This window comes from Fodinibius saliphilus (assembly GCF_005869845.1).
GTDB classification, from domain to species: Bacteria; Bacteroidota; Rhodothermia; order Balneolales; family Balneolaceae; genus Fodinibius; species Fodinibius saliphilus.
The window spans coordinates 57,672-138,477 of sequence record NZ_VAWF01000005.1; the positions used below are offsets into that span (position 1 = coordinate 57,672).

The 80,806-nt window shown below is 41.0% G+C and carries 70 protein-coding genes and 1 tRNA gene (1 of these 71 running past the window's edge); 27 read left to right on the top strand and 44 right to left on the bottom strand.

Features of this window, described 5'->3' with window-relative positions:
• From FCN14_RS15090 to FCN14_RS15100, 3 genes are all read right to left on the bottom strand, one after another.
• Positions 1–2,149 carry the 5' portion of a SusC/RagA family TonB-linked outer membrane protein gene (locus FCN14_RS15090; RefSeq protein WP_138432138.1) on the bottom strand. The gene continues 1,322 nt to the left of window position 1, outside the view, so 2,149 of the gene's 3,471 nt are visible here — the first part of the coding sequence; its start codon is at positions 2,147–2,149; the stop codon falls past the left edge of the window.
• Between the two features lie 142 nt (positions 2,150–2,291).
• A complete protein-coding gene (locus tag FCN14_RS15095; protein WP_138432139.1) occupies positions 2,292–3,356 on the bottom strand; it encodes a FecR family protein in 1,065 nt (354 codons plus the stop codon).
• A 219-nt stretch (positions 3,357–3,575) separates the two neighbouring features.
• Positions 3,576–4,145: an RNA polymerase sigma-70 factor gene (locus FCN14_RS15100; RefSeq protein WP_138432140.1), complete on the bottom strand. Its 570-nt coding sequence runs from the start codon at positions 4,143–4,145 to the stop codon at positions 3,576–3,578.
• A gap of 114 nt (positions 4,146–4,259) precedes the next feature.
• Here FCN14_RS15100 and FCN14_RS15105 point away from each other — a divergent pair, with 114 nt between their 5' ends.
• Positions 4,260–5,609, top strand: a complete 1,350-nt coding sequence (locus FCN14_RS15105; RefSeq protein WP_138432141.1) for an aspartate kinase — start codon at positions 4,260–4,262, stop codon at positions 5,607–5,609.
• On the opposite strand, the gene FCN14_RS15110 is transcribed toward FCN14_RS15105, so the two are convergent.
• The gene (locus FCN14_RS15110; protein WP_138432142.1) at positions 5,606–6,697 is read right to left on the bottom strand and encodes a CNNM domain-containing protein; all 1,092 of its coding nucleotides are present in this window, start codon (positions 6,695–6,697) and stop codon (positions 5,606–5,608) included. The two genes, FCN14_RS15105 and FCN14_RS15110, sit on opposite strands and share 4 nt — an antisense overlap.
• A 126-nt stretch (positions 6,698–6,823) precedes the next feature.
• Between FCN14_RS15110 and abc-f the strand changes: the two genes are divergently transcribed.
• On the top strand, positions 6,824–8,776 hold the full coding sequence (gene abc-f, locus FCN14_RS15115; protein WP_138432143.1) for a ribosomal protection-like ABC-F family protein: 1,953 nt from the start codon (positions 6,824–6,826) through the stop codon (positions 8,774–8,776).
• A 52-nt stretch (positions 8,777–8,828) separates the two neighbouring features.
• Here abc-f and FCN14_RS15120 read toward each other — a convergent pair whose 3' ends face one another.
• Positions 8,829–9,257, bottom strand: a complete 429-nt coding sequence (locus FCN14_RS15120; protein ID WP_138432144.1) for a VOC family protein — start codon at positions 9,255–9,257, stop codon at positions 8,829–8,831.
• Positions 9,258–9,444: 187 nt separating this feature from the next.
• Here FCN14_RS15120 and FCN14_RS15125 point away from each other — a divergent pair, with 187 nt between their 5' ends.
• From FCN14_RS15125 to FCN14_RS15140, 4 genes are all read left to right on the top strand, one after another.
• Complete coding sequence (locus FCN14_RS15125; RefSeq protein WP_246043189.1) at positions 9,445–10,017, top strand: superoxide dismutase family protein; 573 nt, start codon at positions 9,445–9,447, stop codon at positions 10,015–10,017.
• Positions 10,018–10,150: 133 nt separating this feature from the next.
• Positions 10,151–10,420 (top strand): autorepressor SdpR family transcription factor, encoded by a 270-nt coding sequence (locus FCN14_RS15130; RefSeq protein WP_138432145.1) that lies wholly within the window; start codon positions 10,151–10,153, stop codon positions 10,418–10,420.
• On the top strand, positions 10,417–11,070 hold the full coding sequence (locus FCN14_RS15135; RefSeq protein ID WP_138432146.1) for an SdpI family protein: 654 nt from the start codon (positions 10,417–10,419) through the stop codon (positions 11,068–11,070). Before FCN14_RS15130 ends, FCN14_RS15135 begins: the two co-directional genes overlap by 4 nt.
• Positions 11,071–11,074: 4 nt before the next feature.
• Positions 11,075–12,136: an alpha/beta hydrolase gene (locus FCN14_RS15140; protein WP_138432147.1), complete on the top strand. Its 1,062-nt coding sequence runs from the start codon at positions 11,075–11,077 to the stop codon at positions 12,134–12,136.
• A 71-nt stretch (positions 12,137–12,207) separates the two neighbouring features.
• Here the strand turns inward: FCN14_RS15140 and FCN14_RS15145 are convergent, their stop codons facing one another.
• Positions 12,208–13,680, bottom strand: a complete 1,473-nt coding sequence (locus tag FCN14_RS15145; RefSeq protein ID WP_138432148.1) for a glycine--tRNA ligase — start codon at positions 13,678–13,680, stop codon at positions 12,208–12,210.
• Between the two features lie 187 nt (positions 13,681–13,867).
• On the opposite strand from FCN14_RS15145, the gene asd reads away from it, so the two are divergent.
• Positions 13,868–14,923, top strand: a complete 1,056-nt coding sequence (asd, locus tag FCN14_RS15150; protein WP_212747666.1) for an aspartate-semialdehyde dehydrogenase — start codon at positions 13,868–13,870, stop codon at positions 14,921–14,923.
• A 159-nt stretch (positions 14,924–15,082) separates the two neighbouring features.
• On the opposite strand, the gene FCN14_RS15155 is transcribed toward asd, so the two are convergent.
• Entirely contained in the window at positions 15,083–15,490 is a 408-nt protein-coding gene (locus tag FCN14_RS15155) for a hypothetical protein (protein WP_138432150.1), read from the bottom strand.
• Positions 15,491–15,585: 95 nt separating this feature from the next.
• Positions 15,586–15,771: a hypothetical protein gene (locus FCN14_RS15160; RefSeq protein ID WP_138432151.1), complete on the bottom strand. Its 186-nt coding sequence runs from the start codon at positions 15,769–15,771 to the stop codon at positions 15,586–15,588.
• Between FCN14_RS15160 and FCN14_RS15165 the strand changes: the two genes are divergently transcribed.
• The 3 genes from FCN14_RS15165 to FCN14_RS15175 all read left to right on the top strand — a co-directional run bounded on the left by FCN14_RS15165 (position 15,770) and on the right by FCN14_RS15175 (position 25,212).
• Entirely contained in the window at positions 15,770–22,960 is a 7,191-nt protein-coding gene (locus FCN14_RS15165; protein WP_138432152.1) for a lamin tail domain-containing protein, read from the top strand. The two genes, FCN14_RS15160 and FCN14_RS15165, sit on opposite strands and share 2 nt — an antisense overlap.
• Positions 22,961–23,158: 198 nt before the next feature.
• Positions 23,159–23,968 (top strand): glutamate racemase, encoded by an 810-nt coding sequence (gene murI, locus FCN14_RS15170; protein WP_138432153.1) that lies wholly within the window; start codon positions 23,159–23,161, stop codon positions 23,966–23,968.
• A complete protein-coding gene (locus FCN14_RS15175) occupies positions 23,965–25,212 on the top strand; it encodes a BaiN/RdsA family NAD(P)/FAD-dependent oxidoreductase (RefSeq protein WP_138432154.1) in 1,248 nt (415 codons plus the stop codon). The genes murI and FCN14_RS15175 overlap by 4 nt, the downstream gene beginning before the upstream one ends.
• A gap of 38 nt (positions 25,213–25,250) precedes the next feature.
• On the opposite strand, the gene FCN14_RS15180 is transcribed toward FCN14_RS15175, so the two are convergent.
• Positions 25,251–26,579: a PhoH family protein gene (locus tag FCN14_RS15180; RefSeq protein ID WP_138432155.1), complete on the bottom strand. Its 1,329-nt coding sequence runs from the start codon at positions 26,577–26,579 to the stop codon at positions 25,251–25,253.
• 132 nt (positions 26,580–26,711) lie between these two features.
• Positions 26,712–27,506, bottom strand: a complete 795-nt coding sequence (locus tag FCN14_RS15185) for a TrmH family RNA methyltransferase (protein WP_171032963.1) — start codon at positions 27,504–27,506, stop codon at positions 26,712–26,714.
• 120 nt (positions 27,507–27,626) lie between these two features.
• Here FCN14_RS15185 and amaB point away from each other — a divergent pair, with 120 nt between their 5' ends.
• On the top strand, positions 27,627–29,156 hold the full coding sequence (gene amaB, locus FCN14_RS15190) for an L-piperidine-6-carboxylate dehydrogenase (RefSeq protein ID WP_138432157.1): 1,530 nt from the start codon (positions 27,627–27,629) through the stop codon (positions 29,154–29,156).
• An 82-nt stretch (positions 29,157–29,238) separates the two neighbouring features.
• On the opposite strand, the gene FCN14_RS15195 is transcribed toward amaB, so the two are convergent.
• Both FCN14_RS15195 and FCN14_RS15200 read right to left on the bottom strand, forming a co-directional pair.
• Entirely contained in the window at positions 29,239–30,186 is a 948-nt protein-coding gene (locus FCN14_RS15195) for a DUF3078 domain-containing protein (RefSeq protein WP_138432158.1), read from the bottom strand.
• Positions 30,187–30,272: 86 nt separating this feature from the next.
• Complete coding sequence (locus FCN14_RS15200; protein WP_138432159.1) at positions 30,273–30,782, bottom strand: phosphoribosyltransferase family protein; 510 nt, start codon at positions 30,780–30,782, stop codon at positions 30,273–30,275.
• Between the two features lie 156 nt (positions 30,783–30,938).
• On the opposite strand from FCN14_RS15200, the gene FCN14_RS15205 reads away from it, so the two are divergent.
• The 8 genes from FCN14_RS15205 (at position 30,939) to FCN14_RS15240 (ending at position 38,007) form a co-directional block, all read left to right on the top strand.
• Entirely contained in the window at positions 30,939–31,241 is a 303-nt protein-coding gene (locus FCN14_RS15205; protein WP_138432160.1) for a YtxH domain-containing protein, read from the top strand.
• The gene (locus FCN14_RS15210; RefSeq protein WP_138432161.1) at positions 31,216–32,421 is read left to right on the top strand and encodes a DUF2851 family protein; all 1,206 of its coding nucleotides are present in this window, start codon (positions 31,216–31,218) and stop codon (positions 32,419–32,421) included. Before FCN14_RS15205 ends, FCN14_RS15210 begins: the two co-directional genes overlap by 26 nt.
• Before the next feature lie 52 nt (positions 32,422–32,473).
• Positions 32,474–32,544 (top strand) — tRNA-Gln (locus tag FCN14_RS15215).
• Between the two features lie 80 nt (positions 32,545–32,624).
• Positions 32,625–33,557: a ribose-phosphate diphosphokinase gene (locus FCN14_RS15220; protein WP_138432162.1), complete on the top strand. Its 933-nt coding sequence runs from the start codon at positions 32,625–32,627 to the stop codon at positions 33,555–33,557.
• A 102-nt stretch (positions 33,558–33,659) separates the two neighbouring features.
• Positions 33,660–34,373, top strand: a complete 714-nt coding sequence (locus FCN14_RS15225) for a 50S ribosomal protein L25 (RefSeq protein ID WP_138432163.1) — start codon at positions 33,660–33,662, stop codon at positions 34,371–34,373.
• A gap of 39 nt (positions 34,374–34,412) precedes the next feature.
• Positions 34,413–34,970 (top strand): aminoacyl-tRNA hydrolase, encoded by a 558-nt coding sequence (gene pth, locus FCN14_RS15230; RefSeq protein WP_138432164.1) that lies wholly within the window; start codon positions 34,413–34,415, stop codon positions 34,968–34,970.
• 36 nt (positions 34,971–35,006) lie between these two features.
• Positions 35,007–37,193: a sodium-translocating pyrophosphatase gene (locus FCN14_RS15235; RefSeq protein ID WP_138432165.1), complete on the top strand. Its 2,187-nt coding sequence runs from the start codon at positions 35,007–35,009 to the stop codon at positions 37,191–37,193.
• Between the two features lie 151 nt (positions 37,194–37,344).
• Positions 37,345–38,007, top strand: coding sequence for a hypothetical protein (locus FCN14_RS15240; protein WP_138432166.1), 663 nt, complete (start codon positions 37,345–37,347; stop codon positions 38,005–38,007).
• Between the two features lie 59 nt (positions 38,008–38,066).
• Here FCN14_RS15240 and FCN14_RS15245 read toward each other — a convergent pair whose 3' ends face one another.
• The gene (locus FCN14_RS15245) at positions 38,067–38,813 is read right to left on the bottom strand and encodes a class I SAM-dependent methyltransferase (protein ID WP_138432167.1); all 747 of its coding nucleotides are present in this window, start codon (positions 38,811–38,813) and stop codon (positions 38,067–38,069) included.
• A 243-nt stretch (positions 38,814–39,056) separates the two neighbouring features.
• Between FCN14_RS15245 and FCN14_RS15250 the strand changes: the two genes are divergently transcribed.
• The 4 genes from FCN14_RS15250 to rnhA all read left to right on the top strand — a co-directional run bounded on the left by FCN14_RS15250 (position 39,057) and on the right by rnhA (position 43,115).
• On the top strand, positions 39,057–40,310 hold the full coding sequence (locus tag FCN14_RS15250) for an OmpP1/FadL family transporter (RefSeq protein WP_138432168.1): 1,254 nt from the start codon (positions 39,057–39,059) through the stop codon (positions 40,308–40,310).
• A gap of 19 nt (positions 40,311–40,329) precedes the next feature.
• Complete coding sequence (locus FCN14_RS15255) at positions 40,330–41,709, top strand: SGNH/GDSL hydrolase family protein (RefSeq protein ID WP_171032964.1); 1,380 nt, start codon at positions 40,330–40,332, stop codon at positions 41,707–41,709.
• 124 nt (positions 41,710–41,833) lie between these two features.
• Positions 41,834–42,670, top strand: a complete 837-nt coding sequence (gene pyrF / locus FCN14_RS15260; RefSeq protein ID WP_138432170.1) for an orotidine-5'-phosphate decarboxylase — start codon at positions 41,834–41,836, stop codon at positions 42,668–42,670.
• On the top strand, positions 42,663–43,115 hold the full coding sequence (gene rnhA / locus FCN14_RS15265; RefSeq protein ID WP_138432171.1) for a ribonuclease HI: 453 nt from the start codon (positions 42,663–42,665) through the stop codon (positions 43,113–43,115). Before pyrF ends, rnhA begins: the two co-directional genes overlap by 8 nt.
• 90 nt (positions 43,116–43,205) lie before the next feature.
• Here the strand turns inward: rnhA and tsaD are convergent, their stop codons facing one another.
• The 12 genes from tsaD to FCN14_RS15325 all read right to left on the bottom strand — a co-directional run bounded on the left by tsaD (position 43,206) and on the right by FCN14_RS15325 (position 59,689).
• Entirely contained in the window at positions 43,206–44,207 is a 1,002-nt protein-coding gene (gene tsaD / locus FCN14_RS15270) for a tRNA (adenosine(37)-N6)-threonylcarbamoyltransferase complex transferase subunit TsaD (protein ID WP_138432172.1), read from the bottom strand.
• A 50-nt stretch (positions 44,208–44,257) separates the two neighbouring features.
• Positions 44,258–45,199 (bottom strand): quinolinate synthase NadA, encoded by a 942-nt coding sequence (nadA, locus tag FCN14_RS15275; RefSeq protein WP_138432173.1) that lies wholly within the window; start codon positions 45,197–45,199, stop codon positions 44,258–44,260.
• Between the two features lie 21 nt (positions 45,200–45,220).
• Entirely contained in the window at positions 45,221–46,084 is an 864-nt protein-coding gene (gene nadC / locus FCN14_RS15280; protein ID WP_138432174.1) for a carboxylating nicotinate-nucleotide diphosphorylase, read from the bottom strand.
• Position 46,085: 1 nt separating this feature from the next.
• Positions 46,086–47,651 carry an L-aspartate oxidase gene (gene nadB / locus FCN14_RS15285; RefSeq protein ID WP_138432175.1) on the bottom strand — a complete coding sequence of 522 codons (1,566 nt, stop codon included), beginning with the start codon at positions 47,649–47,651 and terminating at the stop codon, positions 46,086–46,088.
• 246 nt (positions 47,652–47,897) lie between these two features.
• Positions 47,898–49,868 (bottom strand): molecular chaperone DnaK, encoded by a 1,971-nt coding sequence (gene dnaK / locus FCN14_RS15290; RefSeq protein ID WP_138432176.1) that lies wholly within the window; start codon positions 49,866–49,868, stop codon positions 47,898–47,900.
• Between the two features lie 125 nt (positions 49,869–49,993).
• Positions 49,994–50,419, bottom strand: a complete 426-nt coding sequence (locus FCN14_RS15295; protein WP_138432177.1) for an Hsp20/alpha crystallin family protein — start codon at positions 50,417–50,419, stop codon at positions 49,994–49,996.
• A 138-nt stretch (positions 50,420–50,557) separates the two neighbouring features.
• Positions 50,558–51,847 carry a 3-phosphoshikimate 1-carboxyvinyltransferase gene (aroA, locus tag FCN14_RS15300; RefSeq protein ID WP_138432178.1) on the bottom strand — a complete coding sequence of 430 codons (1,290 nt, stop codon included), beginning with the start codon at positions 51,845–51,847 and terminating at the stop codon, positions 50,558–50,560.
• 3 nt (positions 51,848–51,850) lie between these two features.
• Positions 51,851–54,841: a tetratricopeptide repeat protein gene (locus FCN14_RS15305; RefSeq protein ID WP_138432179.1), complete on the bottom strand. Its 2,991-nt coding sequence runs from the start codon at positions 54,839–54,841 to the stop codon at positions 51,851–51,853.
• 101 nt (positions 54,842–54,942) lie between these two features.
• Entirely contained in the window at positions 54,943–55,611 is a 669-nt protein-coding gene (locus FCN14_RS15310) for a CBS domain-containing protein (protein ID WP_138432180.1), read from the bottom strand.
• 23 nt (positions 55,612–55,634) lie between these two features.
• Positions 55,635–56,924 (bottom strand): GTPase HflX, encoded by a 1,290-nt coding sequence (gene hflX / locus FCN14_RS15315; protein WP_138432181.1) that lies wholly within the window; start codon positions 56,922–56,924, stop codon positions 55,635–55,637.
• A 41-nt stretch (positions 56,925–56,965) separates the two neighbouring features.
• Positions 56,966–57,547: a hypothetical protein gene (locus tag FCN14_RS15320; RefSeq protein WP_138432182.1), complete on the bottom strand. Its 582-nt coding sequence runs from the start codon at positions 57,545–57,547 to the stop codon at positions 56,966–56,968.
• A gap of 6 nt (positions 57,548–57,553) precedes the next feature.
• On the bottom strand, positions 57,554–59,689 hold the full coding sequence (locus FCN14_RS15325; protein WP_138432183.1) for a BatA domain-containing protein: 2,136 nt from the start codon (positions 59,687–59,689) through the stop codon (positions 57,554–57,556).
• 114 nt (positions 59,690–59,803) lie between these two features.
• Here FCN14_RS15325 and FCN14_RS15330 point away from each other — a divergent pair, with 114 nt between their 5' ends.
• On the top strand, positions 59,804–62,443 hold the full coding sequence (locus tag FCN14_RS15330; protein ID WP_138432184.1) for an FG-GAP repeat domain-containing protein: 2,640 nt from the start codon (positions 59,804–59,806) through the stop codon (positions 62,441–62,443).
• Between the two features lie 187 nt (positions 62,444–62,630).
• On the opposite strand, the gene FCN14_RS15335 is transcribed toward FCN14_RS15330, so the two are convergent.
• Positions 62,631–63,527 carry a TIGR01777 family oxidoreductase gene (locus FCN14_RS15335; protein ID WP_138432185.1) on the bottom strand — a complete coding sequence of 299 codons (897 nt, stop codon included), beginning with the start codon at positions 63,525–63,527 and terminating at the stop codon, positions 62,631–62,633.
• Between the two features lie 73 nt (positions 63,528–63,600).
• Between FCN14_RS15335 and FCN14_RS15340 the strand changes: the two genes are divergently transcribed.
• Positions 63,601–64,044 (top strand): MauE/DoxX family redox-associated membrane protein, encoded by a 444-nt coding sequence (locus FCN14_RS15340; protein ID WP_138432186.1) that lies wholly within the window; start codon positions 63,601–63,603, stop codon positions 64,042–64,044.
• Between the two features lie 101 nt (positions 64,045–64,145).
• On the opposite strand, the gene FCN14_RS15345 is transcribed toward FCN14_RS15340, so the two are convergent.
• From FCN14_RS15345 to FCN14_RS15415, 16 genes are all read right to left on the bottom strand, one after another.
• Entirely contained in the window at positions 64,146–66,341 is a 2,196-nt protein-coding gene (locus FCN14_RS15345; RefSeq protein WP_138432187.1) for a peptidase domain-containing ABC transporter, read from the bottom strand.
• 83 nt (positions 66,342–66,424) lie between these two features.
• A complete protein-coding gene (locus FCN14_RS15350) occupies positions 66,425–66,940 on the bottom strand; it encodes a peroxiredoxin family protein (protein WP_138432188.1) in 516 nt (171 codons plus the stop codon).
• 334 nt (positions 66,941–67,274) lie between these two features.
• Positions 67,275–67,970, bottom strand: coding sequence for a hypothetical protein (locus FCN14_RS15355; protein ID WP_138432189.1), 696 nt, complete (start codon positions 67,968–67,970; stop codon positions 67,275–67,277).
• Positions 67,971–67,973: 3 nt separating this feature from the next.
• Positions 67,974–69,335, bottom strand: coding sequence for a hypothetical protein (locus tag FCN14_RS15360; protein ID WP_138432190.1), 1,362 nt, complete (start codon positions 69,333–69,335; stop codon positions 67,974–67,976).
• Positions 69,336–69,340: 5 nt separating this feature from the next.
• Complete coding sequence (locus FCN14_RS15365) at positions 69,341–70,084, bottom strand: ABC transporter ATP-binding protein (protein ID WP_138432191.1); 744 nt, start codon at positions 70,082–70,084, stop codon at positions 69,341–69,343.
• Positions 70,085–70,188: 104 nt separating this feature from the next.
• On the bottom strand, positions 70,189–70,350 hold the full coding sequence (locus FCN14_RS15835) for a hypothetical protein (RefSeq protein WP_171032965.1): 162 nt from the start codon (positions 70,348–70,350) through the stop codon (positions 70,189–70,191).
• A 291-nt stretch (positions 70,351–70,641) separates the two neighbouring features.
• Positions 70,642–71,049: a helix-turn-helix domain-containing protein gene (locus FCN14_RS16150; protein WP_138432192.1), complete on the bottom strand. Its 408-nt coding sequence runs from the start codon at positions 71,047–71,049 to the stop codon at positions 70,642–70,644.
• Positions 71,050–71,320: 271 nt separating this feature from the next.
• A complete protein-coding gene (locus FCN14_RS15375) occupies positions 71,321–72,346 on the bottom strand; it encodes a dipeptide epimerase (protein ID WP_138432193.1) in 1,026 nt (341 codons plus the stop codon).
• Positions 72,333–73,154 (bottom strand): phosphatidate cytidylyltransferase, encoded by an 822-nt coding sequence (locus FCN14_RS15380; protein WP_138432194.1) that lies wholly within the window; start codon positions 73,152–73,154, stop codon positions 72,333–72,335. Before FCN14_RS15380 ends, FCN14_RS15375 begins: the two co-directional genes overlap by 14 nt.
• A gap of 7 nt (positions 73,155–73,161) precedes the next feature.
• Positions 73,162–73,425 (bottom strand): putative signal transducing protein, encoded by a 264-nt coding sequence (locus FCN14_RS15385; protein ID WP_138432195.1) that lies wholly within the window; start codon positions 73,423–73,425, stop codon positions 73,162–73,164.
• Positions 73,418–74,344 carry a CPBP family intramembrane glutamic endopeptidase gene (locus tag FCN14_RS15390; protein WP_138432196.1) on the bottom strand — a complete coding sequence of 309 codons (927 nt, stop codon included), beginning with the start codon at positions 74,342–74,344 and terminating at the stop codon, positions 73,418–73,420. The genes FCN14_RS15385 and FCN14_RS15390 overlap by 8 nt, the downstream gene beginning before the upstream one ends.
• 52 nt (positions 74,345–74,396) lie before the next feature.
• The gene (locus FCN14_RS15395; protein WP_138432197.1) at positions 74,397–74,960 is read right to left on the bottom strand and encodes a DUF4199 domain-containing protein; all 564 of its coding nucleotides are present in this window, start codon (positions 74,958–74,960) and stop codon (positions 74,397–74,399) included.
• The gene (locus FCN14_RS15400; RefSeq protein ID WP_138432198.1) at positions 74,932–75,432 is read right to left on the bottom strand and encodes a DUF2085 domain-containing protein; all 501 of its coding nucleotides are present in this window, start codon (positions 75,430–75,432) and stop codon (positions 74,932–74,934) included. Before FCN14_RS15400 ends, FCN14_RS15395 begins: the two co-directional genes overlap by 29 nt.
• 11 nt (positions 75,433–75,443) lie before the next feature.
• A complete protein-coding gene (locus FCN14_RS15405) occupies positions 75,444–75,872 on the bottom strand; it encodes an acyl-CoA thioesterase (RefSeq protein WP_246043190.1) in 429 nt (142 codons plus the stop codon).
• Between the two features lie 6 nt (positions 75,873–75,878).
• A complete protein-coding gene (locus FCN14_RS15410) occupies positions 75,879–76,850 on the bottom strand; it encodes an acetyl-CoA carboxylase carboxyltransferase subunit alpha (RefSeq protein ID WP_138432199.1) in 972 nt (323 codons plus the stop codon).
• 77 nt (positions 76,851–76,927) lie between these two features.
• Entirely contained in the window at positions 76,928–77,656 is a 729-nt protein-coding gene (locus FCN14_RS15415; protein WP_171032967.1) for a polyprenol monophosphomannose synthase, read from the bottom strand.
• 145 nt (positions 77,657–77,801) lie between these two features.
• Here FCN14_RS15415 and tgt point away from each other — a divergent pair, with 145 nt between their 5' ends.
• Both tgt and FCN14_RS15425 read left to right on the top strand, forming a co-directional pair.
• Complete coding sequence (gene tgt / locus FCN14_RS15420) at positions 77,802–78,929, top strand: tRNA guanosine(34) transglycosylase Tgt (protein WP_138432201.1); 1,128 nt, start codon at positions 77,802–77,804, stop codon at positions 78,927–78,929.
• Positions 78,930–79,121: 192 nt separating this feature from the next.
• Entirely contained in the window at positions 79,122–79,316 is a 195-nt protein-coding gene (locus FCN14_RS15425) for a hypothetical protein (RefSeq protein WP_138432202.1), read from the top strand.
• Between the two features lie 223 nt (positions 79,317–79,539).
• On the opposite strand, the gene FCN14_RS15845 is transcribed toward FCN14_RS15425, so the two are convergent.
• Positions 79,540–79,707 (bottom strand): hypothetical protein, encoded by a 168-nt coding sequence (locus FCN14_RS15845; protein WP_171032968.1) that lies wholly within the window; start codon positions 79,705–79,707, stop codon positions 79,540–79,542.
• A gap of 42 nt (positions 79,708–79,749) precedes the next feature.
• The gene (locus FCN14_RS15430; protein WP_138432203.1) at positions 79,750–80,046 is read right to left on the bottom strand and encodes a hypothetical protein; all 297 of its coding nucleotides are present in this window, start codon (positions 80,044–80,046) and stop codon (positions 79,750–79,752) included.
• Between the last annotated feature and the right edge of the window lie 760 nt (positions 80,047–80,806).

Genomic DNA, 80,806 nt, shown 5'->3' on the forward strand with positions numbered 1-80,806 from the left:
CTCCAACTAATCGGCGCAATAAAGCAGACTCATTAGTGAAGATATTTGTAGTATTTGCAAGCGAGCGAAAGTCACTGATATTTAACCCTTCGCCTCTAGTATTCAAGCGCTCCGACTTTACATCCGTAACTTGATTACCTAACACTAATGATCCACTTAACTTCTCACTGAAATCACGATTTGCTCGGAGATACAGATTTGAATTTAACTGTCGATAATTAATCTGCTCTTTTACTAAGAATCCATTAACCTGGGTACCGACATCCAGATTAGGAGGAACAAAGCGCTCTCTGGCATCATTGTAATAATCAGCACCAAATTTGTAATCCAGGGAGAGCCAATCAGTAAAATCATAGCTCAAACCTACATTTCCGATTATGCGGTTAACATCATCCTCAAGTGTACTATGTTCCGCAAAATATCTTGGGTTATCAATAAAACCGGAATTAGGATTACTTCTAAATCCGGAATAATTTTTCTGGTCCCCATCCGGGAACTCATAATCATTTACATCATTAGAAGGAGTCCAATAAGACAAGGAACTCATAATTGATTTATCTCCTCCCGTTGGTCTCACTCCTCCAGAATTCGAGTAATTTACCGACCCCGAAATATCAAAGTCCTCAGAGACTTTATGCGAGCCGGATAATTTAAACGTAGTTCGACTCCATTCTGTATTGGGGACTATACCTTCTTCATTCACATTAGAAATCGAAGAAAAATAAGTCGTATTTTCATTTCCTCCTGAAATACTTAATGAATTACTGATATTCATTGATCGACGGAAAAAGCGTTCAAAGTTATTATACACTTTGGAAGACTCTGTTGTAGGAGGCCCATACTGCCAAAACTCGAAGCCGAATTCACGATAAGGTAAAGCGCCATAATAACCATGCTGGTAATCATCCTGAATCTCTGGCACCTTATTAACTTCGCTAAAACCAACCTTAGAGTTTAGCGTAACCTGAGTATTACCGGCCTCTCCTTTTTTAGTTGTAATTTCTACGACCCCGTTAGCTGCCCTCTGCCCATACAATGCTGTAGCAGCCGGCCCCTTAAGAATCGAAATATTCTTAATATCGTCGGGATTTATATCAGCACCACGATTTGAAAATGAAAACTGTTCAGCACTACCGGGCGAATTAGTACCTTCGCTGGGAAGCACATTTCCATAGCTAGTCTCATTACTTACCGGTACTCCATCAATAACAAACAAGGGTTGATTATCTCCACTAGGACTAAGTGAAGAAATACCCCGAATTGTAATATCCATACCTGCTCCGGCTGCTCCACTAGTATTTTGAATATTGACGCCAGCAAGCTTTCCCTGCAGTGCTCCTACTAAATTAGATTCTCCACTTTCTGCAATCTCATCACCTGTTATCTCCTGTACCGAATATCCCAGTGATTTTTTTTCTTGCTCAATGCCAAATGAAGTTACTACTACTTCATCAAACTTTTGCGCTTCGGGGGCCATTTCGACATCTATGGTCGTTCGATTATTAATTGGCACACTTGTTCTACGATAACCGATAAAAGAGAATACCAGCGTATCAGCTTCTTCTGGTACATTAAGCGAATACTGCCCCTGTTCATTCGTAGAAGTACCAACAGTAGTATTTTTGACAAAAACATTTACACCAGCCATAGTTTCACCGGTTTCAGCATCAGTAACGGTCCCGGTAATCTCTTGTTGGAAAACCACAGAGGTCTTCGTGAGATCGATCCGTTTTCGTAAAACAATCTCCCGTGTTTTAGAAATGACGGCTTCATACTCGGTCGCCTCCAGAATCTGCTCTATAGCATCTGAGGCAGTTATATAATCATACTTTAAGGTGATTGGTTTATTAAGTGATTGCAGCTCGGCGTTATAGGCTAAACCTAAACCAGCCTTCGAAACCACCATTTCCAGTACTCTTTTGCGAGAGATATCTTGCTGGTTAACAGAAATTACTTTTTGCAACTCCGGTACCTGGCTTGAATACTCATCAACAGAATAAAATGATTCTGCCATTGCATCTTGCGAAACGGATGTCAAATATTGTGCATTTGCCACATTATAACAGCCTTGGGTTATGGGCAAGATTACCATCCCGAAAACCCCCAAGATAACAACCCGTTTAATCAAAGTTGATAACAATTTATTCATATGACTAACCTCCAATTAAAATTGTTCATTTGTAGAAGTAAACCTCTAGTTATTTTTATGTATTAGATCGTATCCCTTTTAGTCTTCGTTTTCTGTTTTTGCTTATCACTCACTGATGGCGAGCTCATTTTAGCTTATATCTTTATTTAGTCCTTAAAAAAGTGACGCGATTTTCTGCAAGCTCGTATTCTATATCCAATGACATCGCAATTACATTAAGTACATTCTTAATTGAGCGGCTTTTTAAGTAGGCTGTTAGTTCTTTATTTTTTATCTCAGAGTTCTCAAAAGAAACTTCAATCCCATATCGCCTTTCGAGTGATTTAGCAACATGCGCCATTGGTTCTTCATTAAACTTTAAGTATCCCTTTTTCCAGCTGAGGTATAATTGCATATCCTCAACTTTAGTCATTCTTATCCTATCACTACCTAGCTCATAAGCACCCATTTCCTGGGCCGTCAGTAATCTTTTAGCAGTATCCATAGAATCTGTTTTCGTGAAGGAAACACGTCCTTCTTCAACCACAACCCGAACATTTTTGTCCTCTTCATATGATCGAACAGTAAAAGCAGTTCCTAATACCCGGATTTTTGTCCCGCGCGAATGAATTATAAAAGGTCGTTCGGAATTACTTTTAACCTTGAAATAGGCTTCACCTTTCAAATAAACTTCCCGAATATCAGTTTCAAACTTTTCAGGAAATCTCATAGAACTACCTGCATTTAACATCACTTTTGTCCCATCTCCCAGTGTCAGGTTAACCCGCTGAGCATTAGCGGTACTCACTTCACGAAGAACGGTTTCGGTAACTTTAGGTTCCGGGCTATACCAATTTTGATATGCGAATACCCCTATTAAGGCTGCAAGTAAAAATATTGCTGCTATGCGAACAACTTTTTGTGTCATCGAATGGATAGAAGAAGAACGATATTTTTTAGCATAAGAGTGTTGTTTATTACTAGGCAATTCCCCTTCCTTTTTCAGCCGTTTCTGCAATTTTTTCCATTGTTCATCTGTACCAAACATGCCGTACACGGCGCTTTGATCTTTCTCTGAACTATCCCAAATACGCTTAAACTGTTCAACCTTTTCCTTATTTTTCACATCAGCACTTATCCAGTTTTTTACTTTGTGTTCTTCATCTGGGGTACAATCACCAGCCATATACCGAGCTAAAAAACGGTTATCAATGTCATCAAACTTCATATACGTATTTCTCTTTCTATTTTAAGATCGATCTTCACTTATATGACAGTTGCAAATACGGCTACCCCCAAAAAAAATTTAAGAGAAATGTTTTTTAGAATTTTTTTGGAAATTGCTAGAATTGGAAATTAAGATAGCGACAATAACCAAGTGGGAACAATGGTAATGTTTGGCAACTACCCTTCCTCCTTCGAAGCGGGGAAAATGGATACGGTTTTTTTACAGTTCAAGATCGATACTGGTTCGAATGTCATCCAGGGCCAACCCCATATGGTTTTCAACTGTTTTTCTACTAATATCCAGCACTTCCGCAATCTCTTTATAACTTAGCCCGTGTTTACGATGTAGTACAAATACCGACTGACGTCGTTGTGGCATCTCTTTTACGATACTCCAAATTACCTTTACCAACTGTTCATCACTTTGACTTTTCTGGGATGACTGGCTGGGGGCTACTTTTTCTTCTTGCAACGACAATTGCTTTTTTAGCTTCTCCTGATGATCTCTTTTATCGATAAAGTTTAGGGCTTCGTTACGTACAGCCCGAAACAAATACGCTTTAAGTGAAGTATGAACATTCCAATCCCGCCGTCTTTTCCATAGCTTATAAAATACCTCTTGAACTACATCCTTTGCTCGTTCACTGGACTTTGTGAACTGTAACGCATAGGAGCAAAGATCAAAAAAGTATTCAAAAAATAGCTGCTCAAAAGCCTGTGGATTGCCCTCGCGGACTTTTTCCACCAGGTGTTTTTCAGACTTATTCTTTTTTTCTTCAATAATGTCCATATACTTTGCTAAAAAACTAAAAACCCACCAACCGTTTTTATAAATTTGCCTTCCTCAATTATCAGCAAGAAAACCTATTAAATAATTATTAAAAATAAATAACCCTAATTTCGAATGAAGATCCTCAAATTTGGCGGTACGTCCATGGGTGATGCCAATACCTGGCAACGAGTACTAAATATTATTGACCGATACCAAGCTCCTTTTATTGTGGTATCAGCTACTGCTCGAACAACTCGCGAACTATTATCAGCCGCAAATAAGGCTATTGAAAGCCTTTCTGAAGCACAAACAAAAGCAAAAAGTATTCAACAACGACACCAAAAAATAATCTCTAAATTTACAGATGATTACCCTAAAAAAGGAGATCAGTGTCAAAACATTTGCGGTCAGTGGATTGATGAACAGATTAGAGAGCTTAAACAAGCCCTTATTAATATCCAGGAAGCCAAAGAGTTAACGCCTAAAACAAAAGACGCTATTCTCTCGATCGGTGAACAGCTATCCTCTTATCTTTTTGTGCAGTGCGGTTCTCTTTTTGGGATACCAATGCAATGGGTAGATGCAGCAGATATCATTCGTACAGACTCTGATTTCGGACAGGCCAACCCAGACACTGATTATCTAAAGCAAAAAGCTCCTGAACTTCAAGAGCTTGTACATTCCAATCGGATTCCTGTAATGGGCGGGTTTTACGGGCACGATGCAAACAACACCACTACAACTCTCGGCTTCGAAGGTTCGGATTATACTGCCAGCTTAATTGGCGCTACTCTTAATGCAGAAGTAATTGAAATATGGACCGACGTCAGCGGTATCTATACCTGTGATCCTCGTGTTATTGACGATGCTAAACCTATTTCTCACCTTAGTTTCCAAGAAGCTACAGAACTTGCGTATTTTGGGGCAAAGGTATTACACCCCTCTACTACCAAACCGGCATCTCAAAAACAAATTCCCATTTCTGTTAAAAATATATTTGCCCCTAATGAACCCGGAACTTGTATCTCCCATGAGATACAGGAAACGGAAGGGGTAAAAGCAATGACCTTTAAAAAAGACTGTGTAGTTATCACAGTAACATCATCAAATACGGTGATGGGGTATGAGTTCTTGGCCAATGTTTTCGATATCCTGCGCTGGCACCATCTCCCTGTTGATGCAGTTACTACTACGGAAGCTTCGGTCTCTATTGCTATCGAAAATGGAAATCGCATTGATGATGCGATAGAACAGTTACAATCCTACGGGTCCGTTGAATTAGATTCCAGCCAAGGCATTATTAGCTTGGTAGGTTGTGCTACAAAAAAAGCACAATTGTTGGTTAATGATATACTGCTATACCTGAAAGATACCCCTGTAAATATGATCTCTTTTAGTCAGCCTAAAGGTAATTTAAATATTGTAGTGCCGAAGGAATATGTCATCCCATCTATAAAAGAGATACACCAGCAGCTGTTTTAACTAGTTTTGGATGAGGAGTCGATTGACGTCGGCTCCTCTTTCTCTTCCGGTACGATGCCTAATCTTTTAGCACGTTCCATCCATTTTTTGCGCGCCATCTTCTGCATATCTTCAATATTATCGACCTCATCTATAATTTCCATACCCAGTAAGGTCTCAACGAGATCTTCCATTGTAACAACTCCGGCGAACCCCCCATACTCATCTACAACAATAGCAATGTGCTCTTGCTTTTTCATCAAGCGCTCAAAGAAATCCTGCAGAGGCATCATCTCGGGTACAATTAAAATATCACGCTTCAACTCTTTTAATTTCTGATCAGTCTCACCGCGAGCCATCATCAGAAGTAGATCATTCTTAAGAACATAACCCGTAATTTCATCCCGCTCTTTTCCATACACCGGCAGACGTGAAAAATGCAACTGTTCTACATTATCGCTCACATCTCCAATTTCAAGATCTTCTTCAAATCCTACAACTACGGTGCGAGGTGTCATTATATCTTTAACCCGTAATGAATTAAAACGAATTAAATTTTTAAAAATACGGGATTCTTCCTCTTCAAAAACGCCTTCTTCAACCCCAAGGTCTGCCAGTGCACCAAATTCTTCTCTACTAAAACTGGGCAGGTTATTATCATCGGAAAGCCAACGGGTAATGGCCTGAGACATAACAACTAACGGATATAGAGAAACCATAAGAATGCGAAGCGTGCGCGCTGCAAAGGGGGCTAAATTTCTCCAGTAGGTTGCCCCAATAGTTTTAGGGATGATTTCGGAAAGTACCAATATCAGAAATGTAAGCACCGCCGAAGATATCGCTACATAGGAATCCCCAAAAACAATTTGTGCCTGAGCCCCAACTCCTGCAGCACCTACGGTATGGGCTATAGTGTTAAGACTAAGTATAGCAGAAAGCGGGCGATCGATATCCTCTTTATAGCGACGCAGCAATTTACCTGTTCGCACACCCTTTCGCTCCATTATAGCAATATAGGAATGACTTACCGAAAGGAGTGTCGCTTCTAATAAAGAACACAGAAATGAAACCCCGATAGCAAGTGACAAATAAAAAATCAGTAAATACATAGGCGAAAAATAGTAGAAATGCAGGTTATTTGAAAAAAGCAATACCAATAACTTTTTCTCAAAAAATCGTTTAGCTCTACCTCTGTGATGGTTATATTAAATGCCAATTTTAAAAAACCCATTTTATTGCTTCAACTAGAAAATATATCGCTTACGTTCGGTGATGATACCCTGCTCGACGGAATCAGCACAATCATTAATCCCGGAGAACGGGTAGGACTGGTAGGCCCCAATGGTGCAGGTAAATCTACTTTACTTAAAATTATAGCCGGTGAAATTAATCAAGATGCCGGAACTATTAATATGTCTAAGGCCGCCACGGTAGGATACCTTCCCCAGGATGGTGTGGACCCGGACCCGGACCTCTCTGTGTACGAAGAGATGGAAAGTGCTTTCAAAGGAATCCAAAAATTAGAAAAAGAGGTACAGCGTGCCCGCGAAAAACTTGCTGTTCTTGAAGAAGGAACACCCCAATATAAAAAAGCAATGGAACGGGTAGGACGTCTGCAAAGTAAAATCGAGCAATCGGGTGCCTACTCCCTGGAATCAAATATTGAGAAGATATTAATGGGACTTGGTTTTACCCCGGAAGACTTCAATCGCTCTACGACAGAGTTTAGCGGTGGCTGGCTGATGCGAATTGCCCTCGGTAAGCTGCTACTTAAACGACCGATGTATCTACTGCTTGATGAACCCACTAACCATTTGGATATCGAATCCCTACGCTGGATTGAACAGTTCCTAAGCAGTTATGATGGTGCCGTTATTATCGTATCGCACGACAAAGCTTTTCTGAATAAAATCACAAGTAGAACACTCGCCCTTGAGAATGGTGATCTTTTCGACTATGCCGGCAATTTCAATTATTATCAAGAGAAACATGCTGATTATAAAGAGCACCTCCGGAAAGCATATGAAAACCAGCAGAAAGAAATTAAAGAGATACAGGAGTTTATAGACAAGTTCCGGTATAATGCCAGTAAAGCGGCCCAGGTTCAGAGTCGTATCAAACAACTGGAAAAAATGGACATCATCGAACTCGATGAACGAGAAGAGGAGATCTTTTTTGAGTTCCCACCGCCAGAACGCAGTGGTGCCGTAGTTATGGAACTTAAGAATGTGCGCAAACAATATGATAATAATGTTGTTTTTGAAAACCTCTCCTATACTATTGACCGAGGAGATAAAATAGCAGTCGTTGGACCCAATGGAGCCGGTAAATCTACGCTTATCCGTATTATCGCCAGTATGGAAGATATCGACGGCGGCCAGCGGGAACCGGGCCATAACGTAACTACCTCCTATTTTGCCCAGCACCAGGCCGATGAGCTGGATCTTGATAAAACAGTGTTTGAAATTATGCGCGATGCCGCCCCCAAGGCTACCGAAACCAGACTCCGTACCCTTTTGGGATGTTTCCTATTCCAGGGCGAAGATGTATTTAAAAAGGTATCCGTACTGTCAGGAGGTGAAAAAAGCAGGCTGGCCCTGGCCCGTATGCTATTAATGCCAGCAAATTTTCTAATCTTTGATGAGCCTACCAATCACCTTGATATGCAATCGAAAAATATTTTACAGCAGGCACTTCAGCAATATGAAGGGGCCTTTATGATTGTATCACACGACCGAGACTTCCTTGATCCTATTGTTGACAAAACACTGGAAGTTCGTCCTGATACTACTAATACTTATGTGGGTAATGTCTCTTATTATCTAGAAAAGGTTGAAGAACGGGAAAACAACGAGGAAACTGACTCTAAATCTTCTAACAATAACAACAATGGACTTTCCCGTAAAGAAGAGCGACGTATTGCTGCTCAAAAACGTCAGAGGAAGAATAAAAAATTAAAACCTCTAAAAAAGAAGTTAGATCCGCTGGAACAAGAAATTGAGCTGAAAGAAGAGCGAAAACAAGAAATTGAGGACCTCATGGCTCAGTCCGACTTTTATGATGACGAAGAACGGGTAAAAGAGATCTCGATGGAGTATGAAAAATTGAAAGGAGAGCTTGTTGAGATCTATGCAGAGTGGGAGGAGTTGGCTATGAAAATGAGTGAAATTGAAGAAGATTTTAGTTAATGGTTATTAGTTAATTGGATCATCCTAATAACCATTAACCAATAACTAGAACCTATGTAGCGAATATCTGCTCTTTATTACGAAAGGCTTTGAATTCGAGAGCATTACCGCTGGGATCTTTGAAAAACATTGTAGCCTGTTCACCGGGCTCCCCTTCAAAACGAACATAGGGCTCAATAACGAACTCGACCTTTTTCTCCTGTAGACGTTCGGCCAGCTGTTCCCACTGCTCCCATTCAAGAATTAATCCAAAATGTTTTGCCGGTACCTCATGCCCATCTACCTCGTTTGTGCTTGATCTTCCGGCTTCTTCAGGGCTTAAGTGCGCCACAACTTGATGTCCCCAAAAATCAAAATCGATCCATTTATCAGAACTTCTCCCAGTTTCACATCCCAAAACATCCCGGTAAAAAGTAAGCGTGTCCTCTAAGTTAGAAACCGGAAAAGCTAAATGAAATAGTGGTTTCGGTTGATCAGCCATCAGTAATAAACTTTTATTTTTTTTATTAAAATGAGAAGGAAAATATAAATCATCTGCCATTGATGCGATTCATCAATTAATATATACCATTTTTTACAGACATTTATTTTTAACTCTGGCTGAATGTCTACAACTTAACCATTGTTAAAAGACAGGATTGAAATTAAAATAAAACCTAAAAGTACTTATGAAATTATTAAAGAGTATTTTCGTAGCGTTTGTATTAACTATCATAGCCATGGGCTGTGCCCAACAAGAAACTAAAGAAATAGAGATAAAAGAGAATACAGAATCTGCTACCAGCTACACAGAAGCGGTAGCTGTTGTTCATGCCACTTCAGACAATGAAGTATCAGGAACTGTGACATTTACACAAGAAGAGAATGGCGTTCGTGTACAGGCAGAGCTAAGTGGACTAAGTGAAGGAATGCACGGTTTTCACATTCATCAATATGGTGATTGCCGGGCTAATGACGGCACTTCTGCCGGAGGCCATTACAATCCCGCAGATAATAAACATGCCGGTCCTGATGCTGAAAGTCGTCACGTCGGAGACATGGGCAATATTGAGGCAGATGCCGACGGTAATGCCACTATAAATTATGTTGATTCTACTATCGAACTCAATGGGGCTGATAGTATTATTGGACGCGGCGTGGTACTGCATGGTGGAGCCGACGACCTTGAATCACAACCTTCGGGCGCTGCTGGTCCCCGTGTAGGGTGCGGAGTTATCGGTATTGCTAATACCAGTATGTAACCAAAAAAGCTAGTCATTTAGTATGGGCTTGTCAGGTGTTATGACCTGACAAGCTTTTTTATTATTACTCTACCTGCCTTTTTAAGGAATATAAGTTGATATTCCTTATTTAGATAGTTATCTAAATATCTAAATGAATACACTATTTAAAGCTTTAAACGATGCTACGCGCCGTAAAATCCTGCAGATGCTGCAGGACAAGGATATGACTGCCGGTGAAATAGCTAATGAGTTTGATATCAGCAAGCCCAGTATTTCACATCACCTTGACATCCTGAAACAAGCAAAACTGATTAGCAGTGAACGAGACGGGCAGTTTATTCGGTATGCTATTAATACCACCGTAGTAGAAGAAGTAGCCAATTGGTTTCTGGAAATTCTAAATAAATCTGATTCATCATGAAATCGCTCATATATGCTATTAAAAAAGAGTGGTACAATATCTTTCTATTGTTCCTGCCCATTGTAGTTATTCCATTTATCTGGGATTTATTGCCGGAACGCATTCCATCTCACTGGAACTTTGAAGGAGAAGTTGATGAGTACAGTAACAAAATATTCGGGGTATTCTTTCTTCCACTACTTAACATTATCATATATCTAATTCTTCTTTATCTCCCCAAAATAGATCCCAAACAGCGTATTTCAATCGACCAAAAACCGATACCGGTATTACGGACTTTAACAGTAGTATTAATATTGGGTATCCACATTTTTATTATGAGTAATGCGATGGGTTATAATATCCTAACTCAAGGTGGTCTGTTTCTTGGGTTATCCCTTTTCTTTGTAGTCATGGGTAATTATCTACGAACGATAAAACCCAATTATTTTATAGGAATTCGAGTACCTTGGGCTCTAGAGGATGATGATAATTGGCGAAAAACTCATAAGGTGGGTTCATACCTTTGGGTTGCAGGTGGGCTTCTGCTTCTTTTACTCTATCCGCTTCTTGATCTCAAAACATACAGCACCCTTTTTGGTGTTGTTGCTATGCTATTAGCACTTATTCCTACGGTGTACTCATTTTACCTCTATCAGAAACAACCCTAAAGCTATGAAAAAAGTAACCTTAATAATTATATCTCTCTTATTTAGCTGGACAGCCGTAGCCCAATATCCAGAAAGTTTCAACCAAAAAGAGTTGATTATCAAAGATAACTCTACAAAAATTGGGGGAACTCTTACATGGCCAAAAAATAGTTCCCCGAATGCAATAGTTATTATGATTTCTGGTAGTGGAGCCCAAGACCGTGATGAAACGATGAACCCCATAAGTAATTTTAAGCCTTTCGCCCTTTTGGCAGATTCTCTCACCTCGGGTGGTCTTGCTACTTTTCGGTATGATGATCGTGGCATTGGGGCTTCTACTGGTAGTTTTTCGGATGCAACGCTAGATACACTTGCCTCTGATGTGGAGACAATAATAAAGTATTTTCACAAAAAGGATACTCCATCTTTTTCTGAAATTATTTTACTGGGACACAGTCAGGGAGGCCTTGTCGGAGAAAAGGTAGCCGTTAAAAACCGATCCGTAAATAAACTCATCTTAATGGCCTCTGCCGGTATTCCTCTTCAAAAAATTTTGCGCCATCAAGTACAACGTGCCTTTTCCCGTGCCTTTATTGATTCGGTTCTTGCCGCAAAAGAGATTAATGCTCGCGAACAACTAATGGATGCAACCAAAAACGATACAAACATTGACGAGGCCCAGAAAAGATACCGTACCCAATTTGCTGCAATACAACGCAGTGTTGGAATAGATTCTAGCCGGGCATCTCAAATAGCTCAAAAGCAAGCCCGACAGCTCACAAAAGTTTACCGGTCTCCTCAATTACAATCCCTGCTCTATTATGATCCAGTCATTGACCTTAAAAAACTCGATATTCCTGTGCTCATACTCTTCGGTGGTAAAGATACTCAAGTAACGGTAGAAATGAATAAGCCCCCCATGAAAGAGGCTATGGAATCAACAGGAGTACCTTACCAAATTGAAGTGTTTCCAAATGCAAATCACCCATTCCAAAAAGCCAAAACGGGTGATCTACAAGAATACGGTCAACTTAAACATCACTTCGTAGATGGCTTCACTTCTACAATAATAGAGTGGATTAAATAACCGTCAAATAAAAAGGCTTCCCAGGCTGCTAGCACCCAGAAAGCCTCATTTAAAACTGAATATCAGCCTAATTACTCCGGCTGCCAGCTACTCATTTTGTCATCAATCACCTCTTTAAGGCGGCTTACTGGCACCCTATCCTGTGTCATATCATCACGATATCGGATAGTTACCGTATCTTCTCCTTCTGACTCTACCCCATCAAAATCGACGGTCACACAGAAAGGTGTTCCTGCTTCATCTTGCCGACGATAGCGCTTACCTATTGATCCGGATTCATCATACAAAACATTATAATTTTCACGCAGATCGTCTGTTATCTTGTGCGCCAGATCCTGCAATTTATCCTTTTTAATTAGTGGAAATATACCCACCTTAGTTGGAGCCAGCTGTGGATTCAACTTTAATACAGTTCGTGTGTCACCATCCACTTCTTCTTCGCGGTAGGCATCACAGAGTACCATCATTACCGTACGATCAAGTCCGATAGAAGTCTCGATAACATACGGGATATAACGCTTTTGTTGCTGCTGATCGTAATACTCAAGCTTCTTGCCCGAAAACTCTTTATGTTGACTCAAATCAAAGTCAGTACGATTATGAACTCCTTCTACCTCTTGCCAACCAATAGGGTATTCATACTGAATATCGGCAGCAGCTTCGGCATAGTGTGCCAGTTTATCTTCGGGATGCGGATGGGTACGCAGCTTGTGCTCACGAATACCCAGTGCTTTATGCCAGTCCAGACGTTTATTTAACCAGTTTTCATAACTTTCACCGTCCGTACCCGGTTCTACAAAATACTGCATTTCCATCTGTTCAAATTCCCGCATGCGAAATACAAACTGCCGTGCTACCACCTCATTTCGGAAAGCTTTACCAACCTGAGCAATACCAAAGGGTACCTTCTGGCGTGCAGTATCCATCACATTCTTAAAGTTTACAAAAATTCCCTGTGCGGTCTCGGGACGCAGGTACACCGCATCATCTCCTTCATCACCGGAAGAGGTAGCCCCAAACTGGGTCTTAAACATCAGATTAAATTGGCGTACTTCCGTCCAGTCAAAGGCACCCGATTCAGGCGCACGAATTTCATTATCCATGATAATTTCATAGAGGTCCTCACAGACGCCATTCCGCGAACCTGCCGTATCTAATAGTTCTTGCAGTTCATCAGCTTTATCGACCTTACCCTTACTGCGAAGCTTTGCAATCTCATTCTCAATAAGCATATCGGCCCGGTACCGTTTATTCGATTGCTTATCATCAATCATCGGATCATTAAAACCATCAAGGTGACCGCTGGCTTCCCAGACTTTGGGATGCATAAAGATGGAAGAGTCCAACCCAACGATATTATCGTGGCGTTGAGTCATCTCTTTCCACCAGAAATCACGAATATTTCGTTTGAGCTCTACGCCCAAAGGACCATAATCGTAGACGGCTCCGAGCCCCCCATAAATCTCTGATGATTGATAAATCATACCGCGGGCTTTCGCCAACGAAACGAGTGTATCTAAACTATCGAGTTCAGTAACTGACATGTACCTGCTGTTATTTTTAGTGAATAATGAATTTTAAAGATGACCAAAGATAGCAAAAAATACCGCTTTAATTAATTATCCTTTTATACGTATTTTAAGTGCGTTTTGTATGAGTCCAAACATTTAACAATGGCATTCATACATATCAAAATAATTAAAAGTTAATCTCTTAAAATACTTAATGCTTATGTATTCTTTCCAGGTTGGCGTTCTCGGTGCCACCGGTGCTGTAGGACAAAAATTCATCCGTCTCTTAGAAGATCATCCATGGTTCACCATCAAAACCCTTGGTGCATCTAAACGCTCTGCCGGAAAGAAATATAAACACGCTGCTCACTGGATTGAGAAAACCGAGATGCCAGCTAAAGCAGCAAATATGACCGTTCAGGAGTGCAGAACCGAGCAGTTTTCTGAAGTTGACTTCGTATTTTCTGGCCTTGATTCTTCCGTAGCCGAAGAAATAGAACGTAACTTTGCCGAAACAGGTATCCCGGTAATCTCCAATGCCAAGAACTATCGCATGCATGAACAGGTGCCTCTGCTGGTACCAGAAGTCAACCCTGACCATGCTGCCCTCATTAAGAAACAGTCCTTCACGGATAATGGAAGCGGATGGATAGTTACCAATCCCAATTGCGTATCCGTCCCCCTTTCGATGTCACTTAAGCCACTGCACGATGCATTTGGTATAGATTCACTTGTGGTAACTTCTATTCAATCCGTTTCCGGAGCCGGTTATCCCGGAGTGCCCAGTATGGATATTGTTGCTAATGTGGTGCCCTATATTGGCGGTGAGGAACCCAAAGTTGAAACAGAATCAACAAAACTGCTGGGTACTTTGGCTGAAGATAGTGTTACCTTTGAGCATTTCACTATACAGGCAACAGCTGTTCGCGTACCTACCATTGAAGGACACTTGCTTTCGGTAGCTGCAAAACTGAAAGGCAGTCCTTCTCTGGAAGAAGTAAAATTGGCCTTCACCGATTGGGATAACCCCATTGCAGAACTGGATCTTCCCTCTTCGCCTTCCACTCCTATTCGGTTGTATGAAGAGAATCGTTATCCACAACCCCGTATTCATGCCGAACGTGAAGGAGGTATGCAAACGGCCGTAGGTCGACTGCGTGAGGGTACCGTAATGGATATCGGTTATGTAACGATGGCTCATAACACCATTCGCGGTGCAGCAGGCGGTGCTATTTTGAATGCTGAACTCTTGGCGGCCAAAGGCTATATCAGCTAATAAAAATTGTTCATTATATCTTATATATCCTCTCTTGGAGCAATGTACTCTGAGAGAGGTTTTTTATTAATAGTGAGCTTTAAACTTTCAAGGTGATTTATTACTGAAGGCTATACTCTTTTGAAGCTACTGCTCAACAGCTTTTGCGAAGCTTCCCCATCAATAATCAGCGTTATCTTCATTCAATCTATCTAACTTTTGTTCAGATAGCTTTACCCGTGCTGTTGAAATAATATTTTCTGCCTCATCCCGATGCTTGCGCTTTATTTTAAGAGTAACGGAAGCATGCTCTGCTTGTGGAATCTCTTTTACATCCTTCATACTGTTCGCCTCAATAATAATCTTGGCACTAAACCATCCTCTTTTAAAAGATATCTCTTGTATTTTTTCATAGGATAAAAGAACCGTCTGTACACCAGTAGTAGTAATTCCGAAAAAAGCATCCTGAATCTCATACTCTAATTCAATACCCTCTTTCTTTACTTTTAATAATCCTTTAGCCAAATGTAATCCATGCGTAACATTAGGTATTTCAAAAGGTATCGAACGGCTGCTTGAATAAGGCATTGTTGGATTTATTAAAAGATTTATAACAATCGAGAATGGAGTATATAAAAAAAATTAAAAAATTATGTAAGGATTCCCCTTTTCAATGGTCTTACTTATGTAACGCTGATAAAGCGTAAAGCCGTTGAAATAGAGAGCAATATCAAATGTCCTTCCGGGGTGAAACTGTTGAAAGCAGTTTCACCTCTTTTTTTTAAGATTTTATAACTTCCTCTCCTTTTCTTGCCATTTACTCCCTTCACTATTATTCTTGCTTTCAAGTTAAATTCTTTTCTTCCCATGAGACACCTATTATTACCGCTTATCCTGGCGCCAGTCCTTTTAGTACCAACCCTCGCATTCTCACAAACCGTCACTATTGACGATGATTTTAGTGATGGCGATCACACTACCAATCCCGGCTGGACAGATAGTGAATCGAAATATATCGTCAACGGATCAAACCAGCTTCAACTTGATGCTCCATCCGAAACAAGTGAAGCCGTCATCTCTACTTCTTCATCCGCCGCTTATGGAGCATGGGAAACGCTCATTGAGTTAGACTTTAACCCCTCAGGTAGCAATTTATCAAGATTTTATATCATCTCTGATACCCAAAGCATGATGGGAGATGTCAATGGATACTTTGTTGAAATTGGGGATACCGATGATGAAATAAGCCTATATCGCCAAGATGGAAGTACAACTACAAAAATTATTGACGGCACTAATGATATTATCGATACAAATCCCGTTACTGTTCGGGTAAAGGTGACCCGAAACTTAAATGGAAATTGGGAATTATTGGTAGATACCAACGGTGGGATGTCCTATACTTCCCAAGGTACTGTAACCGATAATACCCACAACAGTAGCAGCTATATTGGGTTATTTGGGGATTATACCAGTACCAGATCTGACAAGTTTTTTTATGATGACGTGAAGGTTACCAAAATAAATCCCCCACTCGATATTACCGGGGCTACAATAATCGACAACCAAACCATTGACTTACAATTTAATCTTGATATTGATGGTGCCACCGTCTCCCCTTCTGACTTCTCTCTTAACAACGGTATCAACAATCCGGATGGCACAACCCTCCCCTCTACAGATCTAGTGCGACTCACATTTAATACCGTCTTAGTCAGCAGTCGCTACACCCTTACGGTCAATGACATTGATGATACCGACGGTAATACGATTGCTCCCAACACCACCGAGAAATTTATTTTATATGGAAATTATGAAGATGGAGATGTTAAAATAAATGAGTTCACCTTTGACCCTCCCGGATCGCCTTCAACAATACAAGAAGAATATGTGGAACTCATAAATACCAGCAGTAAAATATTAAACCTTGCTAACTGGGAACTTGGAGATGATGGCGGCACCGATCCGTTTACTACAAGCCCGGTTGTATTAGAACCGGACAGCTTCTTGGTTATTTCCGGAGATACCTCTGCACTACCTTCGGGGCGTGCTTATTATGAACTAAGTGGAATGGCCGCTCTAAATAATAATACCGATGCTATTCAACTCGTCACCGATACAGGCACACAAGCAGATTCCTTAACGTACACTTCTGACTGGGGTGGAACAGATATAGCACTAGAACGGTTATCTACCTCAACAGCAAGTACCTATCAAGAAAACTGGAGCAACTCTCCCAGTTCTGAAGACGGTACACCGGGCCTCCCCAATGAGGTTCAAAATGATAATACTGCTCCCGATCTTACCAGCCTGAATATTGCTACTAACCAAAAGCTAGAGGTTAGCTTTGATGAGCGACTGAATTCTTCAACAGCAACAGATCCATCGAATTATAATATTACCGGCATTAATATCAGCTCAGCTACTCAAACAAGTGCTAACCAAGTGGAAATAGCTCTCGCCTCGGCACTGCAAAACAATACCGAATATGTCTTTTCAATTTCCGGGGTTGAGGATATATTCAATAATACTGTTATAAATGCCGACACTACCTTCATACACTATGAGATCTCACCCTCTGACTCTGGCGATGTTGTTATCAATGAATTTATGTCGGCTCCGCCTTCAAACAGCTCTGAGTACATTGAAGTATATAATCATTCCTCAAAATCATTGAACTTGGCTGATTGGACACTCAGTGACGCCAATAATAATCAAGCATCAATAACCGACAGCCAATTTATTGTTCCACCCGATAGCTTTGTTGTAATTGCCCCCGATAATACACTCGAAGCCGGCTATCCGAATATAGCATTCGTTGTAATGAGCAGTTTCCCTTCATTAAATAATGGGGGAGATACGATATTGATTCGTAACAGTAGTGGCACCTTGCTGGATTCTTTAACCTATAATTCTGATTGGGGCAACGATGAGGTAGCCTTAGAACGCCGGTCAATAGCGGTGGCCGGAGCCTATAAAAATAACTGGGGTAATGCTCCTAACGGTTTTGGAACCCCCGGCACAGCCAATGAAATTGATCCTGACACTACACCTCCAATCCTTGAATCACTGACTGTAAATTCCAGATCCCAACTTGCACTTATGTTTTCTGAACAGCTGGACAAGACCACCGCAGAAAATGTTTCAAACTACTCTTTGAATGGTGGAGCCACTATTTCAAACGTGAACTATGCCCCATCTGACAGTGTATTCTTACAGCTCGGGAGCCAACTGCAAAATGCAGTGGAATATACGCTGACTATTAAGAACGTTGATGACTTATTTTCAAATCCTATTACCTCTACCGATACCTCCTTAACGTACTACCAGATATCAGCTGCAGATTCCAGCGAGGTTTTTGTCAATGAGTTTAATTATGAACCAACTACCGGTGCTACGGAGTTTATTGAACTTTATAACCCCACCTCAAAATCTTTTGATCTCCAAAACTGGAAACTGAGTGATAGTCGCGGAAACAAAAGTTCTATCAGCAACTCACTATTTGTTATACCGCCCGACAGCTTTGCTGTTATAGCTCCCGATAATACTATACTGAAAGACTTCCCAGGTATCAATTTAGTTGTGATGGGTAATTTCCCTTCCCTGAATAACAGCGGCGATGCTATTGTTATTCATAAAAATGATGGCACGCTTTTAGATTCTCTAGAATATCAGTCAGAGTGGGGTAGCAGTGAAGTTTCTCTGGAAAGACGATCAACATCTGTTTCAGCTATCTATGCAGAAAACTGGGGCGATGCACCCAATGGCAAGGGGAGTCCGGGTTCAGCTAATGAAATTGCTCCTGACACTTCCCCTCCTACCCTTACATCACTGACCATCAAATCTGGTTCACAAATTGCACTTACCTTTTCAGAACAGCTGAATATGACCACAGTAGAAAATATGTCGAATTACTCATTAAATGGGGGTCCCACTATTTCAAGTGTAAACTATGCCCCATCTGACAGTGTATTCTTACAGCTTAGAAGCCAACTGCAAAATGCAGCGGAATATACACTCTCCATAGAGAACATCAACGACTTTTTTGCAAACACCATTGTTACAACCGATACCACATTTACTTATTATGAGATATCAGCTGCAGATTCCGAAAATATTTATATCAATGAATTCAACTACGAACCTGCTTCCGGAACAACAGAGTTCATTGAACTTTATAATCCTACTTTAAAATCATTCGACCTTCAAAACTGGACACTGAGTGATAGTCGCGAAAACAAAAGTCCTATCAGCAACTCACCATTTGTTATACCGCCCGACAGCTTTGCTGTTATAGCTCCAGATAATACTTTGCTGAAAGACTTCCCGGATATCAATTTAGTTGTAATGGGTGATTTCCCGTCTCTTAATAACAGCGGAGATGATATAGTTATTCATAAAACCGATGGTACGCTCTTAGATTCTCTGCGATATCAATCAGAATGGGGAGGCGATGAAATACCTATGGAACGTCGAACCACTGCTGTATCAGGGTTTCATAAAGAAAATTGGGGAGATGCCTCCAATGAAAAAGGAACACCCGGTACCCCAAATACCATTGCTCCTGATACAGATGCTCCACAACTGCAAGACTTCGTAATTCAAGACAGTAGAACACTGGTATTACAGTTTACAGAGCAACTCAAACAACCTACTGTTACCAATACGGGCAATTTCAACCTTACAAACACCCCTTCCGTCAGTGCTGTTCAGTTTACTGCGCCCGATAGCGTATTCTTAACTCTTGACAGTAGTTTGCAAAATGCAACAACCTATACCCTGTCTGCGTCTGGCATTACCGATATTTTTGACAATGCCATTAATTCTATTGACACCACCTTTACCTTTTATGAGGTATCTGCCGTTGACTCTGGTGATGTACATATCACCGAGTTCAGTGCCTTACCAAATTCAGGCAATACCGAATTTATTGAACTTTATAATTCCACATCAAAGTCATTTAATCTCCAAAATTGGACCATAAGTGATAGCCGCAAGGCACCCGCTACAATCACTACATCCCAGTTTGTTCTTCCCCCCGATAGCTTTGTAGTTATTGCCCCTGATAACACGCTATTGGCCAACAATCCAAATATTTCTCTCATCCCTTTGGGTTCAGGCTTCCCCTCCCTAAACAACAGTGATGATCAAATCATCCTACGGGGTGACAACCAGCTACTATTGGATTCACTGCAATATAATAACTCTTGGAACCTCTCTGAGGGTTCAATGGAACGGAGGAAGTCTATGATTCCAGCTTATTATAAAGAAAATTGGGAATACTCAGAGGCTACTGCCAGCAGTACGACCGGCCAAGCCAATACCATTACTCAAGACAACACTGCTCCTAAATTTAAGGGGCTTGAAATTTTATCAAATAAAACTCTTAAAATAAGCTTTAGTGAAAGGTTGACGCCGGCTACTGCCACTGATACAGATTCCTACACCCTATCTGGAGTAGTAATAAACTCAGCAACTGCTATTGGTGCTGATGCGGTGGAACTTAGCTTGCAATCTGCTTTACAAAATGCACAAGAATATACCCTCTCCATCACTGGTCTGGAAGACATCTTTGGCAACGCTTTAGCAAATGAAGACAGCACTTTTACTTATTATGAACTTTCGCCTGTGACCGCCAGTGATATCTTTATCAATGAGTTTAGCTACAACTCGGCCTCGGGAGAAACTGAGTATATCGAAATTACAAATACCTCTTCTCATTCTTTTGATCTTCAAGGCTGGACCTTGAATGATAACTCCGGCTCTCCGGAAACTGTTACTGATGCCCCTTTTGTTATTCCACCCGATAGCTTTGCGGTTATAGCTCCAGATAATACCCTACGCAACAACTATCCCGATATTGCACTGCTTGCCATGGGAAATTCTTTTCCATCTTTGAACAATAGTGGTGATGATATAATATTACGGGATGATAACGGTAACACCTTAGACTCCCTGCGCTACACTTCGGCATGGGGCGGTGATAAGGTTGCCCTGGAACGTCGAACGACCTCAGTAATAGGAATTTATCATGAAAATTGGGGAGATGCGCCTACTCCTCCCGGTAGCCCTGGACGCACAAATACTATCGCCAAAGATAAATCCGCCCCGGTGCTTCAAAAACTTTCAATAGAAGATGCTTCTACGATCCAGCTTATCTTTTCGGAGCATCTCAACTCATCATCTGCTGCTACCAAGAGTAACTACCAAATTAGCCCGGCCAAAGATATTCAACTGGTAGCAACAAGAGATGATACGGTGACCCTTTACCTGAACAGTAAGATGATATCAGGAACAACCTATACAGTCACTGTTTCAGCTGTTAAAGATCTATTTGATAACACTCTTTCTCCATTGACGAAACAATTTGAATACCTGCAAACTGATGATGCGCAAACAGGAGATATCGTTGTAAATGAAATTTTATATGATCCGGGCAATACCGGCAAAGCCGACTTTATTGAACTTTATAATACGACCGATAGTAATTTTGACTTAGAAGGCTGGTTTCTGGGCGATGCAAGTAGAGAAACTTCTATCTCTTCTCGCCTAACCATTAAAAGTGATGAGTACATGGTTCTAACCGGAAACCAAAACTTTGCCGTGACATCCGAAAAAATAAACTATATCAGTGGCTTTCCGTCCTTAAACAATACGACACCTGACATAATATATCTCAGAACGAATGATGGTATAACTATCGATTCCCTTCGGTATTCACAACATTGGGCCAATCCAATAGACGGGACATCTCTTGAAAGAAAGGATCCACTGGCAGCCTCCAATGATGCCTCCAACTGGGAGGCAAGTTCAACCGAAAGTGGCAGCTCAGCCGGAGAACGAAATATAAGCTTCCAGTCTGATGATATGCCTCCCGAAATCATCTTTTCAAAGACACTATCAAAAAATCACTTTGAAGTACGGTTTAACGAGTTTATTCAACTAACAGATGATCTCACTTTTAGAGTGGATAGTACCCCCTTAGAAATCCATTACTTTGATTCCACTCAAGCAAATGTGATTGTGCTAACCTCAGCAGAATCAAAAAAGAAAACTACCGAAAGTACTTCTATTACCATACAAAACCTCACGGATATTAAAGGGAATATGACTCCGAACTCAGAACTGGCCGTGGCCCACCCCTTGAGTCCTGGAAATACCGACTTGGTGATCAATGAAATTATGTTTGATCCCCTTGCCAAAGATGACGATAACCAACCGGATCAAAGCGAATATATTGAACTTCGTAATACCCAAGATTATGCTATTTCACTAGAAGGGCTGGTGCTACACGATGCCCCAGATGAAAACGGAAAAGTTCGTGAAATACAGCCTGTAACAAGCACAGCAAAATGGGTGCCTTCACAAGGAAAAGTCCTTATCCACGCTGATAACACACCTCAATTTGAAAAAAGTAGAGTAGCTTCATTTTTTGACCTGGAGAACTCTCACTCCCAATCAATAATGCGAATGGACCGATCAAGTCTCAGCTTAGCCTCATCAAATGATGCTATTTATATTGCTGACAGTACAGGAAGCACCATTGACTCAGTTCATTACGATGAAAGTTGGCAGAACCCCAATCTTATTGACACAAAAGGCATTGCCCTGGAACGTATTTCACCACAGGGACCGAGTAATAACGATTCAAACTGGGGCTCTAGTGTTAATAAAAAAGGAGGTACACCCAATACTGAAAATTCTATTTATCAGGAAAAAGGGCAAGCTCTAACTGAGACGGGAATCAGTTTTACCCCCAACCCATTTACTCCCGATAACAACGGAAACAAAGACAACCTCTTTATCAATTATAAGCTTGACCAGCCAGATTACCTGATAAAAGCCCACATCTATGATCGCTACGGTAGGCTCGTAAGAGAACTGGCTGATGGCAAACAAGCTGGTCTCCAGGGACAACTTATTTGGGATGGAAGAAAAGATAACGGGAGTCGCAACCGTATAGGGATTTATATCGTTGTTTTTGAGGCCTTTGACAGCACATCCGGAAGTGACAAAGCCTACAAAAAAACAGTAGTTTTAGCCCGTCCACTTAAATAAACAGTATATTTACTGATTCTTTTTTCAGAAATCTCAGCTTTTAAAAAGCTCAGTTATTACATTGATGTAGATAAAAAACACTTGGGCAGTGATCGATATAGAAAGATCAATTCCTCTTATAAACAAGATGATCTTTCTTGTTCATAAGCTTAGTGTTCAATACCTTTTCCCATTCCTTGTAACCTTTAAAATATATTGATGGACTGTTCCTCTCCTATTGGTATTTTTGACTCGGGTATCGGCGGCCTAACCGTTGTAAAAGCGGTTCAGAATGCTCTTCCTAATGAAGATATCATCTATTTTGGCGATACTGCCCGTGTGCCTTACGGGATAAAATCCGAACATACTATCCGCAGCTATGCCCTACAGATCACTGAATTTCTGATGGACCGAGATGTAAAGATGATTCTCATTGCCTGCAATACGGTATCCGCATCTGCCCGAGATGGGATCCAAAAAGCCACCGGTGATATTCCCGTCCTTGATGTAATCACGGCAGGTAGTAAAGCCGCCATGCAGTTTCCCCATCACAAACATATAGGAGTAATCGGTACCCTGGCTACCATCGGTTCCAAAGCTTATGAAGAAGCTATTCGGCAATACAACGGGGAGGTTGAAATAACGGCTGAAGCATGTCCTATGCTGGTACCTCTGGCAGAAGAGGGATGGACCGACAATGAAATAGCAGAACAGATTGTAAAGAAATACCTCCAAAAGTTTGAAGGTAGTGATATAGACAGCCTCATTTTAGGCTGTACCCATTATCCGCTCTTTACCAATACCATTCGCAAAGTACTCCACGACCCGGATATCGAAATTGTTGATTCTGCTCTTTCCATTGCTTCTATGGCTAAAAAGAAACTAGGAGATCTTCAACTGTTGAACGATGAACAATCAGGAAACTTTAACTGCTATGTCAGCGATCGCCCACAACGCTTTCGGGAACTGGCAGAACGATTCTTGGGACAGGATATCCCTAATGTACATATAGCTCAACTACAGCAATGAACAACTCATCTCACCAACAGTCGTTGGCCGTTATTGGTGGTGGAGCTGCGGGCTTTTTTGCCGCCGTAAATGCTGCCCGGCGCTATCCTAGATTAAACGTTACCATTTTTGAAAAAAGCCGTGAAGTGTTGTCTAAAGTTCGAGTTTCGGGCGGCGGACGTTGTAATGTTACCCACCACTGTTTTGATCCGGAAGTACTTTCCCAATCTTATCCCCGGGGTGCAAAAGAACTGCGATGGGCTTTTGAGCAGTTCCAGGCTAAGGATACCGTTACTTGGTTCGAAAATCGTGGAATCGATCTCAAAACAGAAAGTGACGGGCGTATGTTCCCGACTACAGATGATTCGGCAACCATCATCAACTGCTTGAAACGGGAAGCCACCCAGCATGATGTTACCATACACACTAAGAATCGTGTTGAGGCTATTAAACAGGTAAAACAAGAAAGCAGTAAATATGAGCTGCACGTTCGCGGGCAGGCCAATCAACTTTTTGATGCTGTTATTGTCGCCACCGGTGGGTCAAATCGTCGAAGCACTTATGAATGGCTCACCGAGCTGGGCCACAGCATTACAGATCCGGTTCCCTCCTTGTTTACTTTTAATTTCAGAGAAAAAGTATTCAAAGATCTGGCCGGCATTTCTGTTGAAAATGGATCTGTATCTATTGAAGGGACTTCCTACCGGCATACGGGTCCCCTATTGATTACCCACTGGGGCTTAAGCGGTCCGGCCGTTCTTAAAACTTCTGCCTGGGCAGCCCGGTACCTTTATAAAAACGAATACCGATTTACGATACGGGTCAATTGGGTGCATCCCCGAAACGAACAGGAAGTACGAAATACATTAGAGGAGCTTCGGCATGAAAACGCTGCAAAGAATGCTGATAAACAAAATCGATTTCCTTTGCCTAACCGTCTCTGGAAACGCCTGCTGAAACTCACTGATATCGCTCCCGACACACGCTGGGCTGAGCTTTCCAACCAGCACCTTCATGAACTTGCCCAAACACTAACCGGTGCAAGCTACGAGATCCAGGGAAAAACCACCTATAAAGATGAGTTTGTTACCAGTGGCGGTATTCCTCTTAACGAAGTAAACATGGGCACGATGGAGAGCAAAAAATGCCCAAATCTCTATTTTGCCGGGGAAGTACTGAATATCGACGGCATCACGGGCGGGTTCAACTTTCAATCGGCGTGGACCACCGGTTGGATCGCCGCCCAACATCTTGATACAGGGTAATTGCCCCAGTACGTTTAGAAAAAGGACTAAATAAACAATTACAGTAGTTTACTTGCCAAATTTGCCAGCTCCGAGCGCTCCCCTTTCTCCAGATTGATGTGAGCATAAAGATCATTGTCATGCATTCGATCCACCAAAAATGAAAGTCCGTTGCTCTGGGTATCCAGGTAAGGCGTGTCGATCTGGTAGATATCCCCCGTAAAGATAATTTTGGTATTCTCGCCGGCACGGGTGATAATGGTTTTTATCTCATGAGGCGTCAGGTTTTGCGCCTCATCCACAATAAAGATAATATTCGACAAGCTGCGACCCCGAATATATGCCAAGGGAACGATCCGCAGCTTATCGGTTTCCAGCATCTTTTCTACATTCTGGTATTTCTTACTAGTCTCCGGAAACTGGTTTTTAATAAATGACAGATTATCCCAAAGTGGCTGCATGTAGGGATCGATTTTAGCAGTTATATCCCCCGGCAGAAAACCGATATCATTATTGCTTAATGGCACAATAGGTCGGGCCAGGTAGATCTGCTGAAAATTTCGCCGCTGTTCCAACGCCCCGGCCAGGGCCAACAGCGTTTTACCGGTACCGGCTGCCCCCGTGATGGTGACCAACAGATTATTGGGATTCATAATAGCCTGTAAGGCAAATGTCTGCTCGGCATTGCGCGGGGTCACACCATAAGCAGTACTGCGGTGTACCGGTTCTATAAGATCTTTTTGGGGATTGTAGTAGCCCAGCGCTGAGCTTGAGTGGTTCTTTAAAATATAAAAATGATTGCTGGTTGGTTTCTTATCGGTTATTTCGCTTGGTTCCAGCTTACCTTCTTCATAAAGACGATCAATAAATTCAGAATTTTCATACTTAATTTCCGTCTTTCCTTTGTAGAGGTGATCAATATCTTTGATGCGCATCGTTTCATAATCTTCGGCCTCGATATTTAATGCCCGTGCTTTAATACGCAGGTTAATATCCTTGGAAACCAAGATGACCTTGCGATCGGTCTCTTCTCTCAACTTGAGAACCGAGTTCAATATTCGATGATCATTTTTCTTTTTCCCGAAGATATCGGATGAGTCTACCTCACTATCCTCATCGTTAAGTACCCGGATTTTTCCGTGGGTATTTCCATTTAACGGTATCCATTTCTGAAGCATGTTCTTATCAGAAATTTTATCAAGATAGCGACTGAACTCCCGAGCATGTAGGTTGATTACATCATTCCCCTTTTTAAAGGTATCGATCTCTTCCAATACCGTAATAGGAATGCCGATATCGTTTTTCTGGAAATTTTTTACTGCATCGGAATCGTACAGCAGAACAGAAGTATCAAGAACAAAGATCTTATTTTGCTTAGCTTCGGCCATAAAGCATCAATTTAGATTTTAAGAACATCTCATTTCTAAAACCCTGTATTTCAACGTTATTGAATAGCCTGCCCAGAAGCAATTTTAAAATGGAAATATTTACAAGAAAAGCCCGTAAATTTTCAAAAATTATTATAGGTTTTCATTTAGTCCATATAATACGATTGAAGTTGCTATTGCTGCATTTAAGCTCTCCACCTTACGGTCCGTCCCTGCAGAGGGGATTTTCACTGTTTGTCTGTGACCGTTAATGAGCTCCGGGCTTACCCCGTGGGCCTCATTTCCCACTGTAATAACTGCCTTCCCCTGCAGATTAACGTCTTTCAACGGTATGGCTTCGGGTCCGGCATCTAACAAATAGATAGGCCAACCGTGTTCTTCTAATGTTCCAAAGATATCGGGCAACGATCCGTTCAAAAAAGGTATGCTACCTGTAGCGCCCGCTGTTGCTCGTACCACCTTGGGATGAAAGAGATCAACCGTTCCCTTTCCCGAGATAATACCACCCGCTCCAAACCATGATGCTGTTCGTATGATTGTACCTAGATTTCCAGGGTCCTGCACCGCATCAAGAGCCACAATGGTTCCCTCCTGTGATGCTAAACGTTTTGCGGATGTTTCCTGTGGCATTTGGCACATAGCCAGCACCCCTTGCGGGTTATCAGTATCGGAGACCTCTGCAAAAAGTTTTTCATCCAACACGGCGCCCTTTACCTTCGTCATCGCCTCTTGCCAAAATTGCTGATTCCAATACTGCTGGGATTCATCAAAAAAAAGATGCTGGACGGATACTGAACTATTTGCCAGTATTTGCTCTATCGCTCGCGCACCCTCAATCAAAAAAAGTTGCTCTTTAGCACGATACTTTTTCTTATTCAATTTGCGTAAAAGAGTGGCCTGTCGGTTCGAGACGGGTCTTGGATTCATACTTTTTACCTCTTTAATTGCACAGCGCATATTTTTACATTAATCAGATACACACTGCGGAAAACTCATTAACAATACTTATTTTACGACCAAAATTTAACGAATCAACGAACCAATTTTATGGATTTTCTTAAGAAATTAGGTATTGAAGGAACAAACCTCGGTACCAGTACCGGACAACAATTTTTAGGTGATGAAGGAGCAGAAACTATTTCGAGTCATACACCTATTGATGGCTCTCAAATTGCTGACACCACTGTAACCACTCGCGAAGAGTACGACAAGGTGGTGGTACAAGCACAAGAGGCATTTAAGGAATGGCGAATGGTTCCAGCTCCAAAACGCGGAGAAATTGTGCGGCAGATCGGGCTGGAGCTACGTAAACATAAAGAAGATCTGGGGCGCCTGGTAACCTATGAAATGGGTAAAATATACCAAGAAGGCCTGGGTGAAGTTCAAGAAATGATTGACATCTGTGACTTTGCAGTTGGACAATCCCGAATGCTTTATGGAAAAACGATGCAGTCTGAGCGCCCTGAGCACCGTATGTACGAACAGTGGCAGCCTCTGGGTATCACAGGTATTATCTCTGCATTCAACTTTCCAGTAGCCGTCTATAGCTGGAATGCTATGATAGCCGCTATATGCGGTAATGTGATGATCTGGAAAGGATCTGAGAAAACGCCTTTATGCGGTATCGCTGTACAAAACATCACTGCCAAAGTTTTAAAGCGAAATGATCTGCCCGAGGGCATTTTCAATCTCGTGACCGGAGGGCGTGAAGTTGGTGAATGGATGACGGAAGATGAACGACTCCCCCTAATTTCTGCAACGGGCTCTATCCGTATGGGTAAAGAAGTTGCAAAAACAGTAGGTGCGCGTTTAGGCAAGACCATCCTTGAACTCGGCGGTAATAATGCCATCATCGTGTCAGAAAATGCTGACCTTGAAATGGCTGCCCGAGCTACCGTATTTGGTTCGGTAGGCACCTGTGGTCAACGTTGTACTTCCACCCGTCGTCTGATCATTCATGAAGAGGTATTTGATGAATTCAAAAACCGTCTCATTGAAATTTATGAAGATGTCAATATTGGGAACCCTCTGGATGAAGATACTCTGGTTGGTCCGCTGATTGATGAACAGGCCACAGAAAATATGCAAAAAGCACTACAAGAAGTTGAAGAAGCCGGTGGTGAAGTGATTTACGGAGGCGAGAAGCTGAATTATACTAAACTCAAAGATGGCCAGTATGTACGACCTGCTATTGCAGTTGCAGAGAATGAATTTGATATCGTACAAGAAGAGACCTTTGCCCCCATCTTGTATCTCTTAAAGTACAGCGATCTGGACGAAGCTATTGCCAAGCACAATGGCGTAAAACAGGGACTCAGCTCTTCGATCTTTACTCTCAACATTCGCGAAGCCGAAACATTTTTAAGTGCCCGCGGCTCTGATTGTGGTATTGCAAACGTTAACGTTGGTACCAGTGGCGCCGAAATCGGTGGGGCTTTCGGCGGTGAAAAAGAAACCGGTGGTGGCCGCGAATCAGGATCTGATGCATGGAAAGCCTATATGCGTCGTCAGACTAATACCATCAACTGGAGTGATGAAATGCCTTTAGCCCAAGGTATTGAGTTTGATGTAGACTAACCTTATTTCCAAAACAATAAAAAAGAAACAAAAAAGCCCCGGTTTCCGGGGCTTTTTTATTTTCGTAATTACATCGTGATATTTATAAAATACTGTACGATATACCGGCCGAGAGCACTTGTTTAATTTGCACCTCGCGCGAAAAGTCACTGTCATAGATCATCACAAACTGAAGTGACATATTCATCACATCGTTAATTTTACCGATCAGCTCATTTGAGAAATTCACATCCGTGTTATCAATATGCCGCTGGAGATTTGTAAAAGTCTCAACAGAACTAATTAAACGAACATTGGAAAAAACTTTGCGTTCGAAATTAAGGGCAATCGAATAACCCGGCTCAAAACGAAATTTTTCTCCTGCATCCAACCCATAGCGGGTAGACAAGGTGGTATCAGAAACAATTGTTTCCTTTAATGCCATACCGGCTTCGGCTGTAAAATAATCTGCTGGGTTATAAGCGATACCCGCAATTTGCGTAAAGTAAGCCGGGGCAAAGAACTTTGATATAAGCTTGGGGGCCTCCCCGTCGGGTACATTATAGTCAAAGCCCTGATCAAACTGGGTACTAAAATTAATATTCGCAAAAGCACTCCACTGGTTATCTTCAAAGAGGTAACTAAACTTATTATTAATGGCAATACGATCATCGGTTTTACGAGTTCCTTCTCCTTCTAGCCGGGCTTTACCATATTTTAAGTTTGTTGCCAATGCATAGGCAAAACGGTTCTTACGAAATTTAGCATTAAAAACAGTAGAAGCCGTTACACTGATTGTATTCACCCCACCCTGACTCCAATTATCGTAAGAAGCTTGTGCACCGTTAAGTCCACTAACCCAATCCAGCTCCCAACCTTCAAGGGAATCAGCTACAATAATTTTTCGATTAATCCGTGACATATCCCGTACCGAGATATCACTTTTATCTTCGATCAGGTCACTGATTTCTATAGCTTCTTGGCCAGCAGATTGAAAAGTTGCAACAAAAAGAAACAAAGAAAGGAATAAAATGGGGGATATACGTGGCATTATTTTTTAACCAGTTTACGTCAATAATTTTAAGGAGATTAAAAATAGTATAAAATAACTAAATAATAAACTAACTTAGATTAGGACTAGACCTTTTCCAAAACCACTTTTAGTACATCCATACCATTTACTACAACAGAAACATGCTCATTAACTTTGGTAGGTAGCTCCATTCCACAAAACTCAGCCTGGACAGGAAATTTTCGATGGCCCCGGTCTATCATTACAGCGGTGTGTACTTCTGAGAGCTCTAATCCATTTACCACTGTAGTAAGGGCTTGAAACATCGTCTGCCCAGAAAATATAACATCATCAACAATGAGTACTAGATTTTTTTGCATCTCGGCAGAATCCAATTCATTAATCACTGTATAGGGATCTCCTTTCTTAAGTGGTAATTGTGCCGAATCTATCTCTACCTCCGCAATATCAGATAACACTTCTACAAGCTTTTGGGCAACGGCATATCCCCTTTCATCAATACCAAACAAAAAAATATCACTATTATCTGTATTGCGTTCTAAAATTTCATAAGCCATTCTTTTGGCCGAACGGTTAATGCGCGGACTATCCATTAATACCAATGGGCTGTTCATATACTTATTCTATTCTTATTAACGTTTTAACGTTGTTTTAATGATCAATTAAAGCTAAACTTATTTATAATCTGGCAAAGGCTTTGTACCTTAATAAAGGTATTATAATAAAGACTGTAACTTACAAATCTTTAAATAAAAAAAGAGAGAACAGCTATGGCACAAAAAAAGACGAAGAATTCTTTTTTAGTTTTAACAACCTCCTTTGTTGGCGGTTTGGCTGCAGGCCTATTACTAGCTCCCAAAAATGGAGCCCGGAATCGAGCGTGGTTAGCTGAGCGTATTGGAGAACTCTCAAACTGGGTCGATGATCAACGTAAATCAGTTCAGCATTTAGGTAAACAAGAGGTACATAAATTTCATCAACATATACAACAGGGGATTCACCAGAACGTACCTGACCTCTACCATGCAACAGCAAAAATTGACCTAAGTGATCAGAAGCTCAACGGTGAATAATAACCAACGTTCATATCACGAAGAACTGCTACACTGGATCTGGGAAACAAAAAACTTTGTCCACCAAGAAAAGTATACCACAAATGGAAAAAATATCATTATCCATGATACCGGGCACCTTAACAGATCTGATGGTCCTGATTTTTTAAATGCTGAAGTAACCATTGGTAACTTGCGCTGGTTCGGAGATATCGAGATCCATTGGGTACCTTCCGACTGGAAAACCCACGGGCATCATAAAGACCCAAACTATGAACAGGTTATTCTTCATGTCATCTTTAAGGATACCTGCGAAAAGATTCAGCACAGTAATGGCTCTCCAATTCCTACTTTCTGTTTATCATCTCATTTACGAAAACCGTTACAATCGTTTTTAGAGCAATATCGCCAACAACCTAAACTGCCTTGCTCGGGTCAGTTTTCTTTTATTTCTGAGGAAGCGTTTGAAAAACAACTGGAACAAGCCCACAAAGAATACTTTGAACAAAAGGTAAACGATATCTTAGCATTTTATGATTCAACATTAGTTCCCTCCAAAGCATGGCAGAAAATGTTAGCCATTGCACTTTTTGACGGTTTGGGGATATCTCATAATCGTCGCCCCATGCAGAAACTTGCCGAAAAGTTATTTCCAATTGCTCAGAATTATAATTCCTCGCAACAGCTCAAAGATAGAGCCCTTCAACTTTCCGATATTAATTCTTCTGATACCTCTGCAGACACTTTTAACTGGAATCATCGTGGCGTGCGACCTGGCAACCATCCCACTGCCCGCATTAAGCAAGGGGCCGAATGCCTGTGGTTTATCTTAGACCTACCTTTCCAGTCATGGTTACGTAATAACCCCCAATCACTTTGGGCGGATATGTGTAATAGCATCACTACCACCCCTTCGTTAGGTTCCGAACGTTCTGACATCCTCTTTGGCACTGTATTTTTACCGGCCCTATATTCTTTGGGGAATCTCTTTTTCTGTGAACGACTAAAAACCGATAGCTGGGAACTTTGGAAAAGCCACAAGGTAGCTATTCCACCCTCGCTTTTGAGGCTCCTCGAACAAACTGAGCTTCCCCCCTCTCTTTATGCCCATCGGTTAGGTACCATTCATCAGCTTCGGAGTTACTGCAGACCCAGGAAATGCCAAAATTGCAAAGTATTTAAAATTGCAATTTCTTCTTGATTCGCATTGTGGAAATCCCTATTATCTGAATCTGTTAAAAACGGGACAACATTGCCCGGTCGTCTAATGGCAGGACAGCGGTTTTTGGTACCGTCAGTGGGGGTTCGAGTCCTCCCCGGGCAACACTTGATAAATTAACCATAAAAGGATGACTGCAAAGCCATCCTTTTCTTTTATTTTTAAATTCCTGAATCTTCGCTTCGTTGGATACTCCCTTAGCCATATTTGCCGGACGCAGCAATCTCGCTCTTTCACGTGCAATTGCAGAAAAGTATGGTACCACTCTTGGAGAGGTTACCATTAAGCCATTTTCGGATGGCGAACTTTATGCCAAATATGAACAAAGTATTCGCGGTGAAGACGTTTTTGTCGTTCAATCGACACCGCCACCCGGTGATAACATTATGGAGCTGCTTCTATTATTAGATGCAGCCAAGCGGGCTTCTGCCAAACGCGTTACGGCAGTAATGCCCTACTTTGGTTACGCACGCCAAGATCGCAAAGATCAGCCCCGGGTTTCTATTGCTTCAAAGTTGATGGCGAACTTATTGACCGAAGCCGGAGCAGATCGAATTTTGACAATGGATCTGCATGCCGCACAGATACAGGGATTTTTTGATATACCGCTGGACCATTTATATGCCAGTCGGTTATTTATTGATCATTTTAGTGAAAACCCAATTGAAAACCTGGTCGTAGTTTCTCCTGATGTGGGTAGTTTGAAGATGGCGCGATCGTATGCCAAACGACTAGGTGCAAGACTTGCTTTTATCGACAAACGGAGGCCCAAGCAAAATGTGGCTGAAGTCATGAATATTGTCGGAGAAGTTGAAGGTAAGAATGTGCTGATCGTTGATGATCTCATTGATACGGCTGGCACACTTACGAATGCAGCCTCTGCCCTTAAAGAACGCGGAGCGCTTAACATTACAGCAACATGTACCCACCCGATATTATCCGGGCCGGCGTACCAACGCATTGAAGATTCACCCATTGATCAATTACTGGTGACTGATACGGTACCGCTTCGTAAACCGTCAAGTAAAATTAAGGTTTTGAGCGTAGCAGGTATTTTTGCTGAAGCAATACAGCGTATCCACACCAATGATACTATAAGTGCACTTTTTGACGACTAAATTAGTAACCACAGAAACACGAACACACTGAAGTTTATTACCACACTCTTTGCATCTAAATGTTTTGTGCTTTCGTGGTAAAAAAATCAACAACATAGAATTATGACTACTCCAGAAGTTGTAGAGCTTGAAGGAAAAATTAGAGAAACAGGACGCAATGCCGCAAAAACGCTTCGGGATGCCATGCGCGTACCCGCTGTTTTATACGGTCCTAAAATAGATGAGAACGTTCACTTTTCTATTGATGAGCTTGAACTTGAAAAAATATTATCGGTAAGCAAGCGTCAAATCATCGAAATTACTATTGATGGTGAAACGTATGATACCCTGCTCAAAGAAGTAGAATTTCATCCACTAACTGATCGTCCGGTACATGTAGACTTTTATGGACTGGCAGAAGATCATGAAGTGACATTGAGTGTCCCTATTAAACTTGAAGGAACACCTGTTGGTGTTACTGAAGGTGGTGGACGTATCTTCCAACCTATGCATATTCTACGCATCCGTGTTACTCCTGACCTTATTCCGGGTGAATATTCTGTGGATGTTAGTGAGCTGGAAATTGGTGATAACCTCCACGTTCGTGACCTGGAGCTTGAAGGGATTATCCCGCTCGACGATCTCAGCAGAACGCTAGTTACCATTCGTCCTCCAAAATCCGAAGCTCTGCTTACCTCTTCTCTTATTTCCGAAGAGCCAAGCGAAGAAGAGCTCGAAGAAGGAGAATTGCCAGAAGGCGAAGAAGGAGAACTTGCAGAAGGCGAAGAAGCCGAAGGCGAGGAAGGCGAAGAAGGAGAAGAAGAAGCAACCGAATAACTTGCATAAAAACACTGACTTAACCAGCGTATCTGCTTTATGCCGTTAATTATTGGCTTGGGTAATCCCGGAAGTAAATACGCTGGCACTCGTCATAATATCGGATTTGAACTAATTGATACACTGGCACAATCGCTGTCAGTACGACTAGGGCCCGGCAAGGGCCCTTTTCATGTGGGAAAAGGAAATCATGCAGGGCAGCCCCTTTACCTCATTAAACCCACAACATACATGAACAACAGTGGCAAAGCCGTACAACAAGCAATTAACTGGTATAAAGAAGATATTGACCTCTGTTTGGTATGCTATGATGATTTGGCTTTAGATGTGGGAACGATACGTTTGCGTCCAAGTGGTGGCGCAGGCGGGCACAACGGAATAAAAGATATTATTCAACAACTGGGTACGAACGCTTTTCCGCGCTTACGAATCGGGATTGGAAATGACTTTCCAAAGGGACAACAAGTACAACATGTACTATCCTCTTTTACGGATGAGGAGCGCACCGTTCTTAACCCTACTTTGGATAAAGCTGTCGATGCAACCTTTTGTTTTATTCGAGAGGGCATCGAAGAGGCAATGAATAAGTTTAATTGATCAATTAATAACGCTTACAACTAACCAATAATTAATATGGATACCTTAATAACCTACTTAGTCCCCATAGCGGGAGTTCTGGGCTTATTATACACCCTTATAAAATCTTCATGGGTTTCTAAGCAAGATACCGGAACCGAAAAAATGGCCGAAATAAGCAGACACATTCAACGTGGTGCTATGGCTTTTCTTAAAGCAGAGTACAAAGTGCTTTCTATTTTTGTAATTTCTGTTGCTATTCTTCTCGGTGTCACTGCAAATGCTCAGACCTCTCACTGGCTCGTTTCTGTTTCATTTATTATTGGAGCCTTCTGTTCTGGTTTAGCAGGCTTTATTGGAATGCGTGTTGCTACTAAAGCAAATGTTCGCACTACCAACGCCGCTCGCGAAGGCCTCGGCAAAGGATTAAATATTGCTTTTGCCGGTGGTTCTGTAATGGGACTCGGCGTAGTTGGACTAGGTGTACTCGGACTTGGAGCCCTGTTTCTTTTCTTTGGAGATATGTTTGGAACAGGAACAGCTGCTGAAGTAAATAAAGTTTTAGCTGTTGTTACGGGCTTCTCTTTTGGTGCTTCTTCTATTGCACTTTTTGCACGTGTAGGTGGAGGTATTTATACCAAAGCAGCTGATGTAGGTGCTGACCTGGTAGGTAAAGTTGAAGCAGGGATTCCTGAAGATCACCCACTAAACCCTGCAACTATTGCAGACAATGTTGGTGATAATGTTGGTGATGTCGCCGGTATGGGAGCTGATCTTTTTGAATCATATGTCGGTTCTATTATTGGTTCTATGGTACTGGGCGCAGCATTTATGACAAATCCCGAATGGGCAGATAACTTCAATGGCCTATCTGCAGTACTGCTTCCCCTTGTATTAGCAGGCACCGGAATTATTACATCCATTATCGGTACATTCTTTGTACGCGTTAAAGAAGGCGGAAACCCACAAACTGCTCTTAATATTGGCGAGTTTGTTTCTGCCGTTATCATGCTAATTGCATCTTATATTCTTATCCACTGGATGCTACCTGCAAGCTGGACATTTAATGGTATTGAATACACTCCAAGCGGCGTATTCTGGGCTACAATCTTTGGACTTGCGGCAGGCCTGTTGATCGGACTTATTACCGAACATTACACAGGCACAGGTACAAGTCCTGTCAAATCTATTGTACGCCAGTCTTCTACCGGGGCTGCTACAAATATTATCGCCGGTTTAGGTGTGGGAATGATCTCTACTGCTATCCCCATCGTAATTATTGCTACTGCAATTATTGGCGCATATGAATTAGCCGGTCTATACGGTATTGCTATTGCTGCTGTTGGTATGCTTTCCAACACAGGTATTCAGCTGGCTGTTGATGCTTACGGTCCTATTTCAGATAACGCCGGCGGTATTGCCGAGATGTCTGAGCTTCCAAGTGAAGTTCGTGACCGCACTGATAAACTTGATGCCGTAGGAAATACTACTGCTGCTATCGGTAAAGGTTTTGCTATCGGTTCTGCTGCTCTTACTGCCCTGGCACTCTTTGCGGCTTTTATCACTTCATATAATGCTACGCACGAAGTAAGCCTTACAGGGATTGATATTACACAACCTACAGTAATGGCTGCACTCTTTATTGGAGCTATGCTTCCCTTCTTGTTCTCTGCGCTCTCTATGAACGCCGTAGGACGTGCTGCAATGTCAATGATTGAAGAAGTTCGTCGTCAGTTCAATGATATACCTGAACTGCGCGCCGGCCTTGATGCGATGAGCCGTAACGAAGGCGAGAAGCTTGAAAATTGGTCTGAAGAAGATCAAAAGATTTTCGAAACTGCCACTGGAAAAGCGGAATATGAAAAGTGTGTAGAAATCTCTACCACTGCATCGCTTCGAGAAATGGTTGCTCCGGGTCTATTAGCAGTAATTGTACCCGTCGCATTTGGCTTTATAGGTGGTCCTGAAATGCTTGGCGGCCTGCTTGCAGGTGTTACTGCATCAGGTGTACTAATGGCGCTCTTCCAGTCTAATGCTGGTGGTGCCTGGGACAATGCCAAGAAAATGATTGAAGAAGGTTTTGAACATAATGGAGAAACATTGTCCAAAGGGTCTGAAGCCCATAAAGCTGCTGTTGTAGGCGATACTGTGGGTGATCCTTTCAAGGATACCTCTGGACCTTCACTTAATATACTTATTAAGCTGATGTCCGTTGTTGCACTTGTTATTGCAACAATGATCTAAGCTTATACTTAAGACATTATTCCTCAAGCCCTGCACTTAATACTGCAGGGCTTTTTTTATAACCTTTTCACTTGTCATCCTGAACTCCATTCAAGATCTTTCTGTTTGTCAACAGTAATTGCAACCTCCCATTAGCTGTAGCTTTACCACCATGGATATTTTTAAACTATTCTTTAATCATGACCAACGACTTGATAAATTAGCTAAACGCAACGCCAACAAGTCGAAAGAAGAAGTTGAGGCTACGTTATCAGATTTTATGAAGCCTGACCTTACTTATTCCAAATTCTACCTTACCGGTACAAAACTCGAAGAGGAGCAGTTTGGGCTAAACAAAATCGAAAAATATCAAGACGTCCTTCAACAGTTGGATAACGCTTTTATCAACCGTTCTATTCATACTGCCGAAGGGAACTACCAGCGACTATCAGAAGCTATTGATAGTACAACAATTGGACAGGTTTTAATTATCAGTAGCAATCCTCAAAAAGAATACAACTTCGAGCTACTACAGCTTGATGAGGAATCAAACGTAGGCCATAAAAAAGAAGAGCTCAGCGAGATATTAAAAGATGAAGACTACGTAATCTATAAAGAACAAGCACATCATGGATTCGACTTACACCTGTTTTCTCTGGAAAATATATATCCCCTCCTGTTTACCCACTTAAAACCATTAGTAGATAACGCTTTCCGTTTTTTCAGTATCAATAGTAAAAGAATGGGATCAGAACGGCATTTCTACTTTGAGACCTGGACCTTAGGCAACCCACCGCATGGGGCTGAAGAAGTTTTCACAGATACTACAATTTAAACAGCTGAATCCTACCGTGTGCAAAGAAAAATTTAAACCCTCTGAAGGTCAGTTTACAATTAATCATTCTCCATTCTGCAAATAATGAGAAGCCTTGGGCTACTCTTGGGGTCAAAATCACTTCCCCGGTAATCCCCTTTTACATCTAAGATCTCTAGATCTCTTTTATTCATTTCACTTTTAAACCAGGGTAATCCATATAATTTTACTCGTTCAGAATAGGAACGCGGTTCATCAAGTCCCTGTCCTTCAAAAATAATATCTTTGTGGATAGCCCCATCCTCCACATATCGCTGGATACTATAATGAATATTATGAAACTCTCCCTGATCTTCAGGCCTATATTCCCGTTTTACTTTTTCTGCATTCAAATAGTCTAAAACAAACAGACCATCCGGGTTCAGCATTTTCACAACACTATCTAGAACTGATGCATTTTCATCATCATGCTCAAAATAACCGAAAGTGGTAAAAAGGTTCACAACGGCATCAAAAGTTTGATCCAGTGGCTCACGCATATCCCCCACTTCAAAAGAAACATTATCAAGTTCCAACTCTTCGGCTTTTTCCATAGCTGTTTCAATCGCTTGGGGAGACAGATCAATCCCCTTCACTCTATATCCTTTTTGAGCCAGATCTATTGAATGGCGACCGCGCCCACATCCCAAATCAAGAATAGTAGAACATTCATTATGCAAAAATTTTTCTTCTAAAAAACTGATTAGCTGTCGTGCTTCCTCTTCATCACGATTAGCATATAACTTTTCATATAATGGACTATCAAACCACTCTTCGAACCAACCCATGTAAATCTATTTCTATATTGAGCATTTACTGCACGGAATGAATCAAAATTACAGGATTATTGCAAACTTTTGCTTTTATCTTTCCTTAGGTTTTAATTATTTGTTCCTTAACAGTGTTAACCGATACAACCATATGGGATAACAAAATTAACCAAATCAACTACTATCAATACACATCAGAGCATCTTGCAAATACTCAGCAATTTCTGCTCTACTAAATTAATAACCAAATCTGGAGAATTTATGCGAAGATTCATAGCTACAATCTGTTTAATATTCTTATGTTCGGGATCTGCTCTCGCCAGCGGATTCTCAATATATGAAGCAAGTGTCCGTGCCAATGGTATGCTCGGCGCTTTTTCTGCTTACGCAGATCACGTTTCAACTATTTATTATAACCCAGCCGGTTTGGGTGGGATGGACGGCATACGGGTTAGCGGTGGAGCTACCATTATTGCTCCACGTTCAACGTTCCGTAACCTTTCTTCGCTGGCTCCCCGTGGAGAAAAAACCGTTATGGAAAAACAAAATTTCCTGGTTCCTAACTTTTACGGTTCTTACCAAATAACTGATAATCTTACGGCTGGTATCGGAGTTTATGCTCCTTTTGGACTGGGAACCAAATGGCCCTCTGACTGGGTTGGTCGCGGATCTGCTATTGAAACAAGTATTGAAACGCTTTTTATAAATCCATCTATCGGATATCAGTTGCCCGATTTCGGTATCGGAAAAATTAAAATCGGTGCTGGTTTACAGATCGCTGCACATGGAGAAGTAAAGCTGAAACGTGCCGTTACCTCTTTTACGCCCGAAGGAACCTTTATTTTAAATGGTGAACTCGAAAAGCCTGCATATGGCTTCAATGCTGGTCTTTTGTATGAACCGGTAGAAGATATAACCATCGGCTTTACCTATCGAAGTGAAGTCACTACAAAGTTCGAAGGAGATGCGACCTTTGAAAACCTTAATGTTGGATTCCCATCCGAGGCAAAAGGCGGTGCAGAAATCACCATGCCTTCCAGCTATGTTATTGCCCTCAATGTGAAGCCAATAGAGGGGCTTACCACTGAACTGGACTATGTTTGGTGGGGTTGGTCTAGCTATGATGAGTTAGCTATTAACTTTGACCAAAATATCCCTGCATTAGGCGGTAGTACCATTGTTAGTGAACGAAACTACAACGATTCATGGCAGCTTCGCTTTGGTGCAGAATATACGAAAGTAGGTATTGAAGGTCTTACCTTGAGAGGAGGAATTGCATACGATGAAAACCCCATTAAAGATCGCTATGTAGATCCCACTCTACCTGACTCTGACCGCTGGTTGTTTTCCGGTGGTGTGACATATAGCCTCACGGATTACCTGGCTATTGATGCCGCATATATCTTTATCCGTGCCAAACAGCGCGAGGTTACCAATACCCATGAAGGCGGTATTGATGGCGTTTATACAACCTATGCTAACCTGCCGAGTTTAGGCTTCACTCTGAATTTATAATAAAATGGGAATTCACGTCATGAATTATTTGATAACACATACCAAAAAACTATTATCGCTGGTTATACTACTGGCACTTCTCTCAAATTGTAAAGATTACAACGACCTCGACCCTGCTACTGATGATTCCGGAGATGCTGACTTTACCTCTTATGTAGCAGTAGGAAATAGTCTGACAGCGGGTTTTCAAAATAACGCGTTATATGAGTCCGCACAGAAATACTCTTTTCCCAACCTACTTGCTCGTCAGATGAATAAATCTGAAAGCTTTGAACAACCGTTGATTAGTAATCCGGGTATCGGTTCTGGGGGGCGAATAGAGTTAACGAGTCTCGATCCAGTAGCAACAACTCGTAATTCTAACCAGGGTGCTCCTATTAACCAAGATGACAAACCCTTTTCAAACCTTGGAGTTCCGGGAGCTGTTTTGGTTGACTACATGAATCCAAAAAATGCTGGAAATTTAAAAGAACGGGCTACCGATCAAACGAATCCGGCTTTTAATCCTTTCTATAGTCTTGTAATGGAACAAGCCGAACTTTCAAAGTCAGCTCCAAATCTCCATAACCAAGTGGCTAAGCAGAATCCAACCTTTATCACATTCTGGCTGGGTAATAACGATGTGCTTGGCTTTGTTACATCAGGAGGAGAAGGGCAATCGATTACACCAGCAGCCAACTTCACTAACCTGTATCAGGCCTCTGCTCAAGGCTTAGCAGCAACAGGCGCCAGTGTGATGGTATACACTATTCCGGATGTAACCAATATTCCTTTTGTCTTCTACCTCCGAACACAGCTAGAACAACAAGGAGCTATAACTTTTAACTCCAGTAGTCAAAGTTATCAGCTTGTCACCGAAAATGGTAATTTTGACATCTATATAGATGTAGACGGGAATGCTGAAGTAATGCGTAAAGACGATTTTCCACTTCTGAGTGCACAGTCATACTTTGCCAAAGTGCAAGCAGGCGAAGTACAACCTCCGGTTCAGCCGAGTACTGCTATCCCTGATGAATTGGTACTGGATGGCAATTTGGCGACTCAGGATCCCTCCGATTCTGAACTTGAACGAGCAGCAGCTGCTGTTGCCCAATACAATGGGACTATTGCTTCAGTTGCTTCAAACAATAACTTTGCGGTAGTTGATATAAACAAAATATTCAGTGATATCTTTACCACCTTTCAAAGCTCCCAAGGACAAATGGGATATCAGACAGATGGTTTAAATCTCCGGCCGGTCCCGGGTGAACTGTTCAGCTTTGATGGTATCCATCCAACAAATAGGGGAGCAGCTGTTATTGCCAACCAGTCAATTGAAGTTCTAAATAATGCGTACAACGCAAATTTGGATAAGATTGACGTAGCCAAAACTCCTGAAGGATTCCCAGTAGCAAACTAACCGCATATCTTCAGCTGACGACAAAAGCGGAGGGGGGTTATCCTCTCCGCTTTTTTTATGGGATAATGATTTCGAATCACACGAGGCAGTTTGTATCTTTTGCTGAAATTAAAATAACGTAAGCATGGATTTTAAGACGAAATTAAATAAGGCGGTAAACAGTAATAACTCCACGGTTTGTGTAGGGCTTGATCCCAATTTGGACCTACTTCCGGCTGAGTTAAATGGCATAATTGATCCGGCCGAAAGAGTTACTCAATTCTTAAAAACTGTAATTGATGTGACCCATGAGCACTGTGCGGCTTATAAACCAAATCTCGGTTTCTTTGAAGCACTCGGCGCTGATGGATGGGATACTTTTGAAGAAATAATAAACAATATTCCCGAAGACAAAGTCATTATTGCCGATGCCAAACGAGGCGATATAAGCTCTACAGCCGAACACTATTCAAAAGCATTTTTTGAGACCCTGGAGGTAGACGCTATTACTCTAAATCCCTTAATGGGCTTTGAAACCCTTGAACCTTTTCTGGATTACCCCAAAAAAGGCATCTATGTTCTAACGCTTACCTCGAATCCCGGGGCAAAAGATATTCTCTTACAACAACTGGACAGTGGCCAAACGCTATCCACTTTTATTGCCAAGAACCTTCATAAAAAACAACAAAACCATACCACTGCTGTCGGTATGGTGGTAGGAGCAACAAAGGCTACAGAACTGGATCCTGTGATCTCCCATTTCCAACAATCTCCATTACTTATTCCGGGGGTTGGTAAACAGGGCGGTTCTGTCAATGAACTTGCCAACGCCCTTGAAGCCCATACCGGAACTCCCCTGGTTAACTCAAGCAGAAGCATCATCTATGCCCGAAATGATTCAGAGGACTGGAAAAATGCCATAGGCAACGCTGCCTCAAACCTTAAAAAACGTTTAGCTCCAATAACCAACCGATATGTCTGAAAAGAGTAAAAAAACTGTAATTGTATATACCGATGGAGCATGCAGCGGAAACCCGGGACCAGGAGGCTGGGGTGCATTACTGCAATGGAATGGCGTTGAAAAAGAACTTACCGGCGGGGCTTCTAACACTACCAATAACCGAATGGAGATGCGCGCCGTTATTGAAGCACTTAAAGCGATTAACCAGCCATGCCATATAAAAATCCACAGTGACAGTGCTCTTATCGTAAATGCCTTTAAGAAGGGATGGATTGACAATTGGCAAAAAAGAGGATGGAAAACAGCCAGTAAAAAACCGGTGAAGAACAAAGATCTTTGGAAAAAAATGTTGGCAGCGATGAAACCTCACAAAGTAGAGTGGATTAAAGTAAAAGGGCATTCAGATAATGTTCGGAATAACCGTGTTGACCGTCTGGCGGTTGAGGCTTCTAAAAAATATCAATAACAGAGCTATATATTGTTAGGCAGTGCTAAATTATAATACTTTGGAAGATCAGTGCAGGGTTCAGCAAGAGATGGAGAACCTAGCTTTTATCTACTTCCTGTTACTCAAACTGGCAAACGGTTTTAACTCCATATCAGCATACATATTCCGCTCGGCCATCATAGCACCTGTTATGGCTATCATTGCTGCATTATCAGTACAATAAGCTAATTTCGGAATATACAAATCACATTCCACATCGTTGGCAAGTTTTTTTGCTTTTCGACGCAGCATCGAATTTGCAGAAACACCTCCCGCCAATACCACGCTATCGACACTGGTATTCTTAATAGCATTATCTAATTTTTTTACCAATACTTCGGTAATAGCATATGAAACGCTGGCACAAACATCGTCTAGGTGATCAGCTAAAAACTGCTCCCTATTCTCTTGATCTTCCAAGAAATATTTGACGGAGGTTTTTAAGCCAGAAAAACTAAACTCAAAATTATTATCTAACATCGCCTGCGGGAAATCATGAAAGCGCGGGTCCCCATTTTTCGACCGTTCATCAATCACCGGTCCCCCAGGGTATGGAAGACCAAGAATTTTACCGATCTTATCAAAAGCCTCGCCTGCAGCATCGTCCCTCGTTTCACCAAGTAGCTCATGTTCGAATGGACCTGACACATGAACAAGCTGAGTATGCCCTCCAGATACAGTAAGAGCTACAAAGGGATACTCTGGCTCCTCATCGATAAAATTAGCATAGATATGAGCATCCATATGGTTAACACCAACAAGCGGAATATCCTTTGAAAGGGATAATCCCTTTGCAAAACAGAGTCCTACCAGCAGCGATCCCATAAGGCCGGGCCCCTGAGTAACAGCAATTGCATCAACCTCCTCTATCTCTACGTTTGCCTCCTCCAGCGACTGCTGTACCGTTCGCCAAATCGTCTTGTGATGGGCGCGAGAAGCTAACTCCGGTACTACCCCGCCATACTGTTCGTGCACAGACTGAGAGGCAATAACATTCGATCTCATGCCCCCACCAGTGTAGACAGCAGCAGCGGTTTCATCACAAGAGGATTCAATACCTAGTATGGTCATCGTATTCTAATCTAACAAGGCTATCGTTAAAACAACTTTTAAAACTGATATCAGGCAATGTTTAACATGCGTTCGATCGGCAAGTGAGCCCGCTCGGCCAATTCTGCTTCAACTTTCACCTCATACTGCTCGTATTTCAGTGAGTCGTATAACTTCTCAAGCGTAATCATCTTCATGTATTCACATACCGCATTTTCATTGGCTGGATGGAATGTTTTACCTGGATTTTCTTTACGCATGCGATGTAAAATTCCGGTTTCGGTAGCAACCACAAACTCATCGGCATCCGACTCCTGGGCCCGATTTAGCATACCGCTTGTGGAATGAATATGACCATCTTCGCAATCAAAATACATTGCCGACTTCATCATGCAGGAAGTTGAGCAACCACATTCTGGATGAATCAACATCTCAGCTTCGGGATACTCTTCCTGCTTTTCAGAAAGATTCAACTCCCCGATCTTTTCGTGCACATGGCAAGCACCATCCCAAATATTGAGTTCCCGACCCGTAACCATCTCAATATATCCACCTAAAAACTTGTCGGGCAAGAATAAAATCTCTTTCTCTTCCGGTATGGTGTTAATCACATCTACCGCATTTGAAGAAGTACAACAATAGTCACACTCTGCTTTTACAGCAGCGGTTGTATTGATATAAGTAACCGTAACAGCATCGGGATGCTCTGCTTTCCAGGCACGCAACTGTTCCACTGTAATACTATCAGCGAGCGAACAACCCGCATCTAAATCCGGAATAAGCACCTGCTTATCCGGAGAAATAATGGATGCAGTTTCTGCCATAAAATGAACGCCACAAAAGACGATCATTTCAGCATCGGTATCTGCTGCCTGGTGAGAAAGTCCCAGAGAATCACCAATATAATCAGCGATATCCTGCACTTCGGGTACCATATAGTTATGGCCTAAAATTACAGCGTTCTTTTCTTCTTTCAGTTCTTTTATCCCATCAATTAACTCTTGGGTATTCATAATAACTATTCCGTTTTCATTCTATTTATAAATTTCTTGTATCTGCTGGCTTATATCAAAAGCGGAAACCGAATGGGTAAGAGCCCCAACAGAAACAAAATCAACGCCTGTAGAGGCTACCTCTTTAATAGTTTTTAGGGTAATATTACCGGACGCTTCGGTTGCTCCTTTTCCATCCACAAATTCCACTGCCTTTTTCATTGTAGCTATACTCATATTATCTAGCATAATGATATCTGCCCCAGCTGCTATTGCTTCTTCGACCTGTTCCAATGTCGTTGTTTCAACTTCAATACGTGCGTTAGAAACATTCTGTCGCACATTTTGAACGGCCTTTGTAATACTGCCGGCAGCAACTATATGATTATCTTTTATCATTGCTAAGTCAAAAAGTCCCATACGATGATTGGCACCACCCCCCGCAGTAACGGCCTCTTTATCTAACAAGCGTAGCCCCGGAACGGTTTTTCGTGTATCTAATACTTGCGTATCCAGATCAGCGATGGCCTCCACATATTTACGAGTCGTAGTGGCAATGCCCGACATTCTCTGGGCTATATTCAAGGCGATGCGTTCGGCGGTCAAAATAGCGCGGGCATTCCCCTTTATCGTCACAATAGACGTTTTCTTAGGTACTTTTTCGCCTTCATTGACATGGGAATTCCATTTAATATCAGGGTCCAACTTTTCAAATACGCGCCGGCCAACCTCAATACCGGCAACAACTCCTTCCTCTTTGGTGAACCAAATTGCCTCGGCTTTATAATCCTCATCAACAATAGAATCTGTAGTTATATCACCGCTGCGAATATCTTCTTCAAAAGCACGATCGATCAGCGCTTCTATCAACGCATGTTTAGTTTCAGCTTGTTCTTTATTCTTCATCTTATACCGAAAGGGATTTCATATTTTCTTTTTGATAGCGAATAGGAGATGAAGAAGATTGCATAGCCGGAAAATCACTCCGGGTATGAACGCCTCTGCTTTCTTCTCTTTCCAATGCAGAACGACTGATCAATTGGGCAAGTTTTATCATTCCCTTAGAACGCAAGGAGTAATACTCCTTATCATTTTCCAAGAGCTGATTTTCAAAAACTTTCAATTGGTCCAACGCCTCTTTTAACCCTTCTCTACTTCTTTCAATGCCAACATAGTTACTCAACAGTCCCGCAACATTTTGCTGTAATGCGGTAAACAATTCTTTGTTTTTGTCTTCTATCTCAAATTTTGACGACAGGGTCCCTTTATCACCTATAGTAATATCACTATCCTGTGAAGTTTCTACTGCTCGTTTACTAAATACCAAGCATTCCAGTAACGAATTACTGGCCAGTCTGTTAGCTCCATGTATACCTGTTGCCGCTACTTCACCACAAGCAAATAACCCTCCTACTGATGTGCGTGCATGTAAGTCTGTAGCGATACCTCCAATACAATAGTGGGCAGCAGGCGCCACCGGAATCCCTTCCGTACACAGATCAATGCCCTGCTCCTCAATGCGTTGTATCAAAGTTGGAAAATGAGTACCCAGTTCACCAATATCCAAATGGCGAACATCCAGGTATACATAATCGGATTCCTGCGCTTGTATCTGCTTTAAAATCTCTTGGGATACCACATCCCGTGGAGCTAATTCTTGTTGGGGATATGATGCCATGAAACGCTCACCCGATTTATTGTACAACCGGGCTCCTTCTCCGCGCACTGCTTCGCTAATTAAAAAGGTAGATCCGTCTCCGGCATAAAAAGCGGTAGGATGAAACTGCACGAATTCAAGATCGCGTAAGCTCGTTCCAGCATTATACCCCAGCCACAAACCATCGCCCGTTGAGGTATGAGGATTTGTGCTTCGCTGATAGAGCCCCGAATAGCCTCCGGTTGCTAATATTGTTACCGGACTTTCTATCGTTAACAGTTGATCTTGTTTATACAGATAAGCTTTTGCTCCCAAGCATTGGCTATTTCTGGTACACAATTCATAAGCAAAGGCGTGCTCAACAATCTCAATATTTGCCTGCTGCTTAACCAGCTCAGTAAAGAATTCCACCAACGCTTTGCCCGTAGCAGCTCCATTAGCGTGCAGTACCCGTCGATTTGAATGACCGCCCTCAAGTCCAAGTTCGATATTGCCATTTTCAGTATCAAAGGGCATTCCGAGATCTATAATCTCCTGTACCCGTTTGGCTCCCTCTTGGACAAGTATATCAACGGCTTGAGGATTACAGGTACCTCTGCCCGCCTCAAGCGTATCCTCTTTATGACTTTGATAGCTATCTTCATCGTTTAAGACAGCGGCAATCCCCCCTTGGGCCCAGTAACTGCTGCTGGCTTCAAGACTGGACTTTGTAATGAGAGTTACATTACCGTATTGACTGGCATGCCAGGCCGCATGTAGGCCGGCTGCACCACTGCCAATGATGAGGAAATCGGTTTTTGAGGTGTAACTGTTCACTGCTTGGGATAACTAAAATTCATTCAAATATAAGGCATTATATCCATCTCCCCTAACCTCCTTACTGGTTTAGTCTGCGGAGTGAAAAAATAACCGTAGCTATAGTTTTTTTAGTCGTTTTATTCAAAATATAACGACACAATAAGTCTGACTTAGCTAGCGACAATTAAAAAACAATGTCATAAAAAAAGCCCTCCATCATTCAGATGGAGGGCTTAATCCTAATTAGAAATCATTAGCAAATGATCACTCTTTATCTTCATCATCAACAACTTCGAAGTCTGCATCTACAGCATCTTCATCGTCGTCTTGCTCAGCACCAGCTTCGGCTGCCCCATTTGGAGCTCCCGCTCCGGCAGCGGCTCCAGCGGCAGCACCACCAGGTCCGGCAGCACCGGGTCCGGGTTGACCATCAGCAGCAGATTGATAGATCTCTTGTGAAGCTTCAGACCATGCATTATTGAGTTCTTCCATTGCATCATCCAGCTCATCTACCTTCTCTTGGTCGTGAAGCTCTTTCACTTTCTCAAGAGCTTCTTCGATCTTCTCTTTATTCTCATCAGAGATCTTGTCTTCATGTTCATCTAGCTGCTTGCGTGTTGAGAATACGAGGCTGTCCGCTTTGTTGAGCTTCTCTGCTCGCTTACGGATACGTTCGTCCTCTTCAGCATGCTCTTCAGCCGCTTCTTTCATTTTTTCGATCTCTTCTTCGGACAGTCCAGAAGAAGACTCAATGCGGATACTCTGTTCTTTTCCGGTTCCCTTATCTTTGGCACTAACATTCAGAACACCATCAGCATCAATATCAAAGCTTACCTCAATCTGAGGAACTCCGCGTGGTGCTGGTGGAATACCATCCAAGTGAAAACGTCCCAAGGTGCGGTTATCTTGTGCTTTCGCACGCTCACCCTGCAGTACGTGAATTTCTACACTGGTCTGGTTATCAGCAGCGGTAGAAAAGGTCTCGGTCTTACTTGTTGGGATAGTAGTATTTGCTTCGATAAGCTGTGTTGATACACCGCCCAAAGTTTCAATACCGAGAGACAGTGGCGTAACATCGAGTAGTACTACATCATCAACATCACCAGACATTACACCACCCTGTATCGCAGCTCCAACAGCAACTACTTCATCAGGGTTAACACCTTTACTAGGATCTTTGCCAAAGAATTCTTTTACAACTTCCTGAATTTTTGGAATTCGTGTAGATCCACCGACCAAGATAACCTGATCAATATCATTCTTGGTCATTTCAGCATCGCCCAATGCTTTCTTGCATGGATCGATAGTTTTCTGAACCAAGTCATCAATCAGCTTTTCAAATTGCGAACGGCTGACATCAATGTTCAAATGCTTAGGTCCAGAATCAGTAGCTGTAATAAATGGCAGATTCACATTCGTTTTCTGCGAACTGGACAGCTCAATTTTTGCCTTTTCAGCAGCATCTTTCAAGCGCTGCATTGCCATTGGGTCTTCACGAAGATCAATACCTTCATCTTTTTTGAACTCTTTTGCCAGGTGATCAATCAATCGAGAGTCAAAGTCATCACCACCGAGGTGGGTATCACCGCTTGTGGATCGTACTTCAAATACACCATCACCAAGCTCAAGAATAGAAATATCAAATGTACCGCCACCAAGGTCATACACTGCTATCGTTTGGTCTTGGTCTTTCTTATCAAGACCATATGCCAGAGAAGCAGCAGTTGGCTCGTTTATAATACGTTTAACATCAATCCCTGCAATTTCACCAGCTTCTTGTGTTGCTTTACGCTGTGCATCATTAAAGTATGCAGGTACGGTAATTACTGCTTCTTCAACATCTTCGCCCAAATACTCTTCGGCGGTTTGCTTCATCTTTTGAAGCACCATCGCAGAAATTTCCTGAGGGGCATATTTACGATCTTCTATCTGAACACGAGCAGTATCATCATCGCCTTTTACAATCTCATAAGAAGCCTGGTGCGTCTCTTCTTCAACCTCATTATACAGACGCCCCATAAAACGCTTAATAGATGAAATCGTTTTTTCAGGATTCGTTATTGCTTGTCGTTTCGCGGGTGCCCCAACAAGGCGTTCACCGTCTTTAGAAAAAGCCACAACCGATGGGGTTGTTCGGCCTCCTTCAGAGTTCTGAATCACCGTAGGCTCATTACCTTCCATAACGGCAACGCAGGAGTTGGTAGTACCCAAGTCAATTCCTATAATCTTTCCCATAGTAGTTATTTGTTCTTTTTTATTAGTTATTTAATTCTTTGTGCAATTTCTTACAAACCTGCCATCCCGAACTTGTTTCGGGATCTATCAGATGCTGAAACAATTTCAGCATGACAAGTAATTAATTATTTAATTGGTATCGATTGTGCATCGTTAAGCACTTCTGATTTAGGCATTGTTATTGTCAATACGCCATTACGAAACAGGGCATCTGTTTCGGCAGCATTAACATTTTCCGGCAGAGCAAATGAGCGAGAAAAAACACCCGTCGAGCGCTCTTGGCGACGAAACACCTCTTCATCATCTAATTCAGTGACTCGTTCACCTTTCACCGTCAAAACATGCTCTTTCAGTGCGATATTAATTTCTTTCTTTGACAGACCCGGAAGATCTAGCTTAATGACAAACTCTTCATCGCTTTCAATGATATCACATGCCGGAGCAAAATCATGGCCTTTATCTTCTAAAGGCACAATTCGTTCTACAAAGTCTTGTATATCTTTACCCAGCTTTGTTAACTGTTTTTCAATATCAATTGCGAAATCATTCATAGATCCACTGGTCTAATTCAAGTTCACTATTGTATGAGCAATGACAATGCCAAGTTTTAAAGGTGGGATATATTTATGACGTATTGGCATTAATACGTCAGTACCGAATAGTAATTGTCAGATTTGCGTAACCAGAGATCAATTCGTCAGTGTTCCGAGGTCTTCCCAAAAGGCAGGGTACGAAATGGCAGTACAACCGGCATCCAAAACTTGGGATTTATCCTCTGCCATCATACTCAATACGGCTGCAGACATTGCAATCCGGTGATCATCAAAACTGCTATATAACGAAGCCTTCGGCACAAAATCGGGATCCCCTTTTATCTGCAGCCCATCCTCATATTCCGTAAAATCAGCCCCGGCTTTCCCCAACACATCTGCCATAGCTGTAAGGCGATCAGTTTCTTTATGTCGTAATTCACCGGCTCCTGAAATACGAGATACACCATCAGCAAATACCATAGCAACCGCTAAAATAGGTATCTCATCGATACAGTTGGGCACCACCTCTTCAGTAATATGAATCGGTTCTAGCTTTGAACTCGAGATCGACAAATCTCCTACGGGTTCTGCTCCCTCACTACTCTCATTCGTAATCGTGACAGTAGCTCCCATACTTTTTAAGATATCCAGCGCTCCCGTCCGGCTGGGATTGAGCCCAACTTTGGGCAAGTTTATTTCTGAGTCCGGATGTATGGCGGCAGCTACCATCCAGAAGGCAGCTGCTGAAAAATCGTTCGGGATACGATAAGACTGCTCAGGAATCACAGCCTCACGGGAAGAACGGATAATCTTATTTTCATCTCTTTCTTCAATATTCAAATTTAACAGGCGCTCGGTATGGTCGCGACTGGGCAATGTTTCTATTACTTCGGTCTCACCATCTCCAAATAGGCCGGCCAGTAACACGCATGATTTAAGCTGGGCACTGGCAATAGGTAGCGGAAAATGCAACGGCTTTATAGGTCCATTCCGATGAATTTCCAAAGGCGCATAGTCACCATCACGCGCTTCAATAGTTATACCCATTTTAGTGAGCGGGTCTATTATGCGTTTCATAGTGCGGGCAGACAGGGATTCATCACCGATAAGGCGCGCTGATACTCCCGATCCCCCAATAATACCACTTAACAAACGCATTGTAGTACCCGAATTCCCACAATCCAGCTCCTTTGCAGAAGCTTGCAACCCCTCGCGACCTACTCCTTTTATCTCAATAGTGTTATCCTCCTGCTCACGAATAGATACCCCCAATTTCCTCATACAATCCAGCGTACTATGTGGATCGGCAGCAGTCGAAAAGTTACTTATCGTAGAAATTCCCTCATACAAAGCGGCAAACATCGCAGAACGATGGGAAATTGATTTATCAGCTGGTAAGTTAAGTGTTCCTTTTAATACTTTCGCAGGTGTAACGTCTTGCTTCATTGCTTAAGATCGATCCAGTAAACGTTGAGCTTCTTGTGATTGTGGGGTATCAGGATAATCTTCAACCAGTTTTTGGAGTGCTGATCGGGCCTCACCGCGCTGCCCCAGCTGAATATAACATTTTGCTTTACCAAGTAACGACTTCGCTACCCAGCCATCAAAAGCCTGGTACAAAACATTAACATTAGAATACGCTTTTATTGCGGCTTCATAGGACTTTTGCAGATGGTTTACCCGTCCTAATAGGTATTGGGCTTCTGCTCCAACTTCCGTTGTATTTGACTCCGCAACCAGACTTAAAAGATCTTTGGCCTGCTCATAGTTTTCTTTTTGTAATGCCACCTTTGCCATCCCCACTTTGGCCGGAGCATATTCTGGGTTATTATTCAGCGCCACCTGGTAGTGCTTCCCTGCTTGATCAATATTATTCATGACAAGCTGAGCGTTGCCCATGCCGATTAAGGCTTCTTGGCGATACTGGCTACCTTCTTTGGCAAGCTGCTCAAAATAATCAACCGATTCTTGGTAATTCCCCTGGCTGTAGGCAATTCGTCCCAAAGAAGCTAGCGATGGGGCCGCACGTTCTGAATTGGGAAAATCTGAGACAATCGTACGATATTCCTGAACTGCTTTTTCAACTTTATTGGTCTGCTCATAAGCATTTGCCAGGTTAAAGTGAGCATCCGGCTGCAATTCTCTATTATTGGTAATACGTAAGTACTGCTGAAACTCTTTAATTGCTCCTCTATAATCCCCCGTTTGCATACGGTTATCAGCTTGCCTGAAACGCAAACGGTCGGCCATTGAAGTTTGGGGATGTTCTGCCAGGAAATCTTCCAGTACTGCAGAGCTGGAATCTGCTTTTCCGCTCGACATCTGTGCATACTGAATACCGTTTACAGCCTCAATGATATACTCACTCCGGGGATATTTTTCCATCACTTTTTTATAAGCATCGATAGCTTTTTCGTATTCTCCGGCATTATAGTATGTGTCTCCGATATTATACTGCGAGCGAGCGGCCCAACTCGTATTGGGGTATTTGTTTATTACGGTCTGAAATTCTTCTACTGCTTGGGTATAGTTACCGGTATTCAGATATATATAAGCAATATTATATTGGGCTTGCTCTCGTAAACGACTATAGGGATAAATTCGAAGAAAACGGCGAAAAGTCGTTACAGCCTCATATGTTTGTTCATTACGGTAATGACTATTGGCAATTTGGAACATCGCGTAATCTCCACCGGGCTCGGCTCCTATGGCTTGCTGGTAATATTGGATAGCATTCTCATAATCACTAATGGCGTAGTAGGAGTCTCCAACACGTAGTTGCGTATCGGTATCATAGGGATACAGGGCTACTTCCGGTGCTTCATACTTATTTTTGAACCGAACAAATGGTTCTATCGCCTTTTCGTAACTCCCCATCTTAAAGTAGCTCCATCCCAAGGAGTAGTTTGCCGGACCAACAAGCTTATGGTTGGGATAACGTTGAATAAATTTCGCAAATTGTGCGCTGGCAGGCCCATAATCATCCAAGTGATAATAAGCATCAGCACTCCAAAAAAGAGCTTCTTTCCCTAATTTTGATTCCGGATATTTTTCATTTATTGATTGAAAAACAGGTTGTGCCTGCTTGTAAGCCTGGTTGCTATATTGGACCCAAGCTTTTTGAAATTGGGCTTGTCGCTTTACAACGGGAGATACGTCGGTCACCTTTTCAGCTTCGTTAAAAGCCTGTATCGCTCGTGTATATTCTTGGTTAGCAAAATAGGCTTCTCCCAACAGGGTATAAACTTTTCCCTTCCACTCCAGTTTTCCATCACTGCGAACCAACGGTAATAACACCTCAATAGCTTCACTGTAACGCCCTACTTCATACGCTGTAATGGCCCATTCGTAATAAGCTTCTTCGACCCACAACCCTTTTTCAAACCGTTCACCGAAAGAACGAAAAGTCTCAATCGCTTCGCGGTAACGAGAACCTAATTTTTCATTTACAGCTTTATAGTACAGTCCTTTGCGTGCAAGTTCATCATTTCCTTTTGCAGCTTTCCCAAACTCTTCTGCTGCCCAGTGATAGATCTCTTGTTTATGATAAACCCAGCCTAAACCATAATGTGCCGCTCGTACTTTATCAGTCCCCTTTGTTCGATTGATATACTGTTTATAATAGGTAGATGCATTATCAAATTGATTCAAATAATTATAACTTTCTGCTATTAATAAAACAGCCTTTGTTTCCCGTTCTTCATCCAAGTGGGGAATAGCATTTTTAAAGGCTTCAATAGCTTCTTGATAACGTCCCTGCTGGTAGTACGACTCACCAAGAGCGGTACCTATACGGCGTGTCATCTCATCACGAGGATATCGCTCTTTAAGTAACTCAAATGCTACCGTTGAGGAATCATATTTATTTTCACTCAGATATAATCTGCCACGTGAATACAAAGCTTTGGGAGCCCAGTCAGAGTCAGGATATTTATCTGCCAATGTGAGAAAGTAGGCTCGGGCCTGACTATTATCATTATTGGCGGCAGCAGCTTCTCCCATCCAATAGTAAGTGCGGGGCGCATTCTTATTATTTAATCCAAGCTGTACAGCCCGATCATAAAAGTGTATTGCTTCATTATACTTTTTCTGTTCTTCTGCGCGCTGTGCCATTTCAAATAATAGCTTTGACGAGAATAGGCTATAGGGATAACGATCAATATAAGTCTCATAATATGAGAGCGTATTGACCGAATCAATTTTTGACTTGGCTCGAGCTAAATAAAAACCAGCGGAGGCTTGCAGACTATGTTGAGAGTGATTAGCAATAAAATGATTTAATTCCTCAATGGCCTCCTCATATAATCCCTTATCAAAAAGGGTAATACCTTGTTGGTAGTTTTCAGTATCGGGAGATTGAATCTCCTGAGCCTGTAATGGGATAACAGTGAAAACGAAGACAAATAGGAGCAGACAAAGAGTGACACGCTTATGTAACATCAGGTAGAAAAACAGTTTGCATTTCAGTTATTACTGAATATATCAAGAATTGTCTTTTTGTTCCGAAAAAAAAGAAAGGATACGGTTATAATCAGCACTCTTTACATATCGATATACTTAAGTAATTCATCAGCCCGGTTCTCCAGATCTTCGCCAAAAACAGTACTTTTTGATTCAGCAAGTACAGTATACTCATATCGACGAAGAGCTGCCACAACACGAGACACATCTTTAATATTTAACTTGAAGGAGACTTCAAAATTTTGATCTCCTTTGCTAGGGGTTTCCACTGTTACCCCCAAGATCTTAGCACCCTCAGTCTCTATAATTTGCACAATTTCAGAAATAGAAAAGTTAATTCTGCTAAGTTCAACAGTAATAACAGATCCAAAAGAAGCAAGATTAAGCATTCGAGAGAGTGACTCAAGAACTTGATCTTTGGTAAGAACTCCCAGATATGTCCATTCCTCATCAACAACAGGTAACAGGCGGAGTTCATGTTGCAACATTAACCGAGCTGCCTCAAAAATATGCTGTCCCTGATATATTTTTACCGCCTCATCTAACTCCAAATCCGAAACAAGCGTTTTATCTGAGGCCTTCTCAATCTGTCTGCGATCTACTTGTCCAATCAGTTTTTGGGTAACTTGGTTAACAACAGGCAGCATATCGTAATGCTCCTGATCCAAACGCTTCTTTACCGTGATAACATGATCACCGCCTTCTAGCGGTTTAAACTCTTGTTCTACTATGGATTTATTAGCCAACATAGTTTTATTCTTTAAGGATTCACCTATATAACTGACTCTGCTGTATCAATATTATCCAGCAACGTTTCCAGGCGCATTAGATCAGGCTTAGCAATACTAAAAGTAAGTTCAACATCTGACCCTACATACTTTTTCTCCATAATATTAGCTTCACGATGTAAAAATGCGACTCCTTCATACTTGGCCACCGGAATCTTCATAGTCTTTGTAACGAAATCTTCTTCAATAAGTTCCTTGATTTCGTTTTCAAGCTTACCCAAACCAATACTCCGTTCTGCAGAAACAAAAACTGCATCGGGATATGCGTGTCGAAGTTCTGCTATCTGGTGCGAATCCAATAGGTCAACCTTGTTAAAAACCAATAAATTCTTCTTGTCGTCTACCTCCATATCTTCCAGTGTTTCTTCTACTACATCGATATAATCTTGAATCATCCTGGCAGAAGCATCTACTACATGAAGTAAGATATCGCATTCACGAACTTCATCAAGCGTAGATTTAAAGCTTTCGATAAGATCGTGAGGTAACTTTCGTATAAAACCTACTGTATCTGATAACAAGATATCATGATTTCCAATCTCATATTGACGAACAGTAGAGTCAAGCGTAGCAAACAATCTATTTTCAGCTAACACTTCAGTCTCTGTAAGTGCATTCATCAGCGTAGACTTACCAGCGTTGGTGTACCCAACCAAAGAGACGCGATTTTTATCAGAACGTCCCTTCCGTTGCGTCTGACGCTGTTGGTCAATTTTTTCTAACTTTTCTTTCAGTGTAGCAATCCGTTTATCAATCATACGACGGTCCATCTCGATCTGTGATTCACCAGGACCTCGTGTCCCAATACCACCTTGCTGACGGGATAAGTGAGTCCAAAAGCGGGTTAGTCGTGGTAATAAATATTGTAATTGTGCCAGCTCGACCTGTGTTTTAGCCGCTGCTGTTTTAGCACGTGAGGCAAAAATATCCAAAATAAGACCGCTACGATCCAGCACTTTGGCCTTGGTTCCCTTTTCAATATTACGAATCTGTGTAGGCGAAAGATCATCATCAAAAATGAGGGTCTCGATATTTTTTTCGCCTGCCATTCGTTTGAGCTCCCGCAGTTTACCCGAACCAACGTAGGTCGAAGCATCAGGATGCATCCTATTCTGTAGTACTTTATCTACGGTAATACCACCAGCTGTATAAGTTAACAGTTCAAGTTCATCTAAATATTCTTCAGCCAATACTCGTGGTGTATCAGGACCATAAACTGTTACTAGTAATGCCCGCTCTTGGGCTATATCTGAATTTTGTATCTCTTCGAACAAATGACTACTGGTAAAAAATTAAAATTATTCGATCACAACAGCTATTCGAACTGCTCTACGTTAATATCTCCTTTCATATAACAACGAATACGTCGTCCGAGTTTATGAGAAATCAATTTTTGGAAAGATTCTCTTTTGTTATGCGGTACATCAAGCTCTAAACGGATCAGATTATATTGATCATCCTTTTCTTGGTGACCATAAATGAAGATATATCGTGTTTTATCCTCAATTTCTTTTTCTACAAAATCTCTGATCTGATGCCATGCTACCGTTTGAGAGGGTCTATTTACGTTTTTAACAATGCCGTGATCCGTAATAAATCGCTTTGTTACCAGGTAGCTGGTTGTAAACCAACAAAGGCCCAGCCACATATAAAAGCCTGCTGCAATCATTTCTGGTAGTTCAGCTCGGTATGCCGCAATACTACCTACCATGAGACCTGATATCAAAAACAAGGTTGAAAATAAGGGAAAACCGTACATTTTGCCAGTCTTCCAACTTAACCTCACATTACGTAATCGTAATACATTAACTAAGGCAGATGTCGCTAATACTGCTGACCCAAAAGTAATGGGAACCAGTATAAACCAAAGTACGATATTTTCGCTGAGTTGTATCATATAATCTTAAGATACGGATTCTGCTTTATATATCCGCGAGACAACTGTCTCTGTAATTAAAAAAAGCAAAGCTAGCCAAATAAACCAGTTCCATATTTCTTTACCGAACATACTGGCACTCAACTTTTCATCGAGCTCTTCTGCCGACCACTGCCCGGCTTCAATTCCTTTATTGACACTCAAGGCATTAGCAGCAAACATTTCTTGCCACGCCGTGTTTTCTAACGAACCAAAACGTGATTCAAGTATACTTTGATTTACTGCAATTTTAAATATATCCTCACCTGCTTCCACTGTAAGTATTCCGGGCTCCCATTCTTCGGCGCTGTATAAAATATGCAGCCCGGAAGCAGACTGCTCTACCTCCGGTTTATATTCCGACTTGTTAAGTACCAATCGAACATCCGCAGTTGGTAGTAGCTGTTTCCATTGAAACTTTTTTCCCAACTCATGTCTTTGTAAACCAGCCTTTTCTGATGAAGAGGCATAGAGTACTGTTCGGTAGTAAAAAGGTGCAAAAAATGGATTAACCGACAAATTTGACCAGCCGGCATCGGTTCCCAATGCTGATACCAGGAATACCCCTTCTCCAAACGGCTGCTCTGTTAACAAAGGATCATTATTTTTTGCTTCCAGAATATCGATAGAAGCTGTATTAGCAGGGTTTCGATAGCGATAATAGTAATAAAGAGAGGGCAGCTTAATATTTATATCCTCTTCCTCTTTTGTAGCGAAAATATTCTCTAGTACGGGATGCCCCTTTTCAATCTCACCCATCTTTATAACTTGTTCAAATGAACCATACTCACCAATAATATTCGTGAACTTTCCGGCATTAAAAATAGATAAAAAGCGATTGTAGTTCTCAAGAGCTCCTTTCTCAGATGGAAAAAATAACATTCCATTTCCCTCCTGTACATAGCGCTGCATACCCTGAAACCAGTAGTCTGGCACTTCTTCTACACCATCTAAAATTATGGCATCATAAGAAGACCACTCAGAAGGATTAACGTCACTCGGTTGTTGTTCATTAAATGAAATTTGCGCACGAGACTCTTGGGCGGCTTCCAATACAGATCGTATTTGAGAAGTATAGGCCGCAGCTTTGTTTTTATCTTTGATAATTAAGACTGAACGTTCTTTAGGAATTCTGACTGCAAAATATCGACGATTATCATAATCAACCTCATCCCCTTCAATGATAATACGACCAGTTAAACTGCCTGTTTTTTCAGGAACTGTTTGAAATAGAAATTCTTTCACCTCTCCCGGCTTCAGCGTCACTTCATACTGTCCCAAAAAATCTCCTTCTACTTCAAGAGAAACAAATTGGTTAGCTACTGCTGCATCACCTACATTTTCTACATCTACAGCAAGTGTGATGGGCGTATCACGACTGATCATTTGATTTTTTAATGATATAGAAGAAACAGCTAAATTTTGTTGCTTCCCTTGATCTAAATTAATGGGTTGTACCGTTACCTGCTTCCGAGCATTCTCTGTACTTTCGATGTCGAGATCTTTCAAATCATTGAGCTGACTTTTTTGCCCATCAGATATCACATACATTATTGCCTGTTGCTGCGGTGCACCCTGCAACTGCTGATAGGCTTTTAAAAAACGTTCTTTCGTATAATGTCCGGTATTTCGAACTTTAATATCAGTAATCTTCTCAGCTGCGTTATTGGATCCTAATAAACGTTCTTGTGTAGTAGCGTCACCATTAGTAGTAACAATATAAAATTTATCATCAGAGTTTGCGTTTTGTATAATACGTGTAGCTACCTTTTTTGCTTGTTCAATAAGTGGTCCACTACTACCGATTCGATTCATACTGGCACTATTATCTATCATAATAGCTACTACTTTGGGCTCAACGGAACTAGTTGGGCCTAATAGTGTTGGAGGAACAAAGGGACGTGCTAAAGCAATTGCTAAAAATAGTAGTGCAAGTACCCTTAGGGCCATTAACAGATACTGCTTAATGCGTATTCGACGGATGGTGGTCTTACGGAGTTCATTAAAAAAAGAAAGCGTCGAAAATGAGACCTTCTGCGGACGCCGAAGATTAATTAGATGAATGATAACCGGTATGGCAACAGCTAATAATCCGAATAAGAAAAATGGACTTAAAAAGTTCATTTACATCAAAAATTGTTACTTTTGGGCGGGTTGTTCCCAACTTTATTTAAACACCTTTAAGCTATAAAATTAACAGCGATTAAGTAATAATATTACTGAGAAATTCACCTATTCATGAAACACTTGAAATTTTCGGGCCTTATACTGCTCCTGATCACCTTATTATCAGCATGTTCTTCTATTCCAGATCAGCCTTGGTCTGATGCGGTCCCCCAAAAGACCCCCTTTGTTATTATGCCGGCTGAAGGTGCTACTCTTAATTCAGTCTTAGCCTCCTCCTATACCCCTTTCTTGGATGATATAACTTCTTCCGCAAATCAACTATTATCTCGGATAGATTCTACTGCTGCTCAATCGATCCCTCTACAAGCCATCTTACTTTATACAGGCACAAGCAATCAGCTTGAAACTGTCTGGATGGCCAAGACTTCACCCAATGTTTTAAACAAACTAACAGATCATTTCCACGAGCGTTTTTCACAAAATGAATATTATTTTCAGGGTGTCACCATCCATAAACTTAACTTGCAGGAACGTATCCTCTTTGCAGCTCAAATGCATGAACACCTGTTGATTTCAGAGTCAAGCCTTGGTATTGAAGATGCTATTCGTGCATACCTGGGCAACATACCACGTGCTGATTTATCAGGCCTATCCCTATCTCCGGGTAATATTATAATGAATACCCCATCACTGGATCAGTGGATTAAACAGCTTACTTCAGTTACCTATCGGCCTCAAATCAAAAATGCATTAAAAGGCACTAAACCCTCTATACTTTCTGTAAATAATCAGAACGATGGAACAAAAGAAGTTGACTTTTCTGGAGCAATTCCTCTATCTGAAAATATGCCAACAGATCTGGTGGCCTCATTTTCCAGTGTCAATGCTCCTATTTCTCTTGACCGCTATATTTCAACTAATGCCGCAGCATTTGGTCTTTTTCGCCTCACGCCCAGAATAGTACCTCCCTCCAGCATAACAAACCCAACGAAAACGGATTCCGTCTTGCTGGCTGATCAATACCGGTATACAGACCTAGCTCAAACGCTCAATCCTGAGTTTGCTTTGGTAACGTATGCACAATCGGGCTTCTTATCTACCGGGGAACACCTTTTTATACGCAGAGTATCAGACTCAAAAAAACTACGAAACCAACTGCAAAAACTAGCTGCAGATAACCTTATTCAACGAAGAGATAACACCTTTTTTGTTCAGAGCTCAACGATAGCAAAGCTCATTGGTAGTAATCTCTGTTCTTTTAGTGATTTTTACTTAGATGTCACAGGGAACGCTGTTGTAATTTCCAAGCGAAAGGGATTGGTGGAGATGGTATCATCAGACCGAAACCGTCGCAGGACCATGTATTATGAACAACAGTTCCGAGATATAAAGGATGAATTACCAAAAGAAATAAGCGGGTTATTTGTTGCTGGCCAAGATTTCTACCCATTTATAGAGCCCTTTTTAGCTCCTGATAATTACGTAGATGCAATGACTTCAAAATTTGATCTTCTTACGGCTTCTACTACACTCGATAAAAATAACAGGAAACTCTCTTTTAATGTAAAGACCTATCAAACGGAGGACCGAAGTGCGCCCTACCGTGAAAAATGGATTTTCCCAACCGGGGCTGAGCTTTCGGGAAATCCTATAATGGCTGATATCGGGGGAAGCAGCCAAGAGGAGATTATTTTCGCTACAAAGTCAGGTAACCTTTATGCCCTTGCTGCCGATGGCACAGTAGTCATGCAGGCAAATACAGATTCTGATGAACCTTTGGGCTCTCCGGTTGTCTACGACTGGTATTCGACCAACCAAAACGTAATTCTTATTGCAGCAGGCGATAAGGTATATGGATGGAATGATAATGGCCAACCATTGCCTAAATTCCCATTTAAGCTCAGTGAGCCAATCACCTCTCCTTTACAGGTAGAAGATATAGATCGTAATGGCTTGCCAAATGCTGTTGTCGCCACTGCTGATCGTAAGCTTCATGCGCTAAACGGTCGCGGCAAAAATCTTAGTGGATGGCCTGTAACCGCTAATGCAAAAATCCATAGTAAACCAATTGTTAAAGAATATCGCGGAACGCTCTCCACATTAGCATTTTCAGAAAATGCGATTCATGTTTGGACGGCAGACGGAAATCAACGGTCTGGATTTCCCAAATTTATTAATGCTTCACTCAACGGTTCGCCTCTGATCCATAAAAACCACATTCTTGCCAATGCAGCCGATGGATACCTATATGCTGTTGGTCCCAACAAGTTATTTGCCGATTCATTGAATGTACTCGAGACTAACTCGGAATCTTCAGATATCGAAGCTGTTTATGCATCAAACGGTGCCCTTGTGGGTACACCATCTGTTCATAACCTAACAGTGAACACCCAAAACCAGAAGTATCGAGAAAACATGATACTAACAATGAGTAAAAATGGATCTGTTTTCTTACTTAACACCAATGGACAGCTCCGATTTACTCAAAATATGGGCCAACCGGCCGCCCCATCCTTTTCTCCTTCTGTCACTGATTTAAACAATGATAATCTTGATGAGATTATAGCTCTGGCTAATTTCGGAAGATTGTATGTTTGGGAAACGTATAGCGGAGAACGGATCTACTCTGTTCCAACATCAGCCATGTCTAATCCTATAATAACTGATATCGATGGCGACGGTTATAAGGAGCTCATCGCCCAAACCCGGGAAGGACTCCGATGTTGGACTATATTTGGCAAGGAACAGTAATCATTTCACCAAATTGATATAACTAACAGTCTTCAAAAGTCAATTAAAAAGATGCTCACCAAAGCTGGCATCCTATTTCATTATGAATAGGTGTTGATTGAGACGAACTACCGTTTATTCTGATATCCGACTCAGGATAAAAATAGCAGTGTGGATATCTCTCCCAAATAATTAGGTCGCAACCATTTTATAATACATCAGCCAGGGCTTCCTGTAGATGGGAAAACCGAAACTCAAAACCATGTTGCTGCAACTTTTTAGGTTGCAGGCGTTTACTCGTTAAAATCGGTTCTGCTGCCTCACCCAGTACCAGTTTTAATACTGATCCCGGCACTCTAAATAGTGATGGGCGATTGAGTTGGGCAGCTAATTCATTGGCAAATGTTCGCATTGTAACCGGATTGGGACTCGATAAATTATAAGGGCCGGCAAAATCTTCGTTATGAATTGCAAAAACGATCCCTCTGCATAAATCATACATATGAACCCAGGGGAAAAATTGGCTTCCACTACCAATAGGACCACCAACAAATAGTTTAAAGGGAAGTAACATCTGCTCCAAGGCTCCTCCATCCTTTTCAAGGACTACCGCTATGCGTGGAATAGCCAACCGAACATTTAAAGCCGTAACCGGTTCTGCAGCTTTTTCCCAATCCACACAAACATTGGCTAAAAAACTGTCTCCCGGCTCCTCGGTTTCATCCAAGACGTTGTTTCCACGTCCCCCATAAAAATCTGCACCTGAAGCAGAAATCATCACAGAAGGACGATTATTGGCTTGTTCTATAGCACTTACAATTTGAGTGGTCGTATCAATTCTACTGGAGTATATTTTTTCTTTTACTTCCTTGGTCCACCGCTGTCCAAATATTGAGGAACCCGCCAGGTTCACCACCGCATCAGCCTTTTCCATTTCAGCTGCAAGGTTGTCATCCCAAGAGACAAATCGCTGGTTTTTCGCCTTTTCCTGTTCATACTCCTCCGGCCTGCGCGTAACTATTGTCAGCAGATGTCCTTCTCGAAGGAGCATATCCCGCAGGTAACTTCCTATAAAGCCAGTAGCACCGGATAAAAATATGTTCATAAATTTTATTCCTTTTTTTGGTAGCTATCAATTACATTAATAAGCGACTAATCATTCCAGAGTAAAGGTAATAATGATGAACCAAAAATATCGACGTTATTCCATATTAACCATAAGAATTATTTTAGGATTACTATTCCTGATTTCGGGGGTGGGCAAACTCATCAATGGGGCCGACGCACGATACCTTGTAGAACTGCTGGCTACAGAATATTTTTGGCTTATCGAATATGCATCAATAATAGTAATAGGAACTTCAATATTGGAATTGATTCTCGCAATTTTTTTACTCTGGGGAAAATACCTGAAGTGGGCTCTTTCGGTTACCCTGCTTATGCTAATCGGCTTTTCTTCGATACTGAGTTACTTTTACCTACAAGGAATGAGTATTGACAGTTGTGGATGTTTTGGTGCCTTTGGCTTTGCCTCGGGACTGGAGTTTACGCTAATTCGAAATCTCATACTAGTTTCATTAATTCTAGGGGCTTATCTACTGATGACTTCAAATAGGGATTAAGCATCAATAAAAAGAAAAGGCACCTCTAGAAACACACCAATATTCAATATGGCCAATTTACCTTCTGAATATAAAAAACTTTGTGGCCACTGTTTTGTTCATTAGCTCTTGCTTACAGAGATGTCTGCTAATGATCGTGAAAACAAGTTATCCTGTACAGCAAGCTCTTCCGGTGTTCCTTCCTGAGTAACATTACCTTCATTAAGAATATAAATTCGATCAACAAGCTTTGTACTTTGTACCCGATGGGTGACGAGAATAATAGCCATCTTATCTTTTAGTGAAGATAGTAAATCAAATATTTTCTGCTCTGTTTCCCGATCCATGGCCGAGGTCGCTTCATCCAGTAATAACAGATCGGGTTCTTGGTATAAAGCTCGAGCTAAAGCAACTAACTGCTGTTGACCACCGGAAATATTAGCCCCTTCTTCTCCCAAAATTGTTGCGTACTGTTGAGGAAAATCTTTAAAAAAGAGATGGAATCCATAATCTTTACAAAACTGAACCATTTGCTCTGCTTCTTCCTGCACATTCCCCAGGCAAATATTATCTAATAGTGTGCCGTTAAAAATCTTAATCTGCTGCGGTACAGAAGCTATATGGTTGCGCCAATCCTGAACCATTATCTCCCTTAGTTTACCGTTGCCATTCACAGAAATAGCACCTCCCTCAGCTTCATAAAAACGCTGTAAGATCTGTAACATTGTCGTCTTTCCACAGCCACTTTCGCCCAATAAGGCAATCATCTCTCCCTGTTCAACAGAAAAAGAGATATCTTTCAAAAGCTGACTGCGGCCCGGGAAACGAAATGATAACTCAGACACAGAAAGTTTCTTTATAGCTCCTATTGACTCATCTTTGTCTGAACTCTCAGAATACTCCGGTTCCAATGATGTAAACTCATACATACGCTCAAAGGCTACTTTGGCCTCTTGTAGTCGTATATTAGTTAGAGCAAGCCGGTTTGCAGAAGGAATAAGCTGGCTGGTCATCTGGAAGATCGCCACTAATGCACCCAATAGGATCTGTTCCTGTAGCACTAGCATTGAAGCCAATCCCAATACACCAACCATAAAAAACGTGCTGATCATATTCGCCCAAAAAGAAAATGAAATCCCAATCTTTCCGAGATCAAAAATCTGGTCTTGAAAAAATCCATATACGTTTTTGGTCACCGTCGAAAAGAACGACTCTCGATTACCGGTTTTAATGGTAGCAATGCCCTGGATAGTATCTACATAATTACTCTCATTGGTTGAGTGGGCAGCCATTACTTTTTTCTGTCCCTGTAAAATGGCATCATTATATCTCCATGTGAGTAAGAAAAACAGGGGTACACTCAACCAAACGAATAGCCCCAAATAAACTGAATAAGTCATTATAAAAATACCTGCTGTAAGAACGAGCAATATGTCTATCATAATCTCGCTAAACAGGTAGGTAATTGTTTTCTGTAACCTACGGGTATCATTCATACGTGCAATCAGATCACCCGTTTTTCGATTAAAGAAAAAAGGAACCGGCAGCTTTAGCAAAGAACTATAAAAGGAATTTATAATGCGATTATTAAAGTCCCTGCTCTGCCGCACTAAAAAGAGTTGGCGGATATAAGAGAACCCATTTTTTGCTACCAGCAGCACCCCGAGCAATCCCAATCCAACGATTAGCTTTGTTGTATCTTCGGCCGGCAATATCTCATCAATTAACTTCTGTGAAAATATAGCCGTGGCCAGGCTCAATATGGATACGAAGATCCCCAATGCCAAGGCAAGACTTAATATTGTAATATCCTCACGTACCAGTTGCTTAATCCACCGCCAGCGGTCCTCCTTTTTCTCCTCTACTGTAGTGAATTCGGGAGTAGGTTTTAGTAACAACAGAGCTTTGCTTTCCCAAACTTCTTCTATTTCATTAGCCGTTAACTGCTTAACCCCTTCTGCCGGGTCACTGATAATAAACCGATCATTTTCTATCCCATAAAAAATCACGTAATGCTGCAAACGACCATCTTTAACAACATGCAGAATGCATGGATCCGTCTGTTCTTTAAGATTTTCGATATCAGCCTTGTATGCTTCGGCCTCTAATCCCACTTCTCCGGCTGCCTGGTATAACCCCAACAGTTTTGTTCCCTGTTTGGAAGTACCGCTAAGCTCCCTTAGACGCTCCAGCTTTGACTCTCCACCCAAATAGTTGATAACGCTTAAAAGACAAGCTACGCCACAATCAGATTGATCCTGTTGATGAACAAATACTTCTTCTGCTCTCTTTTCCAACTTAGAATTCTTATTCCACATCTCTGACCCCCTCTGTATCTCCCCCTACAAGCAGGGGGAGAGTTCTTTCAGGCAAATTGCTATCCGATCAGTTTCTCTCAACTTTACCGAACCGATCCATACAACACCTCAGCCTTCGTTTCTCCTTTAAAGTTTTTAAGCAATTTCCTGTCCTCATCGTACACAAATGTATTAGGCACCCCTTTAACCCCAAATAGTTCTTTCACCTCTCCCTGGGTATCCCTCAAAATCTGAATGGCAGATAACGAATCGAGCCCAAAACTACTCGAGAATGCTTCTAATTTTTCGAGAGGCTCATTTGACACCAGATATATATGAGCCTTCTCTTGTAGCGCCTGATGCCCTTTCATACTGTTGATTTCTGCGCGGCAGTACTCACATTCTGTGTTGAAGTAGGTGATAATGACAGGAATCTGTCCAGAGTTTTTCTCACTGTGGATAGTTTTTCCGCCGAGGGTTGCCAAAGAAAATGAAGGGAGTTGCGAAATACGTTCTTTGACTCGTTGCTTTTGTTCTAACTCTTCATAGATTGAAAATCCCAAGTAACCAATTGCACCCATGACCAACAACAAAAAGGCTAAAGCAATTTTCCGTTTCATCTATTTCTTTTTATTGGAAAATGACAAAATATTCAGATGATACAATCTCTGACTATATCCGATATGTTTGCTCTCTCTCCCTTTTGTTTGATCGTAATGCTTGATGCAGGATAAAAAATGGGGGAAAGCTTAGAATCCTTCTTGGAGCTGCGACCAACTACCGTCTGTAAGAGGAATTTAGCTAAGCTCTACAAAGGTTTCATCGCAGTAAAAGGAAATTAGAAAGGATATAACCCTCTGTTTTCAACTAGCTAAACCCGTTATGAGATATTGATCCACCCAGATGGCAAACAGCATGATATAATGCAGGTGGTTCTGCAAAGCCCCCTCATACTTAACTGATCTGGAGGGTTATGAAAATCACAAACACTAACCATAATAAAAGCCCGGTTATATAAGAAGGTATAACTACTAACATACTCTCCGAAAAATCTTTCTCCCACTGCCTTGACAGTAACCAACCAATAACTACCATATAAGCAACTTCAAACAGATTTAGTGTCTCCAAGGGGTATTGAAGCCATTGTACCACATTTTCGGTTCCGAAAAAGCTTAGCATGGTTAAGGGATAATAACTAGCAGCTGTTTCTAATGTAAGAGTATCCAGATGAAAAGAAAGATTAATCAAGTATAATACTTGAGCCATGATAAAAACTATTTCTGCTAACAAAGTAGATTTAAACACCAGACTAAATGAAAACTTAATATCTGACAAAACTAGCCCTATGCTAATACAAATACTGACAAAACAAAATTTGATTAAAAGTAGTACAGGCTGAAAAACATAGTCCATCCACCAAATCCTTTCTCTAATATTGAGCAGTCCTTCAATGCTTTGCTGAGTTAGTTGATCAGAATAGCTACGATAAAATATTTGGTCTGTAAAAATATAAGTGTTAGCGACAAGCCTTAAAGCCATATAGGCTAAACAAACAAAAATAAAGATAATCCACTTTTTATCTACCTTTTCCAAAAACGAAACGAAATTTATAAAATTAGTACCCCAATTAATTTTAGTAAAGGCTTCCATTTGTCAAACACCTCTTAATTTTTGGTAAGCATATTTTGAAATAGTAGAAATTTTAATTTGGGCAAAGTATAGACTTATAACAGATACCAATATTAACAATAGTGAGCCTTCAAGCATATAGGATGTCTGTCGCATTTGATAAACTATAAAAGAAGTAATAACTAATGCTGATACCCCCCATGGATTAAAATCGTTTGATCGTTCTTTTAAGAAACTGAAATTAAAAAATAGAAAGTTATCTGTGAATTGAGGTCTATATAAAGCAAACCAAAAGCTAACTACAGTTAAAATTATAAAGTTATTAATGTAAAATAATACATTATACCAAGACAAAAACCCTGTTATTATAATGAAGGACCCAAATATAAATGCATCAATGCAAAGCAATATCCCCATAGATTTAAAATATACCTCTACTATATTTTTAGATTTCTCCTCGCAAATAAGGTGAGTGAAGAATAGTTCCTTGTTATAACCAAAAAAGTTTAATCCCGTATATAAAAGGAGAAGTAAAGGAGAAGCGAATTGCCATGTAACTGCTGAAACTTCGGTAGTTTTTCCTGACACTAAATTCAATCCTGCCACAGCAAGCCAAAGTATTTTAAAAAAAAATCCATACAAGTATGTTGAAGATAAATTACTGTTTGAAAGTATATTCCAGTAAAAATTACTTGTACACTTAAAAAGTCTTAAAGTAGATTGTATTTTTACTTTTTTATCTACTTCAGAATAGGTAAAACAAACAAATAAGCTACAAAAGAAAGTTATTAAAAGAATAATTCCTAACAGAGAATTAAAATGGAAATAATAGATATAAGTACAATAAGAAGCTAGAAGTAGTAAAACAACTGTAAAAAGCAATTTACCTTTGGGTACCTCATACTCCGTAATATTTTTTATCGTACGGTTAATGAGATATCCACAAAAAACAAAAAGAAGACTACTACTCAATTCAACAACACCAAAGAAATTACTGAATACAACAAACTGTATATACATACAGAACACAAACAGGCTATAATAATTTATTGAGGAAACAAATACCACAACTAGAGCTTTGGAGTATTTGCCTAATGGATAATAGTTAGGAAAAAGAAAAGGGTTGACTTTATAAACAGGATAAAAATCCAATAACAAATAGTTTATAGCAAAAAATATATTTACAAATAAAAGAAAACTATTAACATTGACTACATTTTCCCTGACGTTAAAATCATAATAACTAGCAAGAAAATAACCTATACAAAAAGAGCCAATGAGGATAATGGAAAAATAGGTAAAAAATTTATATCGGGCCTCAGATTCACGTAAAAGTACTTCTCTAAACTGCTTTTTTGAAAGAAAAAGTAATATCCTCTTCAGCATATATTCTAAAAATTATCTAAGGATTTTGGTGTATAGCCCAACATTGAAGAAACTTGATCATCAAATTTTTTCTCGTTTTCATTTAAAATTTTTTCAAGTGAACCTGAGTAAATGAGTTTGTGTGTTTCTAAAATTCCTAAGTGAGTTGCAATTTTTTGAACATAATTTATTTCATGTGAAGAGACCAGCAACGCATTTCCCTGCTTTCTATAATCACTTATGAATGTTGCCAGATTATTACTGGCCAGTGGGTCTAAGTTTTCGAATGGTTCATCGAGGACAAGAAATTTTGGTTTGTGAATGACAGCTGCACAAATTCCTATCTTAATTTTCATACCTTTTGAATACTGGCCAATTTTCTTTTTTAAATTCGTAGAATCTTCAAAAAAATAATTACTTAATATCCTTATCCTCTTTTTCATAAGCTTCTTGGGCAATTCATATATCATACCCACATACCTTAAATAATCAATACCAGTAAACTCATTGATGACCGGATTAAATTCAGGCAATACCCCAATATTACTCTTGATTAACTGAGAGCTATCGGAATATTTTGAACCAAATAACTTAACCACACCCCGATCTGTTTCTAAAAGATCAATTATAATATGAATAAGTGTACTTTTGCCAGCTCCATTTCGACCTATAAGACAATAGCATTCCCCTTCTTGGATCGATAGATTAATGCCATCAAGTACTTTCGTAGTACCAAATGACTTTTTAATATCTCTAACCTCAAGTATCATATTATAAGTAAAGAGTTTATCAGGTTATAACAAGAAGAAAAAATAGAACCCAGTTTTTATACTGAGTTCTATTCCTTTTAATTAATTTAGGATTTTTTATAGTATCAATAAAAATAGTTACCTATAGCAACGCCCAAACAAAAACTGCCTACACCCGGGATCACTCTTACAGCATGTGCCCAAAGATCTTGACTTTGACATACTTCCAAATTTACATCTCTTCCACCTTCAATTTGTTCCATTTGATGTAATTCTAACGTTTCCATAATAAACCTCTCGATTTTGTTTAAATTGTATAATTAGATCATCAAAAAAGCCAACAGGAGTATAATTTATACTGCCAAGTAACCCTTTTAATGAATGCATTTCTATTATCATGAAAACAGTTTAATCCGTCAATATTGAGCTGTATCCTATTTGTTTTCCCTCTATCCGTTTTGTTTGGGACCAGTTTTAGGAGCCAATATACAGGATGCGGGAAACCTGCTAATTCCATAATTGATTAGTGGTTTCATCTTCAGCAGTAAAAGATAACCGACATAAGTCTAACTCTGTGCTTAGTTGTTATACTCTTTATCATATAAGAGCTTCTCTCTTATCTCGGTAAAGTTGGTTTCATAGTGCCGGTTAAGAAACTTGTATAGGGCTTGCTCATCTTTTAAGCCGATCTCCGCAGCGATAGCCCGACTTGTTTTGTAAGGATACTGTAAAATCACTTTGTGTAATTGGCCATACCGTACTCTGCAAAGACATTGATACGGGGTCTCACCAAAGTGCTCTGAAAAACAAGTCGAAAAATAACTTCTCGAATATCCCATATACCGAGCCCAATCTTGTGCGCTTGTTATTTGCTTTAAATTCTTTTTTAAAATATTGAGTGATAATTTTAAGTGAATAGGTTTATAACAATATTTTTTCTCTTGCATACTAAGTAACATTTCTTGACCCTGACATAACAAGAGCATAGACCCCAGGTGATGTTACATTAGAACCACTTAATTTTTGTCTAATTAAGAATTTGCCGATAGTTGGAGTCTCCTAGTACCAGTTTCTCTCTCCTCTATTATTTTACTTTTACGACTTTGCAGAACCCAAAAACTAACCAGATTTTTCGACTATTAGTTAAAAGTCCATGTTATGGTTTATCTAAAACGAAATGTGGTATAAAAAATATAGATGATCCCCCCCCACAAATTGGGCTTTGAAATGACATGGGAGTTGGATAACACTACACTCTTAAATTTTGGAAAGTCCCAACCCAGGATTATTACTCAAAATAACTTCTTTTCTGTCTGACAAGCTTATACCTTCAAATGGATCATCCTTAATCAACAAAAAACCGTCCAGATCCACATAGTCGGCCCAAGTACCAATCAGGGCTCCGGCTGAAATAGCAAGTGAGCTTTCGATCATACAGCCTACCATTACGCTTAAATCATGTTTTTGCGCCTGTGCAATCACATTTCGTGCTTTAACCAGGCTCCCGATCTTCATAAGTTTGATGTTAATACCGTGAAAAGCCTGGGACACCTGCTCCAAGTTCTCATTCCCTTTAAAACTCTCATCAGCCATAAGTGGCAGTGGCGACCACTGCTTAAGCTCTGCCATCTCATCAAACAGTGCCGACGGCATCGGTTGTTCTACCAGTTCTATATTTTGATCCGCCAGAAACATAATCTGCTCTTTCGCCTCATTTATAGAAGTCCACCCTTCGTTGGCATCTACACGAATCGGTTTATCGGTAACCTCTCGTATCGCCCGTATAATATCACGATCGCGATCGGTACCCAGCTTTACTTTTAGAATGGGATACTCTTCCGCATCACGAACTTTCTGCTGCATTACCTCAATGCTGTCTAGTCCAATCGTAAATGATGTGGTGGGGGTACGATTAGAGGGGGCATCCCAAAGTTTCCACAACGGCTGGTTTTTTGACTTGCCCCACCAATCCAGCCAGGCCATCTCAAGGGCTGCCAATGCCGAATACACCGGGGAATGCACATTTGCTAACTTTTGGGCAACAGCATCCGGTCTATCTAGTTCATCAAAGAAATCTTCTTCAAGTCCATCAATGAAACTTATGACCGTCTCAGCATCTTCATTATAGCGTCGATTGGGACCGGCCTCCCCAAAACCTGTGATACCATTGCCCGTAAGCCTCACGACCACGTTACCTACCGTTTCTTTGGTACCGCGGGCAATGGTGAAAGGATTACGTAATGTTAATTCATTCAGGTGATGCTCAATATTAAAATGAGGCATATCCAATAATATTTAACAGGTACAAGTAACAATAAAAAGCAGGCGCTGCCAGAAGCAGCGCATCGAAGCGGTCAAAAAGTCCCCCGTGCCCCGGCAGAATATTAGAAGCATCTTTTACATCGGCAGCCCTTTTCAAGCGACTCGCCGTTAAATCTCCAATAGGACCAAAGATACTAATAGATACCGCAGCAGGTGCGATTGCTAATATTGTAGTTGGAAACGGGGACGGTACAAGAAATATGACTAAACCCAGCCCTACCAATGCCCCGACAATGCCGGAAAAAAAACCTTCCCAGGTTTTATTCGGACTAACGGTAGGAGCTAACTTATTTTTACCAAATGCTTTGCCCCCAAAATATGCAAACACATCATTCCCCCAGACCATCAGCAGCAACGTTATGGTAAGGGTAAAACCGACCTCATCGCTTCCAAAATCACGAATCAGTATAAACGTTAACATTCCAAGGGGCGCATAAATACCGGCAAAAAAAGTAGATATAAATTCTCGCAGACCGATATCGTCAGTTTTAAAAATTTTAAGTGCTACAAAAAGAAGAAAAATACCGATCCCTATAGGAAAAGCGTGATCCAAAAAAGGAATTAACAAGATCCAAAGACCAATGGTGTAAGGGAAATATGTGTCCGGCTTAAAACCGGCTCCTTCGCATAAAGAAGACAATTCGTGCTGTATAATTAATGATATAGGGATCACCAATCCCACAAACCAAAGACCCCCAAGCCAGGTAATAAATAAGAACAAAGCCGCAGCGGGTACCGCAAAAAGAATACGCTTAGTCAGTTCACTCACAGCTTATCTACTCTTCTTCACCTTTATTATCAATCTCAGTCTGAGCTAATATTTCCCGCGCTTCCTCTTCATACTCATTGGGGACATAAAGGTATACCAATGCGGTTTCTCCCACATTGAGACTTAAAGCTGAATCTCGCTTTGATAAAATATTGGCTGGTATATCCTGATCAGCCAGATGTTCTTTAGCCATTTCAATTTCATATTCTGTACCTGCCTCCATAATGCAGGCCCAGTTCTCAATTTCATTGGGATCGGCTTCATTAAACATAAGAACTCCGTTTTGTATTTCCTTTTTTGTTGTACTGCATGTACATGAAATATACAATAAAACCGCTTATTACCAGACTCGGAATTACTGCTTCTATAGGCGGCATTGTTTCCGGTGTTATTTCGGCAAAAGCAGAATCGGGATAGTAGGTTCCTACCAGTACGCTTCCCCCATTATTTACCAAGTGGGCAACCATCGCCGGTATAATACTGCGTGACGTCCATGTTATAAAAGCAAAAACCATCCCTAGTGTTGCCAGTGGTAATAGGTTTGTAGGCTGTACATGATACATACCAAAGAAAAGCCCCGAAACTATTATTGCAGGCCATATTCCCCAGCTCTTTTCAAAAGCACGCAAAACATACCCTCTATACAAAACTTCCTCACAAATAGCCGGTACCAAGGCCACATGAAAAAGAGTTAACCAGATAAGATGATCTCCTTTTAGAAAGTCCTCAATCATCTGCATCTGGGTATTTTGCATTTCACTCAGGAACTCAGGAGTCGGTACCATAGCATTAAGCCATGATAACAACCATATAAAAGGTTGAATGGCAAATATTAATGCAATAGTTAATATGATTTTTTTAGGAGTATCCGAATGAAACTTAAACCGAAAAAAAGAAGAGCGATCTTCAGAAGAAGTATGAAGGCGTGCAAAAAACCAGGTAGCTAACCCAAGGAATAGAATTTGCCCCGTAGAATTGCCAATAAACAAAAGATCGATGTTTTCCGTGACTAGCTGTTCTATCTGTGTAGGATCAAATACACCTCCTTGCTGCCATAAAATTAATAGTATTCCTACAAGGTTCGCAGTTACCTGAAATAAAACAAAGGCACCGATAATCCAAAGGATTGCCAGTGCCCAGTTAGCAAAACCATTTCGTTCTGCCCAAGAAGTATACTGTTCTTCACTCATCAAAAAAATATAGTCTCAAATTGGCAAATCTGTTTATTGCCAGAATAAACGATTATCCCTCGTCTTTGCCAAATATTTTAGCACCTAGCATCCCTGTTAAAAGATTGAGGATACCATATAATGGAATTCCCCAAAGAAGCTGACTGGAGATATTATGCTGATCGCGAAGACCTTCGGCTACCATATCAATCATTTGTTGCTTCTGCTCTTCAGGCATATCCATCGCTTCATAATTAGCAATGGTGCTATCTATCATCTGCTGAACCATGTCGGGATCTACAAACTCCCATACTTTACCTAGAGCTATTTGAATAACTACCATAACAATTCCTACCAAAAATCCAATCAAAGCACCTCTTCCCAGTGAGATTGCAATATCATATTCTTTTGCATAATGCCAGGTTCCCAACATACCCCCGAAGGCCCCGACTAAACAGGCGAGAATTCCAATCATCTGTCCAGGTGAAAACATTGAACCCGTAGGTTCAGAATTAATAGTTGCATAACTTACGATTAATGATAGCGCGAATAAAATAATCCCAAATATAATACCGGCTGTACCTACAGATGTCCAATATGACGGTTGTTCACCAGCTGTTTGTTGTGATTCTTCCATGGTTCATTCCCTTAGATTTAATTTTAGTTATAAAAAATTCTCTTGAAAAGATTAATGTTACCGTTGCCCCCAACAGGATACCCAACACCAATCGAGAGAGAAGCGTATTTTGCCAAAATCCAAGCATATTTCCAACAACATCAATAAAATTTAATATAAGTACTGAAAGTGCTAATTTTTTGGGAGATAGAGATTTAGGAAATGTCCAGCTATTCCAAATGGGCATAGCAATCCAACACATTGCAAATGCAGCATAGATCCCGAAACACCGGCTACAAACAGCCATAGGCTGCCCATTAATCCAAAATGAACGTTCAGGAATTTGATGGCATAACATCTGAAAGGCTTGATGTTGCCATTGTAAAAACCAAAATGAGTCTTGCCTAAATAATCCCCCTCCCATGGCAACAACTACTATTCCACAGCTCAATAACAATACTAAAAGGTAAAGTTTTTGCTGCTTGAATTGCATGAGTTTAGGAATTAGATGGCAGATTTCAGATTATTAATAAAATCAGCGGGAGCACGGCACGGCTTTCGGTTTTCTTCCTTCATAAAGCAAAGTGATACCTGTCCAATAATATGTGGCGATTCCCTTCTTCTGGTATACACCTCATAATAGGTTTTGAGTTTTACCGTAGGAACCTCGAAAAGTAATACCTTGATTTTCATTAACTCATCATAGAAAACAGGGGCTTTATAGTCAACCTCAGTATGAATAACCGGAAGCATTATCCCATTTTCTTCAAGCTTTGTATATGGAAATCCCAGTGACCGAATCATTTCGGTACGCGATTCCTCAAAATACTCCAGATAGCGACCATAATACACATAACCCATCTGATCAGTTTCACCATACCGACTTCTCAGGCTATGCGTATATTCATATATCGATGGTTTTTCAGGGAACAAGGTATCCTACTTTTTCTTGGCTTTTGATGCCGTTTGCCACTCTCCCATACTGGCATATTTTTCGATACGGTTTTCAACCAGTTCTTCTGGGGACATTTTCTTTAGACGTTCCAAAGATTCCAGCAACTGTTCTTTAACCGCCTCTGCTGATTGGTCGGGATCACGATGGGCACCACCAAGCGGCTCCCCAATTATTCCATCAATAATATCCATCTCTTCAAGATCCGGGGCCGTTAATTTCAATACCGCTGCAGCCTGTTCTTTATAATCCCAGGTTTTCCATAGAATAGAAGAACAGGATTCAGGAGAGATAACGGAATACCAGGTATTTTCCATCATATAAACTTCGTTACCCATACCGATACCTATAGCACCACCACTGGCGCCTTCTCCTATTACCACAGAAATAATAGGTACCTTCAGAGTTGCCATCATTTTAAGATTTTTAGCAATGGCCTCAGCCTGTCCACGCTCTTCTGCTTCTAAACCGGGATAGGCACCGGGCGTATCCAAAAGCGTAATCACCGGAATATCAAATTTTTCTCCCAGCTTCATCAGACGGTGAGCTTTTCGATAACCTTCTGGATTTGCCATTCCAAATCGACGATACTGTCGGCTTTCGGTATCACGGCCTTTTTGGTGCCCCATAATAACTACTGACTGCCCGTCAATAGTAGCAAAGCCCCCTACAATCGCCTTATCGTCGCTGTGGTAACGATCACCATGGATCTCAACAAAGTTCTCAGTTATTTTATAGATATAGTCGAGCGTATAAGGACGTTCAGGATGTCGAGCTAATTGAACGCGCTGCCAACGTGTTAAATTAGAAAAAATAGATTCACGCAGTTCATCAACACGTTTTTCGAGGCGTTCAATCTCAGGTGTTAATACATCATCATCCGTAATAGAAAGTTCGCTGAGCTCTTTAATTTTCATTTCGAGATCAGCAATAGGTTGTTCAAAGTCTAAATACTCCATACAATTGATTTATCGCTTAAAAAGTCCGTTCAAATATAAGAACTAATGCTGAGATATTAAGAACTTATCTCCATCTTCTACAGGGTTCCCAAGATGCTTTGAATTTTTAATGTCCATACCCTCCATATCGCTTCCCATACTATTCCTTTTGACATTTTTGAGACTCCTTCTTCACGCTCACGAAAAATTATTGCAACTTCTCTAAGAGTAAAACCGGCCTGCCAGGCTCTAAAATGAAGTTCAATCTGGAAAGCATAACCGTTAGATTTTATACCGTCTACAGAAATATGTTCCAATACATTTCTGTGGATACATTTGAAACCAGCTGTGGTATCGAATATTGGGAGCCCCGTAATAAAACGGGCATATAAGTTAGCACTATATGAGAGGATTAATCGACTTAGAGGCCAGTTAATAATACTGATACCATCAGCATAACGAGAACCGATGGCTACGTCTGCATCCCCATTCTTTACCTTATCTACCAAACGTGGAAGATCTTTCGGATCATGTGAAAAGTCAGCATCCATCTCACAAATATATTCGTACGCATGTACCAAGGCATATTTAAAACCTCTCACGTAAGCTGTTCCCAGCCCTAACTTTCCGGATCGTTCAATTAGATGTAAACGTTCCGCATATTTCTTTTGATGGTCTTTAACAATCTGAGCCGTCCCATCGGGGGACCCATCATCCACTATAAGAAGGTGCATAGATGAATCTAATCCCATCACCTGTTCTATTAAACGAGGCACATTATGAGATTCGTTATAAGTGGGTACAATTACTAATGTCTTATCAGACATAATACTTTAGAAATAACTCTTTACTAATAATGGCTTTACTAAGCGCTAAGGATACAAAAATGTTCCTTAAGGTTACATCAAATATTTTATTAATTTCCAGCCTAATATTATCAACAATACTGAAAACTCATAATCCAATATATTTTTGTTTGATTTAAAAAAGACGGACGCTTCAACGAAAGCACGACTTGGAACCTTAACGACTGACCATGGAGAAATATCGACCCCTATTTTTATGCCTGTAGGCACACTGGCATCTGTTAAAGCAGTTAAACAGGATGATCTGAAAGAAAAAATTAAGGCTCAAATCATACTCGGTAATACCTATCACCTTTATTTGCGCCCCGGCTGCGATATTATGGAAAGTGCAGGCGGATTGCACTCTTTTATGAATTGGGACCGTCCGATTCTAACTGATTCCGGAGGATACCAGGTGTTCTCCCTTTCTGATAATCGAGAACTTACCGAAGAAGGAGCAGAGTTCAAAAGCCACCTCGATGGGTCTAAGCATATGTTTACCCCTGAAAACGTGGTTGATATTCAGCGTACGCTGGGTTCGGATATTATGATGGTTCTGGATGAATGTCCGCCCTATCCTTGCAGTTACGAATATGCCAAAGAATCGATGGAGTTAACCCATCGGTGGGAAAAACGGGGACGGGAAGCGTTCTTAAACACCGATCCCAAGTATGTACACACACAAGCCCAGTTCGGAATTGTGCAGGGCAGTACTTTTGAAGATCTTCGTATTGAATCAGCTAAGCGAGTGACCGATATGGATTTTGAAGGGATTGCAATCGGAGGGCTCAGTGTAGGAGAACCTACAGATTTAATGTATGAGATGACTGATTTAAATACCGACTACCTACCGGAGGAAAAGCCCCGTTATCTAATGGGCGTGGGCAAACCCGCTAATCTGTTACATTGCATTGCTCGCGGGGTAGATATGTTTGATTGTGTACTTCCAACACGAAATGCCCGTAATGGTCAGATATTTACTAAAAATGGTTATGTCAATATTTCCAATGCTAAGTGGAAAAATCATCATGAACCTTTAGACCCTGACTTTCAAAGTGATTTATGCTCAAAATATAAAATGTCGTATATCCATCACCTTTTCCGTAATAATGAACTGCTTGGACTTGAATTAGCATCTCTCCACAATCTAACCTTCTATCTATGGCTTATGGATGAAGTAAAAGAGCGTATTGCAAATAATACATTTGCGAATTGGTATAAAGATATGGCGAATCGGGTTGGTCGGAAGATCTGAAAACCTCTCAAAATAAAGGTTGTTTTGAGAGCAAATTAAGTTCATGTTTTATCTAAGTACGAATTTTTATTTCTAACAATATTACTTGCCATTGAATATATCCCAATTAAAAAATAGAATCCAAAAGTGCTAAGGGCAAAGGTAACAATAAAATTCAGCAGTGTACTATCCCACATACCTACTATAGCTTTCATGATGGGAAGCAAAAATAGCCAAGCGAATAAAATTGTGGAACCTATCGGGTATCCATTTCTTATCAAAAATCGATTCCAATCTGATTCAAACTTTGATTTCCGAAATCGAAACACTAAAAAACTTGAAACGATAAAAAACAAAACAAAATATCCTTCCAGTACTATTATCGCTATTTCAGCCGATCGATCATAACCGATTGATATAAAAGTTATAACAATACCAATAATTACAAATGGTGAAAGTAGAAAAAATAGATGCCTTGAAGTATTCATTTTAATATGCCCTATCACAAATTTTACATGCGGCAAATTATTATATTTCTAATTGCTTTCTCAAGGAAAATTACCCGTTCCTCATCAACTATAACTCAAAATGTATCCCAAAAGATGCTTAGAAATATCAACTATAACTATTCTTATTGAGTATGTTTTTCTAACCACTCTTTGTGCCTCTTATATTGATTTAAATATAAACTCACACCTCCAGAAGTTGCACCCGCAGCACCACTGAATGCAAAATCGCCTGCTGCTGCATAATAACCTAGTCGAGAAGTAGTTCCCAACATTCCCATAGCCGCTCCCATTGCAGCAGCTCCTCCAATTACAGTCCCGTCAGGTTCAAAGCTTCAATCTGAAGCAACATGATTATCTTTTGCATCCTCAGTATCACAAGGATTATCTACTTTTAAAAGAAATAAAGCAGGTCTATGCAAGTTTGCATATTGAATTCTACCCTTATACGACTGCAATTCTGTTAATTCATCTTTGACCTGATGTAAATTTTTTACAAAAGTAACGACAGATTCCGATATTCCAGTAATAGTTGCGAATTCTTTACCAGATAACTCGTATTTTGTTTGATAATCTTTAGAAAGGGTCTTCAGTTCTGATGTATATTCAGAAACCTTTTTATTTTTTTGCATTAAATAACTGTTTGACCTCCCTCAAAATTGTTTTTCTATTTTCGAGAATGCGGTATCTGCTTCCTTGCTTTCTAATAATAACCTAAAAGCTGTTGTATTTTTTCCTTGAGCTTTTAACCGGTTTGCTTTAGCCAGATATTTTTCTAATCCAAACTTCTGGTTATTTAAAATTTCCGATTTATTGATCTTCAATTTGGAGGGCTAAACCTCAAATACTTTATTAAGTATTTTGTTGGAATCACCCGATTTTTAGCCTATAACTAGCTTTAATTCGATCACTATACATCGTAGTTAAATTTGATACACTACTTTGATACTCACTTTTATCTATTTCTTTAACTGTTTGATTTATTATTGCTTCATCCCTCTCATTATTCAATTCACGTTTCTCAATATAAAATCCATCACAAGAAACGAATAGAATAACTAATAGAATTATTGATATTTTTCTTAAATACATAAATCCACTCTTATTAATCTCTCTTCATTAAGTAATGATTTAATTACATTTTTTTCCAATTTCAACCATTATTTGATCTAATCTTAGAAGGGCGTTCCACTTAACTAGTAAAAGATAAGACCCACATACTAAACACCATCAGGTATTCAGGGGTTTACAATAAATATATACATAAACAAGAAAGCCCTTCATGCGGGGCATGAAGGGCCGTAGTCAAAAAAAAGAGAGCAGTCGGGGACCTACGCTTCCGCCCGGAGGGCAGTACCATCGGCGCTGCAGGGCTTAACGGCCGTGTTCGGG

Bases quoted from the DNA above. Each gene is read 5' to 3' on its own strand.
- FCN14_RS15305 (WP_138432179.1), bottom strand. From the start codon at position 54,841: ATGTTACATAAGCGTGTCACTCTTTGTCTGCTCCTATTTGTCTTCGTT.
- FCN14_RS15095 (WP_138432139.1), bottom strand. From the start codon at position 3,356: ATGAAGTTTGATGACATTGATAACCGTTTTTTAGCTCGGTATATGGCT.
- FCN14_RS15105 (WP_138432141.1), top strand. From the start codon at position 4,260: ATGAAGATCCTCAAATTTGGCGGTACGTCCATGGGTGATGCCAATACC.
- FCN14_RS15245 (WP_138432167.1), bottom strand. From the start codon at position 38,813: ATGGGTTGGTTCGAAGAGTGGTTTGATAGTCCATTATATGAAAAGTTA.
- FCN14_RS15120 (WP_138432144.1), bottom strand. From the start codon at position 9,257: ATGGCTGATCAACCGAAACCACTATTTCATTTAGCTTTTCCGGTTTCT.
- FCN14_RS15320 (WP_138432182.1), bottom strand. From the start codon at position 57,547: ATGATACAACTCAGCGAAAATATCGTACTTTGGTTTATACTGGTTCCC.
- FCN14_RS15195 (WP_138432158.1), bottom strand. From the start codon at position 30,186: ATGCCACGTATATCCCCCATTTTATTCCTTTCTTTGTTTCTTTTTGTT.
- FCN14_RS15165 (WP_138432152.1), top strand. From the start codon at position 15,770: ATGAGACACCTATTATTACCGCTTATCCTGGCGCCAGTCCTTTTAGTA.
- FCN14_RS15175 (WP_138432154.1), top strand. From the start codon at position 23,965: ATGAACAACTCATCTCACCAACAGTCGTTGGCCGTTATTGGTGGTGGA.
- FCN14_RS15235 (WP_138432165.1), top strand. From the start codon at position 35,007: ATGGATACCTTAATAACCTACTTAGTCCCCATAGCGGGAGTTCTGGGC.
- FCN14_RS15140 (WP_138432147.1), top strand. From the start codon at position 11,075: ATGAAAAAAGTAACCTTAATAATTATATCTCTCTTATTTAGCTGGACA.
- murI (WP_138432153.1), top strand. From the start codon at position 23,159: ATGGACTGTTCCTCTCCTATTGGTATTTTTGACTCGGGTATCGGCGGC.
- FCN14_RS15845 (WP_171032968.1), bottom strand. From the start codon at position 79,707: ATGGGAGCGGCTATGGGAATGTTGGGAACTACTTCTCGACTAGGTTAT.
- FCN14_RS15185 (WP_171032963.1), bottom strand. From the start codon at position 27,506: ATGAATCCAAGACCCGTCTCGAACCGACAGGCCACTCTTTTACGCAAA.
- FCN14_RS15130 (WP_138432145.1), top strand. From the start codon at position 10,151: ATGAATACACTATTTAAAGCTTTAAACGATGCTACGCGCCGTAAAATC.
- FCN14_RS15350 (WP_138432188.1), bottom strand. From the start codon at position 66,940: ATGAAACGGAAAATTGCTTTAGCCTTTTTGTTGTTGGTCATGGGTGCA.
- nadC (WP_138432174.1), bottom strand. From the start codon at position 46,084: ATGAAGAATAAAGAACAAGCTGAAACTAAACATGCGTTGATAGAAGCG.
- nadA (WP_138432173.1), bottom strand. From the start codon at position 45,199: ATGAATACCCAAGAGTTAATTGATGGGATAAAAGAACTGAAAGAAGAA.
- FCN14_RS15410 (WP_138432199.1), bottom strand. From the start codon at position 76,850: ATGGAGTATTTAGACTTTGAACAACCTATTGCTGATCTCGAAATGAAA.
- FCN14_RS16150 (WP_138432192.1), bottom strand. From the start codon at position 71,049: ATGCTCTTGTTATGTCAGGGTCAAGAAATGTTACTTAGTATGCAAGAG.
- FCN14_RS15200 (WP_138432159.1), bottom strand. From the start codon at position 30,782: ATGAACAGCCCATTGGTATTAATGGATAGTCCGCGCATTAACCGTTCG.
- FCN14_RS15385 (WP_138432195.1), bottom strand. From the start codon at position 73,425: ATGTTTAATGAAGCCGATCCCAATGAAATTGAGAACTGGGCCTGCATT.
- FCN14_RS15360 (WP_138432190.1), bottom strand. From the start codon at position 69,335: ATGCTGAAGAGGATATTACTTTTTCTTTCAAAAAAGCAGTTTAGAGAA.
- FCN14_RS15375 (WP_138432193.1), bottom strand. From the start codon at position 72,346: ATGCCTCATTTTAATATTGAGCATCACCTGAATGAATTAACATTACGT.
- FCN14_RS15240 (WP_138432166.1), top strand. From the start codon at position 37,345: ATGGATATTTTTAAACTATTCTTTAATCATGACCAACGACTTGATAAA.
- FCN14_RS15180 (WP_138432155.1), bottom strand. From the start codon at position 26,579: ATGGCCGAAGCTAAGCAAAATAAGATCTTTGTTCTTGATACTTCTGTT.
- FCN14_RS15395 (WP_138432197.1), bottom strand. From the start codon at position 74,960: ATGGAAGAATCACAACAAACAGCTGGTGAACAACCGTCATATTGGACA.
- tsaD (WP_138432172.1), bottom strand. From the start codon at position 44,207: ATGACCATACTAGGTATTGAATCCTCTTGTGATGAAACCGCTGCTGCT.
- asd (WP_212747666.1), top strand. From the start codon at position 13,868: ATGTATTCTTTCCAGGTTGGCGTTCTCGGTGCCACCGGTGCTGTAGGA.
- rnhA (WP_138432171.1), top strand. From the start codon at position 42,663: ATGTCTGAAAAGAGTAAAAAAACTGTAATTGTATATACCGATGGAGCA.
- FCN14_RS15295 (WP_138432177.1), bottom strand. From the start codon at position 50,419: ATGAATGATTTCGCAATTGATATTGAAAAACAGTTAACAAAGCTGGGT.
- FCN14_RS15135 (WP_138432146.1), top strand. From the start codon at position 10,417: ATGAAATCGCTCATATATGCTATTAAAAAAGAGTGGTACAATATCTTT.
- FCN14_RS15125 (WP_246043189.1), top strand. From the start codon at position 9,445: ATGAAATTATTAAAGAGTATTTTCGTAGCGTTTGTATTAACTATCATA.
- FCN14_RS15250 (WP_138432168.1), top strand. From the start codon at position 39,057: ATGCGAAGATTCATAGCTACAATCTGTTTAATATTCTTATGTTCGGGA.
- FCN14_RS15835 (WP_171032965.1), bottom strand. From the start codon at position 70,350: ATGGAAACGTTAGAATTACATCAAATGGAACAAATTGAAGGTGGAAGA.
- FCN14_RS15430 (WP_138432203.1), bottom strand. From the start codon at position 80,046: ATGCAAAAAAATAAAAAGGTTTCTGAATATACATCAGAACTGAAGACC.
- FCN14_RS15155 (WP_138432150.1), bottom strand. From the start codon at position 15,490: ATGCCTTATTCAAGCAGCCGTTCGATACCTTTTGAAATACCTAATGTT.
- FCN14_RS15345 (WP_138432187.1), bottom strand. From the start codon at position 66,341: ATGTGGAATAAGAATTCTAAGTTGGAAAAGAGAGCAGAAGAAGTATTT.
- FCN14_RS15330 (WP_138432184.1), top strand. From the start codon at position 59,804: ATGAAACACTTGAAATTTTCGGGCCTTATACTGCTCCTGATCACCTTA.
- FCN14_RS15415 (WP_171032967.1), bottom strand. From the start codon at position 77,656: ATGTCTGATAAGACATTAGTAATTGTACCCACTTATAACGAATCTCAT.
- FCN14_RS15400 (WP_138432198.1), bottom strand. From the start codon at position 75,432: ATGCAATTCAAGCAGCAAAAACTTTACCTTTTAGTATTGTTATTGAGC.
- FCN14_RS15110 (WP_138432142.1), bottom strand. From the start codon at position 6,697: ATGTATTTACTGATTTTTTATTTGTCACTTGCTATCGGGGTTTCATTT.
- FCN14_RS15255 (WP_171032964.1), top strand. From the start codon at position 40,330: ATGAATTATTTGATAACACATACCAAAAAACTATTATCGCTGGTTATA.
- dnaK (WP_138432176.1), bottom strand. From the start codon at position 49,868: ATGGGAAAGATTATAGGAATTGACTTGGGTACTACCAACTCCTGCGTT.
- pyrF (WP_138432170.1), top strand. From the start codon at position 41,834: ATGGATTTTAAGACGAAATTAAATAAGGCGGTAAACAGTAATAACTCC.
- FCN14_RS15355 (WP_138432189.1), bottom strand. From the start codon at position 67,970: ATGGAAGCCTTTACTAAAATTAATTGGGGTACTAATTTTATAAATTTC.
- FCN14_RS15145 (WP_138432148.1), bottom strand. From the start codon at position 13,680: ATGTCAGTTACTGAACTCGATAGTTTAGATACACTCGTTTCGTTGGCG.
- FCN14_RS15205 (WP_138432160.1), top strand. From the start codon at position 30,939: ATGGCACAAAAAAAGACGAAGAATTCTTTTTTAGTTTTAACAACCTCC.
- FCN14_RS15425 (WP_138432202.1), top strand. From the start codon at position 79,122: ATGATGGGAAGCAAAAATAGCCAAGCGAATAAAATTGTGGAACCTATC.
- FCN14_RS15100 (WP_138432140.1), bottom strand. From the start codon at position 4,145: ATGGACATTATTGAAGAAAAAAAGAATAAGTCTGAAAAACACCTGGTG.
- FCN14_RS15390 (WP_138432196.1), bottom strand. From the start codon at position 74,344: ATGAGTGAAGAACAGTATACTTCTTGGGCAGAACGAAATGGTTTTGCT.
- FCN14_RS15365 (WP_138432191.1), bottom strand. From the start codon at position 70,084: ATGATACTTGAGGTTAGAGATATTAAAAAGTCATTTGGTACTACGAAA.
- FCN14_RS15340 (WP_138432186.1), top strand. From the start codon at position 63,601: ATGATGAACCAAAAATATCGACGTTATTCCATATTAACCATAAGAATT.
- aroA (WP_138432178.1), bottom strand. From the start codon at position 51,847: ATGAAGCAAGACGTTACACCTGCGAAAGTATTAAAAGGAACACTTAAC.
- amaB (WP_138432157.1), top strand. From the start codon at position 27,627: ATGGATTTTCTTAAGAAATTAGGTATTGAAGGAACAAACCTCGGTACC.
- FCN14_RS15160 (WP_138432151.1), bottom strand. From the start codon at position 15,771: ATGGGAAGAAAAGAATTTAACTTGAAAGCAAGAATAATAGTGAAGGGA.
- FCN14_RS15335 (WP_138432185.1), bottom strand. From the start codon at position 63,527: ATGAACATATTTTTATCCGGTGCTACTGGCTTTATAGGAAGTTACCTG.
- pth (WP_138432164.1), top strand. From the start codon at position 34,413: ATGCCGTTAATTATTGGCTTGGGTAATCCCGGAAGTAAATACGCTGGC.
- FCN14_RS15325 (WP_138432183.1), bottom strand. From the start codon at position 59,689: ATGAACTTTTTAAGTCCATTTTTCTTATTCGGATTATTAGCTGTTGCC.
- FCN14_RS15310 (WP_138432180.1), bottom strand. From the start codon at position 55,611: ATGTTGGCTAATAAATCCATAGTAGAACAAGAGTTTAAACCGCTAGAA.
- FCN14_RS15225 (WP_138432163.1), top strand. From the start codon at position 33,660: ATGACTACTCCAGAAGTTGTAGAGCTTGAAGGAAAAATTAGAGAAACA.